The 97,894-nt window shown below is 64.4% G+C and carries 108 protein-coding genes and 2 tRNA genes (1 of these 110 cut by a window edge); 72 read left to right on the top strand and 38 right to left on the bottom strand.

The window, feature by feature from the left end; all coding sequences use genetic code 11:
* On the top strand, positions 1-963 hold a 963-nt coding region (locus ACTJLD_RS31980), incomplete at its 5' end, for an ABC transporter ATP-binding protein (RefSeq protein ID WP_440660639.1).
* Positions 964-1,171: 208 nt separating this feature from the next.
* A complete protein-coding gene (locus tag ACTJLD_RS31975; RefSeq protein ID WP_440660637.1) occupies positions 1,172-1,486 on the top strand; it encodes a hypothetical protein in 315 nt (104 codons plus the stop codon).
* Positions 1,487-1,586: 100 nt separating this feature from the next.
* Here the strand turns inward: ACTJLD_RS31975 and ACTJLD_RS31970 are convergent, their stop codons facing one another.
* Together ACTJLD_RS31970 and ACTJLD_RS31965 are read right to left on the bottom strand one after the other, a co-directional pair.
* On the bottom strand, positions 1,587-2,081 hold the full coding sequence (locus ACTJLD_RS31970; protein ID WP_021158515.1) for a hypothetical protein: 495 nt from the start codon (positions 2,079-2,081) through the stop codon (positions 1,587-1,589).
* Positions 2,078-2,629, bottom strand: coding sequence for a hypothetical protein (locus ACTJLD_RS31965; RefSeq protein WP_059698004.1), 552 nt, complete (start codon positions 2,627-2,629; stop codon positions 2,078-2,080). Before ACTJLD_RS31965 ends, ACTJLD_RS31970 begins: the two co-directional genes overlap by 4 nt.
* Before the next feature lie 288 nt (positions 2,630-2,917).
* Between ACTJLD_RS31965 and ACTJLD_RS31960 the strand changes: the two genes are divergently transcribed.
* The 3 genes from ACTJLD_RS31960 (at position 2,918) to ACTJLD_RS31950 (ending at position 5,264) form a co-directional block, all read left to right on the top strand.
* Complete coding sequence (locus ACTJLD_RS31960) at positions 2,918-3,115, top strand: hypothetical protein (RefSeq protein ID WP_081076502.1); 198 nt, start codon at positions 2,918-2,920, stop codon at positions 3,113-3,115.
* A 141-nt stretch (positions 3,116-3,256) separates the two neighbouring features.
* Positions 3,257-4,678: an alpha,alpha-trehalose-phosphate synthase (UDP-forming) gene (gene otsA / locus ACTJLD_RS31955; protein WP_060085984.1), complete on the top strand. Its 1,422-nt coding sequence runs from the start codon at positions 3,257-3,259 to the stop codon at positions 4,676-4,678.
* Positions 4,671-5,264: an AAA family ATPase gene (locus ACTJLD_RS31950; protein ID WP_321910665.1), complete on the top strand. Its 594-nt coding sequence runs from the start codon at positions 4,671-4,673 to the stop codon at positions 5,262-5,264. The genes otsA and ACTJLD_RS31950 overlap by 8 nt, the downstream gene beginning before the upstream one ends.
* Positions 5,265-5,288: 24 nt before the next feature.
* Here the strand turns inward: ACTJLD_RS31950 and ACTJLD_RS31945 are convergent, their stop codons facing one another.
* Together ACTJLD_RS31945 and ACTJLD_RS31940 are read right to left on the bottom strand one after the other, a co-directional pair.
* Positions 5,289-6,656 carry an MFS transporter gene (locus tag ACTJLD_RS31945; RefSeq protein WP_034195743.1) on the bottom strand — a complete coding sequence of 456 codons (1,368 nt, stop codon included), beginning with the start codon at positions 6,654-6,656 and terminating at the stop codon, positions 5,289-5,291.
* Between the two features lie 159 nt (positions 6,657-6,815).
* Positions 6,816-7,196: a DUF5594 family protein gene (locus tag ACTJLD_RS31940; protein WP_059697999.1), complete on the bottom strand. Its 381-nt coding sequence runs from the start codon at positions 7,194-7,196 to the stop codon at positions 6,816-6,818.
* A 117-nt stretch (positions 7,197-7,313) separates the two neighbouring features.
* Here ACTJLD_RS31940 and ACTJLD_RS31935 point away from each other — a divergent pair, with 117 nt between their 5' ends.
* Positions 7,314-7,715 (top strand): hypothetical protein, encoded by a 402-nt coding sequence (locus ACTJLD_RS31935; protein WP_060312618.1) that lies wholly within the window; start codon positions 7,314-7,316, stop codon positions 7,713-7,715.
* A 222-nt stretch (positions 7,716-7,937) separates the two neighbouring features.
* On the opposite strand, the gene ACTJLD_RS31930 is transcribed toward ACTJLD_RS31935, so the two are convergent.
* Entirely contained in the window at positions 7,938-8,243 is a 306-nt protein-coding gene (locus ACTJLD_RS31930; RefSeq protein WP_021158523.1) for a hypothetical protein, read from the bottom strand.
* Positions 8,244-8,386: 143 nt separating this feature from the next.
* On the opposite strand from ACTJLD_RS31930, the gene eco reads away from it, so the two are divergent.
* Positions 8,387-8,887 (top strand): serine protease inhibitor ecotin, encoded by a 501-nt coding sequence (gene eco / locus ACTJLD_RS31925; RefSeq protein WP_060085986.1) that lies wholly within the window; start codon positions 8,387-8,389, stop codon positions 8,885-8,887.
* A gap of 36 nt (positions 8,888-8,923) precedes the next feature.
* Here the strand turns inward: eco and ACTJLD_RS31920 are convergent, their stop codons facing one another.
* Positions 8,924-9,538: a TetR/AcrR family transcriptional regulator gene (locus tag ACTJLD_RS31920; protein ID WP_440660632.1), complete on the bottom strand. Its 615-nt coding sequence runs from the start codon at positions 9,536-9,538 to the stop codon at positions 8,924-8,926.
* Positions 9,539-9,653: 115 nt separating this feature from the next.
* Here ACTJLD_RS31920 and ACTJLD_RS31915 point away from each other — a divergent pair, with 115 nt between their 5' ends.
* Positions 9,654-10,394, top strand: coding sequence for an SDR family NAD(P)-dependent oxidoreductase (locus ACTJLD_RS31915; protein WP_027786779.1), 741 nt, complete (start codon positions 9,654-9,656; stop codon positions 10,392-10,394).
* Between the two features lie 52 nt (positions 10,395-10,446).
* Here the strand turns inward: ACTJLD_RS31915 and ACTJLD_RS31910 are convergent, their stop codons facing one another.
* Positions 10,447-10,779, bottom strand: coding sequence for a hypothetical protein (locus ACTJLD_RS31910; protein ID WP_027786780.1), 333 nt, complete (start codon positions 10,777-10,779; stop codon positions 10,447-10,449).
* 213 nt (positions 10,780-10,992) lie between these two features.
* A tRNA-Met gene (locus tag ACTJLD_RS31905) sits at positions 10,993-11,069 on the bottom strand.
* Positions 11,070-11,309: 240 nt separating this feature from the next.
* On the opposite strand from ACTJLD_RS31905, the gene ACTJLD_RS31900 reads away from it, so the two are divergent.
* Entirely contained in the window at positions 11,310-11,645 is a 336-nt protein-coding gene (locus tag ACTJLD_RS31900) for a hypothetical protein (RefSeq protein WP_048025383.1), read from the top strand.
* 253 nt (positions 11,646-11,898) lie between these two features.
* Here ACTJLD_RS31900 and ACTJLD_RS31895 read toward each other — a convergent pair.
* A tRNA-Arg gene (locus ACTJLD_RS31895) sits at positions 11,899-11,973 on the bottom strand.
* 174 nt (positions 11,974-12,147) lie between these two features.
* Here ACTJLD_RS31895 and ACTJLD_RS31890 point away from each other — a divergent pair.
* From ACTJLD_RS31890 to ACTJLD_RS31875, 4 genes are all read left to right on the top strand, one after another.
* A complete protein-coding gene (locus ACTJLD_RS31890) occupies positions 12,148-13,287 on the top strand; it encodes a site-specific integrase (RefSeq protein ID WP_440660629.1) in 1,140 nt (379 codons plus the stop codon).
* 115 nt (positions 13,288-13,402) lie between these two features.
* Positions 13,403-14,539, top strand: coding sequence for a DNA cytosine methyltransferase (locus tag ACTJLD_RS31885; protein ID WP_227893523.1), 1,137 nt, complete (start codon positions 13,403-13,405; stop codon positions 14,537-14,539).
* Entirely contained in the window at positions 14,523-16,553 is a 2,031-nt protein-coding gene (locus ACTJLD_RS31880) for an ATP-binding protein (RefSeq protein ID WP_175855129.1), read from the top strand. The genes ACTJLD_RS31885 and ACTJLD_RS31880 overlap by 17 nt, the downstream gene beginning before the upstream one ends.
* A complete protein-coding gene (locus ACTJLD_RS31875; protein WP_175855131.1) occupies positions 16,550-17,854 on the top strand; it encodes a PP_RS20740 family protein in 1,305 nt (434 codons plus the stop codon). The genes ACTJLD_RS31880 and ACTJLD_RS31875 overlap by 4 nt, the downstream gene beginning before the upstream one ends.
* Before the next feature lie 66 nt (positions 17,855-17,920).
* On the opposite strand, the gene ACTJLD_RS31870 is transcribed toward ACTJLD_RS31875, so the two are convergent.
* The 8 genes from ACTJLD_RS31870 to ACTJLD_RS31835 form a co-directional block, all read right to left on the bottom strand.
* Positions 17,921-18,151, bottom strand: a complete 231-nt coding sequence (locus ACTJLD_RS31870) for a hypothetical protein (RefSeq protein ID WP_175855133.1) — start codon at positions 18,149-18,151, stop codon at positions 17,921-17,923.
* Positions 18,148-18,741, bottom strand: a complete 594-nt coding sequence (locus ACTJLD_RS31865; RefSeq protein ID WP_440660626.1) for an ead/Ea22-like family protein — start codon at positions 18,739-18,741, stop codon at positions 18,148-18,150. Before ACTJLD_RS31865 ends, ACTJLD_RS31870 begins: the two co-directional genes overlap by 4 nt.
* A gap of 12 nt (positions 18,742-18,753) precedes the next feature.
* A complete protein-coding gene (locus tag ACTJLD_RS31860; RefSeq protein WP_440660625.1) occupies positions 18,754-19,215 on the bottom strand; it encodes a hypothetical protein in 462 nt (153 codons plus the stop codon).
* Entirely contained in the window at positions 19,212-19,688 is a 477-nt protein-coding gene (locus tag ACTJLD_RS31855; RefSeq protein ID WP_440660623.1) for a hypothetical protein, read from the bottom strand. The genes ACTJLD_RS31860 and ACTJLD_RS31855 overlap by 4 nt, the downstream gene beginning before the upstream one ends.
* On the bottom strand, positions 19,685-20,983 hold the full coding sequence (locus ACTJLD_RS31850) for a pyridoxal phosphate biosynthetic protein PdxJ (RefSeq protein ID WP_440660622.1): 1,299 nt from the start codon (positions 20,981-20,983) through the stop codon (positions 19,685-19,687). Before ACTJLD_RS31850 ends, ACTJLD_RS31855 begins: the two co-directional genes overlap by 4 nt.
* Positions 20,983-21,345 carry a beta-hexosaminidase gene (locus ACTJLD_RS31845; RefSeq protein ID WP_227893518.1) on the bottom strand — a complete coding sequence of 121 codons (363 nt, stop codon included), beginning with the start codon at positions 21,343-21,345 and terminating at the stop codon, positions 20,983-20,985. Before ACTJLD_RS31845 ends, ACTJLD_RS31850 begins: the two co-directional genes overlap by 1 nt.
* A 51-nt stretch (positions 21,346-21,396) precedes the next feature.
* Positions 21,397-21,615 (bottom strand): hypothetical protein, encoded by a 219-nt coding sequence (locus ACTJLD_RS31840; protein WP_059511132.1) that lies wholly within the window; start codon positions 21,613-21,615, stop codon positions 21,397-21,399.
* A 457-nt stretch (positions 21,616-22,072) separates the two neighbouring features.
* Positions 22,073-22,501: an XRE family transcriptional regulator gene (locus ACTJLD_RS31835; protein WP_059511133.1), complete on the bottom strand. Its 429-nt coding sequence runs from the start codon at positions 22,499-22,501 to the stop codon at positions 22,073-22,075.
* Between the two features lie 70 nt (positions 22,502-22,571).
* On the opposite strand from ACTJLD_RS31835, the gene ACTJLD_RS31830 reads away from it, so the two are divergent.
* The 39 genes from ACTJLD_RS31830 to ACTJLD_RS31640 all read left to right on the top strand — a co-directional run bounded on the left by ACTJLD_RS31830 (position 22,572) and on the right by ACTJLD_RS31640 (position 53,595).
* Positions 22,572-22,808 (top strand): hypothetical protein, encoded by a 237-nt coding sequence (locus tag ACTJLD_RS31830; protein ID WP_175855143.1) that lies wholly within the window; start codon positions 22,572-22,574, stop codon positions 22,806-22,808.
* 81 nt (positions 22,809-22,889) lie between these two features.
* Positions 22,890-23,432 carry a phage regulatory CII family protein gene (locus ACTJLD_RS31825; RefSeq protein WP_175855240.1) on the top strand — a complete coding sequence of 181 codons (543 nt, stop codon included), beginning with the start codon at positions 22,890-22,892 and terminating at the stop codon, positions 23,430-23,432.
* Entirely contained in the window at positions 23,419-23,802 is a 384-nt protein-coding gene (locus tag ACTJLD_RS31820) for a hypothetical protein (RefSeq protein WP_440660647.1), read from the top strand. The genes ACTJLD_RS31825 and ACTJLD_RS31820 overlap by 14 nt, the downstream gene beginning before the upstream one ends.
* 260 nt (positions 23,803-24,062) lie before the next feature.
* Positions 24,063-26,570: a VapE domain-containing protein gene (locus ACTJLD_RS31815; protein ID WP_440660619.1), complete on the top strand. Its 2,508-nt coding sequence runs from the start codon at positions 24,063-24,065 to the stop codon at positions 26,568-26,570.
* Between the two features lie 222 nt (positions 26,571-26,792).
* A complete protein-coding gene (locus tag ACTJLD_RS31810; protein ID WP_440660617.1) occupies positions 26,793-27,566 on the top strand; it encodes a hypothetical protein in 774 nt (257 codons plus the stop codon).
* Between the two features lie 247 nt (positions 27,567-27,813).
* Positions 27,814-28,008, top strand: a complete 195-nt coding sequence (locus tag ACTJLD_RS31805) for a hypothetical protein (RefSeq protein WP_440660615.1) — start codon at positions 27,814-27,816, stop codon at positions 28,006-28,008.
* A gap of 90 nt (positions 28,009-28,098) precedes the next feature.
* On the top strand, positions 28,099-28,629 hold the full coding sequence (locus tag ACTJLD_RS31800; protein ID WP_185730924.1) for a MarR family transcriptional regulator: 531 nt from the start codon (positions 28,099-28,101) through the stop codon (positions 28,627-28,629).
* Entirely contained in the window at positions 28,574-30,616 is a 2,043-nt protein-coding gene (locus tag ACTJLD_RS31795) for a phage terminase large subunit family protein (protein ID WP_440660646.1), read from the top strand. The genes ACTJLD_RS31800 and ACTJLD_RS31795 overlap by 56 nt, the downstream gene beginning before the upstream one ends.
* A 13-nt stretch (positions 30,617-30,629) precedes the next feature.
* Positions 30,630-30,836, top strand: coding sequence for a phage head-tail joining protein (locus tag ACTJLD_RS31790; protein ID WP_034188735.1), 207 nt, complete (start codon positions 30,630-30,632; stop codon positions 30,834-30,836).
* Entirely contained in the window at positions 30,833-32,326 is a 1,494-nt protein-coding gene (locus ACTJLD_RS31785) for a phage portal protein (protein WP_440660613.1), read from the top strand. The genes ACTJLD_RS31790 and ACTJLD_RS31785 overlap by 4 nt, the downstream gene beginning before the upstream one ends.
* The gene (locus tag ACTJLD_RS31780) at positions 32,323-33,387 is read left to right on the top strand and encodes a head maturation protease, ClpP-related (RefSeq protein ID WP_440660611.1); all 1,065 of its coding nucleotides are present in this window, start codon (positions 32,323-32,325) and stop codon (positions 33,385-33,387) included. Before ACTJLD_RS31785 ends, ACTJLD_RS31780 begins: the two co-directional genes overlap by 4 nt.
* Before the next feature lie 30 nt (positions 33,388-33,417).
* On the top strand, positions 33,418-33,762 hold the full coding sequence (locus ACTJLD_RS31775; protein ID WP_060373131.1) for a head decoration protein: 345 nt from the start codon (positions 33,418-33,420) through the stop codon (positions 33,760-33,762).
* Positions 33,763-33,835: 73 nt separating this feature from the next.
* Positions 33,836-34,831, top strand: a complete 996-nt coding sequence (locus tag ACTJLD_RS31770) for a major capsid protein (protein WP_060223079.1) — start codon at positions 33,836-33,838, stop codon at positions 34,829-34,831.
* Position 34,832: 1 nt separating this feature from the next.
* A complete protein-coding gene (locus ACTJLD_RS31765; RefSeq protein WP_226286652.1) occupies positions 34,833-35,120 on the top strand; it encodes a head-tail joining protein in 288 nt (95 codons plus the stop codon).
* Between the two features lie 2 nt (positions 35,121-35,122).
* The gene (locus ACTJLD_RS31760; protein ID WP_440660608.1) at positions 35,123-35,653 is read left to right on the top strand and encodes a phage tail protein; all 531 of its coding nucleotides are present in this window, start codon (positions 35,123-35,125) and stop codon (positions 35,651-35,653) included.
* Positions 35,643-36,173, top strand: a complete 531-nt coding sequence (locus ACTJLD_RS31755; protein WP_440660607.1) for a hypothetical protein — start codon at positions 35,643-35,645, stop codon at positions 36,171-36,173. The genes ACTJLD_RS31760 and ACTJLD_RS31755 overlap by 11 nt, the downstream gene beginning before the upstream one ends.
* Positions 36,170-36,850 (top strand): phage baseplate assembly protein V, encoded by a 681-nt coding sequence (locus tag ACTJLD_RS31750; protein ID WP_440660605.1) that lies wholly within the window; start codon positions 36,170-36,172, stop codon positions 36,848-36,850. The genes ACTJLD_RS31755 and ACTJLD_RS31750 overlap by 4 nt, the downstream gene beginning before the upstream one ends.
* Positions 36,851-36,948: 98 nt before the next feature.
* Positions 36,949-37,110, top strand: a complete 162-nt coding sequence (locus ACTJLD_RS31745) for a hypothetical protein (RefSeq protein WP_440660604.1) — start codon at positions 36,949-36,951, stop codon at positions 37,108-37,110.
* Positions 37,110-37,445 (top strand): GPW/gp25 family protein, encoded by a 336-nt coding sequence (locus ACTJLD_RS31740; RefSeq protein ID WP_034195754.1) that lies wholly within the window; start codon positions 37,110-37,112, stop codon positions 37,443-37,445. The genes ACTJLD_RS31745 and ACTJLD_RS31740 overlap by 1 nt, the downstream gene beginning before the upstream one ends.
* The gene (locus ACTJLD_RS31735; RefSeq protein WP_322079251.1) at positions 37,442-38,338 is read left to right on the top strand and encodes a baseplate assembly protein; all 897 of its coding nucleotides are present in this window, start codon (positions 37,442-37,444) and stop codon (positions 38,336-38,338) included. Before ACTJLD_RS31740 ends, ACTJLD_RS31735 begins: the two co-directional genes overlap by 4 nt.
* The gene (locus tag ACTJLD_RS31730) at positions 38,328-38,906 is read left to right on the top strand and encodes a phage tail protein I (RefSeq protein ID WP_440660603.1); all 579 of its coding nucleotides are present in this window, start codon (positions 38,328-38,330) and stop codon (positions 38,904-38,906) included. The genes ACTJLD_RS31735 and ACTJLD_RS31730 overlap by 11 nt, the downstream gene beginning before the upstream one ends.
* On the top strand, positions 38,894-40,885 hold the full coding sequence (locus ACTJLD_RS31725) for a phage tail protein (RefSeq protein WP_440660602.1): 1,992 nt from the start codon (positions 38,894-38,896) through the stop codon (positions 40,883-40,885). The genes ACTJLD_RS31730 and ACTJLD_RS31725 overlap by 13 nt, the downstream gene beginning before the upstream one ends.
* Before the next feature lie 15 nt (positions 40,886-40,900).
* Positions 40,901-41,683: a tail fiber assembly protein gene (locus ACTJLD_RS31720; protein WP_440660601.1), complete on the top strand. Its 783-nt coding sequence runs from the start codon at positions 40,901-40,903 to the stop codon at positions 41,681-41,683.
* Positions 41,684-41,758: 75 nt separating this feature from the next.
* Entirely contained in the window at positions 41,759-42,928 is a 1,170-nt protein-coding gene (locus tag ACTJLD_RS31715) for a phage tail sheath subtilisin-like domain-containing protein (RefSeq protein WP_440660600.1), read from the top strand.
* Positions 42,929-42,938: 10 nt separating this feature from the next.
* Positions 42,939-43,442, top strand: coding sequence for a phage major tail tube protein (locus tag ACTJLD_RS31710; protein ID WP_027787026.1), 504 nt, complete (start codon positions 42,939-42,941; stop codon positions 43,440-43,442).
* A gap of 96 nt (positions 43,443-43,538) precedes the next feature.
* Positions 43,539-43,841: a phage tail assembly protein gene (locus ACTJLD_RS31705; protein WP_059903957.1), complete on the top strand. Its 303-nt coding sequence runs from the start codon at positions 43,539-43,541 to the stop codon at positions 43,839-43,841.
* 81 nt (positions 43,842-43,922) lie between these two features.
* Positions 43,923-46,364: a phage tail tape measure protein gene (locus ACTJLD_RS31700; RefSeq protein WP_060228196.1), complete on the top strand. Its 2,442-nt coding sequence runs from the start codon at positions 43,923-43,925 to the stop codon at positions 46,362-46,364.
* Between the two features lie 10 nt (positions 46,365-46,374).
* Positions 46,375-47,253 (top strand): phage tail protein, encoded by an 879-nt coding sequence (locus ACTJLD_RS31695; RefSeq protein WP_059675744.1) that lies wholly within the window; start codon positions 46,375-46,377, stop codon positions 47,251-47,253.
* Complete coding sequence (locus ACTJLD_RS31690; RefSeq protein ID WP_027789299.1) at positions 47,228-47,434, top strand: tail protein X; 207 nt, start codon at positions 47,228-47,230, stop codon at positions 47,432-47,434. The genes ACTJLD_RS31695 and ACTJLD_RS31690 overlap by 26 nt, the downstream gene beginning before the upstream one ends.
* Positions 47,435-47,443: 9 nt before the next feature.
* Positions 47,444-48,493 carry a phage late control D family protein gene (locus ACTJLD_RS31685; RefSeq protein WP_440660599.1) on the top strand — a complete coding sequence of 350 codons (1,050 nt, stop codon included), beginning with the start codon at positions 47,444-47,446 and terminating at the stop codon, positions 48,491-48,493.
* Between the two features lie 76 nt (positions 48,494-48,569).
* Positions 48,570-48,854, top strand: a complete 285-nt coding sequence (locus tag ACTJLD_RS31680) for a phage holin family protein (RefSeq protein ID WP_034188712.1) — start codon at positions 48,570-48,572, stop codon at positions 48,852-48,854.
* 2 nt (positions 48,855-48,856) lie between these two features.
* Entirely contained in the window at positions 48,857-49,351 is a 495-nt protein-coding gene (locus ACTJLD_RS31675) for a glycoside hydrolase family 24 protein (RefSeq protein ID WP_440660598.1), read from the top strand.
* On the top strand, positions 49,348-49,842 hold the full coding sequence (locus tag ACTJLD_RS31670; RefSeq protein WP_440660597.1) for a DUF2514 family protein: 495 nt from the start codon (positions 49,348-49,350) through the stop codon (positions 49,840-49,842). Before ACTJLD_RS31675 ends, ACTJLD_RS31670 begins: the two co-directional genes overlap by 4 nt.
* A 167-nt stretch (positions 49,843-50,009) precedes the next feature.
* Positions 50,010-50,798 carry a DNA adenine methylase gene (locus ACTJLD_RS31665; RefSeq protein ID WP_175749753.1) on the top strand — a complete coding sequence of 263 codons (789 nt, stop codon included), beginning with the start codon at positions 50,010-50,012 and terminating at the stop codon, positions 50,796-50,798.
* Between the two features lie 173 nt (positions 50,799-50,971).
* A complete protein-coding gene (locus ACTJLD_RS31660; RefSeq protein WP_440660596.1) occupies positions 50,972-51,403 on the top strand; it encodes a PAAR domain-containing protein in 432 nt (143 codons plus the stop codon).
* Between the two features lie 6 nt (positions 51,404-51,409).
* Complete coding sequence (locus tag ACTJLD_RS31655) at positions 51,410-51,907, top strand: DUF4123 domain-containing protein (RefSeq protein ID WP_440660595.1); 498 nt, start codon at positions 51,410-51,412, stop codon at positions 51,905-51,907.
* A complete protein-coding gene (locus ACTJLD_RS31650; protein ID WP_440660594.1) occupies positions 51,897-52,367 on the top strand; it encodes a hypothetical protein in 471 nt (156 codons plus the stop codon). Before ACTJLD_RS31655 ends, ACTJLD_RS31650 begins: the two co-directional genes overlap by 11 nt.
* A gap of 61 nt (positions 52,368-52,428) precedes the next feature.
* On the top strand, positions 52,429-52,866 hold the full coding sequence (locus tag ACTJLD_RS31645; RefSeq protein WP_370448779.1) for a restriction endonuclease fold toxin 5 domain-containing protein: 438 nt from the start codon (positions 52,429-52,431) through the stop codon (positions 52,864-52,866).
* Between the two features lie 12 nt (positions 52,867-52,878).
* The gene (locus tag ACTJLD_RS31640; RefSeq protein ID WP_333986619.1) at positions 52,879-53,595 is read left to right on the top strand and encodes a LysR family transcriptional regulator; all 717 of its coding nucleotides are present in this window, start codon (positions 52,879-52,881) and stop codon (positions 53,593-53,595) included.
* A 24-nt stretch (positions 53,596-53,619) separates the two neighbouring features.
* Here ACTJLD_RS31640 and ACTJLD_RS31635 read toward each other — a convergent pair whose 3' ends face one another.
* Positions 53,620-54,120 (bottom strand): hypothetical protein, encoded by a 501-nt coding sequence (locus ACTJLD_RS31635; RefSeq protein WP_153488452.1) that lies wholly within the window; start codon positions 54,118-54,120, stop codon positions 53,620-53,622.
* Positions 54,121-54,328: 208 nt separating this feature from the next.
* Here ACTJLD_RS31635 and ACTJLD_RS31630 point away from each other — a divergent pair, with 208 nt between their 5' ends.
* Both ACTJLD_RS31630 and ACTJLD_RS31625 read left to right on the top strand, forming a co-directional pair.
* Complete coding sequence (locus ACTJLD_RS31630) at positions 54,329-54,985, top strand: SOS response-associated peptidase family protein (RefSeq protein WP_440660591.1); 657 nt, start codon at positions 54,329-54,331, stop codon at positions 54,983-54,985.
* 66 nt (positions 54,986-55,051) lie between these two features.
* Entirely contained in the window at positions 55,052-56,266 is a 1,215-nt protein-coding gene (locus ACTJLD_RS31625; RefSeq protein WP_440660590.1) for a PIN domain-containing protein, read from the top strand.
* Between the two features lie 242 nt (positions 56,267-56,508).
* Here the strand turns inward: ACTJLD_RS31625 and ACTJLD_RS31620 are convergent, their stop codons facing one another.
* Positions 56,509-56,691 carry a rubredoxin gene (locus ACTJLD_RS31620; protein ID WP_006398668.1) on the bottom strand — a complete coding sequence of 61 codons (183 nt, stop codon included), beginning with the start codon at positions 56,689-56,691 and terminating at the stop codon, positions 56,509-56,511.
* Between the two features lie 200 nt (positions 56,692-56,891).
* Between ACTJLD_RS31620 and ACTJLD_RS31615 the strand changes: the two genes are divergently transcribed.
* The 5 genes from ACTJLD_RS31615 to ACTJLD_RS31595 all read left to right on the top strand — a co-directional run bounded on the left by ACTJLD_RS31615 (position 56,892) and on the right by ACTJLD_RS31595 (position 64,780).
* Positions 56,892-57,296: a DUF4399 domain-containing protein gene (locus ACTJLD_RS31615; protein WP_119337588.1), complete on the top strand. Its 405-nt coding sequence runs from the start codon at positions 56,892-56,894 to the stop codon at positions 57,294-57,296.
* Between the two features lie 209 nt (positions 57,297-57,505).
* The gene (locus ACTJLD_RS31610; RefSeq protein WP_027786783.1) at positions 57,506-59,455 is read left to right on the top strand and encodes an ATP-binding cassette domain-containing protein; all 1,950 of its coding nucleotides are present in this window, start codon (positions 57,506-57,508) and stop codon (positions 59,453-59,455) included.
* A 242-nt stretch (positions 59,456-59,697) separates the two neighbouring features.
* Entirely contained in the window at positions 59,698-61,680 is a 1,983-nt protein-coding gene (parE, locus tag ACTJLD_RS31605; protein WP_021158532.1) for a DNA topoisomerase IV subunit B, read from the top strand.
* A 69-nt stretch (positions 61,681-61,749) separates the two neighbouring features.
* Positions 61,750-64,071, top strand: coding sequence for a DNA topoisomerase IV subunit A (parC, locus tag ACTJLD_RS31600; protein ID WP_059697995.1), 2,322 nt, complete (start codon positions 61,750-61,752; stop codon positions 64,069-64,071).
* A 250-nt stretch (positions 64,072-64,321) separates the two neighbouring features.
* Complete coding sequence (locus ACTJLD_RS31595; RefSeq protein ID WP_021158534.1) at positions 64,322-64,780, top strand: CopD family protein; 459 nt, start codon at positions 64,322-64,324, stop codon at positions 64,778-64,780.
* 49 nt (positions 64,781-64,829) lie between these two features.
* On the opposite strand, the gene ACTJLD_RS31590 is transcribed toward ACTJLD_RS31595, so the two are convergent.
* Complete coding sequence (locus ACTJLD_RS31590) at positions 64,830-65,714, bottom strand: LysR family transcriptional regulator (protein ID WP_059697994.1); 885 nt, start codon at positions 65,712-65,714, stop codon at positions 64,830-64,832.
* A gap of 113 nt (positions 65,715-65,827) precedes the next feature.
* Between ACTJLD_RS31590 and ACTJLD_RS31585 the strand changes: the two genes are divergently transcribed.
* Entirely contained in the window at positions 65,828-66,274 is a 447-nt protein-coding gene (locus ACTJLD_RS31585) for a multidrug/biocide efflux PACE transporter (RefSeq protein ID WP_059698014.1), read from the top strand.
* 48 nt (positions 66,275-66,322) lie between these two features.
* Here the strand turns inward: ACTJLD_RS31585 and ACTJLD_RS31580 are convergent, their stop codons facing one another.
* From ACTJLD_RS31580 to ACTJLD_RS31550, 7 genes are all read right to left on the bottom strand, one after another.
* On the bottom strand, positions 66,323-67,531 hold the full coding sequence (locus tag ACTJLD_RS31580; RefSeq protein WP_027786787.1) for a chromate transporter: 1,209 nt from the start codon (positions 67,529-67,531) through the stop codon (positions 66,323-66,325).
* Positions 67,532-67,727: 196 nt separating this feature from the next.
* On the bottom strand, positions 67,728-70,067 hold the full coding sequence (locus ACTJLD_RS31575) for a bifunctional diguanylate cyclase/phosphodiesterase (protein WP_027786788.1): 2,340 nt from the start codon (positions 70,065-70,067) through the stop codon (positions 67,728-67,730).
* A 218-nt stretch (positions 70,068-70,285) separates the two neighbouring features.
* Positions 70,286-71,167, bottom strand: a complete 882-nt coding sequence (locus tag ACTJLD_RS31570; RefSeq protein ID WP_059697991.1) for a PhzF family phenazine biosynthesis protein — start codon at positions 71,165-71,167, stop codon at positions 70,286-70,288.
* Between the two features lie 13 nt (positions 71,168-71,180).
* Positions 71,181-71,639, bottom strand: coding sequence for a RidA family protein (locus ACTJLD_RS31565; RefSeq protein ID WP_006478174.1), 459 nt, complete (start codon positions 71,637-71,639; stop codon positions 71,181-71,183).
* A gap of 42 nt (positions 71,640-71,681) precedes the next feature.
* Complete coding sequence (locus ACTJLD_RS31560) at positions 71,682-72,863, bottom strand: aminotransferase-like domain-containing protein (RefSeq protein ID WP_048025387.1); 1,182 nt, start codon at positions 72,861-72,863, stop codon at positions 71,682-71,684.
* A gap of 152 nt (positions 72,864-73,015) precedes the next feature.
* A complete protein-coding gene (locus ACTJLD_RS31555; RefSeq protein ID WP_021158543.1) occupies positions 73,016-73,924 on the bottom strand; it encodes a DMT family transporter in 909 nt (302 codons plus the stop codon).
* A 54-nt stretch (positions 73,925-73,978) separates the two neighbouring features.
* Entirely contained in the window at positions 73,979-74,671 is a 693-nt protein-coding gene (locus ACTJLD_RS31550; RefSeq protein ID WP_301764136.1) for a VOC family protein, read from the bottom strand.
* Positions 74,672-74,901: 230 nt separating this feature from the next.
* On the opposite strand from ACTJLD_RS31550, the gene ACTJLD_RS31545 reads away from it, so the two are divergent.
* From ACTJLD_RS31545 to ACTJLD_RS31530, 4 genes are all read left to right on the top strand, one after another.
* Positions 74,902-76,362 (top strand): aminotransferase-like domain-containing protein, encoded by a 1,461-nt coding sequence (locus tag ACTJLD_RS31545; protein ID WP_027786792.1) that lies wholly within the window; start codon positions 74,902-74,904, stop codon positions 76,360-76,362.
* 157 nt (positions 76,363-76,519) lie between these two features.
* Positions 76,520-78,418 (top strand): molecular chaperone HtpG, encoded by a 1,899-nt coding sequence (gene htpG, locus ACTJLD_RS31540; RefSeq protein ID WP_440660586.1) that lies wholly within the window; start codon positions 76,520-76,522, stop codon positions 78,416-78,418.
* 8 nt (positions 78,419-78,426) lie between these two features.
* Positions 78,427-79,026 carry a chorismate--pyruvate lyase family protein gene (locus tag ACTJLD_RS31535; protein WP_059688871.1) on the top strand — a complete coding sequence of 200 codons (600 nt, stop codon included), beginning with the start codon at positions 78,427-78,429 and terminating at the stop codon, positions 79,024-79,026.
* On the top strand, positions 79,026-79,502 hold the full coding sequence (locus ACTJLD_RS31530) for a DNA-deoxyinosine glycosylase (protein WP_136471050.1): 477 nt from the start codon (positions 79,026-79,028) through the stop codon (positions 79,500-79,502). The genes ACTJLD_RS31535 and ACTJLD_RS31530 overlap by 1 nt, the downstream gene beginning before the upstream one ends.
* A gap of 44 nt (positions 79,503-79,546) precedes the next feature.
* On the opposite strand, the gene ACTJLD_RS31525 is transcribed toward ACTJLD_RS31530, so the two are convergent.
* On the bottom strand, positions 79,547-79,801 hold the full coding sequence (locus ACTJLD_RS31525) for a hypothetical protein (protein WP_175863444.1): 255 nt from the start codon (positions 79,799-79,801) through the stop codon (positions 79,547-79,549).
* 143 nt (positions 79,802-79,944) lie between these two features.
* Between ACTJLD_RS31525 and ACTJLD_RS31520 the strand changes: the two genes are divergently transcribed.
* The 3 genes from ACTJLD_RS31520 to mctP all read left to right on the top strand — a co-directional run bounded on the left by ACTJLD_RS31520 (position 79,945) and on the right by mctP (position 82,850).
* Complete coding sequence (locus tag ACTJLD_RS31520; RefSeq protein ID WP_060172947.1) at positions 79,945-80,862, top strand: hypothetical protein; 918 nt, start codon at positions 79,945-79,947, stop codon at positions 80,860-80,862.
* Positions 80,863-81,060: 198 nt separating this feature from the next.
* A complete protein-coding gene (locus tag ACTJLD_RS31515; protein WP_027786798.1) occupies positions 81,061-81,303 on the top strand; it encodes a DUF3311 domain-containing protein in 243 nt (80 codons plus the stop codon).
* A complete protein-coding gene (mctP, locus tag ACTJLD_RS31510; RefSeq protein WP_440660584.1) occupies positions 81,300-82,850 on the top strand; it encodes a monocarboxylate uptake permease MctP in 1,551 nt (516 codons plus the stop codon). The genes ACTJLD_RS31515 and mctP overlap by 4 nt, the downstream gene beginning before the upstream one ends.
* A 61-nt stretch (positions 82,851-82,911) precedes the next feature.
* Here mctP and ACTJLD_RS31505 read toward each other — a convergent pair whose 3' ends face one another.
* The 5 genes from ACTJLD_RS31505 to ACTJLD_RS31485 form a co-directional block, all read right to left on the bottom strand.
* Positions 82,912-83,367 carry a VOC family protein gene (locus tag ACTJLD_RS31505; protein WP_027786800.1) on the bottom strand — a complete coding sequence of 152 codons (456 nt, stop codon included), beginning with the start codon at positions 83,365-83,367 and terminating at the stop codon, positions 82,912-82,914.
* Between the two features lie 241 nt (positions 83,368-83,608).
* Positions 83,609-84,562: a transaldolase gene (gene tal / locus ACTJLD_RS31500; RefSeq protein ID WP_027786801.1), complete on the bottom strand. Its 954-nt coding sequence runs from the start codon at positions 84,560-84,562 to the stop codon at positions 83,609-83,611.
* 156 nt (positions 84,563-84,718) lie between these two features.
* Entirely contained in the window at positions 84,719-85,930 is a 1,212-nt protein-coding gene (locus tag ACTJLD_RS31495) for a benzoate/H(+) symporter BenE family transporter (RefSeq protein ID WP_059697979.1), read from the bottom strand.
* A gap of 54 nt (positions 85,931-85,984) precedes the next feature.
* On the bottom strand, positions 85,985-87,160 hold the full coding sequence (locus ACTJLD_RS31490; protein ID WP_034190734.1) for a vWA domain-containing protein: 1,176 nt from the start codon (positions 87,158-87,160) through the stop codon (positions 85,985-85,987).
* Positions 87,161-87,187: 27 nt separating this feature from the next.
* Positions 87,188-88,030, bottom strand: coding sequence for an AAA family ATPase (locus ACTJLD_RS31485; protein ID WP_021158556.1), 843 nt, complete (start codon positions 88,028-88,030; stop codon positions 87,188-87,190).
* Positions 88,031-88,265: 235 nt separating this feature from the next.
* Here ACTJLD_RS31485 and ACTJLD_RS31480 point away from each other — a divergent pair, with 235 nt between their 5' ends.
* Both ACTJLD_RS31480 and ACTJLD_RS31475 read left to right on the top strand, forming a co-directional pair.
* On the top strand, positions 88,266-88,625 hold the full coding sequence (locus ACTJLD_RS31480; protein WP_021158557.1) for a c-type cytochrome: 360 nt from the start codon (positions 88,266-88,268) through the stop codon (positions 88,623-88,625).
* A 38-nt stretch (positions 88,626-88,663) separates the two neighbouring features.
* On the top strand, positions 88,664-89,023 hold the full coding sequence (locus tag ACTJLD_RS31475) for a c-type cytochrome (protein WP_027786804.1): 360 nt from the start codon (positions 88,664-88,666) through the stop codon (positions 89,021-89,023).
* Between the two features lie 99 nt (positions 89,024-89,122).
* On the opposite strand, the gene ACTJLD_RS31470 is transcribed toward ACTJLD_RS31475, so the two are convergent.
* The gene (locus ACTJLD_RS31470) at positions 89,123-89,557 is read right to left on the bottom strand and encodes a DUF1841 family protein (protein ID WP_027786805.1); all 435 of its coding nucleotides are present in this window, start codon (positions 89,555-89,557) and stop codon (positions 89,123-89,125) included.
* 272 nt (positions 89,558-89,829) lie between these two features.
* Here ACTJLD_RS31470 and ACTJLD_RS31465 point away from each other — a divergent pair, with 272 nt between their 5' ends.
* Complete coding sequence (locus ACTJLD_RS31465) at positions 89,830-90,759, top strand: DMT family transporter (RefSeq protein WP_059688848.1); 930 nt, start codon at positions 89,830-89,832, stop codon at positions 90,757-90,759.
* 143 nt (positions 90,760-90,902) lie between these two features.
* Here ACTJLD_RS31465 and nth read toward each other — a convergent pair whose 3' ends face one another.
* Both nth and rsxB read right to left on the bottom strand, forming a co-directional pair.
* On the bottom strand, positions 90,903-91,547 hold the full coding sequence (nth, locus tag ACTJLD_RS31460; protein ID WP_042976184.1) for an endonuclease III: 645 nt from the start codon (positions 91,545-91,547) through the stop codon (positions 90,903-90,905).
* The gene (gene rsxB / locus ACTJLD_RS31455) at positions 91,544-92,527 is read right to left on the bottom strand and encodes an electron transport complex subunit RsxB (RefSeq protein WP_124545835.1); all 984 of its coding nucleotides are present in this window, start codon (positions 92,525-92,527) and stop codon (positions 91,544-91,546) included. Before rsxB ends, nth begins: the two co-directional genes overlap by 4 nt.
* A 156-nt stretch (positions 92,528-92,683) precedes the next feature.
* Here rsxB and ACTJLD_RS31450 point away from each other — a divergent pair, with 156 nt between their 5' ends.
* The gene (locus ACTJLD_RS31450) at positions 92,684-93,316 is read left to right on the top strand and encodes a TetR family transcriptional regulator (protein ID WP_021161256.1); all 633 of its coding nucleotides are present in this window, start codon (positions 92,684-92,686) and stop codon (positions 93,314-93,316) included.
* Positions 93,317-93,403: 87 nt separating this feature from the next.
* On the opposite strand, the gene ACTJLD_RS31445 is transcribed toward ACTJLD_RS31450, so the two are convergent.
* Positions 93,404-94,882: a polyhydroxyalkanoate depolymerase gene (locus ACTJLD_RS31445; RefSeq protein ID WP_060172950.1), complete on the bottom strand. Its 1,479-nt coding sequence runs from the start codon at positions 94,880-94,882 to the stop codon at positions 93,404-93,406.
* Between the two features lie 211 nt (positions 94,883-95,093).
* Positions 95,094-96,923 (bottom strand): glycoside hydrolase family 15 protein, encoded by a 1,830-nt coding sequence (locus ACTJLD_RS31440; protein WP_021161258.1) that lies wholly within the window; start codon positions 96,921-96,923, stop codon positions 95,094-95,096.
* A 166-nt stretch (positions 96,924-97,089) separates the two neighbouring features.
* On the opposite strand from ACTJLD_RS31440, the gene ACTJLD_RS31435 reads away from it, so the two are divergent.
* Positions 97,090-97,894, top strand: partial view of a lactonase family protein gene (locus ACTJLD_RS31435; protein WP_027786811.1) — the 5' portion only. 440 nt of this gene lie beyond the right edge of the window; 805 of the gene's 1,245 nt are visible here — the first part of the coding sequence; it begins with the start codon at positions 97,090-97,092; its stop codon lies off the right edge, out of view.

Below are 97,894 nucleotides of genomic sequence, written 5' to 3'. Positions count from 1 at the left end.
GTCGGCGCGCGCGAGCGGCGCGAGCGTGCGCTTGCCGCGATCGACCTGATCGGTCTCGACGGTTTCGAGAACGCGTACCCGCGCGAGCTGTCGGGCGGCATGCGCCAGCGCGTGGGCTTTGCGCGCGCGCTCGTCGTCGACCCGACGATCCTGCTGATGGACGAACCGTTCTCCGCGCTCGACGTGCTGACCGCCGAGACGCTGCGTACCGACCTGCTCGACCTGTGGACGCAAGGGCGCATGCCGATCAAGTCGGTGCTGATCGTCACGCACAACATCGAGGAAGCGGTGTTCATGTGCGACCGGATCCTCGTGCTGTCGTCGAACCCGGGCCGCGTGATCGCCGAGATCAAGGTGCCGTTCAAGCATCCGCGCAACCGGCTCGATCCGGCGTTCCGCAAGCTGGTCGACGACATCTACGCGAAGATGACGGCCCGCCAGACCGGCGAGGCGACGAAGAAGGGGCTGGAGCTCGGCAGCTGGCTGCCGCAGGTGTCGACCAACCTGATGGCCGGCCTGATCGAGACGCTCGCGATGGCGCCGTACCACGGCCGCGCGGACATGCCGGAAATCGCGCGCACACTGCATCTCGAGGTCGACGACCTGTTCCCGATCGCCGAAGTGCTGCAATACCTCGGCTTCGCGGACGTGCGGGAAGGGGACGTGTTCCTGACGCCGCCGGGGCGCGTGTTCGCGGAATTCGGCACGCAGGAGCGCAAGCTGATGTTCGCCGACCACCTGCTGAAGCACGTGCCGCTGGCCGCGCGGATCAAGAAGGTGCTGAACGAGCGCCCGGGCCATCGCGCGCCGCGCGTGCGCTTCGAGCAGGAGCTGGAGGATTTCCTGTCGGACGGTGCCGCCGAGGAGACGCTCGACGCGGTGATCGACTGGGGGCGTTACGGCGAGATCTTCTCGTACAACGATCAAACGGAGATTTTCAGTCTCGAGGACGTCGAGACCTGATGCTGGCCAGGTCTCGACAGCATCCGGCGGACACGGCGCGAATTCCATGACCTATGACTGAAAAAGGGAATCTGTACGCCGTCGCGGTGGAAACGTTTGACCTGGTGCTCGTATCCGTTATCGACTCCCCGGGTCCACAGATCTTTCGGCGAAGGTCGAGCGCATCTATTCCAGCGGCAAGAGCATCACGCCGGATCGCCTCGGGGCGGTGATCGAGTTCTGCGGCGGTCCGCCGACCTGGGGCAATGTGCCGCTTCAGGCCGGGGAGTGCGCCCTCATGTTCGTGAGAGTGCAGGCCGGCATGCTCCATGAATATCCGTGGCGCGGACACATGGTGCTGGAGGAGATGGACGGGGAATCGTACGCCCGATTACAGATTCCCGAGTTGTGGTTGAGGCACGATCTGCCGGAAGCCGTGCAGGCCGCGACGCGTCCGCATCCGACCAGGCGGAATGCGTCGATCGTCAGGCTCGGTGTGCTGGAGCATTACCTGATGGACTTGATCGGAAAGTCGGCGCGCTGAGCCGAGCGCGCGATTCATGCGCAATGATTCGCGCCGGCGCGGTTGGAGCCGTCGCAGGGCAGTCGATGTCCGGGCCAGCCGCCGGCACGCGGTGCCTCCGCTACTGCAAATTCCCCCATCGATCGACCGCCGGCTCCGCCGACGCCCACTTCCAGTGCGTGCCTTGCTGGCACGCATTCGCGAAAAACCAGTCGGCCTTGTCGCCGTCCTTCACCGAGAACGCGAATTCCTTGCACAGCGCGAGCGCCGACGAGTACGCGCGCGTGACGCGCACTTCGCCTTCGCCGTTTTCGAGCGGCAGCGTGTTCTTCACCTTCCACGGCTTCACTTCTCCGACGGCGAGACTGCCGGCCGTCTTCGCGATCGCGTCCTGCTGGTTCTGATGGAGTTGTTTCATCGTGCGGTTCACGGCTTCGTCGGTCGCGGCCTGCACGGCGATCCCGACGCCGACGCCGACCGCCGGGTTCGCGGTGACGAGGCCCGTCGCGGCGCCGGCAAGCGCGCCGCTCGCCGCGCCGACCGACCCGCAGCCCGACAGCGTGGCCGCCGCCGCGCACAGCGCGCCGATGGCCGCGATACGGATCGCGACGCTCATTGCAGCGAGCCCCAGCGTTCGGTGGCCGGTTCCGCCGACGCCCATTTCCACACGGGGCCGTCGCGGCAGATCGTGGCGACGTAGAACGCCGATTGCGCGGCCTTGTCGGCTTTCGCGGGCGTGTCGACCGCGAACACGATTTCCTTGCAGTCGAGCGGGCCGATGCTGATCATCCGGCTGACCGTCACGCGGCCCTGTTCGTCGTCCTCGATCGGGAACGAGTGGTGCGTCGACCACGGCGCGACGCCGCCTACGTCGAGCGGGCCGGCCGCCTTCGCGATCTGTTCCTGTGTGTAACGGTGTGCGACGCGCTGCGAGTACTGGACGCCCGCACGCGCACCGGCGACGGCCCCGAGGCCGATGCCCGTCGCGACGGCGGCGTTGTTGGTGACCTTGGAGGCGATCGCGGCACCCGCGATACCGGCGCCGGCTGTCGCGCCCTCGCTGTACAGCGAGTTGCAGCCGGACAGCAGTGCGGCCGCGGCGATCGCGGCCAGCACGACGCGCGCCGGGATGGCCCGGCGCGGCGATTCGAAACGAATGTTCATCCCTGAGTGCAAGTCCTGTCTGGGTGAGCGGCAACGCGTGCGCGCCCTCATGCCGCGTCATTGTTTCGCAATTGTCATAGGAAAAATGCAAAGCTTTGACAAATCGCCGGACGGCATCCCGCGCGCGTACGCGCGGCGTTATTGTCGGACAGGTGGATCGTGAGGGGTCGAAACGTTACAAATTGAAGGTAATTGTTACTTTGGCGTGCAAGGAAGCGACCTAGACTTTTCAGTTATGGAATGTTTCTACGACGGCCTCGGGCCGCGCCGCACATGAGACACCCGGCCATGCGACGTTCGAAACGGTTTTCGCCCCGGCCGCCCGACGCAGGGTCGGATCGCCCGCATCCGCAGACCGACGCGCCATCGGCACCGCCTGCCGGCGCGCCCGGCGAGACGCCGTCCGACGGCGATCACAACCAGGGTGGTGCCCGCCCGGAAGGGCTCGACTATCAGCGGGATCTCGGTCAGGAGCAGGACGCCTGATGTCGTTGTCGTCGTATTTCGCCGCTGCCTTTCACACCTGCATTTCTCACGTCTGAATCGCCGCACGGCCGCCTTCGGGCAGCCGTGCCAGCCTTGGCGCGCGCCGCGCGCCAGCCCATCGAATCGAGGAGGGAAAGCCGCATGAGCAGATTGATCGTGGTATCGAACCGTGTCGCCGCCGGCGAGGACACGCGCCCGAGCGCCGGTGGCCTGGCGGTCGGCGTGATGGACGCGCTGAAGGAAACGGGCGGTGTCTGGTTCGGCTGGAACGGCGAGATCGTCGGCGCACCCGACACCGAGCCGGCGATCCAGCGCGACGGCAACGTGACCTATGCGACGGTCGGGCTGACCCGGCGCGACTACGACCAGTATTACCGCGGCTTCTCGAACGCGACGCTGTGGCCGGTGTTCCATTACCGCGGCGATCTCGCGCGCTTCGACCGCCAGGAGTACGCGGGCTATCTGCGCGTGAACGCGATGCTGGCGAAGCAGCTCGCCGCGTTGCTGCGTCCCGACGACCTGATCTGGGTGCACGACTATCACCTGCTGCCGTTCGCGCATTACCTGCGCGAGCTCGGCGTGAAGAATCCGATCGGCTTCTTCCTGCACATCCCGTTTCCGTCGCCCGACATGCTGCGTCTCGTGCCGCCGCACGAGGAACTCGTGAAGTTCATGTGCGCATACGACGTCGCGGGCTTCCAGACCGAGGCCGACAAGCAGGCGTTCACCGACTACATCGAGCGGCGCGGGATCGGCGCGGCGAGCGACGACGGGATGCTGCACGCGCACGGTCGCGTCGTGAAGGTCGCCGCCTATCCGATCGGCGTCTATCCCGACGCGATCGCGCAGGCGGCCGTCCAGTACGGCGCGCGCAAGCCGGTGAAGATGCTGCGCGAGGCGCTCGACGGCCGCAAGCTGGTGATGAGCGTCGACCGCCTCGATTATTCGAAGGGGCTCGTCGAGCGCTTCCAGGCGTTCGAGCGGATGCTCGCGAACGCGCCGGGCTGGCAGGGGCGCGTGTCGCTCCTGCAGATCGCGCCGCCGACGCGTTCCGACGTGCAGACCTATCAGGACATTCGCGAAACGCTGGAAGGCGAGGCCGGCCGCATCAACGGCCGCTTCTCGCAGCTCGACTGGACGCCGATCCAGTACCTGAACCGCAAGTACGAGCGCAACCTGCTGATGGCGTTCTTCCGGATGTCGCAGGTCGGCTATGTGACGCCGTTGCGCGACGGGATGAACCTCGTCGCGAAGGAGTACGTGGCATCGCAGGATCCGGCCGATCCGGGAGTGCTCGTGCTGTCGGAGTTCGCGGGCGCCGCGGCCGAGCTGACCGGCGCGCTCCTCGTCAATCCGTACGACCTGTCGCAGATGGCCGAGGCGCTCGAGCGCGCGCTGTCGATGCCGCTCGCGGAGCGGCAGGCGCGCCACGAGGAGAACCTCGCGCGGCTGCGCGGAAACGACCTGTCGGTCTGGCGCGATACGTTCGTCGCCGACTTGCGCAGTGTCGCGGCCGCCGCGTCGGTCACGCGGCGCGCGGGCCGGCGGGTCGTGCATGCGTGAGGTCGTACAGGGGCGCGGCGCCGCCGACGACACGAGCGACGACGCCATCCGCCGCTTCTTCGTCGTGACCGGTGGCCCGGGTTCGGGCAAGAGCACGCTGCTCGATGCGCTCGAGCGCGCCGGTTGCGCGCGCTCGCAGGAAGCCGGGCGGGGCGTGATCCGCGACCAGATGGCGATCGACGGTCACGCGTTGCCGTGGCGCGACCCGGCCGCGTTTGCCGAGCTGATGCTGAGCTGGGAGATGCGCTCGTACGATCTCGCGCGGCATGCGCGCGGGCCCGTGTTCTTCGATCGCGGCGTGCCGGACGTGATCGGCTATCTGCGGCTGACGGGGCTGGCCGTGCCCGCGCATGCGGAGGCCGCGGCCAACCGTTTCCGCTATCACCCGCGCGTGTTCATCGCGCCGCCGTGGCCGGACATCTATGCGCAGGACACCGAGCGCCGGCAGGATTTCGCGGAAGCCGTGCGCACCTACGACGCGATGGTCGAGTGCTACACGTCGTACGGCTATCGGCTGATCGAACTGCCGCGCGAGAGCGTGCAGGCGCGCGTGCGTTTCGTGATGGACGCGCTCGACGCCGAATGACGCGCGGGGCGGCGCGCGACGGTGTCAGGTTGCCGCGTCCGGTCGCGGCGACGCGATACGCAGCATGCTGACGAGCGCGGCCACCGCCGCGAATGCCGCGGCGACATAGAGCGCAATCGTCGGCCCGCGATCGGGGACGAGCCCGAAAATCAATGCGACGAGCGCGGCGCCGAGCGTCTGCCCGGTCAGCCGCGCGGTGCTCAGCATGCCACCCGCGCCACCGCTGCGTTCGCGCGGCGCCGACGACAGCATCGCGCGGTTGTTCGGCGACTGGAACAACCCGAAGCCCGCACCGCACAGCGCCATCCGCCACACGATGTCGACGGTGCCCGGGTGCGCGCCGATCGTCGCGAGCGACAGCAGCCCGGCCGCGAACAGGGCGAGCCCGATCCCGCCGAGGATGCCCGCGGAATAACGATCCGACAGCACGCCCGCGAGCGGCGCGGCGAACACGATCACGAGCGGCCAGGGCGTCATGTAGAGGCCCGTCTCGACCTGCGAGAAACCGAGCGAGTGCTGCAGCCAGAACGGCAGCGCGACGAACGCGAGCATCTGCGACGTGAACGACGCCATCGACGTATAGATCGACAGCGCGAACATCGGGATGCGCATCAGGTCGACGGGCAGCAGCGGCGCCGGCTGCGACAGCTGGCGCTTCACGAAGAAGTAGCCGACGACGAACGCGACGGCCAGTTCGGCCGCGACGTACGCATGGCCTTCGCCGTGGCCGAGCCCGTCGACCGCCGTGATCAGCAGACCGAACACGCACGCGTTCATCAGCGCGCTCGGGAAATCGTACGGCGCATCGTGCAACGGGTTGGACGGCAGCGCGCGCAGGCTGCCGATCACCGCGGCGATGCCGATCGGCACGTTGACCGCGAAGAGCCACGGCCACGATGCGAACGACAGGATCGCGGACGCGACCGTCGGCCCGATCGCCGACGACAGCGCCACGACCATCGCGTTGATCGACAGCCCGCGCCCGAGCATCGACGACGGGTAGATCATCCGCACGAGCGCCGCGTTGACGCTCATGATGCCGGCCGCGCCGAAACCCTGGATCACGCGCATCACGGCCAGCATCGGCAGCGAGCCGGCGAGCGCGCAGCCGAGCGACGCCGCGGTGAACAGCGCGAGTCCCGCGACGTAGATGCGGCGATAGCCGATGCGCTCGCCGAGCGAGGCGAGCGGCAGCAGCGTGATCGTGACCGCGAGCTGGTACGCGTTGACGATCCAGATCGATGCGGCGTCGGACGCGTGCAGGTCGCGCGCGATCGTCGGCAGCGCGACGTTTGCAATGGCGCCGTCGAGCACGGCGAGCGTGATGCCCAGTGCGACGCAGAGGATCGCCCAGTAGCGTTGCGGAAGCGGCAGGCCGGTATCGGCGTTCATGGCGGGAGCAGATGCGTGGTTGTCCGCGCGCCCGGCTGCCGGTTGCGTGCGCAACCATGCGGAAGGGTGGAGGCGGCGATGAGCGGCCCGGCCGGCGCAACTGCACCGGGGCGTGGCCGGCCGAGTGTATCACCGGGCCGCATTGCGCGACGTCGGCACTCAGCCTTCGAAGTCGAGGCCGCCGAGCCGCACGAGCGGGTCGGCCTGCGTGCGCGACAGGAGATCGATGTCGCGCGCGCCCTGCCATGCGCCCAGTTTTTTCGGCAGCGCGGCCAGGTAGTGCTCGAAGCGCCGCGGGCCGTCCGGCTCCATCAGCCGCTCGATTTCGTCGGTGTCCCAGGTCAGTTCGAGATTCAGCGGATGCTCGAAGCCGCTGACATGCTCGTGCGGCGCGCTGCGGATCTGCACGCGCGTCGGATGCCCGTGGCCGCCATACGGGACGACGTCGGTCAGCACGTGATCGGCGAAGAAGGCGGCGATCGCCTGTGCGATGCGCGGGGCGAATTCTGTATCGAAACGGCGGGCGGTTTCGGGCTGCATGAAGGCGTCTCCTGTATGCCGAAAATCCTAGCATGGCGGCGCCGCGTTTCGGTGTGCGTGATAGCGGTAATCGCGCGTTACCACTTGCTGCATCTATTACGGCCGCCTGCCGCCACAATGCATCGCATCCAGTACCACTTCGCGTGGGAGCCCATCATGAAAAAAATTGCCGCAGTGTGTGTCCTCGCCGGTTCGCTTGCCGTGGCGGGTCCGGCGTCCGCGCATGGCCGCGACGGCGGCGCCGTCATCGGCGCATTGATCGGCGGCGCGGTGCTGGGCGCGATCGTGACGTCGGCGATGAATCCGCCCGTCGCGTATCAGGCGCCCGTGTACCAGGCACCGACCTATCAGCCGCCGACGTACTACCAGGCACCCGCGTACCAGCAGCCTGCCTATCCGACCTACCAGCAGGCGCAGTACCAGGACGACGGCCCGAACTATTGCTACGACCGCTACCAGCGCGCGTACGTGTGCGGCGCGCCGGTGCGGGGCGGCTACGCGCAGCCGGCCGGGTGGTAAGCGGGCGGATGCGTGACGCGTGTCGTGTGACCGGCCAGTGCCGGACGGTCTGCGTCGCCGACATTCGCTTCGCCGCACCGGACGACAAAAGGCCCTCGCTTCGTGCGAGGGCCTTTGTCTTTTGCGCGGGAGTCCGTTCGTCTGCGTAACGCACGACCGGCAAGACCGGCACGACCGCTCATCGGCGGGCCGTGCGCGGATACAAACGGTTGCAATTGTGCGTCAGTGGCGATGGCCGCCGCCTCCGCCGCCATCGTTCCAGTCGCCGCGGCGTCCGCCGCCGTGCCCCCAGCCGTTGCCGCGGTTGCCGCGATCGCCGTCCCAGCGATGGTAGTCGCGCCGGCCGCGATCCCAGTCGCGTCCGCCGCCACCGCCCCAGATGTTGACCGTGCCGTACACGGGGGACGGCGCGTAGGCGTAGCCCGGATCGGAATAGTAGGGCTGGCCGTAGCCGTATCCGGCGTCCGGGGCGACGACGCAGCCGGCCAGCAAGGTCGCGACGCCGGCGGCAGCAATGAGCTTCAGCATGATGTTCTCCATTGGTTCCCGTATAAGTACCGCGCAAGGGGATTGCCAGCTGTTTGCAATTGTGTCGTCAAATTACAGCGCCGTAAGGTCATGCGACGAAAGTGTTAGCATCCGGAGCTCATTTGTTTTCCAGGAGTACCTCGATGAAATTCGCGATCCGGGCCGCGCTGGCCGCCTTGTGCGTGACGACTGCCGCCGCCTGCGTGGCCGCGCCTGCATCGGCGCCCGCCGTGCCGGCCGAGTCGATCAAGATGTTTCCGCAGGCAGCGGCCGGCCAGCAGCGCGTCGTGATCGCGCTGCCCGCGCTCGAGAACGAAGGCGATGCGCGCGTCGAACTGATGATCGGCAAGACGTTGCAGACCGACTGCAACCAGCAGTGGTTCGGCGGCGAGCTGACCGCCGAGGACGTGAAGGGCTGGGGCTATACGTACTACCAGCTCACCGACGTGAAGGGCCCGGCGTCGACGCTGATGGCGTGCCCGGGCCAGGCGCCGCAGCAGCGGTTCGTGCAGGTGCGCGGCGATGGCCAGCTTCTGCGCTACAACAGCCGCCTGCCGCTCGTCGTCTATGTGCCGGATGGTTTCGAGGTGCGCTATCGCGTGTGGCATGCGTCGAAGGACGTGCAGCACGCTGCAAAGCAGTAACGCGCGGGTGCGGCCGTGTGCGGCGGCGTCCTGCCGCTACGCGCCGCCCATACCGACGAGCGCTGGCCACGCGGCCAGCGCAGCCGTGGCGACGGCCTCGAGATCGCGACGGCTCGCACCATCGCGGGCCTGGATCGACATCCCCTGCTGGACGGTTACGTAGTACCGTGCGATCGCGTCGAGGTTCGCGTGCGCCGAGATCTCGCCGGTCGCGACACCTTGCCTGAGGCGCTCGCGCAGACTCTCGACCGTGCCCTCGCGCATCGCGATCAGCGTTTGCCGAACCGTATCGGAGCGCTCGGCCGGATGCAGCGCCGACAGCACGACCAGGCAGCCAGCCGGCTTCGACCGCCGCGTGAACACGCGTGCGGTATCCATCAGGTAGTTCCGCACGGCGTCGTGTGCGCTGCCGGCCTCCTCGACGCCCCGCCAGATTTCTTTTCCCTCCGTTGCGCGGTAGTGATCGAGCGCTTGCCGGAACAATGCTTCCTTGCTGCCGAACGCCGCATACAGGCTCGGCGATGCGATGCCCATCGCGGCCGTCAGGTCGGTCATCGACGCGCCCTCGTAGCCGAGGCGCCAGAACACCTCCATCGCGCGTTCCAGCGCCGCTTCCTTGTCGAAGCTCCTCGGTCGGCCCCGTTCAGCCATTGCGTCCGTTCCTTCGTCGATATCTGTGTCGATCGATAAAATAAATCAATTGACTGTGCCGCGCAACTTGCCACATTCTGTGCCGGTCGTTACATAAATGAGGAAAGGAACCGACATGAATCGACTTCAGGGCAAGCGTGCACTCATCACGGGCGGCAGCCGCGGCATCGGTGCGGCGATCGCGAAACGACTGGCGGCCGACGGCGCGGACGTCGCGATTACCTACGAGAAATCGGCCGAGCGGGCGCAGGCCGTCGTTGCCGGCATCGAGGCGCTGGGCCGGCGCGCCGTCGCGATCCAGGCCGACAGCGCCGATCCGGTGGCCGTGCGCGACGCAGTGGATCGTGCCGCGGAGGCGTTCGGCGGTCTCGACATCCTCGTCAACAACGCGGGGATTTTCCGGGCCGGCGGGCTGGACGATCTCACGCTCGACGATATCGACGCGACGCTGAACGTGAACGTGCGCGCGGTGATCGTCGCGTCGCAGGCGGCGGCGCGGCATCTCGGCGAGGGCGGGCGCATCGTGTCGACCGGCAGTTGCCTCGCCACGCGCGTGCCCGATGCGGGGATGAGCCTCTATGCGGCGAGCAAGGCCGCGCTGATCGGCTGGACTCAGGGGCTCGCGCGCGATCTGGGCCCGCGCGGCATCACGGTCAATATCGTGCATCCGGGGTCGACGGATACCGACATGAACCCGGCCGACGGCGAACACGCCGGCGCGCAGCGTTCGCGGATGGCGATCCCGCAGTACGGCAAGGCCGACGACGTCGCGGCGCTCGTCGCGTTCGTCGTCGGGCCGGAAGGGCGGTCGATCAACGGGACGGGGTTGACGATCGACGGCGGCGCGAACGCGTGATCGCGTGATGGCGGGACGCCCGGTGTGAGTTGACCGGGCGGCGTTGCGTTCGTTATCGGCAGCCGAGCCGTTGATGCTCGGCTTCGAGATCGGCGCGCTTGTCGTAAGCGCGCAGTTCGTTGCGCAGCTTGCCGTCCGGGCCCATCCTGCGCACGACCTTCTGGCCGCGGTCGGGGGTGTGCGTCACGGCGTCGATGCCGGCAGCCAGTTCACGGCAGCGTGAGTCGGAGGAGGTTTTTTCCGGGCGCGGTGCCGCTGCGTTCGCGACGTTGGCAATGCCGGGGCTGACATAGCGCCGCTTCGCGGGCGCGGTGATGGTGTCGGCGGCGTTCGCCGTGCCGGTAATCGCGGAAAGCGCGGCGAGTGCCGCGATCGTTCGAATCATTACGGAAGTCCGGATGCTGAAGAAGGTTCGGAATTCTACGCAATGTCTGACGTGAGGCTGCGGCGATCGGGCAAGATGCGATCGTGTGTCGCAGGTGGTGCCGGCGGCTGAATGTTCCGCAGTTTGTCGGCGATGCCGGCCAGGCGGTGCACATGCAGCAGTGCATGCGGAAAGCAAAAAGCCCGCTTGCTTTCGCAAAGCGGGCTTCGGTATTGGTTGCGGGGGTAGGATTTGAACCTACGACCTTCGGGTTATGAGCCCGACGAGCTGCCAGACTGCTCCACCCCGCGGCGCGAAGTGTACTTGGGCTGATGCCGAGAGTCAAACGATCTTTGATTTGCGTCGAATGGAAGCCGTGGTTCGCCGGCAGGCTCGGCACGCATCGTGAAGGCCGCACAGAAGGGTGAGCTGCCCACGAAAGGCCAAACTTGGCCGATCGACAACGGTCGGCAGATCGTCAAAAATCACGATTCGCTCCGCACACCGTGAAGAGCCGTGTTTGAATGAAAAAAATAATGGAGTAGGTTCGAATGAGCTTTCACACTCAGGTTTCGGTTCATCCGTTCGATGGTGAGCCGTTGAATGTTGCCAGTGTCCGTGAGGAACTCTTGAGGTTTCTTGACGAATATTCGCTAAGCCACGACGTATTGACCAACCTCACCGAAGCATGTGGTTCGGCTCTACCAACGTCAACTCTCTTCTTTCTGAACAGCATGGCGATCGTCATGTTGTTCGACAAGTTGGCTTCATGCCTGCCGAACGCGTCGTTCGCGGTAAAGGGCTCTGGCGAGGATCACCGCGATATATGGGTGCGAGAGTATGCCGACGGAGTGGCTACGTTCGAAGCCGGGCCGTTCGACGAGTAAGCTGGCGGCAGTCCAACATCGTCGCGCCTCGCTCGTCGCCGGCGGTGGGGCGGAAAGGGTGAGTTGGCGCGGCCAGTGTTGATGCGTTAGCGAGCTGATGCGATATCTGCGCGTCCGTGAGAGGTATTGTTGGTATCTGCTGATACCAACGAAAATCGCAAGAGTCTCGGGTACGGCTGGGAGGTAGAGTGGCGCCAGACGGGGGCGAAGCGGGGAGATTCTTGTGAATCCGGGGGATGGCTGAGAGCTTGGCTGGTCCCCCCGACAGGAATCGAACCTGTATCTAGCGCTTAGGAGGCGCTTGTTCTATCCATTGAACTACGGGGAGCGGATAGTTTGAGCGGGATGGACTGAAGCCTTGTGAATCAGGCTCTTAGCCTTGTCCCGTGTGCCTTTCCGGGATTTTCGTCTTTCCGCGCATGACGCGAAATGACGGGTTGTGAAGCATAGTTTAACGCCCCGCCTGCTACAATTCTGCTACAAATCGACCCTGTAGCAGCGTATGTGGATGACGCATTGCTACAGTCCACAAACGGGGTGTTTCATGGCTTCGATCCTCAAGATCGGCGACCGCTGGCGTGCTCAAGTCCGCCGGCGGGGACAGAGTATAGCAAAGACGTTTCGAACCAAGGGCGCTGCCGAAGCATGGGCGCGCGAGATCGAGGGCGGTATCGACAAGGGGCAAGCCGCCGTCGACGAGCAGACGATCACGGTCGGCGAGCTGGTGCGCTTGTATCGAAACGCTCGCAACGATTCCGGCCGGCCGGTCGCCGAGAAGTCGAACGAAGATTACATGCTCAAGCGGCTGGAAAGTCACTTTGACGATGAGGTGGCGGCGAAGCTATCGACCAAGCGGCTGGTCAAGTTTGCCCAGGAGCGAAAGAAAGAGGGTGCAGGGCAGTACACGATCGACATGGACATATCCAAGCTCGGGACGGTGTACAAACACATGGCCTCGCTGCTCGACCTTCGGTTGCCGCACGCTCCGAGCATTGCGCGGCCGACCCTCGATCACCTGCAGCTCATCGGGCCGGGGAAGCATCGCGATCGGCGGCCGACGCGTGAAGAGATCGTGAAGATCTTCGAGTGGTTTGCCGAGCATCCGGAGCGCGAACAGGCGGTGCCGGATGTTATCCGCGTTGCGATGAAAAGCGCATTCCGGCGTGGCGAGTTATTTCGGTTGACGTGGTCGGATCTCGACGTCGAGCGCCGGCTCGCACTTGTCCGCGATCGCAAACATCCGCGACAGAAGAAGGGCAACGACGAGTGGGTGCCGCTGATCGGCGACTCGCTCGAAGTGCTGCTGCGTCAGGCACGATATCCGGTGCCGCCTGCATACGAGGCGAAGCGCAAGGCGGACCCGAAGATCGAGCCGCATCCGAACGAGTACATCTTTCGGTTCGACAAGAGCACGGCCAGCAAGTACTTCAAGCTGGCCTGCGTCGAAAAGGGCATCGTCGACCTTCGGCTGCACGATCTACGGCACGAAGCGACAAGTGCGCTCTTCGAAGATGGGTGGGATATTCCTGAGGTCGCCGCCGTTACAGGACACAAGGACTGGCGCAATCTGAGGCGGTACACGAACCTTGATCCTGCCCAGGTTGCAAAAAAGGGGCAGATTGCCTCACTCGGCACAGCATAGATTTGTGAAGGCAACTGGATAGGTGCGGTTGCTGGACGCTGATGTCGCATAGCCAAACCATATGGCGGGCGTTAGAATTCCGCCAGACTTGATTCCCAAACGATATCGCTGGAATATGCCCGATACTCTTCTAATAGACAAAGCCCGGTCGCCTAGCGATGTTGTTACAGCTGTGACGGCCGCCGCGAAGGCGGATCAGGGCGAGCGCCCTCAGATTATCAGCCTCTTTTGTGGTGCAGGGGGGATGGACATCGGTTTCGAGCAAGCCGGATTCCGCATAGTTTTCGCGGCGGACTACAATTTGGCGGCAGTGGAAACGCACAACTTCAATTTCCAACAGAACTCGGCAGTTCAGCTCGACCTCTCGAACGTGTCTCCGAAGGAGTTCATTGCTCGGTTGCGCGCTATTTGTCCAGATGCCGCACCGATCGGGATTGTAGGTGGACCCCCATGTCAAGGATTTTCGAGGGCGAATGCTAAACGCAGTTCAAGCGATCCCCGAAATCAGCTTGCGAACCGGTACGCTGACATCGTGAATGCGTTGTGCCGAGAATTCCCAATTCAGTTTTTCCTGTTTGAGAACGTCCCTGAAATCACTGCGGAGAAAAACAAGGAGTTCCTTGCGTCGTTGAAACGTCGTTTGACTCAGCAATTCTGGCTGAGCTGCGAGACGTTGAATGCCGCTGATTTTGGCGTACCCCAGACGCGTGTACGCTTTTTTATGGCTGGGCTCCGGCGTCATACTGGGGTTGGCAAGTTCACGTTCCCAGTCGCGAGCGAGAAGCATCGGTCAGTGCACGATACAATTAGTGCTCTTCCAGAACCAATATATTTTCAACGCGGCCTGTCAGCCGACGACATTCCGAATCACCCCAATCACTGGACGATGCGTCCCAAGTCTGAGCGGTTCCAAGTGCCGCGGGCTCGCACCGGCGGCAGGTCATTCATTCAATTGGACTGGCATAAGCCCAGCAGGACGGTTGCATATGGACACCGAGAGATCCATGTACATCCGCGCGGACATCGCCGGTTGAGCATTTACGAAGCCATGTTGCTGCAGTCGTTTCCGCCGTCGTATCAGATCCTCGGTAATCTCAGTGAGCAGGTGACGCAGATCTCGAACGCAGTACCCCCGCCCGTGGCTCGTGCGCTCGCTATGGCGCTGAAGGCACAGTTGAATCTAGCTGAGCGGGATGGTGATCAGTTGACTGTAAGAACAATAAAGGCGCAAAAAGATGACGGCGGTAACTAACCAAGAGCAGGAATTGCTCAATCGGGTTTCTGACGGGCGGTTGGCCGGCAAGCCCGTTGATGCAATCCTCAAGACGAACGCCCGAGTATTCGCACGAATAACCGATGGTATCTATCGGGAGCCCGCGTCTGCATTGCGCGAACTAATCGCTAATGCATACGATGCCGATGCGACGGACGTCCGTATTGATACTGATGCGCCACGTTTCTCGCGCATTGTGGTTCGCGATAACGGTCGTGGGCTTTCGGAGGAAGGGCTTGTTCATGTCATCTGCAATATTGGCGGAAGTCTCAAGCGAACCACCGCAGGGAAGAATTTTCATGTTACGAGCGACCAAGATGCGACGCGCAGTCCAAGTGGTCGAAAACTGATTGGTAAGCTTGGCATCGGCCTATTTTCTGTCTCACAGCTCACTCACCATCTGGTAATTGTCACCAAAGTGCGCGGCGAGAGCGTTCGCCGCGTTTGTGACATCATGTTGATGCCGCAAAGCGAAGAGTATCTGTCAGAAGAGGATGAGGCTAAGGAGTTTGTTACTGGGACTGCGCAAATCACCTCCATTCCCGCCGATGATGTCGACAGCCAAGGCACGGAAATAACGTTGCACGATATTCGGCCATACGTCCGCAACGAGCTAAGATCGGCGTCGCTGTGGGCAAAGTTGGAAGAAGAGCGAAAACGTAGTGCGGCGTTGGACCGTGCTCGCAACGGGAGCAGTCGTCCGGACGAGGCGACTTTGATCGAGGAAATTGAAGACGACGATGATGAGTTTCGTTCCGTCCCAAAAGAGCCTTTGTTCCATATCGGGCAAGTGGATGCAAGCGACAGCGAGCGTCTAGAGCAACCGGCATGCCTTCCGTGGGCTGCCAGCGATGGTCCTCGCGATCGGTTCGTGAAGCTCGTCGATGGAGTGCGTAACGCACCGATTAATCCGTCGCGCGAGAAGATCAAGATTCGCGAAGTGCTTGATAATTACCTGCAGATGATCTGGACGATCAGTCTGTGCGTGCCGCTACCGTATGTGAAGGAGCACCCATTTTCGCTGACCAAGGATGCCGGTATTCCGGTTTTCACAATCAGCAACAAAGCCGGCGGGAGAGCAGAAGAGCTAGAACTTACGTCGGGCGAAACTGTCGCTCAGGCGCTTGACCTGCAGGAAAACGACGGAAACACCGATGATTTCGTTGTGGTCATCGACGGCGTCCAGCTCTGCCGTCCTATCGTGTTTCCGCCAGGGCTGGTGGCTGGGGAAGAGTCACCGCTTCTCTTCGTTGGTAAACTCAATTCGGATTTGACGACTATCCCGAAAGAATATCGTGGTGGTCCGATCGAATTCGAGGCGTACCTGTATTGGACGAAGAGGGTTTTGCCCGCAGAGCATAATGGCGTGATGATTCGTGTCAACGGCGCAAGCGGGATTTTGTTTGATGAGCATTTTCTCAAATATCAAGTCTCTGAACAAACTCGTCTTAGGCAAATTACGGCGGAAGTTTTCATTAGGCGTGGTATTGATGCCGCTCAAAACATCGACCGCGAGTCGTTCAATATTGCGCATCCGCATTATCAGGTTCTGTCGAATTGGTTGCACCATGCGTTACGGCAGCTGAACACTCGGCATAAATCGTTACAAAAGGGTAGGTCGGATTCGAACCTGTCCAAACGGAAGGAAGAGGCGAAGCTGAAGCTCGACAACATACTTTCAACGATTTCGAATGCGGAATCTGTTGGACGTAAAGGGGCGTCGGTAGAGTTTGTCGAAGGACCAAATCGAGATCTCGTATCGATCGCGGCTGAAGTTATCAGCTTGGAGCGCTCGAAAGTCTTTGCATCACGGGCGGGGTTGAAGCCTGTCACGAAGAGCGAGAAGCTTAGAGAATCTCTCTTCGAAGAAAAAATCAGGGCGGTGGCGCAGGTGCTGAATGACTTCGGTTTGCTCGCGGAGCTAAGTGAGGAAACACGCGAGCGCCTTATCAGCGCAATTGTTGAAATTTTCTCGGTGGAATTAAATAAATGAGTGCCTCTAAGGCCGATTTTTCCTCTGATGAAGGCGTGCTGACAGCGGGGGTCACGCCGACGCAAACAGAGCGGGGCGGGAGTCTCACCCTAAAGAAGCAATTCTTGCCTTGGCACAAGCCGAGAAAGCATTGGCTTCGAAAAAATCAATGGAACGAGAGCATTCGTGCACTGGCCACGCACCTCGGACTTCAGCAATCTCGGCGCCCGTTGGATTACCTCTGCTTACCGGGGCAAGATCTATTAGACATCCGTGCGCTGTCGCCTATATGCGAACAGATGGGGGTGACCCTTCGGTTCCTCGGCCTTAATTACGTCGATCCGGCTGAGCCCAAAGCCGCGCAACTGGCTATCGAGCAAGCGACTTCGTTGAGTGAAGTACACGGGATGCGGAATATCGATAACGCTTCGATCGTGCTGCCGGAGAGGTTTGAATCCATCGCGCGCGAAGACTCGGTGACCTACGATAAAATCATAAATTCACGAGATACGTTTGACGTCGTCAATATCGACTTGTGCCGATCGTTTGGTGAAGGGCAGCCGAGTGACGTCGATGCAACGCTATATGATGCGTTGTTTCAGTTGTTTCACAAGCAAGCAACCAGTCGAACCGAGGACTGGCTGTTCTTCCTGACGACACGAAACAACACTGGAATGGTTCATGCCGACGTTTGGGACAAGCTTATCACGCTAGTGAATCGGAAGCGGCGTGCAGATCCAGAGTTCGCCGAGATACTAGAAAAGGATGGAATTGTCGACGCATCGAGCATCATTGACGGCGAGATTGTCAAAGATAAGTTGTCACGCGATTCCTTCGTGGGTATTTTTGGCGTAGGCGTTGGGCTTTGGATTGTGGAGTGCCTTCTACAGGCTACGCCAGGCTGGAAAGCGGAGATGTTGCCGTCATACGGATATCACGTTTACACGCGTGCAGACGATCCAAACTGCGACATGATCTCGCTTGCGTTCCGATGCACTCGAATTCGATACTCTGCGCATGATCCTAATGGACTGGCAAATCGGCCAATCGGGGCGAAAGAGGTCGATATTGATGAGCACCGAAAGCAATGCGAAACGGCCGTGCTGCGCGAGCACTCTGCGCAAGTCGACTTGGATCTCAGGCTAAATCAGTTTCCTGATGAGCATGCTGAGGCACTGGAGGGTTCCGTGGAGTTGCTTCGTAGCGCTCGGTATGACGTAGACGAGTACAGGAAATTTGCGGAGAAGTCATTTCAACAATTGGATCGCTACCTCCGTGAGTCAGGGCTCCTAGGCCCGCAAGCCGTTGCTGCTGCACAATGATCCACAGGGAGTGTCGGCAAGAGTCGACACTCCCTAGTAGAAACCATCTGAAAGGTAAGCAGAGATTTACGCCGCTTCCAAACGTGCTTTATTCGACATGTTGTCCAGATAATCGGCAACTGCATCATATGATGCATATCTCGCTGCGCCTTCCTTGTAGGTCGGAATAGGAAACGTCTCGGCGCTGATCTGGTTACGGATGGTTCCCTCCGACAAGAGCAGGAGCTGCGCGAGCTGCGCCAGCGTCATGCGCGGGCCGTACTTTTCAAGGATATACGCGCGGGTCAAAAGGCTCACAGCGATCCCCCGTTCAGGTGATCATGGTGGGATTCGTCGCCCGGATCTCGGTCGATGCGCTCGATCTCGGCGATGATCAATGCGGCGGCCTTCACAAGGTCGCGGCGGGGCGTCGTCGGCTTGAACCAGCAACCCGCCCACGAGTTTGGCCAATAGTTAGTGGCACTATCGAGATCCCATCCGGCGGCCGAGAGTGCGTATGCAACGGCGGCTTCAGGCAATTCGCCATCGGTGTATTGATCGTCGTTGCCTGTCTCCCTACGTTCCACTTCGATCTGCCGACGGCGCTCGTAAATGACGTCGCGTATAGCGGTCGTGTCGCTCGTTGTGTACGAGCTGTCGGCGGCTTCCATCGCGCTACTCCGTTCAAGGAGAAGTCGAAGGATGGTGTCCGGGCTCGCGAGGGCAATATAGGCGGCGTCGCGCAACGCTTGCTCGTAGTCTTCGTTCCCGTTCGGGCGACAATCGCAGATATCCTTCAGGTCATCATTCTCGTTTTCTACCCATGCGCCGACGTTGATCCAGCTCCCCTTGGTTGCCTTTTCGGCAGCCGCTTGCAGGGCATCGTAGTTGCCGGTGATATTTTCCATGTCGGTCCCCGCTTATCGAATGGCACTGACGATGCGATCGAGCTTGCCGTTGATCTCCAAGGTGGCCAAGGTCTGCATGGCGGCTGCCATACGCTCAAGAACGGTGGCGTACCGTTCAAGGCGGTCGATATCGGCCGTTTTCAGGAGGCGTTGCATCGTATCGCCGAGTTCGTTTGCGGACTTCCGAACACTCCCCGCCGCTTTTTTCGTTGACTCAGAGACTTGCTTCTCGGCATCGATCATGCGGGACAGCGAGCGTTCGAAGAGGGCGATTGCATCTTGCGTGGTGGACTCAGCCTTTGCGAAATCGGTGTTCATGTCTTTAAGTCGGCGTTGAAAGTAGTGAGAGTCGGCGTTGATGTAATTCGCAACCATCGTCAGCGTATCGAGGTTGCTAAAAAGAGGGCCTTTGCTGTCTTGCCTGATTGGCTTAAGTCCGTACACTTCGGCCGGGTTGTTCCGTGATGGGATCATTTGAATTCGAATCCGTGGTTCTTTGAATCTGCCTCACGTTGCGGCAGTGCACGGCCAAGCTGCATCAAGCCGGTTTCCAGCGTGATCCCAGCGGTCGCTGCCCAGGTGCGTGCGTCCTGCGCCGCCTTGTGGCGAGCGAACGATCCGACCTCGTCGGCCATCAGGTCCAGCAGCTCGACGTCGGCCGCGTGCGAGATCTCCGTGATCAACGCGCGGATCTCGTTGCGAAGAGCGTCGAGGCGCGTGAGCCTGCCTTGGCGGGTATCCGCCAAGGCTTCGTTCATCTGGATAGGTTTGCGCCGCGCGAGCGGTGCTTCGTTTTTCTGGATGGCTTTTGCGGGCGTCAGCCCACTGCAGTCCGACTGCGTTGAAGTACCGTTGACGCTCGCCAGAGCGATAGCCGGGCGCTTCTCCGCGTGTTCCCGCTTTCGCGGCAGCGGACGTGGGGTAGAAAGGGCCGGGCGCGAGATCATTTCGCTACCTCCTGCGCCATATCCGGCGTCCAGTCGGGATCGGGGGACTGCAGAATGTCATCGAGCCATTGCAAGACGATCGGAAAGTCTTTCTGGCGCTTGATTTTCTCGTGGCCGAGAACTTTTTTAAGCCATCGAGCACCTTCCTGTGCCGCTTGCATTCGCGTCGGGTAGGTCGTGGTGCCTGCGCCGACCTTCAGTGGCGTCGATGCGAAGCTGTCCCCGAAGTTGTACATAGCCGCGCAAATCCACTGATCTGCTGTCGGTTGGGCTACGTAGATCTCCGCGATCGGCTTTTTCGTCCGCTTGCTGTTGGGCGAGCGGAGGGTATCGGTCGCGACGCAGCGACCGTCTTGATCCGGTGCCGTCACGGGGTAGATCCGTGCCCTTTGCGGAGTATCGAGGAGATCGGTGAGCGGCGAGAGTGCCATATGGACGGCTCGAATCGTTCCGGGCGAAAGCTTGCCAAAAACCGGGTCGTGCAGGACCGCCTGTAACGCCTGCAAAAGTTGCTTTGCACACGCATCGGTGATCTTTGTCGCTTTGGGCGCGGCCGGGTCGGAAGGCTTCGTGTTGCTGGCCAGATGCTTCTTCGTGACCTTCCCTTTGCCGGCCTCCTTCGCTTTCGACAGGCCGGACACGATGCGTTCGAGTGCCTTGTCGCCGCCGTGCGCGCGAATCTCCTCGATCGCGAGGGTGCCGGCGATCGAGCCGGCGCGGACGAGCGCGTGCAGTTCCGCCGGTGCCGTTTCAAGCAGTGCGGCATCGCGAATTGATTGTTCGGAAATGTTCAAATGGCCGCAAATGGCTTTCACGTCCATTTTATGGACGTCGCGCAACTCGGCTATCGCCGTGGCGAGATCGAGCGGTGTGGAAGTCTTCGAGACGTTGCTCAAGTAGCCGTCGATCACCATCTTCGGCCGCTTCGCTTCGCGGGAATCCAGCACGACAATCGGAATCCTTCCGAGATCTTTCCCGGCCTTGATGGCGGCGCCTGCTGCGAGATAGCGGTGCTGTCCCTTGAAGACGTAGAAGTAATCTTTCCCGTCCACCTTGCGCGCATAGCAGTGCAGCGGGGAACCTTTGTCGTACCCGTTCTGCATCATCAGGGCGGTCAATTCCTTGACCCACTGCGGATCGACCGGACGGACGTTGTCGCGCGGGTCGTAGCGCAGCGCTTCATATGGCGTCATCCACAGGTCGGCGGAGGTAGCGCCGGCCGCGGCTGCTGCGGCCTTCGTATTACCGGTCGGGATCGGCGCGGTGAGGTCGAGGTGTTGCGTGCGGTCGTCCATTACGCGACCTCTCGTGCCGCAGGGGTGCGCACCTTGCCGGCCTTTTTCGCCTTCTTGATCGCATTCGATGCCGCCGTGCCAGCCGCACGCTTTGCGTCTCGCAGGCGCTTGATTGCATCTGCGCAGTCGCCTTCGCTCGGGATCGAGATCTGCTTGCCAGCGATTTCAGCTCCGTCGAGGATCAAATACTCCGTATGCACGCTATCGGCCAACGGGCGGCGACCGACAACGTGCTTGCCGACGAGGATCGGCGTCGACGGACGGCGTGCGTTCCGGTCGTAACGCGTGATGGTGCGAAGTGAGAGGGTGTCGCGACGCTCGACGTCGACGAGAGGGAGGGTTCGGGCATTGATTCGCGGCATGGTGGTCTCCATGACGCCGGGGGCGCACGCCCCGGCAAGGTCGGGGGCGGCTTAAACGCTGACGTGATAAGCGGTGGTCGGAGCGACTACCGGATCGTCCTGGAACACATTCACGACGACAAACAGCAGGGCGGCGACGACCGTCCAGCGGAAGATCTTCGATTTTTCAAAGTTGCTTTGGCGAGCGGGTTCGGACGGCGTAATGCGGGGCGTGCTTTCCTCACGAAGCCATTCGTGGCGGTCGGTGGATTGATGGTCGAGCATTTTCATGGGCTTCTCCGAAGGCTGCGCAAGCGGCAGCGATGAAGCCAAATGTTAGGCATTCCTTTGGCATTGTGCAATAGGAATGCCTAACTATTTTTCCGTGTCGTTATGCTTTGCCCGCAAAAGCGCTCCGCGAGAATGCGGTGAACCTTGTTGAAAGGTGTTGTATTCTTCCGACCAAATACTGTATGTTTATACAGTGGTTAAGCGAAAATATTGCCGAGGGGAGGTTGTTGCGGGGATATGTCAACAGGGGAATTGCGCTGCAAACCGGGCGATGTGGCGATCGTCAGTCGATGCCGAAACCGGTCGCGTATCGGCATGCTGGTACGGATCATCGGCCCGCATGGCAGCGATGACTTCGATTGGGATGTTGAGATTCTGGGTGGCGCCATCAGAGGGCGCGGGATACGTTCGGGGTGCGTCGGAACGCACCGCAGAGCTGCTGTATTCGACTGGAACCTTACCCCTCTTGGGGGTCAGGTGCATTCAGATCGAGAAGGTCACCGGACTGCTGTCCGCGTAGATCTTCAAATACCTTGAGGGTTTCGAGCAGCGCGATAAATGCTGTCGACGGCAATCCAAGCTTGTCTGCTTTGGCGAGTGCGTCAACTAGCGCTTGAGCATGCGTGCCGAGCATCTCCTGTCTCTGTGGGGCGGGCGCATTGGCTCGGCGCACCATCTGACCTTCGCCAGTGGCGAGCCACCACGGATCGACGTTCAGGAATTCGGCCGCGAGCAGCAAGTTCGCGCCCTCCATCTTTTTTGTTTTCCCGCTTAACCAGTCGCTGACCGAGGGCGCTCGCACTCGGCACGCTCGCGCCAGATCTGCAGCCTTTTTCTCAGGCGGCAACTTCATTGCCTGTTCCAGGCGTTCGGCTAGTGTCGTCATTAGGAAAGCCTAACTGAATGAGCATAAGGAATGCCTTGCTTTTCATGTAAGGAACGCCTAACATGGCGGCATGAATACGCTCCTGAATCGAGACCCGTACGCGTGTGCCGTGATCGATGCATTCGGCGGAACGGCCGCGACTGCCCAACTGTGCGAAGTCCGGATGCCATCCGTATCCGAATGGCGTCGCAACGGCATTCCGCGAGCGCGTCTGTTGTTCTTGAAGCTCGCGCGTCCTGACCTGTTTGCTTCTCTGGACGAGCACGACAAGTCGTTGTCAACCCGCATCGACGCGCGACAGCCGTAGTTGCGCACCTCGTGAGCTGAATCCTAGTTGCGACCCCGTGCGCGCGACAGGATGAAAGTCACTCTCTACCAATCTCCCGCTATGACCTGCCGATACGACAGTACCGAATGGCTGGACGTCCTCTATACGTCCGTTCGCAACACGCCCGGCGGCGTCGCCGACGCGGCGAACCACCTCACGATCCGGCGCGGTAAGAACATCACACCGGAATCGCTTCGCCTTCGCCTACGTGGTGTTGGTGACAGTCGCTTGTCGATGGAAATGTTCGAGCTGCTGATCGAATGGATGCAGGAAAAGGCAGAGGGCGAGGCGTACGCGCTCGACGCGCTGCATACATTGAACGCGCGCTTCGGGCTGGTTGCCGAACACGTCGACGACCATGCCGCTGACGACATCAGCGAACCCGGCACGCTGCGTCTTGTATCGACGGCGCTGCACCTGCAGGCGCATGTTGGTCTCGTCGCTGACGACGTCACGCGTGCGCTGGCCGATCAGCGGATCGACGATCAACACGCTGAGAAGATCATCGCGACCGGCCGCAAGGGCCAGCGTCTGTTCCAGCGCTTGATCCATGCTGCTCGCAACCTTGCCGCACGTCGTCGTCGCCGTCATGGAGCGGTTTAAGCCCGGCATGGGGTGCTGTCGTCCCGACCGTGAACATATCGGCCTTTGCTGCTCGCCTGAGCAGCAATTGGCATGCGCTGTCACGACGCTCGCATCCCGTTTCGAATGTGCCCCTGCTGAAGCGGGGCGCTTGCTGTCCGAATTGATCGCCACGTTCCCCGATCGCCTCGCTCCGATTCTTGCGGAAGCGAACGCAGCCGGGCGCGTGCGCCTGTTCATCGAGCGAGCTGCGCGCGCATGCGCCGCGCTCGCAACCAAGGCGGAACGACACGCGTTTCGCGACCAGCTTACCGATCGTCTCTGCGCGCTGGACCTTGCGGCGTTCGACGATTCCATGTCGGCGGAATGGCGTCGACTGCGCGGCAAATAACGGAGACAGACGTGAACGTGAACGGAATCAGTAGCGCGTTGCGACGCAGCGCATCGCAGTACAGCCGGTCGCCGAGCGGGCGGCAGTGCTATGCCGCCGGCCGGGCAGCGTGGCGAAGCTTCTCCCACAAGGTCGCACGCGACCGTCGCCTTGGCGAGCTGGATGCGGCCCGACGAGCGGGCTAACGGAGCAATGCTCAACGAATTGTGATCTGGCCGCGACATGCGGCCAAAGTAACTTTGATCGAGGGAATTTTTTGTATGGCGACACTGGACCAGATCATTCAGCAATTGCGTGCGGTGGGGCATCCTGACCTGCCCGCCGGCCATCCGATCGCGGACGGCAAACATCATCGGTACGGGCCGCGCAAGAAATACTGGTATCAGCTTCGAGAGATCATCAGCAAGGGCGCGGTAATCGGCTACGGCGGCACGTTCGGGCACTTCTCGGGCGACGATCCGGGCACCGAGCGATTCGAATGGAGCGGCGCACCGATGAGCGAGGAAGTGCTCGCGGAGACGCGTCGCCGACAGGAAGCCGCCGACCGGGAGCAGGCTGAGCGCGATGCGCGTCAGGCGAAGCTCGCCGCGAACCGCGCGCGGGATCAGTGGGGCCGCGCATCAGAACGCGGCACGTCCACATACTTGGACCGCAAGAAGATCACCCCCGAGGGCGTGCGATTCGACGATGATGGCACGATTCTCGTGCCGATGTTCCAGTACGACGACGAGCGGCGTCTGGTTGGCCTACAGAAGATCACACCGGATGGTGCGAAGCGTTTCAACAAGGGCATGCAGAAGAAGGGCGCAGCGTACCTGCTCGGTGACATTGAGGCAGACGACAAGCTGGTGCTGGTTGCGGAAGGCTACGCGACCGGTCGCTCAATTCGGATGGCGACGCGTCGCGCGTTCGCGCTGTCCGTGTGCTTCGACGCGGGCGGCATTTTGCCTACCGTGCAGTACCTGCGTGCGACGTATCCGGGCGTGCACGTGCTGGTCTGCGCTGATGACGACTGGAAAATCGAGCAGCGCGTGCGCGACTGGCTCGCCGATGAGTTCGCCTTCCACGGAGAGCTGGCGTTTGGTGCTGACCCGGTGCGGATCGAGGCGAAAAACACGTGGCACATGGTTGCAATCTCTCGCCGTCGTGACGACAACGGCGTGCCGTACGTCGAGGTGAGCTACGGTAACGATGTGATGCCGCTGCGCCGCAAGCGCTTCGAGAACACGGGCTTGAAGCGTGCGTACGAGGCGGCAGCGACCGTCGACGACGTCAGCGTCGTCTATCCGGTATTCGCCAATCGCGGCGAGCGCAAGCTGACCGATTTCAACGACCTGCATGTCGAAGAGGGGATCGAGGCGGTCGAGGCGCAGGTGCAGGCGGCGATCTTGCGCGCCATCGCACCAGCGAACGACGAGATCCGTCCGGCGACCGTCGCCGTGTCGACCGCGGACGGCACGGCGACGACGCCGGCCGCGACGTCCGCTGCCGCGAAACAGCCGGAATGGGATGGCCGCGAGGCAGAGAACGGCGCACACACGTGGGAGCAGGATCTGGCGCGTTCGGACAAGGGCACGCTGCTGCCGACGCTCGGCAACGTGCACATGATCCTGGCGAATCACAAAGCTTGGCAGGGCGTCATCGAACAGGACGACTTCGGTGGCCGCGTGATGAAGCGCAAGGCGCCGCCGTTCCGGCAAGGCGTGAAGGGAGAGTGGACTGACATGGACGATCAGCGCTGCGCGCTTTGGTTGTCGCAGCGCTACGGCCTCTCGGTGCGCACCGATATCGTGATGAACGCGGTTCTGTTGGTGGCGGACGAGAAGCACTTCCATGACGTGCGCGAATACCTCGAAGGGCTCAAATGGGACGGCGTGTCGCGCGTGCGATCGATGCCGTCGACCTACCTGCGTGTCGCCGACAGCGAGTATGTGCAGCTCGCGTTCATGAAGTGGATGATTGCCGCCGTCGCGCGCGTGATGGAGCCGGGCTGCAAGGTCGACAACGTCCTGATCCTCGAAGGCAAGCAGGGGCACCGCAAGTCGACGGCGCTGAAGGTGCTGGCCGGAGCTCCGTGGTTCACCGATACGCCAATCCAGATCGGCAACAAGGACACGTACGCGGTGCTGGCCGGGAAATGGGTGATCGAGCTGGCCGAGCTGGACTCGTTGAACAAGGCCGACTCGTCGGCGGTGAAGAGCTTCTTCGCAACGGCCGTCGACCGGTTCCGCAACTTCTACGGCAAGCGGGCGACCGACGTCCCGCGTCAGTGCGTGTTCGCCGGCTCGGTCAACTTCGACACCTACCTGAAAGACGAATCGGGCAACCGGCGTTACTGGCCGCTGCGTGTCGGCGGGCTGGTCGACATCGACGGCATTGTGGCCGTTCGCGAGCAGCTCTGGGCGGAAGCCGTGCACCTGTATCGCTCGGGCGTCGTGTGGCACGTGGAAGAGCATGAGCGTCCGCTGTTCGAGATCGAGCAAGCGGAGCGCTACGAGGGCGACGTGTATGAGGACAAGATCGCCAAGGCCCTGGAGTTCGTGTCACGCACGACGATGGAAGAGATCCTTGCGGACATTCTGAAGCTCGACACGTCGAAGTGGACGCTTGCGGAGCAGCGCCGCATCGGCAAAGCGTTGAAGTCGCTCGGGTGGGTGCGCAAGCGCGAGTCGACCGGATCGCGCGGTTGGTACTACGTGAAGGAAGAGCAGGAGCCGGAAGCGGAGCGCGAACTGGTCGCAGCGGGTGATGACGACAGTCCGCTTTGATTGCGTGGCGCGCGGTGCCTGCACGGTAAGCGCGCCACGTGCCCCGTCTTGGCGCGCTGTGGACGTCCCATGTCCCAACGTCCCAAGGCGCGGTCTCGGGCGCGGGTGCGGAGGCGCGACATGCGCGACGTGAGCGGCGCATGTCGCGCATGTCGCGGGCGCGCACCCCCACAAGCCTTTTCCCTTGGGACATTGAGACATTAGGACGAGTAGGAGAGAGTGATGATCGATTTGAAAGAGCGGGTGGGCGTTGCGATGAGCGTTCGTGGTCAGTTCACCGACCCGATTGCCGATCCTAAAGTTACTTTGGGCGCGCTCGCCTTTGCGAACGATCTCGGGAGCCTGCTGGCCCGAATCAAGGCCGGGCCGCTGCCGACGCCTGCGATGATTCGACGCGCAACGTTGCTGTTGGCGCAGATGATCCGGATGTCGGGGCGATTCAAGCGGGCGCGGTTCACGGGTCTGTCGCGCGACGAGCGTCGCGATCAACGTGCGGGGCACGCTGTCGAGCGTTCGAAGGTCGATATCGTCGAGCGATTCGCGCTGCGGTTGCTGGACGAGTGGGTGAACGATCAGTGTGTCGAGTGTGAGGGGCGCGGTGTCGTGCGTCGCGCGCCTGCCGTCACGACATCAACGTGCGTGTGCGATGTGTGTGTAGGCAGCGGGAAAGTATGTGTATCAGAGGAGCGTATCCCGTTCTTCGAAGGACGTAACGGACCGTTGGTCTTTCGGGAATACGAACCATGCGACGACTGTGGCGGGATGGGGCGGATCGCAGCGTCGCCGGCTTCGGATTCGAAGGGCCGGCACATTTGCCCCTGCTGTTCCGGTTCCGGCAAGCGACAGGTCGACGACGCTGGCCGGGCGCACGCGCTCGGCGTATCGCTCGACGAGTATCGGAAGAACTGGTCGTGGCGCTTCCACGACATGCTCGCGCTGCTGGATACGGTAGATGGATCGGTGTACGACACATTGCGTCGACAATTGCGAGGATGAAACGTATTCCATTTCAAGAGCGGATCGCGTAAACTTTGCACATCCTTTACCGCGTCACTGGATAAATGAGCGACCGCATACTCGTGTCGCAACCTTCGCCCGACAGGCGTACTGAATCGCGGGAGCGCCGCGACCAACAACGATAACTGTCTGTCGGGATCTGTTGGGAGGGCGTTCGCCCTTACGAAATGAATATCGAAGCCCTGAGTGCGAAAGCCCTCAGGGCTTTTTGCATTGGGGCGCTGAAATGCGAATCGAGTCGACGAGCGCCGGGCCGAGCGAGGTCTGGTCGACGTGGGATGAAGATCGAAGCATGGGGCGCGTTACCGCGCGGTGCTTCGTGTTTGACGACGCGATGGACCGCGTCGTGTGGGCGATGGACCGCGCAGGCGACGGCGCGACCGCTGATGTCGCGATCGGTGCCGGTCTGCCTATCGTTTGAGCGGGCGGGGACCCTCAGGGCATCGCCACACGCGGGGGCTCGCACCCGCGTTTTTTCTCTACTGGCGAGTCTCCATAGGGGGTCATATTCATGCCGACTCAGCAGCAGATCGCTGACCATCTCGACCTTGATCAGTCGGCCGTTTCGCGGTTCGTCGACAAGGTCCAGCTCGATTACCGAGTGGTGTCGATCGACGAGATCCGCGTCGCGTACATCCGGCATTTGCGCGAGGTCGCGGCCGGCCGGTCCAGCGGTACGGGCATCGATCTCGTCGCCGAACGGGCGAAGACCGAGATCGTCGATCGCGAGATCAAGCTGCTGACGCTGGCCGAGAAGAAGGGGCAGCTCGTCAACGCGGCGCAGCTCGAACAGGCGTATGGCCTGATGGTCGGCGCATTTCAAACGGAGCTGCTGTCGCTGTCCGACAAGCTGGTGCAGGAGCTGCGCACGCTGTACGGCGTCGAGGTGGACGTCGAGTGGTTGAACGAGCATATATATGGATGCCTTGAGCAGCTTTCTGAATACGACCCAGACAGTCCACGCGGTGATTCGCCGGATCGCGAAGATGCTGCGTCCGCCGGAGCGGATTGGGACGACGGATTGGGCACGCAAACATCGTAGGTTGAGCGCGAAAGGATCGGCCAGCCCCGGCCGGTACAACCCGAACATCACGCCGTGGGTGTTCGGCATGCACGAAGCGCTGGACGATCCGACCGTTCAGAAGATCGTGTGCATGAAGTCGGCGCAGGTCGCGTGGACAGATGGCGTGCTTCTGAACTACATCGGCAAGCGGATCGACGTTGACCCGTGCCCGATGATCGTCATGTTCCCGAAAGAGAAGACGGCGAAGAAGTTCAACCTGGAGAAGTTCGAGCCGATGGTCGAGGTGACGCCTCGCCTGTCGGCGAAATTACCGGTTCACGCGGCCCGCGACAAAAACAACTTGTGGGATCACAAGACGTTTGCACGCGGCTTCCTGAAGTTCATCACGTCGAACGCACCGGATGAAGTGAAGTCGACGCCGGCCCCGGTCGTTGCGGTCGAGGAGCCGGACGACGCGAATACGAACGTTCGCGAGCAGGGCGATTCGATCACGCTGCTGGAGGAGCGGAACAAGAGCTATTCGGCTCGGCGACGCAAGATGATCTTGGGCGGCACGCCGACCATCGACGGCCTGTCGCGCATCCAGCAGGCTTACGCGGCATCGGATCAGCGCGTGTATCTGGTGCCGTGCCCTGATTGTGACGAGGAGCATGAGCTGGCGTGGGAAAACGTCACGTGGAGCGAGGGCGCCGAAGTCGTACATGAGGTCTACGGCCGCGCAGAACCGGAGACTGCCCGCTACACCTGCCCGCATTGCGGCTCGTTGTGGGACGACGCGACGCGTATTCGCGCTGTCCGTCGCGGGCGATGGGTTTCGACGGCACCGTTTCACGGCGTTGCCGGCTTCCGCATCAACGAACTGGTGTCGCCGTTCCCCGGCTCGAATATGGCCGAGCTGGTCAAGAAGTGGCTGACGGCCGACAAGGCGCTGCGCGAGGGCGACGATACGAAGATGCGTTCGTTCGTGAACAACTCGCAGGGCCGGGCGTACAAGTACAAGACCGATCTGCCCGAGCTGGACGTGCTCGCGCAACGTGCGCTGCCGTACGCGGAGCTGACCGTGCCACTCGGAGGTCTGGTGTTGACGCTTGGCGTCGACGTGCAACACGACCGGCTCGCGGTCGTCGTGCGTGCGTGGGGACGCGGCGAGGAAAGCTGGCTCGTCGTGTGGGGCGAGATCTACGGCAATGTGACGGAGCAGCAGCAAGACCCGATGACAGGCGGGGTATGGGGCGCGTTGACGATGCTGTTGTCGCACGCATACCGGCATGAGAATGGCTGGCTGATGCGTGTGCGTGCAACGTCGATCGACTCGTCAGACGGCGCTACGTCGGACGCGGTATACAAGTATGTGCGCGCGGCGCAGCACGCCGGTTACAACGTCATGGCCGTCAAGGGCAGCAGCAACGTCGACGCGGAGATCTTCAGCGTGCCGAAGGCGTCGATCGACTCGACGCGCAACAACAGCAAGGCGGCGAAGTACGGGCTGCGGCCGTATATGGTCGGAGTGAGCCGCGCGAAGGACCTGATCCTCGAAAACCGGCTGAAGCTTGAAGGCGACGGGCCGGGCCGCATGCACTGGTATAGCGGCGTGCGCAGCAACTACCTGTCGCAGCTCACGGCAGAGGTAAAGGTGCCGGGGCCACGTGGCGGTAAGCGCGTGTGGAAGAAGATCAGCCCAAGAAACGAAGCGCTGGATTGTGAAGGGTATGCGTTGCACGCGGCCCGAAGTGTGAAGGTGCACCTGATGAAGGAAGCAGACTGGCAAGTCGCGCAGCATCGTGCGTCGCAGGTCTCGTTGTTCGATGCGGTTCCGGTGCTGGAGGATTTGCCTTCGGCGATGCCGGCCGAGGTGCCGCCTGATCAGCCGGACGTGTCCCAAGTTATTGAGACTCCGCGGCCATCGCCGCCTACAGTAAAACCCGCCGAAACCCCGCCCCCGAGCGGGGTTTCGCGCATTCAGGGCCGCCGTGTTGGTCGGTCGACGTACCTGAAGCGCCGCTAAACGAGGGAATCGCATGGCATACACAAAGCAGGATCTGGAGCGCATCCAGTCCGCAATCGCGAAGGGCGAGCTGGAAGTCCAGTATGCCGACCGGCGCGTGAAATATCGCTCGATCGGCGAGCTGCGCGAGGCGCGCACCGAGATCATTCGCGACCTGAACGGCGCGGCCGGGCGTTCGTCGATTGTCCGGATTCGCCACGCCGGCAAGGGGGTGCGATGAAGGGGGGCTTTCCGTCACTCGCGCGGCGCGGATTCGTGGTGCCGACGCGGCTCAAGGCGGCGGCCTACGAGTCGGCGAGCACGACGGGCGCACGGGCGAAGTCGTGGCGGACGTCGAGCGCGGGACCGAATGCAGCGGCGGCACAAAACCTGCCGCTGTTGCGCTCGCGTGCTCGCGACGCGATCCGCAACGATCCATGGGCGAAGACGGCGATCGCGCGACTCGTATCGAACACGATCGGGAACGGCATCCAAGCGCATCCGCAGCATCCGAACGATGCGGTGCGCAAGATGCAAAAGCAACTTTGGGAGGATAGCTGCGAGGAGATCGACGCGGACGATCTGTTCGACATGGCGGGCGTGCAGACGCTTGCCGCACGGGCGTTTTTCAGCGACGGCGAAGTGTTGGTGTGCCGTCAATTTCGCAGACCGAGCGAAGGCTTGGCGGTCCCGATGCAGATCCGGCTTTTCGAAGGCGACCTGTTGCCGATGGAGAAGAACGAGATCGTGCCGGGCGGGGGCGAGATCATCAACGGCGTGGAGTTCGATGCGGACGGTCGACGCGTTGCATATCACTTGCTTCGGCGTCATCCCGGCGAGTACGGGCGTTCGGGAATGACCAACATGCAGACCGTGCGCGTGCCGGCCACCGAAATCGCGCACGTCTTTCTCCCGCTTCGACCCGGCCAGGTGCGCGGCGTCCCGGAGCTGTCGACCGTGCTGCTGCGGCTCAAGTCTCTGGACAACTTCGACGATGCGGTGCTGTTCCGGCAGGAGGTCAGCAACCTCTTCGCCGGGTTCATCACGAAGCCGCCGGCCGAGCCGGGTTTTCCGGGAGATCCGGTGACGGGCGGTGAAATGCAATACGACGTCGACGGCTTCTCGCCGGTCGTGTCGCTCGAACCGGGGAGCATGCAGGAGCTGGCTCCGGGTGAAAGCGTCACGTTTGCAGAGCCGCCGGGCGCAGGGACCGACTACGGGCCGTTCATGCGTCAGCAACTGATGGCGGCTGCGGCTTCGGTCGGCATGCCGTACGAAGTCATGACGGGCGATCTGCGCGACGTGAGCGATCGCGTACTGCGGGTGATCTTGAACGAGTTCCGCCGGTCGGTTGAGCAGATCCAGTGGAACGTGTTCATCCACCAGTTTTGCCGGAAGGTCTGGCGTTGGTGGGTCGACGCTTGCGCGCTGTCGGGCGCCATGACGATGCCGGACTACTACCGACGCCGTCGCGACTATCTGCGGGTGCGGTGGGTGCCACAGGGCTGGCCGTATATCCATCCGGTGCAGGACGTCACGGCGAAGCGGATGGAGATCCGCTCGGGCCTGGCGAGTCGGACGGGGGCGGTGTTGTCGCGTGGCGATGATCCGGAGCAGGTCGACCGGGAGAATGCGGCCGATCTTGCGCGCGAGCGCCAGCTCGGGATTCGATATGACACGCTCGATCCGGTCGACGGGGCGGGCGATCTTTCTAATGGGGATGGCGAATGAAAGAGAAGAAGCGGTGGTGGGACATCCGTGCGCAGGCGAATGCGACGGGCGGCAGCGAGGTAGAGATCCGAATCTACGGCGAAATCGGATTCTGGGGCACCGACGCCGAGATGTTCGCCGCGAAGCTCGATGAGGTGGCATCGACAGCGACATCGATCGTCGTCGCGATCAACTCGCTGGGTGGCGACGTGTTCGACGCGTTCGCGATCTACAACGCCGTGCGCCGGTACGCCGGCAAGGTGACGGGGCGCGTCGATGGCGTGGCTGCGTCGGCAGCGTCGCTGATCCTGATGGCATGTGACACGATCGAGATGCCGTCAAACGCGAGGCTCATGATTCACAACCCGCATACGTTCGCGGCTGGTGAGGCCGGCGATCTACGCAGCCTTGCGGATCTGTTGGACAGTACGTCCGACAGCATGTTGGCGGCCTACGTCGAGCGCAGCGGCCGGACCGCAGAAGAGGTCCGCGCGATCATGGATGCTGAGACCTGGCTCACGGCCGCGCAAGCGAAGGAGCAAGGGTTTTGCGACGCGATCGTCGACCCGGTCCGCATTGCCGCATACGCGGGCGCAGCCCGGCACGCGGCTCGCTTCTCGTCGGTGCCAGCCGAAATCATGGCGGCACTGGAGGGCGACGGCGAGGTTCCGCCGGCCGATCCTGCGCCGCAGCCGCAGCCGCAGCCGCCGGCAGCGCCGGACGTCACGGCGCTCGCGTCGCATGTGTACGCGTCATGTCGTGAGGCGCGGATCGAGCACTGCGCCGAAGGCATCGTGCTGGCGACCGGCCTGCGCGATCGGGCGACCGTCGACGCGGCGATCCGCAGTGCGCAGGACATCGCCGGTATCTGTCTGGCCGCGAGCCTGACCGAGCTGACGGCCGGCTTCGTTGCGGACGGGCTGACGGCGGATCAGGTGCGTGCGCGGCTGTTCGAGCGTGTCACGGCCTCGCAGAAGCCGATCAACCATCGTGCTGCCCCGGTTGCGTCGCAAGACGCGCCCGTGGTCGCGAATGCGCCGCGTGCGGCGTCCATCTACGCGGCTCGCAAGAGCGGCAAGTAACTTTGACGTAACCCGAGGAGGGGAAAACTCATGTCGAACTGGAAAGTACAGGCCGCTCTGACGGCCGAATTTCTCGTGTCGGAGGGCAACGGGCAGATCTCGCGCGAGCACATCATCGTTAAGGCCGGCCCGGCACTGCCGGCCGGGCAGGTGCTCGGCGTAACCAGTACCGGCGAATACGCGCCGTACGACAACGCCGCGAACGACGGTTCCGAAGTCGCAGCAGCCGTGCTCTATGCGCCGCTGGCGGCGTCCGAAGCGCCGCGATCGGCGACGGGGATCGTCCGACTCGCCGAAGTCGTGGGCGGCCTGCTCACGGGTCTCGATGCGGCCGGTCGTGGCGATCTCGCCGAGCGCCACGTGATCATTCGCTGATCACATCACACCCCATTCAAGGCCACGCCGACCGCGTGGCCTTTTTTGTATCCATTTTCATGTCGGAGGTTGTATGGCGGATATCGCCCTGTTTCAAGACGATGCGTTCTCGCTGTCGTCCCTGAGTGCTGCGATCAACGATCAGCCGTATGTTCCCGGCCGGATCGGCACGCTCGGCCTGTTCGAAGAGGACGGCATCACGACGACGACGATCCAGATCGAGCGCGACGGCGACACGCTCGCACTCGTCGCCGCTGGCGAGCGCGGTTCGCCGGCCGGCGTTGTCGTTGGCAGCAAGCGCAAGATGATCCCGTTCAATACGGTGCATCTGCCGCAGCGCGCAGTGATCAAGGCGGACGAGATCCAGAATTTGCGCGCATTCGGTTCCGAGACCGAGCTGGAGGCGCTGCAGACCGTCGTGAATCGCCGGCTCGCGAAGATGCGCCGCCAGCTCGACGCGACGCACGAATTCCATCGTATCGGCGCGATCAAGGGCGCTGTTCTGGATGCGGACGGCAAGACGGTGCTGATCGACCTGCTCCAGTATTTCGGCATCGAGCAGACGGTGATCCCGTTCGAGCTCGGCAAGGCCGACACCGAGATCCGCGTGAAGTGCGTCGAAGTTCAGGATGCAATCGAAGATGCGCTGGGCGCGACGACGTACACGGGCGTGCGCGTACTCTGCGGCCGGTCGTTCTGGAACAAGCTGATCGTCGCGAAAACCGTGAAGGAAACGTACCTTGCGACCGCGATGGCGGCATCGCTGCGCGGCGACGCGCGCGATGCGTTCGACTTCGGCGGTTGCACGTTCGAGCGCTATCGCGGTCGCGTCGGCGATGTCGGCTACGTCGCGGACGACGAAGCGCATGCGATTCCCGAAGGTGTGCCGGACCTTTTCATCACGCGCTTCGCGCCGGCCGACTACGTCGAAGCGGTGAACACGACGGGCATTCCGTACTACGCGAAGCAGGAACTGATGGACTTCGGCAAGGGCGTCGAGATCGAGGCGCAGTCGAACCCGATCCACCTGTGCACGCGCCCGAAAGCGCTGGTCAAGCTGAAGGCGTGACATGGCGTTCCGGGATCTGATGGCCGACGTCGATACGGCCGTGAAGCGAGACCTGTCGGACGAGGTCACGATCGATGGCAAGCCGCTGGAAGGCATGTTCAAGGCGCCTTGGCTCGGCCCGGCTCTCGGAACGCAACGCACGCAGCTCGTTGCACCGATCCTCGACATCACGGACGACGACGCGGTACGCGTGCGCGAGGGCAGCATCGTCGAAGCGGGTGGCGAGCGGTTCCGTGTCTTCGAGATTCACCCGACTGGCACGGGCTGGACAATCCTGATTCTGAGGTGACGATGGATCTGCTGAAGGTCGAGATCGACGTACGGAGTGCACTCGAAGCGCTCGCGGGCCTGCCGCCTGCAGCAATGCAGGCGGCATGGCGTCGGACGCTGCGCAAGACAGGCGCGTGGATTCGGAGTCAGACGGCGAAAGAGGTCAGCGGCGCGACGGGCATACAGCAGAAGCTCCTACGGCAGCGGATGTACTTCTTCATGCGCTCGCTCGATACGGGCAAGGTGTGGCTCGGGCTGAATCCGCTCGAAGCGCATCGGCTTGGCGCGGTGCGGCGCACGAAAAAGGGGATGCGCGCCGGCAGATCGCTGTTCGAGGGTTCGTGGCGCAAGACCAAGGCGCAGCCGGACGGCGCGATCTACCGTCGCACCGGAAAGGCACGAACGCCGTTCGAAGTGGTGACGGTCGAATGGTCGCAGACCGGCGATCCGGCATTTCGACGCGCTGCGCGTGTGTGCGAGGCGCGGCTGATGACGGTGCTGCGGCAAGAGGTCAACTACGAAATCCAGAAGGCGGCGAATCGTGCTCGATAACCTGAAACAACTTCACGACGGCATCGAGGCCGGCCTGCGTGCGCGCTTGCCCGATCTCGAACGCATCCACGCGTACCCGAAGATCGGCAAGTCGATCGAAACGCCGTTCGTCGCGGTCGAGCTGGCGGAGCTGGAGCCGGGACACGACGACGGAACGGGCCGGGTGCCGCTGATCGCGCGCATGCAGGCCCGCGTGATCGTCGACCCGCTGGTGGAGGATGCCGAGGTCCAGGTGCGCGAGTTGTCCGCGCGCGTGCTGCAAACGGTGCACGGGGCGACGTGGGGGCTGCCGATGACGCCCGGCAAACAGGTCGGGTCGGCGGGCGAAGATCCGTTCCGGCCCGAACTGGATACCTATCTCGTTTGGCTCGTCGAGTGGGTGCACGAATTCGACCTGGGCGATGCATACGAGCCGCCGACGAAGGGGCGAGCGGTGCTGTGGGGCGTCGATCCCAACACCGGGCCTGCGCACAAGGACGAATACTGGAATCCGGCGAATCTGGCGTGGGGGATCGTGTGAGCGACTTCGAGCTTGGCGAAATGGATCGCCGTATGGCGTGCCTGACGCAATCCGCGGTCGTCGAGGCGATCAAGTACGAACCGCCACGCGTGAAAGTGCGGGTCGGCGATTGGGTCAGCGACTGGCTCAAATGGCAGGCCGGTGCGGCCGGCAAGGTTCGGCATTGGCGTCCGCCGTCCATCGACGAAGAGGTTGCCCTGTGGGCACCGTCCGGCGATCTCGCGGGGGCGTTCGTCGCGCCCGGCTACTACACGGAGCAGCACGGCGGGTCCGGTAGATCCAGTCCGGACGAGACGGCGACCGACTTCCCGGACGGCGCATTCGAGCAGTACAACCATGCGAGCCATGAATATGTGCTGTCGGTGCCGGCCGGCGGTCGGATCGTGTTCCGCATCGGTGGCACGGAGTTCGAGCTGAAGGCGGACGGCGCGACGCTGCGCAGCGCGAAGCTGCTGGCGGATGTCCCGGACTCGACGTTCACGGGCAACACAACGACGGAGCAACTGCTGACGTTCAACGGCGGTATGCAGGGCAAGCCGGGCGAGGGCGGCGGTGTCGCGATGAAGATCGCGGGCGGTGCCGAATATACCGACGACGTTGTTGCCGGCGGTAAGTCGCTGACGAAGCACAGGCACCGCGAAGAAGGTGACGGCGAGCTGGTTAGCCCGCCAGTGTGAGCACAGCAAAGTAACTTTTGGCCCCGCCCGTGCGGGGCTTTTCGTTTGTGGGGGGGGTGATGGCGAAAGACGCACAGCAAGGCGGGGCGGTGGCACCCGTGACATTCATCGATACCGAGTTCCGCAGCCGCGTGATCGTGTTTCCGGACGGCTCGCACGTCGCCGTGCTGGCCGGCAAAACGGAAGTGACAGAGCCTGAGCATATCGCGTATCTCGATTCGCGCGGGTGCTTCAAGCGCATTCCGACGAAGGCGCAGTGATGGTCGCGCTGGTCGGTATGTGTCGCCGTACGGGCCGACTGATCGGCGGCCTGGATCATCTTGTGCAAAGCATCGCGGACATTCTGAGCACGCGCAAGGGAACCCGCCGCGAGCGACCCGATTACGGCTCGGATCTCCCTGCGATGGTTGACCTGCCCGTCACGCGCGGATGGATCTCGGCCGCGCAGGCGGAAGCCGCGCGCGCGATCGGTCGATGGGAGCCGCGCATTGCGCTGGATAGCGTGAAGGCGCTCTCTGTCGTGGACGGCAAAGTAACTTTTCGGATCGCCGGCCAATACAACGGCGACGATGTTGTATTCGAGGTGACGATATGACAGTGATCGATCTGTCGGCGCTTGATCCACCGGATCTCGTCGAAACGCTCGACTTCGAGGAGGTGTATCAGCGCAAGCTCGAACACTTCAAGAGCATCTATCCGGATTGGACGGCTGCGCTGGAATCCGATCCGGTCGTCAAGTTGATCGAGCTGGCGGCGTACGACGACATACGGTTTCGGGCGCGTGTCAACGATGCAGCCCGAGCCGTGTTGCTGGCGTACTCGACGGGCGCGGATCTTGAACACCTCGCGGTGCTCTGGAATTTGCAGCGGGAGACAGTCGATCCCGGTGATCCGGAGGCGCATCCGCCTGTCCCCGCGACAGTCGAGCGCGACGAGCGGCTGCGGTTGCGTACGCAGATGGGTATCGAGCGTTCGTCAACGGCCGGGCCATTCGGTGCGTATCGGTCGATGGCGATGGATGCATCGCCGGATGTCGCCGATGTGCGCGTCGATCGACCGGAGGGCGGTGTCGTTCGCGTCGTGGTGAAGTCGTACTCGAACGGTGGCGTTGCCAGTGCTGCGCTGCTCGACACGGTTCGCCGAGCGCTCTCTCCCGAAGATCGTCGGCCGCTCAATGACACGCTGCTCGTTGTGCCGGCCCGGCCGGTCGAATACGCGATCGTCGCCGACGTGTACATCGGGCGCGGGCCAGATCCGGGCGTCGTGCTTGCTGCGCGACGGCAGGATCTCGATATCGCAGTCGCTGCGGGCGAAGCGCTACGGGTTGGCATGCCTCGCTCGGCCGTAACCGGGGCGCTGCATCCCAAAGCGTCGGGTGTCGTGCGTGTCGATCTGAAGGCCCCCATGGCTGACGTGGTGTGTGCGATCGATCAGTTCGCCCGGTGTACATCGATCGTGCTGAATCCGAAGGTGAACGATGACGATTGAAGCACTACTGCCGACGAACCAGACGAGTCTAGAAGCGGCGCTCGCGCAGGTGATGCGGCCGTCTGTCGATCCGAACGTGATCCGCACGCTCTGGGATGCGGATCGCTGCCCGGCCGCTTTCCTGCCGTGGCTCGCGTGGTCGCTCGCGGTCGACGGATGGGAGCTGGCGGAGTCCGAAGAGGCGCGACGCGCGCTGATCAAGTCGTCTCTGGCGATCTATCAAAAGAAGGGCACGCCATGGGCGATCCGCGAGATCGTTCGTCGTCTCGGGTTCGGTGAGATCGACATTCAGGAGGGGCGGCAGATCAAGCGGCGAGACGGTTCGGCGAAGCGCGACGGTCGATATCTGCACGGCGGGTCGACCGCATGGGCCGAGTACATCGTGAAGCTGCGGCGGCCGGTGACGCGAGATCAGGGCGAGAACCTGAAGCGAGCGATCGAGCGTTACGCGCCAGCTCGCAGCCGGCTCGCATGGCTCGATTTTTCTGAGGTTGCAATCCGGCACAACGGTGCCGCGACGCGCAATGGTCAATTTACGCGAGGGGTGATCGGTACATGGCCAATTTGAAAGAAGAAAGTAAGTGGGAGGAAGGGGTCTACCAGTTCGAAACGTCGGACCCCGTACAAGGTGGTCCTGATGGGATCGACAACGTGCCGACGAAGCAACTTGCGAATCGGACGCGGCACCTCAAAGACCGGGCGGACGGCAACGACAAGCGGGTCGGCGAGGTCAGTGCGAAGGTCGATGCGCTCGGCAAGCGTGCCGACGAACTCGGTAACGACAAGCTGCCGTACACGGGCGGCACGTTGAAGGGAGTGCTTCGCGGGAAGGTCGGCGCAATCACGCCGAACAACGCAAACAACGCTGGATTCGGATTCGAGAACGATCCCGACACGGGTATGTTCTCACCGAGCGACGGATACCTTCAGATCGGCGCACAAGGTGTCTCGCACCTGGAGATTCAGGGCAATAACTGCTTTGTTGGGCCGGCCGCCGCGAGTGGTTGGCTTGCGCTGATCGCGGGCGGTGCCGAGCGGATGCGTGTCACTCGCGAGGGGCGCGTGCTTGTTGGAACGACGGCAGACAATGGTCGCGATGGCTTGCAGGTAGCCTACCGTGCCTCGTTCGCAAATGGGATTCAGATTACTGGTCTGGACGCGCCCAACGGTGGTCATCTTCGTGCGTGTGGTGGTCAGTACGGGGTGTTCTTCCGTCATGACGATCTTACGGCGTACTGGCTGCAAACAAAGAAAGGCGATCCGCTCGGCGGTTGGAACGATTACCGGCCGTTCTCTTGGGTTCTTGATACTGGGGTCGTGAACATTGACGGCACCGGTGCTGGCACTGTCCTCGGTGGGTCGGTCGAAATGCGTGGAGACCTTACGTTGAAGCCTTCGTGGGGCGAAGGCCGGCTTCGCTTTGGCGCGGTTGACGGCTATTTCTACGCGAATGCCGACAACGTCGGATGGTATTCGGCAACGAAAGGCTCGTTTCAGTATTTCTTCGGCAGTCGAACATTTTGTATCGATGGCAAACCGGTCTACCACACGGGCAATCTGACGCCGCTCGACCTGAACAACGGCGGGACGCTTAAAGGTGCGCTCTGGCTTGCTGCCGGCGCTCGGGTTTTCCTCTCGGAAGGCACGCCGCAGAATCCGTCGTTGACTTTCGACAAGGACGGTACTCCGGATACTGGTCTTTATCACATCGGTGACGGCTCTTTCGGCGTCACGTGTAACGGGATCGTCACAGCGCGATTCACTGCCGACAAGGGCACGATCTTTGATCGACCTGTGCAGGTGCCTACGCCCGCCGCTGGAGATAAGTCGGGAAGCGTCGCGTCGACGGCGTTTGTCGCCGATGCGATCGCGTCGGCGTCGATCGGCCAGATCATTTTCGAGGTGCGAAACAGTGTGCGGGCGGGCTGCTTGAAGCTCGACGGAGCGCTGCTCAAGCGAGCCGATTATCCGCAGCTCTGGGCGTATGCGCAGGCAAGTGGTGCGCTCGCAACGGAGAAGGATTGGGCCGCTGGTTGGTGGGGGTGCTTCTCGATCGGCGACGGGGAGACGACGTTCCGCATCCCCGAGTTTCGCGGCGAAGGTGTCCGGTGTGCTGACGGCGGGCGGGGTGTTGATTCTGGTCGCGGTGTCGGCTCGTGGCAGGACAGTCAAAACCGATCGCACGCGCACGGCGCCTCGGCGAGTGACGTCGGGGACCATTCACACAGCGCGTGGACGGATTCCCAAGGGTGGCACGGCCACAACGTGTCGCAGCAACCGCACTCGCACGGGTTTGGTCTCGGGTCGAACGGTGCGTATTCGACGAGCACCGGGCGCGGGTACGGCATGGACAACGGTCGCGCCAACAACTTGGGGACAGACGGCGCAACGATCCCGATTGGAATCGAGGGAAGCGGGGCGCACGGTCACAACGTTGGCATCGGGGGCGCTGGTGGTCACTCGCACGCAATCAGCGTTGCTGCTGACGGAGGCAACGAAGCGCGTATGCGCAATATCGCAGTGCTCGCCATGATCCGCGCATATTAAATCGTGAGGTAGAACATGCTTTGCAATCAATACGACAGTTTGACCGGGCAGTACATCGCGAGCTTTCTGGCCGATGTCGATCCGATGAATTCCAGCCGCTATCTGGTTCCCGCGTTCTGCACGCTCGAGCCGCTGCCCGAACGTGCGCCGCGCACGTGGCCGTTCTGGCGTGGCGACAAGTGGGAGATGCTGCCCGACTATCGCGGCGTGCGTCTCTATCGAACCGAGTCCGGTTTCGCGGCGGAAATTACCGTGGCAGGTGTGACGCCGGACGAAGCGGGCCTGACTGAAGAGCCGCGCCCTTCCGATGCACATGTGTGGCGTGATGGCGCGTGGGTGATCGACGAGCAGATCGTCGCGGACAAGGAGCGCGAAACAGCGATGAATGACTTTTTCGGACGACTGGAGAAAGCGCGTCGTCAGAATCTCGGCAAGTCCGATGCGCGTATCACGGGACGGATGTCCGATCTCGAAGAAGCGACGTTCGATGCGTGGGCCGACTACCAGATGGCGCTTTCCAGTGTCGTGGATGCTCCGACCTTTCCGAACGACATTGTCTGGCCGACCGAACCGGACCCGCGACAGATCCTCGCGAAGGTCGAGGCCGAGCGGATCGCGAGAGCCAAGCGCGAAGCTGAGGAAGCTGCTCGACGCGAAGCGGAAGAGCGTCAGGCAGAAGCTAACCGTGAAGCGATCGAAGTCGCGTTGCGCCGAGGGGTTGAGAAAGTACTCCTGGCCGACACGGTTCTCGATGATCAGGCGGCCCCGAAAGCACCCGGCGGATCGACCAAAAAGTAACTTTGCCGACGCAGCGTGCGTCGTTTCGTTTCAAGCCGCTCCGATGAGCGGCTTTTTTTATTTCCGGAGATCCGCATGGCAGCGACTTCCTTTTTTCACGGCATCACGACGACGATCGTCGACAGCGGTCCGCGCACGATTGCGGTGCCGTCGTCGTCGGTGGTTGGTATGACCGACACGTACACGCCCGGTCCCGATCTGGCGCAGCCGAATGTTCCCGTGCAGCTGACCAGCTACGGCGAGGCGGTGCGTGCGTTCGGCGAGAACAGCGCGATCGCGCGGGCAGCTCGCGCGATCTACGCGCAGAGCAGCGCGATTGTGATCGCCGTGGGGGTGCCGGCAGCGGCCGACGCGGCGCAGCTCACGTCGGCGATCATCGGTGGTGTGTCGGCCGGGGGCGCACGCACGGGCATGCAGGCGCTGCTCGACGCGAAGTCGCGCTTCAACGCACAACCGCGTTTGCTGGTCGCACCTGGGCATACGTCCAAGCAGCCGGTCGCGACGGCTGCCGACTCGCTCGCCGGCAAGCTGCGCGCGATGGCCGTGATCGATGGCCCGAATGTCGACGACGAGGCAGCGATCGCGTACGCGAAGAACTTCGGCAGCAAGCGCCTGTACATGGTCGACCCCGGCGCGAAGGCATGGAACAACGCGACGAACGGCGAGATCTCGCTGCCCGCGTCAACGTACGCGGCGGGGCTCTTCTGCCAGACCGACGCGAAGGTCGGCTTCTGGGCGTCACCGTCGAACAAGGAGATCGTGGAGATCACGGGCACGGGGCGGCCGATCGAATACCTCGACGGCGACGAGACGTGCCGCGCGAACCTGCTCAACAACGCGAACATCACGACGATCATTCGCGACGGCGGATATCGCCTGTGGGGGAACCGCACGCTGTCGGCCGATCCGAAATGGAAGTTCGTCACGCGCGTGCGCACGCTCGACATCGTCATGGATGCGGTTCAGGCCGGCCACAAGTGGGCGGTCGATCGCGGCATCACGGCGACGTACGTCAGCGACGTTACCGAAGGGCTGCACGCGTTCATGCGTGACCTGAAGCGTCAGGGCGCAGTGATCAACTTCGAGGTCTACCCGGACCCGTTGCTGAACACGGCGAGCCAGCTCGAAGACGGCAAGGTGTACTGGAACATCCGATTCACGGACGTCCCGCCGGCCGAAAACCCGATTTTCCGCTTCGAGGTCACGAACCAGTGGCTGACCGAAGTGCTGGATAACCAGATCTAAGGGAGGAACGATGATTCCGGAAACTCTGTACAACTGCAACGCTCATATCGATGGCCGCGGATACGCTGGCCGCGCGACGAGCATGACGCCGCCGAAGCTGAAGATCAAGACGGATGACTTCCGCGCGGGCGGGATGGACGCGACGGTCAAGGTCGATCAAGGCATGGAAGCGCTCGATGCATCGTTCTCGATGTCGACGATGGAATACGAGGTCCTGCGCTTCTTCGGTCTGGTCGATCAGGGCGCGTTCAACGGTGTATTTCGCGCGGTGTTCATGGATCGCAGCGGTAAGACGAAAAACGTCGCCGTGTATCTGCGTGGGATGCTGCACGAAGTCGATCCGGGCGACTGGAAACCGGGCGACAAGTACGAGGCGAAATACTCCGTGTCGTGCGACTACTACAAGCTGGAGATCGCCGGTGCGATTGTGCACGAGATCGATGTCTTCGCGTCCAAGCGCGTGATCAACGGTGTTGATCAGCTCGCCGAGGTGCGCAAGGGTCTTGGCATGTAGTTCCCACGTAGGTGTCATTGGACGGACACGCAGCAAAGCTACTTTGTTTAATTGATGGCGAGCCGATGGCTCGCCATTTTCTTTTCAGGAACCGCAATGGAAAAGGTCACGGTCAAGCTCAACTATCCGATCAAGCTCAACGGCGTCGAGTGCGACAGCTTCACGCTGCGCCGGCCGAAGGTGCGCGACATGCGAGGTGCGCAGAAGCTCGCGCCGAACGATGCCGAGCAGCAAGAGCTGATCTTGTTCGCGACGCTCGCAGATGTCGGCCCGGACGACATCGAAGAGATGGACATGGCCGATTACGAGCGCGTGCAGGACGCCTACTACTCCTTTCGATCCGTACGCCAAGCTGGACAGAAAGACGCTCAAGGCGCTGGCAAATCGGCTGGTGCGTGAATACGGCATGTCGCCGACATCGATTGACGAGATGACGGTCGACGACATGCTCTGGTGGTTGACGGATTGAGGGGGGCCGGGATGGCGAAAGACTTAGCACTTGGCATCGTGATCGGCGGGGCCGTCTCGGCGACGTTCGGCAAGGCGATCACCGACACATCGTCGAAGATCGACGCGATGAAGAAGCGGGCGAACGACTCGCGGCTCTGGCAGCGCCAGATCGGCGAGACGATGCGCCTGCAGGACGAGTTCCGTCGCCTTCATTTGGCGGGCGACAGCGCGGCGGATGGCATTCGCCGCAAGCTCGACAGCAATCTGAAATCGCTGCGAGACGCCGGCATCGAGGTCGGTCGGCTCGATCGCGCGTATGCGCAGCTCGGACGAACCGCTCGCGGACTGGATCTGAAGGTGGCAGGCCGCGAGCGGCTCGCGGCTGGCCAAGAGGCCGGGCGCGGTGTGATCGGCGATGCGATGAAGCTGACGGCAGCCGTCGCGGTGCCGGCGACGATCTCGGCGAACTATCAGGCGATCATTCGCGACATTGCGATCAAGGCCGGCATTGCGCGCACGCAGGAAGAGGCCGCGATGGCGACGCGGATCAGGCGTGACGCCGGGGCGAACGGTATCGGCCGCAACGAGCTGGCGGACGCCGTCAACCAGATGGTCGCAGGCGGCATGGATCTGGATCGCGCGCTCAACTTCGCGCCGCTGGTCGCGAAGTTCTCAATCGGCCAAGGCGCGACGACGGTCGAAACCGCGAAGATGATCCAAGCGCTGCAGCAGAACGCAGAGATCGTCGATCCGAAGCAGATGTCGAAGGCGCTCGAAGCGATCGCGTATCTCGGCAAAGAAGGGTCGTTCGAGTCGGTCGACATGGCGCGTTGGTTCCCGGTGCTGCTCGCCGAGATGAAGAAGATCGGCATCACGGGGCAGGACTCGGTGACGCAGCTCGGGGCAATGCTCCAGGTGCAGATGAAGACCGCCGGCAGTTCGGACGAGGCGGCGAACAACCTGAAAAACTGGTTTTCGAAGATCGGTTCGGGCGAGACCGAACGCAACTACGCGAAGGCCGGTGTCGATTATCAGGCGAAGATGCGCGAGGCGATCGGCAAGGGCTGGTCGACGCTGGAAGCGTCTTTCGTGCTCGCCCGCGCGTACATCGAGCGTGTCGACCCTGCCAAGGCGAAGCAGCTCGCAGCTGCGGCGAAGCAGTTCAATTCGGAGATGGACCCCGCCAAGCGTCAGGCGCAGATGGCCGCGTTCGCCGAGACGATGAAGACCGGCGACCTGTTCAACGACATGCAGGTCAAGGCGGCGCTGACAGCGTACATGCAAAACGCTGAGCTGTATTCGAACCTGAAGCGCAACGCGCAGCAGGCGAGCGGCGAGATCCAAAAGGATCTGGAGGCACGTCGCGAGACGTCCAAACAGATCTGGAGCGAGGTCGGGCAGCGATGGGACGACGCGATGCGCAGCATTGGCGACGCCCTACGGCCGATCACGGATCGCGTTGGCGAGGCGGCAAAGGGGGCCGGGAGCGGTATCCAGTCCGCCGCAGACAGCGCTCCGAAGGCGACAGCCGCTGTCGTCGGCATCGCCGGCACGGTGCTCGCAGTGCGCGGAGCAAAGGCACTTTGGGGCATCGGTCGCGGCTTGTTCGATATCGCGCGCGGGACGGTGCTGGCGCGTGGTGGTCGAGGGGGGGCAGGGCGTGCCGGTGGTGCGGGTGGCGTCGTCGGGCGCGCACTGGATGCAGTCGGAGGGGCTGCGAGCGCCGCTGGTGGCGTCCAGCGCGTGTTCGTCGTGAACATGCCCGGCGGTGGCGTCGATGGTGGCGGGCTTGGCGATCTGATGGGCGGTGGGCGTGCAGGTCGAGCCGCGCGTCGCGCGGCAGCTCGGGCGGGGCGGCTCGGAAGGATCGGGCGGGTCGTCAACGCGGGACGTGCGCTCTTCGGTCGGGTTGCGCCGTGGGCAGGAAAGCTGGCCGTCGCGGGGACCGTCCTGAAGTTCGGCCTTGCGGCTCGCGAAGCGTACGCCGTCGCGTCGAGCACCGATACGAACGATCGGAAGGCCACACGGTTCGCGGGCATCGCCGGCAGTCTCGCGGGTGGCGTGATCGGCGCGAAGGTCGGGGCGACGATCGGAGCGCTCGGCGGGCCGATCGGATCGGCGGTCGTCGGCGTGCTTGGCGGGGCACTCGGGACGTTTGTAGGCGACAAGGCACTGAGCGCCATCGCGAGCAAGTTCTTGGGCCAGAAACCCGACGAGACGCCCGCGAACGCCGAAGCAGCCGCCAAGGCGGCGAAGGCAGCAGAGACTCCGGCGGCTGATGCCCGGTTCGGGCCGCGTATCGATCAGACGAACACGTTCGCGCCGGTCTTCAACGTGAAGATCGAGGCGAGCGATACCGACATGGCTAACAAGTTTCTCCAACAGGTCAGTCCGCAGTTGACGCGGATGATGGAGGAGCAGCAGCGCAAGGCGAACAGTCGTACGGCAATGTTCGACGCGCCGCATATGTAAGGGAGGCGTCATGGATGTGTTTCGACAGATCTCGGGAGCAGCAACGCAGGCGGGGATCGCGACGGAGCGCGTGCGGCAGATGGTTCGCATATTCGATCGAAACCGCGCGGCGAGCATGGCGACGGTCGACATGCTGCAACGTCTCGCAACCGGCAATCTGAGCAGTGCGGCCGAGCTGCTGACCGGCGCGACAAGCGCGCTGTCGGTGGCATCGGACCTGTTTCCGCAGGTCGGCGCTGTCGTGCGTAGCTTCAACGCGACGCAGGCGTCGCTCGGCTCGATTCTGAAAGCCGTCGACGGATCGAATTTCCCCCTTGTGCGGGCTGCCGCCGACAGCGTCAAGTCTGCATTGGGCGGGGCGTGGAATCAGTTCAACGCGGCGGTGGGTCTGAAGGATTCGGCGGTGATGGACGTGATCAAGTCGACGGGCGTCGGCTCGATGCTGTCGGGTCTGATCGACGGTGCGTCGTCGAGCACGCCGCACCTGATGTCGATGACGACGGATGCCGGCGACGCATTCCACTTCAACCTGTCGACGGCTGCTCACGACAAGTTGCGACGAGCGACGCGATATCGCGTGGCGTCCCAGGAGCGCCTGAACCGTCAGGAGGCGCTGCAGCCCGTCAGCGAAGGGGGCGAGACGATCACGCTGTCGGGCGTCGTGTTCCCGTCGCTTGGGGCCGGTACGAAGCAGATCAGCCGGCTGCGTGCCATCGGCGGCAGGATGAAGCCCGTGCAGCTCACGACGGGCGACGGCGAAGTGCTCGGCCGCTGGCTGTTGCAGGCGATCGAAGAGGAGCAGGACGCGCTGCTCGCGGACGGCTTGCCGCGCAAGCAAACTTTCTCGGTGGAGTTCGGGCGCTATGGCGAAGACTTTAAGAACGTCTGACGGTGACGTGCTCGACACGCTCTGCTATCGCTTCTACGGAGCGCTGCAGGGAACGGTCGAGGCCGTGTACGAAGCGAATCCGGGGCTGGCGAATCGGCCGCAGCCGTTCCCGGCCGGCGTCGAGATCCTGATGCCGGATCTCGATGCGCCGCGTGCCGAGTCCGTCCAGCTCTGGACATAGTGAGGTGCGATGGAAGCGATTTTTCAGGTCGTCGCGAACGGCTCGGACGTGACGAAGGTTATACAGGATCGCGTGCTTGAGATCCGGTCGATGGACAAACCCGGTCTAGACGCCGACGAGTGCACGATCACGCTCGACGATCGCGACGGCCGCGTCGAGTTTCCGCCGAAAGGCGCGACGCTGAAGGTGTCGATCGGATGGGAGGGGCAGGGGCTGTCGATGCTCGGCGAGTACGCCGTCGACGAGGTTGGATTGCGCGGGCCGCCGGCCAGCGTCGTGATCCGGGGCAAGCCTGCGAACATGCGCGCGACGTCGAAAACGCAGCGATACGGGAGCTGGTCGAGCGCAAAGCTGGCCGACATCGTCGGCGACGTCGCGCGTCGTAACAAGTGGTCGGCCGCGTGTGACGTCGACGTCGTCGTGCCACGCATCGACCAGTTCGGCGAGAGCGATCTGCACTTCATCACGCGCGTGGCTCGCCAGTATGGGGCGACGGCGACGGTCAAGGCCGGCAAGCTGATCGTTTTGCCGCGCGGCGGCGGTAAGAGCGCGAGCGGCAAGCCGCTGCCGATCGTCACGCTCACGCCGGGCGACCTGCTCGATTACGACATCAATTTCCCCGACCGAGCGAGTTTCGCGGCCGTGCGCACGAAGGTGCATGACCGCAAGTCCGGGAAGAAGATCGATCTGACGATCCCGAACCCGGATGCACCGCCAGGTGCGTCCGCGGTGCATACCGAGCGCCATGCGTTCGCGAGTCCGGAAGCCGCGAAAGCGGGGGCGACATCGCGAATGGCGACGCTCAACCGGCACACGTCAACGAGCCGGCTGACGATGCGCGGCCGCGCAGATCTGTCGGCGGAAAAGACGATCGCGCTGAAGGGGTTCAAGACCGGAGTAGACGGTGAGTTTCTGATCGAGTCGGTCGAGCACACGTTCGCATCGCGCGGGTGGATCACGGTCGTGACTTTGAACGGAGGGAACAAGGGGAAAGCGAAGGTCGGGCACAAGAAGAAGTCGGGCAAGAAAATCACTCTGGTGGTGCCGGCGCCGCAGTAACGCGTCACGCACTGAATTTGCAGGCCGCTCACGGGCAACCGGGGCGGCCTTTCTTTTTATCGGGCAAGGGGAACCGATGCAAGACCACGAAAAAACGATTCTGGAGCTGATCGTCATGGGCGGATTGATCGGCATCGCGAAGGTGTTGGTTGGTAGCGAGCCGTTGTCGTTTCGGCTGGTTGTCGGCCGGGCCGTATTGGGATCGGCAACGTCGATGGTGGCCGGGCTCGCGCTGCTGCAGATCCCGGATCTGCCGCCGATCGCGCTGCTCGGTCTGGGGAGTGCGCTCGGCATTGTGGGGTCGCAGTACCTCGAAGTGCTGCTGCGCCGGAATGCGAAACGTGTGTTTGGAGGGAAGTGACGATGGCGCGAATCAGTGTGACGGCTGCGGGCGGAAAGAACCGTGTGGCGTTTCTCGACACCATCGCGGTAAGCGAGATCGGCTCGCCGCTGCTCGCGAAGTCGGACGACGGTTACAACGTCCTGGTCGGGGCGACGGCATCGCGCCCGCTGCTGTTTGCGAGCTATGCCGCGCATCCGAACGTGCTCAACCGACAGATCCGCGTGCCGTCGACAGCGGCCGGTCGTTACCAGATCCTCACGCGCTGGTGGCGGATCTATCAGGCGCAGATGAAGCTGCCCGACTTCGGACCGGTGTCGCAGGATCGATACGCGCTGCAGCAGCTGCGCGAGCACGGCGCATTGCCGTTGATCGATGCTGGCCGGTTTCGTGAGGCGGTGGCGAAGGTATCGAACGTATGGGCCAGTCTGCCGGGGGCGGGATACGGCCAGCACGAAAACGACATCGAGAAATTGCTGGCGGCGTATCGCGCAGCCGGCGGGGAGGTGAGCGCATGACGTGGATCGACCCGCGCATTTGGCTGCTCGTCGTTGCCGGCGTCATTGCCGGCGCTGCCTGCGGCTACTTCGAGGGACATCGCGACGCCGATCAATCCGCGAAGGTGGCGGATCAGATGCGGCAGATCGATGACCTGACGAACGAACGTAACGAATTTCGCCGCCGGTTGGCGGCACAACAGGAGATCGCAACTGATGCTGCGAAAGAACGTGATCAGGCGGCTGCTGATGCTGCTGTTGCCGGTGCTGCTGCTGACGGGCTGCGCAGGCAAGTCGCCGCACTCGTCGCCGACGTCCGGCGTGCCAGCGCTGCGGCCGGAAGCCCGGCAACCGGTGACGCCCTTGATCTGCTTGCCTACGTGTTCGGCCGGGCTGACGAGCGCGCGGGAGATCTGGCGAAAATCGCTGACGAGCGAGGCATTGCCGGCCGGCAGTGCGAACGCAGTTACGACGCGTTGATCGGCGACGCACAAGCCAATCTGCCGCAGTAACGCGGCAATCGAAGCCACGCAGCTTTGAGAGAAACAGGGCGACCGGGGAAATGTTCGCGCATTGACCCGGTCGCCTTTCCACTGAGCTAGCCAGTGAATCAGCCAAGGCCCTGCTTACCTACGTAGGCGGGCCGGATTCTACACCAAGTTTAAAAACGGCTTTCACAATGGCAAATCCCATCATTCCTTGGATCGGCGGCAAGCGCCGTCTGGCAGATCACCTTATCCCGCGTTTCCCGGCACATGACTGCTATGTCGAAGTGTTCGCGGGCGGGGCCGCGCTGTATTTCCTTCGGCCGCCGGCCAAAGTCGAGGTCGTGAACGACGTGAACGGCGAACTGATCAATCTGTATCGCGTCGTGCAGCATCACCTGGAGGAGTTCGTGCGCCAGTTCAAGTGGGCGTTGACGAGCCGGCAGGTGTTCGAGTGGTTGAAGCAGACGATCCCGGAAACCCTCACCGATATCCAGCGTGCGGCCCGGTTTTATTACCTGCAGAAAAGTTGCTTTGGGGCGAAGCTCGAAGGGCAGACGTTCGGGACAGCGACAACGACGCCGCCGGGTCTGAACCTGCTGCGTATTGAGGAGGAACTGTCTGCAGCGCATCTGCGGCTTGCGAACACGTTCATCGAGCGGCTGGATTGGGCGGCTTGCATCGACCGATATGACCGGCCGCATACGCTGTTCTACCTCGATCCACCGTATTACGAGACGGAAGGGTATGGCGTGGCGTTTCCGTTCGCCGAGTACGAGAAGATGGCTCAGCGCCTGCGGTCGATCAAAGGGCGCGCGATCGTGAGCCTCAATGACCATCCCGACATTCGGCGCGTGTTCGATGGCTTTCACATCGAGACCGTGCCGATTCAATACACGGTCGGCGGTGGGAGGGGCGTCGAACGAAACGAGCTGATCATTTTCAGTTGGGACGACGCGGCGCAGCCGGTCGGTCTGTTCTAGCGGACGGCTCGCCCGCAGGTCCGTTCCTGTCGCGCACCCCGCAATTCTGCGGGGTTGTTTGGCGGTAGGCGCATTGGCTAAATGTCACATTTGGTCAAGTCGCCTTCCGACTCTCGACATCGGTTGCTTGCTCGGGTAATAGTCGGATCATTAGAAACCGAGAGGGCCTGCATGTGAAGCGGAACTATCTCCGAGTCGGAGACCATTCGACCAGCGGCGGGGTGGTCGTCGACAGCATTCCGACCATGAGCTGCGAAGGGGTTGGGCTTACCTACGTTGGAGCCAAAGTAACTTGCCCGGCGTGCAAACGGATCGGCGTCATCGTTGCTGATGGGCCGCGTTGGCCGGGTGAATTGATGGGGCACCAAGCTGCATTGGAGGGCGATAAGGTCGCGTGTGGGTGTAGCCCGCTCCCGACCATGATTGCGTCGCAGTCGGCTATGTTTGAATCCTTTGAGTCGGATGCGCTCGTCAAAATGGGCTTCTCCGCATCAGGGGGACCAGTTGCGCTCGATCTCGGTACGCCCAAGCCTTCGGAGGGCTTCTGTCTCTCTTGCATGATTGCTGCGGCGAAGAATGCGGCCGCGATGATCGTACGCGGGTGAGCGGTGATGGATATTCAAGTCATCTTTTCGACATTGCAGCAGAGGGCGAGTCTTCCGCTTCGCCTGTTCGTGCTCGTGGACGGCCTGCTGTATTCGGAGCTTGGCGGGGCCGCACCGCAGAGGTCCGGCGAGTCAGTTATGGCGCTGCTTGATGGCACTCCAGATGCAACGCTCGCGGAGGCCGGCCCGTGGCTATTCGACTACGCGGCGATCGGGGCCAACGACCGCAGCGTGATTGGGCATTTGGCGCAGGGTGAATATGGGGTGAGCTGGATTATCAGCGCGTATCAACCGCACCAGCTCGCGGCAGAACTTCGCGAGCGGCTCGAAGGCATATTGCCGGATGGCCGGTCGGTAATGCTTCGCTATTACGACGCCCGTGTGATGCGGCATTTCGCACCTGCCCTTAGTCCGACCGAGCGGACGACATTTTTCTCCCCGACCTTCGACTGGTTGATCGAGATCGACGGGCAGCTCTTCAGGGCGCATCCTCATGCCGCTTAACCTTACTCCCGCCCACGTGTCTGCACTCGCCGAGGGCGAGGCTCGCAATTTCGTTGACGGCGTGCGCCGTGATCTGCTCAAGGCAGATCCTGCTTTGACGCAGGATATCGATCTTCATAACCGGCTCTGGGATGCATATCGTGCTGCTCGATCTCTCGGGATTCAGGATAGCGCGCATCTGGTTCAGTTCTTGAAAATGGAGGCGTATTCGCCGCACTTTTACGAGAAGCCGGCTGCGAAGGCATGGCTGACGAAACCCGGCCGTAGCGCCGATGAGCGTTTTCACGTCTACGTCCAAGAGATCACTTGGCGATCACAACATCCCGATAGCTTGAAAGGAGTTCCGCATGGCGGCACCGTTGATCCCTCTAGTGACAGCCGCAGCAGCGGAAGCGGGGCCGGTATTGTCGGCTATTGGAAGCGCTTTATTGGGGGGAGTGGCAGTAGCGGGGATCGGTAGCCTTCGGGGCGACGTCAGCAAGATGGACGAGCAGGCGAAGGCGAAAACGGAATCGCGGACAATGTCCGATTCCACTGCGCCTTGCAAGAAGTGCCCGCCCGAACAGACGGGCAAGCTTGTGCGGAGCCGACACGGCGCTAACTGGCCGGCGTACCGATATCAGGCGCGCGTAACCGGCTTTGCGTTCGATACGGAGAGCTGCCAGTGGAGCGACGAGTGGGAGTGGCTTGGAATCGATTTTGACGGGTTCAAGCCGCAAGAGTGCTTGCTGCAAGAGGCCAAGGGGAACTATGACCAGTTCCTTGATGGATCTATTCCGAAGTCCGAACAGTTCTTCAAGGGCTTTCGCCATATGCGCGATCAGGCGATCAAGCGCGCGATGCGGGTCAAGGCGAATCCGCCTACGCGGCTACGGTACTATTTCCAAGGGCCGTTGACCTATAGGCGGATGTCGGTATGGTTTAAGACCATGTCGATCGAGTCGGAGTATTTTCCGTAAATTCCTACCATCATGAAAATTGATTCCTTCATCAAGGCCGGCGGGATCGAGGTGTTCGCTTTCTCGCAAACACTCGCGAAGGTCGGTGCGATTGTTGATGTAATGGCGGCAGCGGCTCCGGAACTGTCGCGTCCGAATTGGCGAATGCAGGGCGATACGCTCGAAGAGGCGCAGACGGGCGAGGTGTACGCGGCCGACGGCCAGCCTAGTAGCACGGCGGTCGCGGCGCTGGAGAATGAATACCGAGGCGAGGAAACGTCGTCGCTCGGGATATGGGACGGTAGCGCGGACGATTCCATCGGCGCATCGGTCGAGGTCTTCGCGTGCGGTGGGCATTTCCCTGACACGGTCTCGCTCGGCGCTCGCGGGGCGTTCATCGAGCACAAAGATACTGTGGCGAGTATCGTGGTCAAGACCGCACAGGAGTTTTTGCCGGCCGTGATCTCGGCCGCGCCTGACGGTTATTCGGAGAAGCAGGCGTTTCAGGATCGTCCCGGTGTCGGTTGGATGATCTATCTGCCGGTGGAGCTGACCGTGCAGCAGATCCCCGAAGCGCAGGAGATCATTGCCGTGTTGTCCGCAGATGGGAAGAGGCGGCTCGGGACGATCCTTGTCAGCATCAAGGATGAGGTGTTTTCGGCCGACAATGAAGAGCACCTGGCCGTGGCGCACGACATCGAGGCGCGACTCATTTCGATGGACCTGTTGCCGCTTCTTGCCGAGATTTAAGGTCGGCCGGTAGCTGCATCGTAGTCAATCGAAGCGAGCGCCATCGATCATGCGGCGGAGCTGGTCGAGCGCGAAGGAATCGGGGTAGCCGTTCTTCTTCAGCTCCAGCTCGGCCGCGCAGACCATTTTCTCCATGAGCCGCAGTGTTCGGCGGACGTGCACGACTTCCAGCACGAAGCGTTGTTCGAGCGTCAGCGAGCGATGTTTCTTGAAGTTGGCCGCGCTCCACGCGTCGCGTAACTCCTCCCATGTCAGGCGTTGAAACTCGGGCAGCTTTGTTGCCTTGTCGGAACCCGGATCAGGTTCGCCGGGGACGTCGTAAAGCCTGCATTTCATCGCTTTGCGAGCACGCCACTCGTCGGAGAATGGCGCGACGTCCGCGCGAGGATTGCCCATTCGTCCTGCTCGCCTTATCTCTCTGTCGATCTTGTTCGACAAGCGGCGCAACGGTGCTGCGTATTGCAGCTCGTCGGCCCTGTCGAGGTACGCGATCATGCGCGTCGCGTCGCCGGTAAGCCCACTCATTTCGCTCATCGTGATTCGCAGGTGTAGCACTTCGAGAATCAGCCGATGGACGTCGGCGTACGTGCACGAGTTCCACCACTTCGACATCTCATCGAACTTGGGAGCGTCAAATGGGGGCAAGATCATGGCGCACATAAAACACTGTATGGATATACAGTTTATCGCGGAGTAAGATGGGGCCGTCAAGTCTCAAAAATGGGGGCGGGCAGTGTGCACGAATTACAAGGCGCCAGACGAAGACCCGGGCATTAACGAGCTGAAGATTGGGATCGGCGACCTGTATCGCCGCGACCCGTGGGAGCCGGACGTGTATCCGGACTATGCAGCGCCGATCGCATGGTCGGACGGTGATGGCCTTGGCGTCGTCAAAGCCGTGTTTGGTTTCTGGCCGAAGTTTATGCAGCCTGAGCGCGTCGACGACAACGGGAAGAAGCGGAGAAAGCTCGACACGGTCAATGCCCGTTCAGAAACGGTCGGTGAGTCCCGGCTTTACGGTAAGGCGTGGCGAGCTGGTCAGCGCTGCTTGATCCCGGTCCGATGGATATACGAGCCGTGTTACGAAACGGGCCGGAACGTCTGGCAGCGGATCGGGCTAACGGATTGGCAGCCGTATTGTGTCGCCGGCATCTGGCGGCGTTACGAAGATGCAGAAGGCCGCTCACTGATCGGCATGACCATGATGACCGTCAACGCTGACGGCCATGCCGTGATGGGGCGAATGCACAAGCCCGGCGACGAGAAACGATCAGTGGTCATATTGCGCCCGGCTGACTATGACGAATGGCTGCATACGACGAATGCGGAGGCCGCACGCGCGATGTTGCAACTGTATTCGGCCGATGAGATGGTTACGGAGCCAAAGTAACTTGCGCGCGCGTACGTACTGGAAATAACAAAACGCAAGCAATACCGCACAACGAACGGAGGGGATATGGCAGTTCGAGGCAGACCGCGCAAGCGCAGGGTGCTTACCGTAGTTTTCGACACCAATGCTTTGTTTAACAAGGGATATGATGTGTTAATGTGCCCGGCCGCGAGTGATCTAATCGGCCGGCATTCAGTTCACGGTGATTTGGACGTTCGTTGGGTCATCCCGGATATCGTACGTGGCGAGCGTGAGTATCAAATGCGGAATGAGTATCGAAACATCAGCTCGCATATCACAAGGGCGGAACGTCTGTTTGGCGGGCAATGGGGGATAACACAAGATGCGGTTGATCGACGTATTGCGGAGCGGATCAACGATGAACTGGCCGCGCTGCATATTGAAGTAGTTCCCTGTGATGCTGGTCGTGTGGATTGGGGTGACATGATGCGTCGGGCTTGCTTTCGCGAGCCGCCCTTTGAGCGGGGCCAGACAGAGAAGGGGTTTCGAGACGCCGTGGTATGTGAGACCTTTATTCAGTTGGCGTCAGACCTCGTAGGCGGAGATGCAATAGTGCTGGTCTCCAACGATCAGCTGATCAAGGAGCACATTGAGTCTCGTGGAGTAGCAGGCAATCGGGCGCGCGTTGTTGATGATCTGACGGCGCTGAATGATGAAATCCAATTGCGTGTCGCGCACGTCGACGAGAATACACAAGCACTCATTGAGCACCGTGCACAAATACTATTTTTCGATTGGGATAATCGTGACGATCCGTCAAGCTTGTGGGCGCGCGAGAATCTTTACGACCGAATCTGGAGGGAGCACGGCGACAAAATAAAGCAGGCTCCATCTGGCGTTGCACACGTCACACTAGAACAAGAGCTTTCGAATGCGAGGCTTGTTTCAAAAGTAGTGAATCGAGTTCACTTTGAATCAGTCTTCTCGATCCAATCGGCATTTCGGATATGGGTGCCTACGCCAGGTGTTCAGCAGGAGTCGACTGCAATGACACTTGCAAATCTTGCTGTAGTAGATCAGGCAGCTGTCGATCACCAATTGCCCAAGAATACCCTATCGGGTCTTCTCGGTATTCAGCAGCCAGCGGGAGAGTGGAGGCAAATTAAGAAGCCGACAAGGGATATGGTTTCCATTCGCTGGAGCGCGACTTTTACGAGGCATAGAACACTCACACGCGCAACAATCGATTCAATTGATTTTGTCGAGCCCCCAACTGGTGCACTAGCGTTCAATCGTGGCGTGGCTGGCGTGTCCGGTTGATTTTTTTGCGCTACAAATTTGCTACAGCAAGGGGTGGAAGCCTTATTGGACAAGCCTTGCGCTTATCATTCCATCCCCTGAACTACGGGGAGCGCCATGTCCGGGTGATCGCGCGGAAAACGCGAACCGGACGGCAGTGTGGACAGCGCGCAGAGTATAGCAAACGCGCGGCGCGTCGGCGGGGCGGAATGCACGCCGACGCGCGCGATCGCGCAATCAGCCGCGATCAGAACATCGTCGAATCAGAAATCGACGACAACAAAATCTTCCTTGCCCACGTCGCACAGCGGGCAGCGCCAGTCGGCGGGAATGTCGGCGAAACGGGTGCCGGGTGCGATGCCTTCGTCGGGCAGCCCTTCCGCTTCGTTGTAGACCCACCCGCAAATCAGGCAGACCCAGCTCTGGTATTCGGTGACTTCGCTCATGTGGCGCTCGGTAAAAATGGAAATCCGGTGATGCCGTCCGCGGCCTGGCCGGCGGGCGAAAGGCGCAATGGTACCGGAATTTCGCCGAACGGCTCTGCAACGTCGTTTTAAACGTACGCATCGCGAACAACGCAACCGGAACACGCATGCCGTACGTGCGGTGTATGCTTCCCGGGCTGTCCAACCATAAGGAGAATGCGATGCTGAACAAAAAGTGGATCGCGAGTGCGGTATGCGTGGCGGCGATGGCCGTGTCGACGGTCGCGCGGGCCGAGGCGCGCGTGTTTTTCGAAGCGCCGAGAGACGGCGCGACGGTGTCGAATCCGGTGCTCGTGAAGTTCGGGCTCGAAGGGATGGCGCTTCGGCCCGCCGGCGACATGACGCCGGATACCGGCCATCATCATCTGCTGATCGACGGCCGGCCGATTCCGAAGGGCGACGTGATTCCCGCTGGCGAACGTTCGCTGCACTTCGGCAAGGCGCAGACCGAAACCGAGCTCAGGCTGCCGCCCGGCCAGCACACGCTGACGCTGCAGTTTGGCGACGGCGCGCACCGCTCGTACGGTCCCGAAATGAGCTCGACGATCACCGTGAACGTCAAGTAAGCACGCATATCCGCGAGGGCGGCCGTGCCGTCCTCGCGACGGAGTGAGCCCGCGCCTGCGGGCGCGGGTGCCCGCCGCACGCGCGGCACTCGACCTCCGGCAACCGGCCCGCGCGACCGGTCTTGCACCTTATCCGTCCGGCCATACCGGTGCCGGCGCCCGCGACCGGTACAATGGGCGCTTCCGATTTCTCTCTTCGCCGTCTCCCCATGTCGCTCTATTCCATTACCGGCGCGCAGCTCGCGTTCGGTCACGTCGCGTTGCTCGATCACGCGGATTTCTCGCTGGAAGCCGGCGAGCGCGTCGGCCTGATCGGCCGCAACGGCGCGGGCAAGTCGTCGCTGCTGAAGATCGTCGCCGGGCTCGCGAAGCCCGACGACGGGCTGGTCACGCGCCAGCAGGAGCTCGTGACCGTCTATGTGCCGCAGGAGCCCGAGTTCGAGCCGGGCGCGACGGTGTTCGATGCGGTCGCGTCGGGGCTCGCGCACACGCGTGAAGTGCTCGAAGAATACGATTCGATCGCGCACCGCCTCGCGGATACGCCCGAAGGCGCCGAACACGATGCGTTGCTCGCGCGAATGAACGCGCTGCAGTCGTCGCTCGACGCGCACGACGCGTGGAACTGGCGCACGCGCGTGTCGATGACGCTCGCGCAGATCGGCCTGGCGGACGTCGACGCGCGCGTCGACGCGCTGTCGGGCGGGATGCAGAAGCGGGTCGCGCTGGCGCGCGCGCTGGTGCTGCAGCCAGACGTGCTGCTGCTAGACGAACCGACCAACCACCTCGACTTCGACGGCATCCGCTGGCTGGAGGAGCTGCTCGTCGCGCAGCGCGCGGGCCTGCTGTTCATCACGCACGATCGCGCGTTCCTCGACCGCGTCGCGACGCGCATCGTCGATCTCGACCGCGGCCGGCTGTTGTCGTACCCGGGCAATTTCTCGGCGTACCAGACGCGCAAGGCGCAGCAGCTCGAAGTCGAGCGCGTGGAAAACGAGAAGTTCGACAAGCTGCTCGCGCAGGAGGAAGTGTGGATCCGCAAGGGGGTCGAAGCGCGCCGCACGCGCAGCGTCGGCCGCATCGCGCGGCTCGTGCAGATGCGCAACGAGCGCGCGGAGCGCCGCAATTCGCAGGGCAACGTGAAGCTCGACGTCGCGCAGGGCGAGAAGTCCGGCAAGATCGTCGCGGAGTTGACCGACGTGACGAAGCGCTACGGCGGCCGCACGGTCGTCGATCGTTTCTCGACGACGGTGATGCGCGGCGACAAGATCGGCTTCATCGGCCCGAACGGCGCCGGCAAGACGACGCTGCTCAAGCTGATTCTCGGCGAACTGAAGCCCGACGAAGGCACGGTGCGCACCGGCACGAACCTGCAGGTCGCGTATTTCGACCAGATGCGCGCGCAGCTCGACCAGGAAAAGAGCCTCGCGGATACCATCAGCCCCGGCAGCGAATGGGTCGAGATCGGCGGCGTGCGCAAGCACGTGATGAGCTATCTCGGTGATTTCCTGTTCGCGCCGGAGCGTGCGCGTTCGCCGGTGAAGTCGCTGTCGGGCGGTGAGCGCAACCGGCTGCTGCTTGCACGCCTGTTCGCGCGTCCGGCCAACGTGCTGGTGCTCGACGAACCGACCAACGACCTCGACATCCCGACGCTCGAACTGCTTGAGGAGCTGCTGGCCGACTACGACGGCACGGTGCTGCTCGTCAGCCACGATCGCGCGTTCCTCGACAACGTCGTGACGTCGGTGATCGCGTCCGAGGGCGACGGCAAGTGGCGTGAATATGTCGGCGGCTTCACCGACTGGCAGATCCAGAGCGCGCGCGCGGATCAGCTCGCGCAGCAGGAAGCCGCGAAGCGCGCGGTGAAGGAGGCGGCGCCCGTCAAGGAAGAGCCGGCAAAAAGCGCTGCGGGCCGCAATGCGCAGCGCACGGTGAAGCTGTCGTTCAACGAGCAGCGCGAGCTCGATTCGCTGCCGGAGAAGATCGCCGCGCTCGAGGAGGAGCAGAGGACGATCAATGCCCGGCTCGAAGACGGTTCGATCTTCGCGAAGGATCCGCAGGAAGGCACGCGCCTGACCGAGCGGTTCGCGGCGATCGACGACGAATTGCTCGCGGCGCTCGAACGGTGGGAAACGCTCGAGGCGAAGCGCAAGCCGGCGTAATCCGCATGACGCGTCGCGCGGCCGGCGGCGGCCGCGCGCGATTGCGCGATTGGCGCGCCACGCGGAACCAGTAAAATACCGCGCGTCCCGGGCAGCGCAGCCAACGCCGCGCGCCCGCTTTCGGAGCAGTCCAAGCACACCGTTGTTTCGATTCGCTTTTTTACGGAACTCAACGTTTTGTCCACGACGTTATCCACACGAGGTGTGGACAACGTCCCGATGAATGACGAAATTCAGCGCCTATGTCAACGAAGAAACCCAGCGCGGCCTATAGCGAAGCATCGATCAAGGTGCTCAAGGGTCTCGAGCCGGTCAAGCAGCGGCCCGGCATGTACACCCGTACCGAGAATCCGCTGCACATCATCCAGGAAGTCATCGACAACGCGTCCGACGAAGCGCTCGGCGGCTACGGCAAGCAGATCACGGTCACGCTGCACGCTGACCAGTCGGTCTCGGTCGAGGACGACGGCCGCGGCATCCCGTTCGGCATGCACCCGGAAGAGGGTGTGCCGGTCGTAGAGATCGTATTCACGCGCCTGCACGCAGGCGGCAAGTTCGACAAGGCCGCGGGCGGCGCCTATACGTTCTCGGGCGGCCTGCACGGCGTCGGCGTGTCGGTGACGAACGCGCTCGCGACGCGCCTCGACGTCACCGTCTGGCGCGACGGCAAGATCGCGGAACTCGGCTTCGCCGAAGGCGATGTGGTGAAGCCGCTCACGACGCAGGGCGCGGGCCGCGGCGAAAAGAAATCCGGCACGCGCGTGCAGGTGTGGCCGAATCCGAAGTACTTCGATTCGCCGAACCTGCCGCTCGGCGAGCTGCAGCGCCTGCTGCGCTCGAAGGCCGTGCTGCTGCCGGGCGTCGAGGTCGTGCTCGTCAACGAAAAGAGCGGTGAGCGCCAGACGTGGAAATATGAAGACGGCCTGCGCGGCTACCTGCTCGACGAAATGAACGGCAGCGAGTTGCTGATCCCGTTGTTCGAAGGCGAGCGTTTCGCCGATTCGCGTTCGGGCGACGACACCTTCGCCGAAGGCGAGGGCGCGTCGTGGGTCGTCGCCTGGAGCGAGGAAGGTTCGCTCGTGCGCGAGTCGTACGTGAACCTGATCCCGACGCCGGCCGGCGGCACGCATGAATCCGGCCTGCGCGACGGTCTCTACCAGGCGGTGAAAAGCTTCGTCGAACTGCACAACCTGCAGCCGAAGGGCGTGAAGCTGCTCGCGGAAGACGTATTCGCGCGCGTGTCGTTCGTGCTGTCGGCGAAGGTGCTCGATCCGCAGTTCCAGGGGCAGATCAAGGAGCGCCTGAACAGCCGCGACGCGGTGAAGCTCGTGTCGTCGTTCTCGCGTCCGGCGCTGGAGCTGTGGCTGAACCAGCACGTCGAGCACGGCAAGAAGCTCGCCGAACTCGTGATCAAGCAGGCCCAGGCGCGCACGCGCGCGGGCCAGAAGGTCGAGAAGCGCAAGAGCTCGGGCGTCGCGGTGCTGCCCGGCAAGCTGACCGACTGCGAGACCGAGGACATTACGCGCAACGAGCTGTTCCTCGTCGAGGGCGACTCGGCGGGCGGTTCCGCGAAGATGGGCCGCGACAAGGAATACCAGGCGATCCTGCCGCTGCGCGGCAAGGTGCTGAATACCTGGGAAACCGAGCGCGACCGCCTGTTCGCGAACAACGAGGTGCACGACATCTCGGTGGCGATCGGCGTCGATCCGCACAGCCCCGATGAAAGCGTCGACCTGTCGAACCTGCGCTACGGCAAGATCTGCATCCTGTCGGACGCGGACGTCGACGGCTCGCACATCCAGGTGCTGCTGCTCACGCTGTTCTTCAAGCATTTCCCGCAACTGATCGAGCGCGGCCACGTGTGCGTCGCGCGGCCGCCGCTGTTCCGCGTCGATGCGCCGGCACGCGGCAAGAAGGCGGCGCAGAAGCTCTATGCGCTCGACGAGGGCGAACTGGAAGCGATTCTCGACAAGCTGCGCAAGGACGGCGTGCGCGAGACGCAATGGAGCATCAGCCGCTTCAAGGGGCTCGGCGAAATGAGCGCCGAGCAGCTGTGGGATACCACGATGAACCCCGACACGCGCCGCCTGATGCCGGTGAAGCTCGGCGAACTCGACTACGAGGCGACCGTCGCGCGCATGACGATGCTGATGGGCAAGGGCGAGGCAGCCGCGCGACGCGGCTGGCTCGAGGAAAAGGGCAACGACGTCGAAGCGGACATTTAAGCCGGGAATCCGCGCGGCCGGGCATGACGCCCGGCCCGGCCTCACGCCACTTACGAATACGGAATTCAGATGGACGACAACACCTCCGATCTCTTTGCCGACTCCGGCGCGCCAGAGAGCGATGCGCTGACGCTCGGCAACTACGCGGAGCAGGCGTATCTCAGCTACGCGGTCAGCGTCGTGAAGAGCCGCGCGCTGCCCGACGTGTGCGACGGCCAGAAGCCGGTGCAGCGCCGGATCCTGTTCGCGATGAACGAAATGGGCCTCGGCCCGGACGCGAAGCCGGTGAAGTCGGCGCGCGTCGTGGGCGACGTGCTCGGTAAATACCACCCGCACGGCGACCAGTCGGCGTACGACGCGCTCGTGCGTCTCGCGCAGGATTTCTCGCTGCGCTACCCGCTGATCGACGGGCAGGGCAACTTCGGCTCGCGCGACGGCGACGGCGCGGCGGCGATGCGATACACCGAAGCGCGGCTCACGCCGATCTCGAAGCTGCTGCTCGACGAGATCGACCAGGGCACGGTCGACTTCATGCCGAACTACGACGGCTCGTTCGAGGAGCCGAAGACGCTGCCGAGCCGCATGCCGTTCGTGCTGCTGAACGGCGCGTCGGGTATCGCGGTCGGCCTCGCCACCGAGATCCCGTCGCACAACCTGCGCGAGGTCGCGGCGGCGGCGGTCGCGCTGATCCGCAATCCGAAGCTCTCGCATGCGGAGCTGATGAACCTGATCCCCGGCCCGGATTTCCCGGGCGGCGGCCAGATCATCTCGAGCGACACGGAAATCGCGGCGGCCTATGAAACCGGCCGTGGGAGCCTGAAGGTGCGCGCACGCTGGAAGATCGAGGATCTCGCGCGCGGCCAGTGGCAACTGGTCGTCACCGAGCTGCCGCCGAACACGTCGGGCCAGAAGGTGCTCGAGGAAATCGAGGAGCTGACGAACCCGAAGCTCAAGCTCGGCAAGAAGACGCTCACGCCCGAGCAGCTCAACACGAAGAAGGCGATGCTCGACCTGCTCGACGCGGTGCGCGACGAGTCGGGCAAGGAAGCGGCGGTGCGGCTCGTGTTCGAGCCGAAGTCGCGCACGATCGACCAGACGGAATTCGTGAACACGCTGCTCGCGTACACGAGCCTCGAGTCGAACGCGACGCTGAACCTCGTGATGATCGGCGCCGATGGCCGGCCGGGCCAGAAGGGCCTGCTGACGATCCTCGACGAATGGGTGAAGTTCCGCCAGCTGACGATGACGCGCCGTTGCCGCCATCGTCTCGCGAAGGTCGACGACCGCATCCACATCCTCGAAGGGCGGATGATCGTCTTCCTGAACATCGACGAGGTGATCCGCATCATCCGCGAGTCGGACGAGCCGAAGGCCGCGCTGATGAGCGCGTTCGGCCTCAGCGAACGGCAGGCGGAAGACATTCTCGAAATCCGGCTGCGCCAGCTCGCGCGGCTCGAGAAGATCAAGATCGAGAAGGAACTCGAAGCGTTGCGCGACGAGAAGGCGAAGCTCGAGGAGCTGCTCGCGAACGAGAGCGCGATGAAGCGGCTGATGATCAAGGAGATCGAGGCCGACGCGAAGCAGTACGGCGACGATCGCCGCACGCTGATCCAGCAGGAAAAGCGCGCGACGTTCGAGGCGAAGGTGGTCGACGAACCGGTGACGGTGGTCGTGTCGCAGAAGGGCTGGGTGCGTGCGCTGAAGGGCCACGGGCTCGACCCGGCAGGTTTCACGTTCAAGGCCGGCGACCATCTGTACGCGGCGTTCCAGTGCCGCACGCCGGACCGCCTGATCGCGTGGGGCAGCAGCGGCCGCGTGTATTCGGTCGACGTGTCGGTGCTGCCGGGCGGGCGCGGTGACGGCGTGCCGGTCACGTCGCTGATCGAGCTCGAATCGGGCTCGCACCTGATGCACTACTACGCGGCGCCGGCCGACCAGCAACTGCTGCTCGCGTCGAGCAACGGTTTCGGCTTCCTCGCGAAGGTCGGCGACATGGTGAGCCGCGTGAAGGCCGGCAAGTCGTTCATGACCATCGATGCGGGCGCGGTGCCGCTCGCGCCGATGCCGGTGCTGCCGAACGCGACGCAGGTCGCGTGCCTGTCGAGCGGCGGCCGCCTGCTGGTGTTCGGGATGGACGAGATGAAGACGCTGTCCGGCGGCGGTCGCGGCGTGATCCTGATGGCGCTCGACGACAAGGAAACGCTCGTCCAGGCGCTCGCGATCGATCCGGCCGGCGTCGTGCTGATCGGTACCGGCCGCGGCGGCAAGGCGCAGGACGAGACGCTGTCGTACGCGGGGCTGGCGCCGCACGTCGGCAAGCGCGCACGCAAGGGCCGCGCACCGGAGACGAAGCTCAAGGTCGTCAACGAGCTGCGTCCGCTGCTCGGCTGACGCGACGCACGATCGGCCGGCCGGTTCGGCCGTGATCGAAGGCCGCACCTCCGCTTCGGCGGGTGTGCGGCCTGTTCTTTTTGAGCGGGGATTCGGGTAAGCAAGCGTGGCGCTGTCACGCGGAACTTGCAAAATAGTGTGAAATCGCGCCTGGGGTCTGAACCGGGCGGCGACAATCCGGTCGAACGTCGCTCGATGCCGCGTGCGACGCGGCCGTTCGCCGTACCCCACTCCTCACAGGATTGCCGTCATGTCCCATGCTGTCTCCGTCGCGCTGTTTCTTCATCTGCTGGCCGTCGCCGTGTGGGTGGGCGGGATGGTCTTCGCCAACTTCTGCCTGCGTCCGGCGCTGTCCGACCTGTCGCCGCAGCTTCGGTTGCCGCTGATCGAAGGCGTGTTCGGCCGCTTCTTCAACTGGGTGTCGGGCGCCGTGATCGTGATCCTGCTGTCCGGCGGCTTCCTGCTCGTGGAATTCGGCGGCGCGCACGCAACGTGGTCGCTGCACGCGATGGCCGGGCTCGGCGTCGTGATGATGCTGATCTTCGGGCATATCCGGTTCGCGCTGTTCCCGCGCATCCGTCGTGCGGTGCAGGCGCAGAAGTGGCCCGACGGCGCGCGCGCGGTGAATACGGTGCGCCTGCTCGTCCTCGTGAACCTCGTGCTCGGCGTCGTGACGATCGGCGCGGCGGTGTTGTCGCGCGGTTTCTGACCTGTCGGTGCCGGCCGGCGCGCAGCCGCCGGCGCATCGGCCTGCGTCGCTACGCGGCCAGCATCGCATCGAGCAGCCACGAGCCGACCGGGCCGAGCGGCCGGTTGCGCGACCAGACCGCATCGACCCGCACGCGGCGCGGCCAGCCGCGCGCACGTAGTTCGCACAGGCGATCGCGCGCAAAGTGGTCGACCATCCAGCGCGGCAGTTCGGCCCAGCCGAACCCCTGCACGGCCATCTCCAGCAGCATCAGGTAGCTCGGCGCCAGCCAGTGATGCGTGCCGACGACGATCCGGTCGCCGGTGCCGCGACCTTCCGGTTTCACATAGGTATTGAGGCGCAGTTCGCGCACGTCGCGCAGCGCGGCGTGCGGCACGTCGGCGTCGCCGTATTCGGCGAGCGCGTGCATGCGGCCGACGAACAGCCCGATCTCCGATTCCTCCGCGATCGTCGCCGCGCCGATGTCGGCCGGGTAGGCCGCGCGCGCGGCCATCAGCCCGAGCTGCGCGCGTCCCTGCTGGATCAGGTCGAGCACGTCGTCGTGCTCGGCGATCTGGCATTCGAACTCGAGCGCCGGAAAGCGCCGCTCGAGCGCCATCAACGTTTCCTCGTAGCGCTTCGACTGGTACGTATCGGACACGACGAGCGTCAGCCGCGCTTCCTCGCCGCGCGCGAGCCGCGCGGCCGTGCGGTCGATTGCTGCGCCGGCCTCGAGTGCGCGCTGCACCTGCGGCAGCAGCGCCCGCCCGGCGTCGGTCAGCGTCGGCGTGCGCGTCGAGCGGTCGAACAACTGCACGCCGAGATCGATCTCGAGGTTCGCGATCGCCTCCGACACGGTCGACTGGCGCTTGCCGAGCTTGCGCGCGGCGGCCGTGAACGAACCGAGCAGCGCGGCTTCGGCGAATGCGAGCAGGGCTTCGGGGGCGTGGCGCATGCGGCGCTCCTGATGGCGTTATATCGGAAAAACCGATGATATCAAACTGGATTCATACGGTTGTGCCGATCAAAATGGCCGCCATCAACGAAGCAGACGAATCGGAGGGAATCATGAAACAGGTCAACAAAACGGTGACGGAACGGCTGCTGCATGCACTGACGTTCGAACTGGTCGCGATCGCGCTGTGCGCGCCGCTCGGCGCGTGGCTGCTCGACATGCCGGTGTCGCACGTCGGCGTGCTGACGGTGATGGTGTCGCTGATCGCGATGGCATGGAACATGGCGTTCAATACGCTGTTCGACCGCGTCGAGCGACGCGCGGGGTGGTCGCGCACGCTCGGCGTGCGGATCGCGCATGCGGCCTTGTTCGAGCTCGGCCTCGTCGTGCTGGTGGTGCCGGTCGCCGCGTGGTGGCTGAACGTGAGCCTCGTCGAGGCGCTGCTGCTCGACCTCGGTATCGTGCTGTTCTTCCTGCCTTACACGTTCGCCTTCAACCTTGCGTACGACGCGCTGCGCGCCCGCTGGATGGCACGCCGGGTCGCGGTGCAGGCGGGGTGAGGACGGGCGAATGCCGGTCAAGGCCGACGGGGCGGCGGCTGGCGCCCGTCAGCGCGCGGCGGCCCACAGCCACACGCCGCACGCAACCGCGACCGTGCCGTACACGGCATAGACGGGCACCTTGAAGCGCGCGAAGCAAAGCGTCGCGAAGGCGCCTGTCAGCCAGTAAACGGGGTCGGCCGGTTCGCGGTGCAGGATCCTCACGACGGCGACGACGAGAAAACCCGTGGTCGCCGCGCGCAGCAGGCGCATCCCGTGCTCGAAACGCGAATGGCGCTTGAGCCGGGACAGATGGTTCTGCGCAAATACGACGAGGCAGCCCGACGGAATGAACAGCGCGGCCGTCGCGAGCAGCGCCCCGACCCAGCCGTCGGTCAGGTAGCCGAGAAACGGCACGACGTTCAGCAGCGGCCCGGGCGCGACGGGCGACAGCGCGAACGCAAGCGTGAAGTCGTGATCGGAGATGCCGGTTGCCGGCGTGACGAACAGCGTCTTGAGCACGGGCAGCGCGGAAAAGCCGCCGCCGAACAGCGTCATGCCGGCGCCGGCGAGGCGCGGCCACAGCAGCGTCGCCTGGTAATCGCCGGGCAGCGGCACCGCGAACAGCGTGACGAGTACGCCGAGCAGCACGAGCAGGTTGCGGTCGCGGGCCGACAGCGTGAAATCGACCGCGTCGCGCTGCGGCGGCCCGGTCAGCCAGCCCGCCGCGAATGCGGCGAAAAGAATCCCGACGAAAGCGGCCGGATTATGCGCGAAAGCAAGCAGAATCGTCGACAGCGCGGCGATCAGCTGTTCGCCCCGTGTGCGCGCGAGCGAGCGCAACTGCTTGACCCACGTGACGCCGATCAGTGCGGCGAGCACCATCCCGAAGTGATTGATCAGCATCGGCGCCGCGAGCGAGCGCACGAATGGCGTGCGATAGAAGATCGCGAACAGCGTCATCAGGATGGAGAAGGGCAGCACGCTCGCGATGCCGGCAACCCATGCGCCGACGCGGCCATGCAGTATCTGACCGACCTGTACCGCCACGTTGCAGCCTACGGGGCCCGGCACGAGCCAGGCCAGCGCGACGAGATCGCCGAATACGTGAGGCTCGATGCGCTGCAGCCGCTCCACGTAGTGGCGTTCGAGCTGCGCCATCATCGAAAGCCCGCCCCACGAGACCGCCGAAATGCTGGCGACGACCTTGAACAGGTCCCACAGGGAAGCCTGTGCCTGTTCGACATCAGCGGTCGCTTCGATTTCGACGGTTGTCATCTTGGTAGTGTGGGCTCGGGGCCCGATCTCTCGCGTATGGCCATGCCGGCGGCCCGCCGACACGTTGCCCCTCCCGATTGTCCGCCGCGCATCGTGACACGACCATGAGCGAAAACGCTAGTTCATGAACCAAACAATCGGATCGGAAAACGAAACAATGACGGTGCACGCAACGCCCGCCACGGCTACGGTGCGCTTACGCGCCCGTGCTGCCCGTCGCGCGGTGCGCGATCACGTTCGGTGAATCGCTGCGCACGCCGAAGCGTGCGATCAGCGCGGGAATCGCATCGGCCGGCACCGGTCGCGAGAACAGGAAGCCCTGCGCCTCGATTTCGCCGAGCGCGGACAGCCACGTGATCTGCTCCTCGGTTTCCGTGCCCTCGACGACGACGGTCAGCCCGAGCGAGCGCGCGAGATGCACGATCGACGACACCATCACGCACACGCTGCGATCGTTCGGGATCGCCTGCACGAACGAGCGGTCGACCTTCAGCGTGTCGACGGAGAAGCGGTGCAGGTACGACAGCGACGAATAGCCGGTGCCGAAATCGTCGAGTGCGATCCGGATGCCGAGTTTCTTCAGTGCGACGATCTTCTCGGACACGAGCTCCGGATATTCCATCATCGCGGTTTCGGTGATCTCGATTTCGAGCCGGTTCGCGTCGATGCCGGTTTCCTGAAGCGTGCTCGAGATCGTCTCGATCAGGTCGCCGCGCCAGAACTGCACCGGCGAGATGTTGACCGCGAGCGTCAGCGTATCGTGGCCCTCGTCGCGCCAGCGCGCGATCTGCTCGCACGCGGTGCGGATCACGAAGTCGCCGATCGGCACGATCAGGCCGGTCGATTCGGCAATCGAAATGAATTCGTTCGCGGAGATGATCCCGTGCTCCGGGTGATCCCAGCGCGCGAGCGCCTCGAAGCCGGTGATGTGGCGGTGCGTGAGGTCGATCTTCGGCTGGTATGCGAGGAACAGCTGCCCCTCGGCGAGCGCGACGCGGAGTTGCTGTTCCCAGCGCATCAGGTGGTCGGCGCGGTGCGACAGGTGCGGCGCGTAGAACTGGTAGCAGTTCTTGCCGGCGTCCTTCGCGCTGTACATCGCGAGATCGGCCTTCTTCAGCAGGTCGATCTCGCTTTCGTTCGCGACCGTGTGCAGCGCGATGCCGATGCTCGCGTGCAGGACGAACGAGCTGCCGCGCACGTCGAACGGTTCGCTGAACATCCGGATGATCGCTTCCGCGAGCCGCACCGCGCGCCGCTCGACGTCGTCGCCCTTCATCACGACGACGAACTCGTCGCCGCCGATCCGCGCGAGCGAGCCTTCGTCGCCGACCGCATCGGCCAGGCGCGACGCGGTCATCTGCAGCACGATGTCGCCGGCGTTGTGGCCGAGCGTGTCGTTGACGGTCTTGAAGTTGTCGAGGTCGATGAACAGCAGCCCGAGCCGCGACAGGCTCGTCGGCATCGACACGTCGTTGCGCAGCCCGCGCAGCGTCGCATAGCGGTTCGCGAGGCCGGTGAGCAGGTCGTATTCGGCGAGCTGCGTCATTTCCCGCTCGCGGCCGAGCAGCTTGCCGATCAGCCCCGTCGCGACGCCGAAGAACGCGAGCATCGCGAGCGTGATGAAGCTTGTCATCAGCAGGTAGACGTTGCGCGTGTGGTAGTAGTCCGCGAATTCCTCGGTCTGCGACAGCCCGACCATCACCGCGAGCGGGTAGCCGTCGAGGTGGCGGTACGACACGATGCGCGTCACGCCGTCGATCGGGTCGATGATCGTGCCCGTCACGCGCTCGGCGATCGGGTAGACGCCCGACGCCGAAAACGCGCCCGGCGCGTTGCTGACCGAGCCCGTGCGCCGCGCGAGCACGCCGCCCGTATCGGACACCACCGCGATCACGCCTTCCTTGCCGATCGCCGCGTTGTTGTAGAAGTCGTTCGTGAAGTAGCTCGGGTCTTCCGACACGACGACGATGCCCGCGAAGCTGCCGTCCGGGTTGTTCAGGCGGCGTGTCATCTGCAGCGTCCAGTGGCTCGATACGCGGCCGAGCACGGGCTTGCTGATGAAGAGGCGGTCGTCGTTGTGCGCGAGGTGGACCTTGAAGTGCTCGCGGTCGGACAGGTTGATCGGCTGCGGATGCAGCTCGGCCGTGTTCGCGAACAGGATGCCCTTCGCGTTGACGAGCGACACCTGGATCAGCGTGTCGCTCGGCACGACGCCTTTCTCGACGGCGCTCGCGAGGTTGAAGCGCGCGGGCGACTTCTCGAATTCGAACTTGACGAAGCGGGTGATCTGGTCGACCTGGTGGATCGCCTTGACCGTATGCTGCTCGAGCGCGGAGGACAGGATCGCCGCGGAAGCCGCCGCCTCCTTGTAGGCGCTGTCCTTTTCCACCGAGAGACGCGCGATGATCACAGCCCACAGCAGCGCAAGCGCCAGCATCCCGAGCAGCGGGATCGCAAATAGCGCACGCCGGCGCGATTTGCGCGGCGCGCGAAGCGGCCGGGTCGGCGGCGTGTGGTTGGACCGGGCGGAGCTCATCGAAGAGGGTGGCGTCCTGCTCGCGTGCGCCATCCGTCAGGATGGCTGGCTATGGTTCGGGTTGTCCCGACGTCTGTTCGTTCGCGGGACACGCAACCATGGACAGACCTCCGAAACAACGGATTAGGCCCGATATTACTGGCTGGAACGTTTTTGCGATAGTTGGGCGAAGCGTAGGGGGCGCCGGGCGGGCCGGCGCCATCGCACATCGCGAAATGTCACACGGGTGACAGGAAGGTGCCGTCGACGACCGTGACGACGTGGCCGCCGATCCAGGTGGTGCCGTCTTCGGCATAGCTGACGAAGATGCGGCCGTCGCGGCCGATCGCCGTACCCTGGCGGGCCGTATACGACGGGCCGGGGCGGCGCTCCTGCCGCGTCAGCAGCCCGGCCAGCGCGGCGTTTGCGCTGCCGGTGACGGGATCCTCGCCGAAGCCGAAGTTGCCGCCCGTCATCAGGCAGCGGATTTCGAACGTCGCGGGACCGCCTTCGGCGTGCGGGGCGTAGACGGCGAGGCCGTCCATGCCGTAACGGTGCGTGAGCGCCTCCAGCGCGGCCGGATCGGGCGACAGGCCGATGCACGCGTCGGCCGACTTCAGCCGCACGACCAGCCACGGCGCGCCGTTGTCGACCGCGCACGGCTCGGCTTCCAGGTCGATCGCGTCGCTGCGCAGCGCGGCAGCCAGCGCCGCGTAGTCCGAACGGTCGAGCGGCGTGACGCGGGCCGGCGGCGCGGCGAACGCCCAGCCGTCGGCCTGCTCGCGCAGCGCAACCAGGCCGACCCCGCACTGCTGGATCAGCCGGCCCGGCGTACGCGGCCGCGCGCCGCTTTCCAGGAACGCATGCGCGGTGCCGAGCGTCGGGTGGCCGGCGAACGGCAGTTCACCGGCCGTCGTGAAGATCCGGACGCGGTAGTCGGCTTCCGGATCGGTCGGCGTGCAGACGAACGTGGTTTCCGACAGGTTCGTCCAGCGGGCGATCTCGAGCATGGCGTCGTCGTCGAGCGAATCGGCGTCGAACACCACGGCGAGCGCGTTGCCCTTGAACGGCACCGACGTGAACACGTCGACCTGCTTGAAGCGGACGAGACGGCCGGGCACTGCGTTGCGCCCGTTACGCAACTTCGGCGATCAGCTCGATCTCGACGCACGCGCCGAGCGGGATCTGCGCGACGCCGAAAGCCGAGCGTGCGTGCTTGCCCGCGTCGCCGAACACTTCGGCGATCAGTTCCGACGCGCCGTTCGTCACGACGTGCTGTTCGGTGAAGTCGAGCGTCGAGTTGACGAGGCTCATCAGCTTGACGATGCGCGTGACCTTGTTCAGGTCGCCGGTGTGTGCGTGCAGCGTCGCGAGCAGGTCGATCGCGATCGAGCGCGCGGCCGCCTTGCCGTCTTCCGTCTGCAGATCCGCGCCGAGCTTGCCGGCCCAGACCTTGCCGTCCTTCTTCGCGATGTGGCCCGACAGGTAGACCGTATTGCCGCTTTGCGCGCTCATCACGTAGGCGGCGGCCGGTGCGCCGGCGGTCGGGAGCTCGATGCCGAGCGACTTCAGCTTGTCGTAGACGTTAGCCATGGATTCGATTCCTCGTAGAGAGTCGTGACAGGAAAAAGGGGATCAGAGGCGCTCGCGCAGCAGCTTGCCGAGGCGAGCGACGCCTTCCTCGATCTTCTCGGGCGGCACCGTCACGAACGACAGGCGCAGCGTGTTCTGCTGCGCGTTGTCCGCGAAGAACGGCGCGCCCGGCACGAAGGCGACGTGGTTGTCGACGGCCGCGGCGAGCAGCTTCATGCTGTCGATCTGCGCGGGCAGGTTCACCCAGATGAACATCCCGCCTTCCGGCCGGTTCCACGTGACGCCTTCCGGCATGTGGCGCTCGAGCGAGCCGAGCATCGCGTCGCACTGCGCGCTGTACAGCTCGCGGATCGTCGGGATGTGCTCGTCGAGGAAACCGTCCTTGATCACTTCGTGCGCGATGCGCTGCGTGAGCGTCGGCGTGTGCAGGTCGGTGGCCTGCTTGGCCTGCACGAGCTTGAAGTGGAGTTCCTCGGGCGCAATGATGTAGCCGATCCGCAGGCCCGGCGCGAGCACCTTCGAGAACGTGCCGAGGTGCACGACGTGATCGGGCGCCATCGACAGCATCGTCGGCAGCGGCTCGCCGCGGTAGTTCAGCGCGCCGTACGGATCGTCTTCCAGCACCGGGAACGGGCTCGACTGCGCGAACGCGGCGAGCGCGCGGCGGCGCTCGACGGGCAGGCGGCGGCCGGTCGGGTTCTGGAAGTTCGGCTGCGCGTACAGCAGGCGCGCGCCTTGCGTGAGTTCCGGCGTCAGGCCTTCCGGCAGCAGGCCCTGCTCGTCGGTCGGCACCTGCACGTAGCGCGGCTCGTACAGCGAGAACGACTGCAGTGCGCCGAGGTAGGTCGGGGTTTCGACGAGGATCGGGCTGCCCGGATCGACGAGCGCCTTGCCGAGCAGGTCGAGCGCCTGCTGCGAGCCGGTCGTGATAAGCACCTGCGACACGCGCACGCTGTAGCGCTCGGCGATCCATTCGCGCAGCGGCAGGTAGCCTTCGGTCGCGCTGTACTGGAGCGCGGCGGCCGGCGCGTCGCGCAGCACGCGATCGGCGGCGGCGCGCATGCGTTCGGCCGGGAACGTCGCGGGGGCGGGCAGGCCGCCGGCGAACGAGATGACCTCGGGGCGTTCCGTGACCTTCAGGATTTCGCGGATCGCAGAGCTCGTCAGCTTGCGGGCGCGTTCGGAAAGCTGCCAGTGCGGCGGATGCAGGTCGCTCGGATTCATAGTCTCCTCGTTCGGATATCGTGGTCAGTCAAGAAAGGTCGTTCGGGCAAATCGCTTCGACGCTGCCGGGTGGGCATGCGCGAGCGCGATCGAGCCTTCGCGGCCGGGTGGGCAAAACCGATCTGGCAAAACGTCCATTATGGCGCACCTGTTCAGCCGGCGCGAGCCGGTTGCGCGGCCGTGGCGACTGCCGAGCGGCGCCCGAGCACCACGGTGGCGATCACCGCGGCCGCGAACAGCCACGTGGACGACGTGACCGTTTCGCCGAACAGCAGCGCGGAAAAGGCGATCGTGAAGAAAATCTGCAGCAGTTGCACCTGGCCCACGCGCGCGATGCCGCCCATCGCGAGCCCCGCGTACCACGCGAAAAAGCCGATGAATTGAGAAAAGAGGGTCACGTAGCCGAAGGCGAGCCACGTGCGCAGGGCGAGCGGGCCCGGATGTGCGGCATGCTGCATCCATGCGAGCCAGCCGACCGGCAGCACGAGGAACGGCGCGGACACGACGAGCGCCCAGCAGATCACCTGCCAGCCGCCGATCTGGCGCGCGAGGCGCGCGCCTTCCGCATAACCGAGCGCGCCGATGCCGACCGCGACGAGCATCAGCGCGTCGCCGGCCTGCACGGTGCCGCCGCCGTCGCGCAGCGCGAACGCGATCACGAGCGCGCTGCCGGCCACCGCGCTGGCCCAGAACGCCTTCGATGGCCGCTCGTGCGACAGCCATGCCGCGTACAGCGCGACGAACAGCGGCTGGAGGCCGTTGACCACCGCGCCGTGCGACGCCGGTACCGATTTCATCGCCCACGCGGAGAACACCGGATACGCGATGATCACGCCCGCCGACGTGATCGCGAGGCTTTTCAGTTGCGCGCGGGTCGGCAGCGGCTCGCGGCGCCACCACAGCAGCAGGCCGGCCGGTACGGCGGCGGCGAGCGCGCGGCCGAGCCCGTTGAGCAGCGGATGGAGTTCGGAGACGACGATCCGCGTCATCGGCAGCGTCAGGCTGAAGATCATGACGCCGATGAGGCCGAGCAGCATGCCTCGGGTTTCGCGCGAATTCATGGGGTAAGTGTCTCCGTGTTGCCGGTATTGGGGTGGGATCGGGGCGGCGGGAGCTCAGCGCAGCGTGCGCGGGCCCTGCGGCGTGTCGAATTCGGCGACGAGCGCGGGCGGGCCGTCGGCGGCTTCGAGGTCGAGCAGGTGGGCGGCGCCGAGCCAGTCGAGCTGCTCGCGGACAGCGTCGGCACGCGGGTGGGTGCCCTTGAGCGCCTTCAGCGCGATGCCGTTATCCGGCAGCGACTCGGCCGGGTGGCGCGGGCTGTCCCACTGGATCAGCGACGGCACGAGCCCGTCGCCCGCGCCTTGCCACGCGGGGAATGCGCCGTCGTCGGGCACGGTGAGGCCCCAGCTCAGGTCGCCGCGCCGCATCGCGACGACCGGCGCGATGCGTGCCGGGTACTGGCTCTGCCACAGCGCGAGCTGGCGCGGACGGTCGACGCGCGCGACCCAGTGCGCGAGAAACGGGCCTTGCGCGAGCCGCGCGTGCATGGCCGGCTCGTCGAGCGCGAACAGCCGGGCGCGCGGCGGCTCGGCGCCGTCGTTCGGCGCCGGCGCGTCGGGGTCGATCGCGATCACCTCGAGGTACAGCCCGCCCCACGCGCCGAACAGCGCGTTGTGGGTTCGCATCAGCGGGTGGCGGCCGCCGCCGGCCGGTTCGATGCCGAGCGCGTCGGCGACATGGCGTACGCCTTCGTCGAGCGTACGCGCGGCGATCACGAGATGGTCGAGTGTCAGGGAGCGGGCTGGCATGAACGTCGGTCGGGAAGCGAAAGTGTCATGGTGGGCGGGCGAGGCGCCGGGCGGTGGCCGAACCGGCCGGCATACCGGCCGCGATGCGGGCCGGTGGGCGCTGTGCCGGGTGCGGCGCTGCCGGAACGGCAGCCGCACGGTCGCCAGTCCGGTCAACTGTAATCGTCGCTACCGGCACAGTAACGGTACAATCGGCGCGATAGCCTTCGGTACAGTTGGAGCTGCCGCCCATGTCCACCGTCCCACTCGCCCAGATTCCCGCGCCGCACGATACGGCCACGCTCACGCTCGTCGACCAGCTGGTCCAGTGGGCGCGGCGGCGTATCGACGAACGCGTGTTCCGGCCCGGCATGCGGATGCCGTCGATCCGCAAGCTCGCGCTCGACAAGAGCGTATCCCGCTTCACCGTCGTCGAGGCCTATGAGCGGCTCGTCGCGCAGGGCTATCTCGACTCGCGGCGCGGCTCGGGTTTCTACGTGCGCGAGCGCACGGCCGCCGGCCCGCAGCCGGCCGACAGCGTCGCGCGCGTGGCCGAGGCCGCGCCGGTGCACAACACGATCGACGTCGTCTGGCTGCTGCGCAACATGCTGCACACCGTCAGCCCGGAAAAGGGGCCGGGTCTCGGCTATCTGCCGGGCCGCTGGCTCGACGGCGAACTGATTACCGGCGCGCTGCGCGCGCTCGGGCGCCAGTCCGGCGCGCAGATGCTCGGCTTCGGCACCGCGCAGGGCTTCCTGCCGCTGCGCCAGCAACTGCAGACGCGCCTCGCCGAAGTGGAGATCGGCGCGAAACCCGAGCAGATCGTGCTCGTCTCGGGGATCACGCAGGCGATCGACCTGATTTCGCGGATCTACATGCGGCCTGGCGACGCGGTGATCGTCGGCGATCCGGCCTGGTTCCAGATGTTCGGGCGTTTCGCGGCGCAGGGCGCGCAACTCGTCGGGATGCCTTACACGCCCGACGGCCCCGATCTCGACGCGCTCGAAACCCTGGTGCAGATGTGGCGGCCGAAGATGCTCGTGATCAACTCGGTGCTGCAGAACCCGACCGGCACGTCGCTGTCGGCCGCGCAGGCGTTCCGGATCCTGAAGCTCGCGGAGGCGTACGACTTCCTCGTCGTCGAGGACGACGTGTACGGCGACCTGTGCCCGCCGAGCTATCCGGCCACGCGCCTCGCGAGCCTCGACCAGCTGAAGCGCGTGATCTACCTCGGCAGCTATTCGAAGACGCTCGCGGCGAACCTGCGGGTCGGCTATGTCGCGTGCGCGCCGGAGATCGCGAAGGCGGTTACCGACCAGAAGATGCTGGTCGGGATGACGACGCCCGAGCTCAACGAGCGCGTGCTCTACAAGATCCTGACCGAAGGGCATTACCGGCGCCACGTCGAGCGGCTGCGCGCGCGGCTCGACGGCGTGCGCGACAAGACCGCGCGGATGCTCGAGCGCACCGGGCTCGGCCTCTTCACGATGCCGGCGGCCGGGATGTTCCTGTGGGCCGACACGGGCGTCGACTCCGACGCGCTCGCGGCGGTCGCGCACGAGGCCGGCTTTCTGCTGACGCCGGGCAGCCTGTTCTCGCCGCAGCAATCGCCGTCGACGTGGATGCGCTTCAACGTCGCGAACTGCGGCGATCCGGCGCTGCCGGGGCTGCTGTCGCGCTATATCGATTCGGCCGTACGCCGCGCGTCGTGACCCGGCGCGGCACGCCGGCCCTTGAAATCGGGCGTGCGATCCCCAGATACGCGCGCAAACCGCTTGCGCCAGGCGGTGGCCCTTCAGGGCCGTCCGGCATCGCGCACCGGGCGCCTGCGCCACACCATTCAAGTTCAAGTAAGAGGAAACAGCATCCATGGCACATGAAACGATGAGCTTTCAGGCAGAGGTCAAGCAACTTCTCCACCTGATGATCCATTCGCTCTACAGCAACAAGGAAATCTTCCTGCGCGAACTGGTGTCGAACGCGTCCGACGCGGCCGACAAGCTGCGTTTCGAGGCGCTCGCGGACAACGCGCTGTACGAGAACGATCCGAACCTGCGCATCCGCATCGGCTTCGACAAGGCCGCACGCACGATCACGATCGAGGACAACGGCATCGGCATGAGCCGCGACGAGGCGATCGCGAACCTCGGCACGATCGCGCGTTCGGGCACCAAGGAATTCTTCACGAAGCTGTCCGGCGACCAGCAGAAGGACGCGGCGCTGATCGGCCAGTTCGGCGTCGGTTTCTACTCGGGCTTCATCGTCGCGGACAAGATCACCGTCGAGACCCGCCGCGCGGGCCTGCCGGAGAACGAAGCCGTGCGCTGGGAAAGCGCGGGCGAGGGCGACTTCACGATCGACGCGATCGAGCGCGCGCAGCGCGGCACGACGATCACGCTGCACCTGCGCGAAGGCGAGGACGAGCTGCTGTCGTCGCACCGCCTGAAGTCGATCATCCAGAAGTATTCCGATCACATCGCGCTGCCGATCCTGATGCAGAAGGAAGAGTGGGATCAGGAAAAGGGCGAGATGGTCCTGAAGGACGAGGACGAGACCGTCAACCAGGCGAGCGCGCTGTGGACGCGTTCGAAGAGCGACGTCACCGACGAGCAGTACACGCAGTTCTACCAGCACATCGCGCACGACCACCAGGATCCGCTCACGTGGACGCACAACCGCGTCGAGGGCCGCAGCGAATACACGCAGCTGCTGTTCGTGCCGGCGCACGCGCCGTTCGACCTGTGGAACCGCGACTACCGCGGCGGCCTGAAGCTGTACGTGAAGCGCGTGTTCATCATGGACGACGCCGAGCAGCTGCTGCCGCAATACCTGCGCTTCGTGAAGGGCGTCGTCGATTCGGCCGACCTGCCGCTGAACGTGTCGCGTGAAATCCTGCAGGAAAGCCGCGACGTGAAGGCGATCCGCGAAGGCGTGACCAAGCGCGCGCTGTCGATGCTCGAGGAACTCGCGAACGCGGAAGAGGATGCCGGCAAGGAGAAGTACAAGACGTTCTGGGGCGCGTTCGGCCAGGTGCTGAAGGAAGGCCTCGGCGAGGATCACGCGAACCGCGAGCGCATCGCGAAGCTGCTGCGCTTCGCGTCGACGCACGGCGACACCGACGCGCAGGACGTGTCGCTCGCCGACTACGTGTCGCGCATGAAGCCCGAGCAGAGCAAGATCTACTACGTGACGGCCGATACGTGGCAGGCCGCGAAGAACAGCCCGCACCTTGAAGTGTTCCGCAAGAAGGGCGTCGAGGTGCTGCTGCTGACCGACCGCGTCGACGAATGGATGCTGTCGTTCCTGCATGAATTCGACGGCAAGCCGCTCGCGAGCGTGGCGCGCGGCGACCTCGACCTCGGCGAGCTGAACGACGAAGAGAAGAAGGCGCAGGAAGAAGCGGGCGAGGCGATCAAGCCTGTCGTCGAGAAGATGAAGGAAGCGCTCGGCGACAAGGTGAAGGAAGTGCGCGTCACGTTCCGCCTGACCGATTCGCCGTCGTGCCTCGTCGCCGACGACAACGACATGAGCGGCTACCTGCAGCGGATGCTGAAGGCGGCCGGCCAGAATGCGCCGGCGATGCAGCCGATCCTCGAGATCAACCCGGAGCACGCGCTCGTCAAGCAACTGAAGGCCGACAGCGCCGATTTCGGCGACTGGGCCCATCTGTTGTTCGATCAGGCGCTGCTGGCCGAAGGCGGCATGCTGGACGATCCGGCGAGCTTCGTGAAGCGGACCAACGCGCTGCTGCTGTCGCGCACCGCGTGAACGCGCGTTTGCGATTCGACGGCGGGCAGGCCGGCTGGCGCGAGACGCCGCGGCCTGGCTGCACGCTCGACCAGCGCGACTGGCTGACGCGCGGCGGATCGCTGACCGCGCACCTCGCGCGGCTCGGCCGCGTGAACGTGCGGGTGACGCGCGAGGCCGTCGACTGCCCGTGGTTCGACGAGCCGGACGCGCTCGCCAGTTCGCCGCGCGCGCCGATGTGGGTGCGCGAGGTGATCCTGTCGGTCGACGGCACGCCTTTTGTTGCCGCGCACAGCATCGCGCCGCTCGCGGCCAGCAAGGGCGTGTGGCAGGCAATGCGGCGGCTGCGCACGCGGCCGCTGGCTGAGTTGCTGTACAGCGATCCGCAGGTCGAACGTTCTGCGCTCGTCAGCCGGCGTGTGATCGCCGGCCATCCGCTGTATGCGCTCGCGAGTCATGCGCTCGGCGCGGGCGTGCGCGCGCCGCATGCGTTTGCCGCGCGACGCTCGGTGTTTCAGCGTCACGGCAAGCCGTTGATGGTCACCGAATGCATGCTGCCGGCGCTGTGGCGTCATCTCGATGCGCACGGCGACGGGCCCCGGTCCGTCGGGCCGCGTGGAGACGCATGATGCTGCAGGGGTTTGCGCCGGTCGTCGGGCCGGATACGCACACGATGATCCTCGGCAGCTTTCCGGGCGAGGCTTCGCTCGATGCCGCGCAGTATTACGCGCATCCGCGCAACCAGTTCTGGCGGTTGCTGGGGGCGGTGCTCGGCGAGCCGACGCTTCATGACCTGCCGTACGATGCGCGGCTCGTGTGCGTGCTTTCGCATGGCATCGGCATCTGGGACGTGCTCGATGCATGCCATCGGAAAGGCAGTCTCGACTCGGCGATCCGGAATGCGAAGCCGAACGACTTCGATTCGTTGCGGGAACATGCGCCGTTGCTCAAGCGCGTGTGCTTCAACGGCAAGACGGCAGGGCGGTTCGCCGACGTGATCGGCCACGCCGGATACGACACGCTCGTGCTGCCTTCGTCGAGTCCGGCGAATGCAATGTTGTCGTTCGAGCAGAAGCTCGCGCAGTGGCGGGGGATTCGCGACTGATTGCGGCGCGAGGGGGCGAGGCGGGCAGCCATCGTGCGCGACGCTCAATCGTCCTCGCCCCATCTCCATCTGGGCTTCTCGCCCTTGATCCAGCACACCATGGTCAGCAGTGCGACCAGCACCACGATGCACACGCCGTAGGCGAACGGTGAACGGTGAGGCGGCGCCAGCCATGCGCTCGCGATGATCCCGAGCGCGAACAGCACCAGCACGACCCAGCCCTGCCACGCAACCGGCAATCCCCAGCCCCATCCGTAGCGTTTCGCCGGAAACCAGATCTTCCTGTTGGTTGAGGTCATGTTTCCTCCTTCGAGCGATGAATGCCGTGTATCGCCAACGGGATTCGAAGTCGGGTGCGGCCGGGCGCGCCTCGCGGCTGCCATCCCCCACCAATGCTATCCTCTCGTCCGCTAAAACCAGCGTCACCCAGCGAGATTCAATCATGACCCGACTGATCAAGCGCGCGTCCGCCGAGGCGCGCGCGTTCAAGAATCGCAAGCCGTCCTCCTACAACGGCTCCGAAAAACTCCAGCCGCCACGCGTGAAGCGCCGCCCGGACATCGACGAACACGACGACGTGCCCGTGCTCGAAGCGCCGCGCAAGCCGCGCTTCGCGCCCGTCACGTTCTCGGAAGAGGGCGGCGTGCGCTTCCTGCACTTCGGCACCGAGTGGGTACAGGGTGCGATGCGGATCTCGAAGCCGCTGCACATCGAGCTCGAATACGCGCAGCAGATGATGGCGTGGCTGCTGTTCCTCGAAACGCCCGGGCGGATCGTCCAGCTCGGGCTCGGTACCGGCGCGCTGACCAAGTTCTCGCACCGCTTCCTCCCGCAAGCAAAGGTCGAGGCCGTCGAGCTGAACCCGGCCGTGATCGTCGCCGCGCGCACGATGTTCGCGATGCCGCCCGACGACGCACGTCTCGTCGTGCACGAAGCCGACGCGTGGGACTTCGTCAACGACCCGGCCAACCGCGGCACGACGGGCGCGATCCAGATCGACCTGTACGACGCGACCGCGCGCGGCCCGGTGCTCGACAGCGTCGCGTTCTACCGTGCGGTGCGCGGCTGCCTTGCCGACGCGGGCATCGCGACGATCAACCTGTTCGGCGATCATCCGAGCTTCGTGCGCAACATGAAGCACCTGAACGCGGCGTTCGATCATCGCGTGATCGCGCTGCCGGAAGTGCATGACGGCAACCGCATCGCGATCGCGTTCTCGGGCCCCGCGCTCGACGTGTCGTTCGCGCAGCTCGACGCGCGTGCGAAGCTGATCGAGGACACGCTGAAGCTGCCCGCACGCAAGTGGGTGAAAGCTTTGAAAGAAACGACCGGCGCGCGCGATACCTCGTTCGCGATCTGACGTTTCAGGCACCGGCGGCAGGCCGGTGCAACCACGCGGCAAGGGGCGGATCACCTCGGGTTCGCCCCCGCTTGACCGCGTGCTCGCGGCTCCTATACTGGCGCGAAGCCAGGGGAGCCGCAGCCTACCCGTTTTGCGCTCCTCTCGGCGCCGTACCCGCTCAACAAGATCGATAACCGGGAAAGAAGAGGAGACGTCATGGCTCACGATGCCGACGCCAACCGGGCCGCCAAGCGCTGGCTCTGGCTGCTGGTACTGCCGTTGATCGCGATGGTCTGGGTACCGTCGTACAGCAAGATCGAACCGCAGGTGTTCGGTTTTCCGTTTTTCTACTGGTACCAGCTGCTTTGGGTCTTCATCAGCGCGGTGATCACCGCGTTCGTGTACTTCAAGACCAAGAACGCGTGGAAGGCGAGCGGCCCGCAGGGAGGTGCACGATGAATCTCGGCGCAACCTTCGTCTTCGTCCTGCTGTTCATCGGCGTCACGATCATCGGTTTCCTGGCCGCGAACTGGCGGCGCGGCGATCTCGCCCATCTCGACGAGTGGGGCCTCGGCGGACGCCGCTTCGGCACGATCGTCACGTGGTTCCTGCTCGGCGGCGACCTCTATACGGCGTACACGTTCGTCGCGGTGCCCGCGCTCGTGTTCGGCGCCGGTGCGATGGGTTTCTTCGCGCTGCCCTATACGATCCTGATCTATCCGTTCGCGTTCGTCGTGTTCCCGAAGCTGTGGAGCATCGCGAAGCGGCACGGCTACGTGACGGCCGCCGACTTCGTCAACGCGCGCTACGGCAGCCGGATGCTCGCGCTCGCGATCGCGGTGACGGGCATCCTCGCGACGATGCCGTACATCGCGCTGCAGCTCGTCGGCATCGAAGTGGTGATCGGCGCGCTCGGTTTCGACACGACCGGCTTCGTCGGCGACCTGCCGCTGATCATCGCGTTCGCGATCCTCGCCGCGTACACGTACACGTCGGGCCTGCGCGCGCCCGCGATGATCGCGATCGTCAAGGACATCCTGATCTACATCACGATCGCCGCGGCGGTCATCGTGATCCCGGCGAAGCTCGGCGGCTTCGGACACATCTTCGCGTCGGTGCCGCCGGCCAAGCTGCTGCTGAAGGCGCCCGACGCGACGAGCCTGAACGGCTACAGCGCGTACGCGACGCTCGCGATCGGCTCGGCGCTCGCGTTGTTCCTGTATCCGCACTCGGTCACGGCGATCCTGTCGTCGTCGTCCGGCAACTCGATCCGCCGCAACATGGCGATGCTGCCCGCGTACTCGTTCGTGCTCGGCCTGCTCGCGCTGCTCGGCTACATGGCGCTCGCGGCGGGCGTGAAGGACATGCCGCAGTACGCGCCGTACTTCAAGGCGTTCGGCCCGAACTTCGCGGTGCCCGCGCTGTTCCTCGAGTATTTCCCGTCGTGGTTCGTCGGCGTCGCGTTCGCGGCGATCGGCATCGGCGCGCTGGTGCCCGCGGCCATCATGTCGATTGCGGCCGCGAACCTGTACACGCGCAACATTCACCGCGAGTTCGTGAACCGCAACATGTCGCACGAGCAGGAGACGCACGTCGCGAAGCTCGTGTCGCTGATCGTGAAGGTCGGCGCGGTCGCGTTCATCCTCGGGCTGCCGCTGACCTATGCGATCCAGCTGCAGCTGCTCGGCGGGATCTGGATCATCCAGACGCTTCCCGCGATCGTGCTCGGCCTCTACACGCGCGTGCTCGACCATCGCGGCCTGCTGGCCGGCTGGGCGGCCGGCATCGTGTGCGGCACGTGGATGGCGATTTCGCTGAAGCTGGCCGGATCGATCTTCACGATCCACCTGTTCGGTCTCGCGATTCCCGGCTACGCGGCCGTGTGGTCGCTGATCGTGAACCTGGTGGTGGCGGTGGTGGTGAGCGTGCTGGTGCGCGTGATGGGCATGGCGCATGCGGAGGATCGCACGCGGCCGGAGGACTATCTCGACGTCGTCGAAGGCTGAGACGGACGACGCGCGGTAACGAAAACGCCCGCCACCTCACGGTGGCGGGCGTTTTCCTGCGTCAGCCCTGCGCGCGTTTCGCGAGCTCCTCGCGCTGCGACAGGTCTTCGACGTTGACCATCCAGTGCACGCCGAAGCGATCCTTGGCCATCCCGAAGCCGAGCGCCCAGAACGTCTTGCCGAACGGCATCGTCACTTCGCCGCCGTCGGCGAGCGCATTGAACAGCTTCTGGCCTTCCTCGACCGTCTCCGGGTTCAGCGACAGCGAATAGCCGGCGTGCGCGGCGCCTGCCGGCTGGCTGCAGTCGCCGTCCGAGCACATGATCATCGAGTCGCCGATCGTGAAGCTCGCATGCATCACCTTGTCGCCCATCTCCGGCGCCATCGGGTAGTCGGGATTCGGCGGCGCGTCCTTGAAGTGCATCTTGAACATCGTCTTCGCACCGAGTGCCTTTTCGTAGAACTGAAGGGCTTCGTCGGCACGACCGTAGAACGTCAGGTACGGTTGAACTTGCATCGTTGTCTCCTGTGATGAGCCGGCCTGCGCATCTGCGCGGGTTCGGCGTCGAACAAGACTGACCGGGAAAAGGGGGCATCGGGAGGCGGCCGCCGCACCCGTGACGTGGATTGTAGTGCGCGTACTTGACGATGGAATGAAAAATAAAAACGGCCGCGAACATGACGTTCGCGGCCGTGTACGTCGCGCTTGCTGACGGCTGTTGTCAGTGTTGCCGACAGCCGCTGACGCGTATTGCGGCTCAGCGCAGCGAGTCGATCAGCTTCTCGAGCTTCACCGCATCGGCGGCGAATACGCGGATGCCTTCGGCGAGCTTTTCGGTTGCCATCGCGTCGTCGTTCAGCTGGAAGCGGAACGCTGCCTCGTCGATCGCGACACGCGCGGCGGGCTTGTCGTGCAGCGCTTCCGGCGACAGCTTGCGCGTGACCGTCTCATTGCTGTCCTGCAGCTTCTGCAGCAAATCGGGACTGATCGTCAGCAGGTCGCAGCCGGCGAGTTCGGTGATCTGGCTGGTCGTGCGGAAGCTCGCGCCCATCACTTCGGTCTTGTAGCCGAACGTCTTGTAGTACGTGTAGATGCGGCGCACCGACTGCACGCCCGGATCGTTCGCGCCGCCGTCCTTCTCTTCATTCCACTCCGCGCCGGCCTGCTTCTTGAACCAGTCGTAGATGCGGCCGACGAACGGCGAGATCAGCTGCGCGCCGGCTTCCGCGCAGGCGGCGGCCTGCACGAGCGAGAAAAGCAGGGTCATGTTGCACTTGATCCCGTCCTTCTGCAGCACTTCGGCCGCGCGGATGCCTTCCCACGTCGACGCGAGCTTGATCAGGATGCGCTCGCGGCCGATGCCGGCTGCTTCGTACAGCTTGATGAGCTCGCGGCCCTTGTCGATCGAGCGCTGGGTGTCGAACGACAGGCGCGCGTCGACCTCGGTCGACACGCGGCCCGGGATCAGCTTCAGGATCTCGGTGCCGAATGCGATCAGCAGGCGGTCGATGATGAAGTCGGTGCTTTCGTTGCGATGATCGCGGACGGTTTTCTCGAGGATCGGCTTGTACGCGTCCTTCTGGACGGCCTTCAGGATCAGCGAAGGGTTCGTGGTCGCGTCCTGCGGCTGGTATTGCGCAAGCTGCTGGAAATCGCCCGTGTCGGCGACGACGGTCGTGTACTGCTTCAGCTGGTCGAGTGCGGTAGTCATGGCGATTCGGAAGAAGGGCGCAAGGCGCCGGGTTCTCACGGGCCGCGCGAGCGCGGCGGCGAAGCGAAGCGGCGCCGGGCGCCGCTTCCAAGCCATCATTCTAGGCCCGATTCGCGTCGAGCACGTTTTGGCATGTCCGGCGAGCGCCGTGCCGCATTACGCGGGGCGGCGCGCGTTCAGGATCACCTGCGTGACGATCCCCGCGACGAGCCCCCAGAAGGCCGAGCCGATCGACAGCAGCGTGAGGCCCGACGCGGTGACCATGAACGTGACGAGTGCGGCTTCGCGCTGCTTCACGTCCTGCATCGCGTTCGCGAGGCCGCTCATGATCGAGCCGAACAACGCGAGCGCGGCGACCGACACGACGAGCGCCTTCGGCAGCGCCGCGAACAGCGCGGCGATCGTCGCGCCGAAGACACCGGCGACCAGGTAGAACATGCCGCACCACACGGCGGCCGTGTAACGCTTCGCGTGATCCTCGTGCGCTTCCGGGCCCGTGCAGATCGCGGCCGTGATCGCCGCGAGGTTCACGCCGTGCGAGCCGAACGGCGCGAGCAGCAGCGATGCGAGGCCGGTGGTCGCGATCAGCGGCGACGACGGGGTCTGATAACCGTCCGCGCGCAGCACCGCGATGCCCGGCACGTTCTGCGACGCCATCGCGACGACGAACAGCGGAATGCCGATGCTGACGATCGACGCGATCGAGAACGCCGGCATCGTGAACACGGGCTTCGCGAACGCGATGTGAAAGCCGCTGAAGTCGAGCAGGCCGAGGCCGCCGGCCACCGCCGTGCCGACGATCAGCGTCGTCGGAATCGCATAGCGCGGCGCGAGCCGCTTGACGATCAGGTACGTGAAGAACATCGCGAGCACGAGCGCGGTCTGGAACTGCGCGGCGCGGAAGATCTCGATGCCGATCTCGAACAGGATGCCCGCGAGCAGGGCGGCGGCGATGCCGGCCGGAATCTTGCGCATCAGCGTGTCGAACAGCCCGCTCACGCCGACGGCCGTCAGCAGCACCGCGCAGACGACGAATGCGCCGATCGCCTCGGGGTAGGGCACGCCGGGCAGCGACGCGATCAGCAGCGCGGCGCCGGGCGTCGACCACGCGACGACGACGGGCGCGCGAAAACGCAGCGACAGGCCGATCGTCGTCAGCGCCATGCCGATCGACAGCGCCCAGATCCACGACGAGATCTGCGCATCGGTGAGGTGGGCGGCGCGGCCGGCCTGGAACATCAGCACGAGCGAGCTCGTGTAGCCGGTCATCATCGCGACGAAGCCGGCGACGAGCGCGGACACGGACGTATCGGCAAAAAAACGGCGGCCGCCGGCGCGGCTGGCGCTCGCGGTGGGCGAGGGGTTCATGCTATCTCCGGGGGGAGGCCGCTCGGAGGCGACCTTCGTGCTTGGTGGGTGTCGTTACTTGCTGAGTGCGCGCATCGCGGTTTCGAGGCCCGCGAGCGTGAGCGGATACATGCGATGGCCGAGCAGGTCGCGGATCACCGCGACCGACTGCCGGTATTCCCATAGCCGCTCGGGCTCCGGGTTCAGCCATGCATGATGGGGGAACTGGTCGGCGAGGCGGCGCAGCCACACGGCGCCGGCTTCCGGGTTGTTGTATTCGACCGAGCCGCCGGGCTGCAGCACTTCGTACGGGCTCATCGTCGCGTCGCCGACGAAGATCAGCTTGTAGTCGGGCGTGAACTTGTGCAGCACGTCCCACGTCGCGGTGCGTTCCGAGTGGCGGCGGCGGTTGTTCTTCCACAGGTGGTCGTACACGCAGTTGTGGAAGTAGAAGAACTCCAGGTGCTTGAATTCGGCCTTCGCGGCCGAGAACAGCTCTTCGGTGCGCTTGATGTGATCGTCCATCGAGCCGCCGACGTCGAGCAGCATCAGCACCTTCACGTTGTTGTGGCGCTCGGGCACCATCCGCAGGTCGAGCCAGCCCGCGTTCGCGGCGGTGCTGCGGATCGTGCCGGGCAGGTCGAGCTCCTCGGCTGCGCCTTCGCGCGCGAAGCGGCGCAGCCGCCGCAGCGCGACCTTGATGTTGCGCGTGCCGATCTCGACGGAATCGTCGTAGTCGCGGTATGCGCGCGCCTCCCACACCTTGACCGCGGTGCGGTTGCCGTTCGACGGGCCGCCGATGCGCACGCCTTCCGGGTTGTAGCCGCCGTGCCCGAACGGCGACGTGCCGCCGGTGCCGATCCACTTGTTGCCGCCTTCGTGGCGCTCCTTCTGCTCGTCGAGCAGTGCCTTCAGGCGCTCCATCAGCTTGTCGAGCCCGCCCATCGCCTCGATCTGCGCCTTCTCCTCCGGCGACAGCTCGCGCTCGAGGCGCTTTTCGAGCCAGTCGAGCGGAATGTCGAACGCTTCGGACGGCAGCGCGGACACGCCGTGGAAATAGGCGCCGAATGCCTGGTCGAACTTGTCGAAGTACTGCTCGTCCTTGACGAGCGTCATCCGTGCGAGGAAGTAGAACGCGTCGATCGACGGCGAGATCAGCCCGGCCTTCAGCGATTCGAGCAGCGTCAGGTATTCCTTCACCGAGACGGGCAGCTTGGCTGCGCGCAGCGCGTAGAAGAAATTGAGCAGCATGGCCGGGCCTTCGCGGGTGAGGGGGAATTACCGGTTGTGCCGGTTCATGTAGACGAGCCGCTCGAGCAGGCTCAGGTCCTGCTCGTTCTTCAGCAGCGCGCCCGCGAGCGGCGGCACGATCTGCTTCGCGTCCGCGCCGCGCAGCGCGTCGGCCGGGATGTTCTCGGCGAGCAGCAGCTTCAGCCAGTCGAGCAGCTCGGACGTCGACGGCTTCTTCTTCAGGCCCGACACGCCGCGCAATTCGAAGAAACTTTCGAGCGCCGCGCGCAGCAGCTCCTCGCGGATGTCGGGGAAGTGCACCGCGACGATCTTCTGCATCGTCGACGGGTCGGGGAACTGGATGTAGTGGAAGAAGCAGCGGCGCAGGAACGCGTCGGGCAACTCCTTCTCGTTGTTCGACGTGATGATGACGAGCGGGCGGTGCTTCGCACGGACCGTCTCGCGCGTCTCGTACACGTGGAATTCCATCCGGTCGAGCTCGCGCAGCAGGTCGTTCGGGAATTCGATGTCGGCCTTGTCGATCTCGTCGATCAGCAGCACGCTCGGGTGCTCGGCATCGAACGCCTGCCACAGCACGCCCTTGACGATGTAGTTCGAGATGTCCTTCACGCGCTCGTCGCCGAGCTGCGAATCGCGCAGCCGCGACACGGCGTCGTATTCGTACAGGCCCTGCTGCGCCTTGGTGGTCGACTTGATGTGCCACTGCAGCAGCGGCATGTCGAGCGCGGCGGCCACTTCCTCGGCGAGCATGGTCTTGCCGGTGCCGGGCTCGCCCTTGATCAGCAGCGGGCGTTGCAGCGTCAGCGCGGCATTGACCGCGAGCTTCAGATCGTCGGTGGCGACGTAGTGCGAGGACCCTTCGAAACGCATGGCGGCGCTCTTCTCAATCGCGAAAAAAACCCAGTATAAGTCAGAAGGGCTGTCCGGTTGGGCCGCGCCCGCGTATCGTTGCGGGACTGTGGCGGGGGCGCCTTGTGGACGGGTTCCCCGCCGACGCGGTACAATCTGGCCGTTTTTTTTGGCCTGCGTGGCGACCGACAAGCAAAACGGCGCGGGCCGTTGCCGCTTCGGCGCCAGTTTCCCCTCAAGCTAGGTTACAAGAGCTATGAACAAATTCGTCGGCAAACACGTCGTTGTCGCAGCGCTCGTGGCGCTCGCGGGCAGCGCGCAGGCGGCCGGTGTGGTCGGCAACCCGAAGGACGGGGCGAGCAAGGTCGCCATGTGCATCGGTTGCCACGGCATCCAGGACTACCGCGCGGCGTACCCGGAGGTCTACCGGGTGCCTGTCCTCGGCGGCCAGAACCAGCAATACCTCGAGAACGCGCTGAAGGCCTACCGCAAGAAGGATCGTCACTTCCCGTCGATGAATGCGATCGCCGGTTCGCTGACGGACCAGGACATCGCGGATCTGTCGGCGTACTACGCCGCCCAGAAGGCCGACTCGAAGGACAACCCCTACAAGTAAGCGCGCGCCGCCGATCTCTCGGCGGGACAGGAGCATTCATGAACAACGCATTCAAGACGGCGGCGGTTGCACTGGCGGCCGGCCTCGCGATCGGTACCGCGCACGCGGCGGACATCACGAAGGGCAAGGAACTGGTCGAATCGCACAACTGCGCCGCCTGCCACGGCGCGCAGATGAACAAGCCGATCAACGCCGAATATCCGCGCCTCGCCGGCCAGCATGCCGACTACCTCGTGTGGGCGATGCGCCAGTACCAGATGGGCCTGACGAATCCGCTGCTCGGCCGCAACAACGCGATCATGCAGGCACAGGTGCAGAGCCTGTCGGTCAGCGACATGAAGGACATCGCGGCCTACATCGAGTCGCTGAAAGAGACCGATCTCGTGTTCAAGAAGTAAGCGCGACGGGCCCGGCAGGCCCGCGCAGCAAGGATACCCCGCCCCGGCGGGGTATTTTTTTGCCCGCGCGCCGGCGCCCGCGGGGCGCCGCGGCGGCGCTCAGTCGCGCGATGCGCGGCGCAGGATGCGCTGCAGGTACGCGTCGGTATCGGGCGGCGTGTTCGTGCGCTGGGCTTCCCAGATCGTCTCGCCGAGGCATTCCATGATCACGTGCTGCGCGTCGTGGGTCGAGTCGAGCTTCGCCGCGAGCTTGTCGTGCGCGGCGCGGATGCCGGGCGGCTGGTCGATCGACAGCTGCTCGCTGATCGCGAGATGCATCGACAGGTGCAGGAACGGGTTCGTGCGGCCTTCCTCGGGCGTGTACTCGCGCGCGGTGGCGCCATCGGCGTCGGCGAGTTCGTCGTGGTATTCGGGATGCTCGACGATCCAGTCGGCTGCCATCGCTTCCAGCGGCGTCAGGATCTCGCCGGCGCGCTGCTTGCGCCAGGTCTCGGTGAAAAAGCGACGCACTTCGTCGCGGCTTGGATTGAACATGGTGGGGAAACGTCGTGATTCGGACGGCTTGATGCCGCGTCGCGCATTGTACGCCGGGTCGGCGGGCGGCGCAGGCGGCGGGTTTGGCGCGATCGCGTGGCCGCAGCGGCGGGGGTTCCGCGGGCCTTGCGGGTGAGCGGCGCGGGCCGGTGGCGTGCGCCGCCGGTGCCGGGTAACGGGTAAGCGCGGGGTAAGCGCGGGCTAGGCTCGCGGCCGCCGCGCCGTTACACTCCAACGCTTCCCGTCACCGCACCGTTCTCATCCGTTCCGTCATGACCGCCACCGCTCGCCCATCGTCCGCAGCCCTGCAGGGCACGCTTTACGTCGCGCTATCCGCCGCCGCGTTCGGCGCGATGGCGATCTTCGGCCGCTACGCGTATGCGGCCGGTGTCGACGTGCTCGGGCTGCTGATCGTGCGCTTCGCGATCGGCGGCGCGGTGCTCGCCGCGATCGCACGGCATCGCCGCGTCACGTGGCCGCGCGGGCGCGCGCTTGCGCCGCTCGTGGCGATGGGCGCGCTCGGCTACGTCGGGCAGTCGTTCTGCTACTTCAGCGCGCTGCAGCACGCGCAGGCGAGCCTTGTCGCGCTGCTGCTGTACCTGTATCCGGCCTTCGTCACGCTGCTGGCCGCGTGGTGGCTCGGCGAGCACCTCACGCGCGCGAAGGCCGTCGCGCTCGTGCTGTGCGTCGCGGGTTCGGCGCTGATGGTCGGCGGCGGGCATGGCGAGCCGCTCGGGATCGCGCTCGCGCTGGCCGCCGCGGTGATCTATTCGCTGTACATCGTCGGCGGCACGAAGGCGACGCGCGGCGTCGATCCGCTCGCGACCACCGCGATCATCTGCCTGTCGGCGACCGCGACGCTCGTGGCGATCGCCGTCGTGCGGACCGCGGCGTTCGGCGCGCCGCCGCGCTGGCCCGCGACGGCCGGCGGCTGGGCGTCGATGCTTGCGATCGCACTCGTGTCGACGGTCGCGGCGATGATCGCGTTCTTTGCGGGGCTCGAACGGCTTGGGGCCGCGCGCACGTCGATGCTGTCGACGCTCGAACCGGTCGTGACGGTCGCGCTGGCGGCGTTGCTGTTCGGCGAGGCGCTGTCGCCGCTGCAGTGGGCGGGCGGCGTCGCGATCCTGGCTGCCGTGCTGGCGCTGGTGCGCGCGGGCGGCGCGGCGGCCGACGATGCGACCGCGACCTCCAACGCATAGTCGGGAAGGGGAAAGCGGCGGCGCGGATGGCTACGCGCTGTCGCGGCCGCGGTTTGCCGGCGGAGGGCGGCCGGTGGGGCGTGCGTCGAGCGTCGGGCCGCATGGCGTCCGGCGGTTTGCGGCAGGCCGGCCGCGGTTGCGCGTCACTCGTTGGGCGGCGGGGTCTTCGGCCTGAATTCGCACAGCGGCTCGATCGCGCAATGCCAGCATTCGGGCTTGCGGGCCTTGCACACGTAGCGACCGTGCAGGATCAGCCAGTGATGCGCGTCCTGCAGGAACTCCTTCGGCGTGAACTTCTCGAGCGCGGCCTCGACGGCGCGCACGTCCTTGCCCGGCGCGAGCCCCGTGCGGTTCGCAACGCGGAAGATGTGCGTGTCCACCGCGATCGTCGGCTGGCCGAACGCGGTGTTCAACACGACGTTCGCGGTCTTGCGGCCGACGCCCGGCAGGCCTTCCAGCGCTTCGCGATCGGCCGGCACCTCGCCGTCGTAGCGGTCGAGCAGGATCCGGCACGTCGCGACCACGTTCTTCGCCTTGGTCCGGTACAGGCCGATCGTCTTGATGTACTCGGTGACGCCTTCTTCGCCGAGTGCGACGATTTGTCGCGGGGTGTTCGCGACCGGAAACATCTTCCGCATCGCCTTGTTGACCGATACGTCGGTCGCCTGAGCGGACAGCATCACGGCGATCAGCAGCTCGAACGGCGTCGAGTATTCGAGCTCGGTGGTCGGATGCGGATTGAGGCTCTGCAGCGTTTCGTAGATCGCGCGTCGTTTGCTGGCGTTCATGGAGCGTTCTGGTCGGGCGGTGCGGACGGGCCGTCGTTGCCTGCGTCGTTTTCTTCGTCGTTGCCGCTCGCGGCCGCCGCTTCGGCGTCGCGTTGGGCCTGCTGTTCCGCGAGCCGCTTGCGGCGCGCCTCGGCGGCGTCGATCTGTGCCTGGACTGCCGCGCTCACGCCCTCGGTGTTCTTCGGCCCGGCACCTTGCCCGGACAGTTCTTCCTTCTTCTTGCGCGCACGCTCGAGCGCGGCGGCGATGATCGCGCGCTTCTTCGCTTCGGCGTCGTCCGCAGCCGGTGCGGCGGATGGCGTTCCCGCGGGGGCCGCGGCCGGCTTCGCGGCGCTGGCCGCGCGGCGTGCGGCCGCACGCGCTTCGGCGGCTTCGCGCTCGCGGCGCTGGCGCGCGAGCCGCAGGTCGTGGCGTTCGCGTGCGGCATCGGCCTGTTCCTGTGACCACGCGTCCCAGCCGGTGCGTTCGCCGGTCACGGGCAGCATTGCGATGCAGTCGACCGGGCAGGGCGGCACGCACAGGTCGCAACCCGTGCACAGCGACTCGACGATCGTATGCATTTGCTTCGGCGCACCGACGATCGCGTCGACCGGGCACGCCTGCATGCACAGCGTGCAGCCAATGCACAGGCTTTCGTCGATGAAGGCGACGGCGCGCGGATGCTCGCTGCCGTTCACGGGGTTCAACGGAATCACGGGCTTGCCGAGCAGGCCCGCGAGGCGCGCGATGCCTTCGGCGCCGCCGGGTGGGCACTGGTTGTAGTTCGCGTCGCCGGCGGCGATCGCCTCGGCGTACGGCCGGCAGCCGTTATAGCCGCACTTCGTGCATTGCGTCTGGGGAAGCAGATCTTCGATGCGATCCGCAAGTGTTTTGGAGTCGGTCACGGTGACAACGGGCGCAGCGGCGCCGAATGGCTCTCGGCCGCTTCGGGCGCGGCCGGAAAGGTTTGCCAAAGCTCGATTATCGCCGATTTCCCGCATTGCGCTGGACGCCGTCTGTGCGCATAATCGAACCGCTTTTTTGCAGGGGCTCAGCAGGAGGGCGGCCGCCCGCGGCGCGCCCGTTCCAGGGCGGCCGGCGCCGAGGCGGTGGGGGTGCCGGTCCGGATCAAGCGGCTCACATAGCAAAACGCCACCATGAATCAGCCAAAAATCAAAAGAGATCCTGAAGGTACGCGCCGCCGCATCCTGATGGCGGCAGCCGAAGAGTTCGCGAGTGGAGGGCTGTTCGGTGCGCGCGTCGACCAGATCGCGCGCCGGGCCGAAACCAACGAGCGCATGCTCTATTACTACTTCGGCAGCAAGGAGCAGCTGTTCACGGCCGTGCTCGAACACGCGTTCTCCGCGCTGACCGAGGCCGAGCGCGTGCTCGACCTCGACGGCGTCGCGCCGGTGGAAGCCGTCACGCGGCTCGCGCATTTCGTCTGGGACTACTACCGCGACCATCCGGAACTGCTCAGGCTCATCAACAACGAGAACCTGCACGAAGCGCGCTACCTGCACAAGTCGACGCGGATCCGCGAGATGATGTCGCCGATCGTCGCGAAGCTCGGCAACGTGCTGACGCGCGGCCAGAAGGCCGGGCTGTTCCGCACCGACGTCGATCCGCTGCGCTTCTATGTGACGCTGTCGGGGCTCGGCTACTACATCGTGTCGAACCGCTTCACGCTCGCCGCGACGCTCGGCCGCGATTTCACCGACACCGACGAACGCGCCGAGATGGTCCGCATGAACACCGAGTTGCTGCTCGCGTATCTGCTGCGTCGCTGACGCACCGGCCGGCCGAAGCGGTCGAAGGATGCAAAAACGCCGCCGTGCGCAGGCAACGGCGGCGTTTTTTCGTCGGGACGCGGTGCGTCAGGCGGCCTTGCGCGTACGCACGGCCTTGACGCGCGGGCCGCCGGCGGCGCGTTTCGCGGCCGGTGCGGCCTTGGCCGGCGCCGCTGCGACTGCCTTGGCGGGGGCCTTCGCGCGCGTGCGCTTCGCCGCGGTGGCGCGCGTCGTTTCGAGCGGCGCATGGCTGGCCGGCACGGCGGAGAGCGTCTTGGGTGCCGGCGCATCCGCGGCATCCTTCGTCGCGCCGTGCTTCGGCTCCGGCGCATGCTCGCGGATGAAGTCGCGCAGTTGCGGATAGATGATCGTGCGCCAGCGGCGGCCCGAGAAAATCCCGTAGTGACCGCACTTCTCGGCGGTCAGGCTGCGACGCTGGTCCTGCGGGATGCCCGTGCACAGCTCATGCGCGACGTGCGTCTGGCCGCTGCCGGAGATGTCGTCGAGTTCGCCTTCGATCGTCATCAGCGCGGTACGCTTGATGTCCTGCGGACGCACGCGCTCGCCTTCGACATCCCACGTGCCCTCGGCCAGCCGGAATTCCTGGAACACGATGCGGATCGTCTCGAGGTAATACTCGGCGGCCATGTCGAGCACCGCGTTGTATTCGTCATAGAACTGGCGGTGCGCTTCGGCGTCTTCCTCGTCGCCGCGCAGCAGGCTCTGGTAGAAATCCCAGTGCGACTGTGCGTGCCGCTCCGGGTTCATCGCGACGAAACCCGTGTGCTGAAGGAAGCCCGGATACACCTGGCGGCCTTCGCCCGGGTAGTTCGCGGGCACCGTGTGGATCACGTTGTTCTCGAACCACGCGGTCGAGTGCTGCGTGGCGAGCGAATTCACCGACGTCGGGCTGCGGCGCGCATCGATCGGGCCGCCCATCATCGTCATCGTGAGCGGCGTGTCCTCGCCGCGGCTCGCCATCAGCGAGATCGCCGCGAGCACCGGCACCGTCGGCTGGCACACCGAGATCACGTGCAGGTTGCGCGCGCCGATGTGACGGATGAATTCCTGGATATACGCGATGTAGTCGTGCAGGTGGAACGGGCCGACCTCGACCGGCACCATCCGCGCGTCGATCCAGTCGGTGATGTACACCTTGTGATCCTGCAGCAGCGTGCGCACGGTGTCGCGCAGCAGCGTCGAGTGGTGGCCCGACAGCGGCGCGCAGACCAGCACGACCGGCTCGTCCTTCAACTGCGTGACGGCGTCGGCGTCGTCCGAATAGCGCTTGAAGCGCAGCAGCCGGCAGAACGGCTTCTCGACGATCGTCTGCTCGACGATCGGGATGTTGTGGCCGTCCTTGACGATCTGGTGAATGTTGAACTCGGGCTTCTCGTAATCCTTGCCGAGCCGGTACATCAGCTCGTACGCGGCGGCCATCCGCGGCGCGCCGGGCATCAGCGAGAACGGGCTGGACGGATTGGCGAACGATTTGGACGCGGCCTGGGCCCAGGCCGTCAGCGGGCTCAGCATGGCTCGCTGGAATTCGTGCAGTTGGTAAAGCATGCAGACTACTCCCGCGTGGGGGACGGTGCGCAAGGGCGGCGTGAGGCGTCGCGGCGTGCCGTGTGGGTCAGCGGCCGGCCATGTTGCACTGCAGCCGGACAATCGCGTCGATCATATCGGACAACGATGGGTGGTGCAATGCAACATTTCCCCGATTTTTCATCAAAGTTTTGCGATTTGACGTTCTCTGAACAAGCCGCTCGCGTCCCGTTCAGCGCCCCGTGGCGACGGCCGGCGCCGGCTGGCCGGCCGCGCGCGCCATCGCGTCCTCGTGGTGCATCAGGTTCATCGCGGTATGCACGAGCGCCACGTGCGAGAACGCCTGCGGGAAATTGCCGACGAGCCGCCCGGCCACCGGGTCGTATTCCTCGGCGAGCAGCCCGAGGTCGTTCGACAGCGCGAGCAGCCGGCTGAACAGGCGGTGCGCGTCGTCGATCCGGCCCAGCAGCGCATAGTTGTCGACCAGCCAGAAACTGCACGCGAGAAACGTGCCTTCGCCGGGCGGCAGGCCGTCGTCGTATTCGGTCGTGCGGTAGCGCATCACGAGCCCGTCGTGCAGCAACTCCCGCTCGATCGCTTCGACCGTGCCGACGATGCGCGGATCTTCCGGCGGCAGGAAGCCGAGCAGCGGCATCAGCAGCACGCTCGCGTCGAGTTCGTCGCTGCCGTAGCTCTGTGCAAACGCCCGTTTGCTTTCGTGCCATGCGTTGTTGCACACGTCGGCATGGATCTGCTCGCGCAGCGCGCGCCAGCGGTCGAGCGAGCCGGGCAGCCGGAACATCTCCGCCGACTTGATCGCGCGGTCGAACGCGACCCACGCCATCACCTTCGAGAACGTGAAATGGCGGCGGCCGCCGCGCGTTTCCCAGATGCCTTCGTCGGGCTCCTGCCAGATCTTCTCGAGATGGTCGAGCAGCGCGCACTGCACCGACCACACCGTGTCGTCGGCCTGCAGGCCGCCCACGCGCGCGAGGTGCAGCGCGGCCATCACCTCGCCGAACACGTCGAGCTGGAGCTGGTTCGCGGCGCCGTTGCCCACGCGCACCGGCTTCGAGTCCTGGTAGCCGGGCAGCCAGTCGAGTTCCATTTCCGGCAGCCGGCGTTCGCCGGCGATCCCGTACATGATCTGGATCTGTTCGGGCGAGCCCGCCATCACGCGGCCGAGCCACGTGCGCCACGCGCGCGCCTCGTCGTAGTAGCCGCCGCGCATCAGCGCGAGCAGCGTGATCGTCGCGTCGCGCAGCCAGCAGTAGCGGTAGTCCCAGTTGCGATTGCCGCCGATCTTCTCGGGCAGCGACGTGGTCGGCGCCGCGACGATCCCGCCGGTCGGCTCGTACGCCAGCGCCTTCAGCGTGATCAGCGAACGGCGCACGGCGGCCGCGTAGCGGCCCTGCACCTGGCAGCGGCCCGACCATTCGAGCCAGTAGTTCTCGGTGCGTGCGAGCATCGACAGCGGATCGCGTGCGGGCGGCAGCCGCATGTGCGACGCCGCATAGCTGAGCGAGAACGGCACGCGTTCATCGGCGTTCACGGTGAATTCCGCGAGCGTATGGAGGTTCTTGCCGGTGAGCGGTACCGGCGTGCGCAGCACGACGGTGTCAGGGCCCGCGATCGCCTTCATGCCGTCCTCGCGGGTCAGCTGCGTGACCCACGGAATCGAGAAACCGTAGTCGAAGCGCAGCACGAGCTCCATGCGCATCTTCATCGTGCCGTGGCGGCCGATGACGATCCGCACCAGCTCGGACCAGCCGTTGCCGGGCGGCATGAAGTCGACCACGGTGACGGCACCGTCGGCGCTTTCGTAGTCGGTTTCGAGAATCAGCGTGTCGCCGCGATAGCGGCGCGACGTGTGCGTGATCGCGGCATCGGCGGCCGGCGCGAGCAGCCAGCGGCCGTGCTCGGGGGTGCCGAGAAGCGCCGCGAAGCAGGCGCCCGAATCGAAGCGGGGCCAGCACAGCCAGTCTACGGAGCCGTCTTTGGCGACCAGCGCGGCGGTGTGGCCGTCGCCGACGAGGGCGTAGTCTTCGATCAGGGCAGGCATGGGCAGGCGATCCTTGGGTATTCGAGTTCACAATGCGGACGGCGGCGGCCAAGGCTTCACGCGCGGGCGCCGCGCCCCGTATACTCGGCCGGGCGGCGGAGCGCATGAACGGCCGGCGTTTCGTCCTATCTCAACACTTGAAGCGACTCGATGCAAGGAGGATTCAATGCCCAACCGTTTACGCGAGCGTGACGCACGCGCTTCGACACGAGGGTTCCCGCTTAGGCTCGCTCACTGGATGAAAGGTTTCGCGATCGTGCTCTCCCTTTCCGCGACCCATGCATTTGCGCAGCAATCGCCCGCTCCGGCCGACGGCGTGTACAACCTGCTCGTGGGCACCTACACGGGCGGCGGCAGCGACGGGATCTATGTTTACCGCTTCGATACGAAAACCGGCAGCGTCGCGCCGGTGTCGTCGGCGAAGACGGTGAATCCGTCGTATCTGTTGCCGAGCCGCGACGGTCGTACCGTCTACGCGGTCAACGAACTGCCCGGCGACGACGGGCCGGCGTCGCAGCGCGGCGGCGTCAGCGCCTTCCGCTTCGACGCGAAGACGGGCGCGCTGAGCTTCATCGACCGCGTGTCGTCGGAAGGGAACGATCCTTGCTATCTCGCGTTGTCGCCGGACGGCAAGTACCTCGTGACGGCCAATTACTCGGTCGCGAAGGATCCGGGCGGCAGCTTCGCGGTGTTTCCGCTGCGCGACGACGGCGCGGTCGGCCAGGCCGTGCTGACGGTGCACCACGAGGGCACGGGGCCCGTGAAGGGCCGCCAGGACGGCGCGCACGTGCATTCGACGGTGTTTTCGCCGGATGGCCATTACCTGTTCGTACAGGATCTCGGCGCGGACAAGGTCTACGGCTACCGGTACACGGTGGACGGCAGCCGCGGGCTGATCAGCCCGACCGACACGCGCTACACGCCGGTCAAGGCGGGTTCGGGCCCGCGTCACATGGTGTTCAGCGCCGACG

Source organism: Burkholderia sp. 22088 (assembly GCF_052045915.1).
Lineage (GTDB): Bacteria > Pseudomonadota > Gammaproteobacteria > Burkholderiales > Burkholderiaceae > Burkholderia > Burkholderia cepacia.
The sequence above is the reverse complement of the archived record's forward strand: the minus strand, read 5'-3'. Positions and strand labels throughout refer to the sequence as shown.

Excerpts from the sequence above, each read along its gene's own strand:
- ACTJLD_RS31970 (WP_021158515.1), bottom strand. The coding sequence starts at position 2,081 with ATGAGCGTCGCGATCCGTATCGCGGCCATCGGCGCGCTGTGCGCGGCG.
- ACTJLD_RS31965 (WP_059698004.1), bottom strand. The coding sequence starts at position 2,629 with ATGAACATTCGTTTCGAATCGCCGCGCCGGGCCATCCCGGCGCGCGTC.
- ACTJLD_RS31960 (WP_081076502.1), top strand. The coding sequence starts at position 2,918 with ATGCGACGTTCGAAACGGTTTTCGCCCCGGCCGCCCGACGCAGGGTCG.
- otsA (WP_060085984.1), top strand. The coding sequence starts at position 3,257 with ATGAGCAGATTGATCGTGGTATCGAACCGTGTCGCCGCCGGCGAGGAC.
- ACTJLD_RS31950 (WP_321910665.1), top strand. The coding sequence starts at position 4,671 with ATGCGTGAGGTCGTACAGGGGCGCGGCGCCGCCGACGACACGAGCGAC.
- ACTJLD_RS31945 (WP_034195743.1), bottom strand. The coding sequence starts at position 6,656 with ATGAACGCCGATACCGGCCTGCCGCTTCCGCAACGCTACTGGGCGATC.
- ACTJLD_RS31940 (WP_059697999.1), bottom strand. The coding sequence starts at position 7,196 with ATGCAGCCCGAAACCGCCCGCCGTTTCGATACAGAATTCGCCCCGCGC.
- ACTJLD_RS31935 (WP_060312618.1), top strand. The coding sequence starts at position 7,314 with ATGCATCGCATCCAGTACCACTTCGCGTGGGAGCCCATCATGAAAAAA.
- ACTJLD_RS31930 (WP_021158523.1), bottom strand. The coding sequence starts at position 8,243 with ATGCTGAAGCTCATTGCTGCCGCCGGCGTCGCGACCTTGCTGGCCGGC.
- eco (WP_060085986.1), top strand. The coding sequence starts at position 8,387 with ATGAAATTCGCGATCCGGGCCGCGCTGGCCGCCTTGTGCGTGACGACT.
- ACTJLD_RS31920 (WP_440660632.1), bottom strand. The coding sequence starts at position 9,538 with ATGGCTGAACGGGGCCGACCGAGGAGCTTCGACAAGGAAGCGGCGCTG.
- ACTJLD_RS31915 (WP_027786779.1), top strand. The coding sequence starts at position 9,654 with ATGAATCGACTTCAGGGCAAGCGTGCACTCATCACGGGCGGCAGCCGC.
- ACTJLD_RS31910 (WP_027786780.1), bottom strand. The coding sequence starts at position 10,779 with ATGATTCGAACGATCGCGGCACTCGCCGCGCTTTCCGCGATTACCGGC.
- ACTJLD_RS31900 (WP_048025383.1), top strand. The coding sequence starts at position 11,310 with ATGAGCTTTCACACTCAGGTTTCGGTTCATCCGTTCGATGGTGAGCCG.
- ACTJLD_RS31890 (WP_440660629.1), top strand. The coding sequence starts at position 12,148 with ATGTGGATGACGCATTGCTACAGTCCACAAACGGGGTGTTTCATGGCT.
- ACTJLD_RS31885 (WP_227893523.1), top strand. The coding sequence starts at position 13,403 with ATGCCCGATACTCTTCTAATAGACAAAGCCCGGTCGCCTAGCGATGTT.
- ACTJLD_RS31880 (WP_175855129.1), top strand. The coding sequence starts at position 14,523 with ATGACGGCGGTAACTAACCAAGAGCAGGAATTGCTCAATCGGGTTTCT.
- ACTJLD_RS31875 (WP_175855131.1), top strand. The coding sequence starts at position 16,550 with ATGAGTGCCTCTAAGGCCGATTTTTCCTCTGATGAAGGCGTGCTGACA.
- ACTJLD_RS31865 (WP_440660626.1), bottom strand. The coding sequence starts at position 18,741 with ATGGAAAATATCACCGGCAACTACGATGCCCTGCAAGCGGCTGCCGAA.
- ACTJLD_RS31860 (WP_440660625.1), bottom strand. The coding sequence starts at position 19,215 with ATGATCCCATCACGGAACAACCCGGCCGAAGTGTACGGACTTAAGCCA.
- ACTJLD_RS31855 (WP_440660623.1), bottom strand. The coding sequence starts at position 19,688 with ATGATCTCGCGCCCGGCCCTTTCTACCCCACGTCCGCTGCCGCGAAAG.
- ACTJLD_RS31850 (WP_440660622.1), bottom strand. The coding sequence starts at position 20,983 with ATGGACGACCGCACGCAACACCTCGACCTCACCGCGCCGATCCCGACC.
- ACTJLD_RS31845 (WP_227893518.1), bottom strand. The coding sequence starts at position 21,345 with ATGCCGCGAATCAATGCCCGAACCCTCCCTCTCGTCGACGTCGAGCGT.
- ACTJLD_RS31840 (WP_059511132.1), bottom strand. The coding sequence starts at position 21,615 with ATGAAAATGCTCGACCATCAATCCACCGACCGCCACGAATGGCTTCGT.
- ACTJLD_RS31835 (WP_059511133.1), bottom strand. The coding sequence starts at position 22,501 with ATGACGACACTAGCCGAACGCCTGGAACAGGCAATGAAGTTGCCGCCT.
- ACTJLD_RS31830 (WP_175855143.1), top strand. The coding sequence starts at position 22,572 with ATGAATACGCTCCTGAATCGAGACCCGTACGCGTGTGCCGTGATCGAT.
- ACTJLD_RS31825 (WP_175855240.1), top strand. The coding sequence starts at position 22,890 with ATGACCTGCCGATACGACAGTACCGAATGGCTGGACGTCCTCTATACG.
- ACTJLD_RS31820 (WP_440660647.1), top strand. The coding sequence starts at position 23,419 with ATGGAGCGGTTTAAGCCCGGCATGGGGTGCTGTCGTCCCGACCGTGAA.
- ACTJLD_RS31815 (WP_440660619.1), top strand. The coding sequence starts at position 24,063 with ATGGCGACACTGGACCAGATCATTCAGCAATTGCGTGCGGTGGGGCAT.
- ACTJLD_RS31810 (WP_440660617.1), top strand. The coding sequence starts at position 26,793 with ATGATCGATTTGAAAGAGCGGGTGGGCGTTGCGATGAGCGTTCGTGGT.
- ACTJLD_RS31805 (WP_440660615.1), top strand. The coding sequence starts at position 27,814 with ATGCGAATCGAGTCGACGAGCGCCGGGCCGAGCGAGGTCTGGTCGACG.
- ACTJLD_RS31800 (WP_185730924.1), top strand. The coding sequence starts at position 28,099 with ATGCCGACTCAGCAGCAGATCGCTGACCATCTCGACCTTGATCAGTCG.
- ACTJLD_RS31795 (WP_440660646.1), top strand. The coding sequence starts at position 28,574 with ATGCTGCGTCCGCCGGAGCGGATTGGGACGACGGATTGGGCACGCAAA.
- ACTJLD_RS31790 (WP_034188735.1), top strand. The coding sequence starts at position 30,630 with ATGGCATACACAAAGCAGGATCTGGAGCGCATCCAGTCCGCAATCGCG.
- ACTJLD_RS31785 (WP_440660613.1), top strand. The coding sequence starts at position 30,833 with ATGAAGGGGGGCTTTCCGTCACTCGCGCGGCGCGGATTCGTGGTGCCG.
- ACTJLD_RS31780 (WP_440660611.1), top strand. The coding sequence starts at position 32,323 with ATGAAAGAGAAGAAGCGGTGGTGGGACATCCGTGCGCAGGCGAATGCG.
- ACTJLD_RS31775 (WP_060373131.1), top strand. The coding sequence starts at position 33,418 with ATGTCGAACTGGAAAGTACAGGCCGCTCTGACGGCCGAATTTCTCGTG.
- ACTJLD_RS31770 (WP_060223079.1), top strand. The coding sequence starts at position 33,836 with ATGGCGGATATCGCCCTGTTTCAAGACGATGCGTTCTCGCTGTCGTCC.
- ACTJLD_RS31765 (WP_226286652.1), top strand. The coding sequence starts at position 34,833 with ATGGCGTTCCGGGATCTGATGGCCGACGTCGATACGGCCGTGAAGCGA.
- ACTJLD_RS31760 (WP_440660608.1), top strand. The coding sequence starts at position 35,123 with ATGGATCTGCTGAAGGTCGAGATCGACGTACGGAGTGCACTCGAAGCG.
- ACTJLD_RS31740 (WP_034195754.1), top strand. The coding sequence starts at position 37,110 with ATGGTCGCGCTGGTCGGTATGTGTCGCCGTACGGGCCGACTGATCGGC.
- ACTJLD_RS31735 (WP_322079251.1), top strand. The coding sequence starts at position 37,442 with ATGACAGTGATCGATCTGTCGGCGCTTGATCCACCGGATCTCGTCGAA.
- ACTJLD_RS31730 (WP_440660603.1), top strand. The coding sequence starts at position 38,328 with ATGACGATTGAAGCACTACTGCCGACGAACCAGACGAGTCTAGAAGCG.
- ACTJLD_RS31725 (WP_440660602.1), top strand. The coding sequence starts at position 38,894 with ATGGCCAATTTGAAAGAAGAAAGTAAGTGGGAGGAAGGGGTCTACCAG.
- ACTJLD_RS31720 (WP_440660601.1), top strand. The coding sequence starts at position 40,901 with ATGCTTTGCAATCAATACGACAGTTTGACCGGGCAGTACATCGCGAGC.
- ACTJLD_RS31715 (WP_440660600.1), top strand. The coding sequence starts at position 41,759 with ATGGCAGCGACTTCCTTTTTTCACGGCATCACGACGACGATCGTCGAC.
- ACTJLD_RS31710 (WP_027787026.1), top strand. The coding sequence starts at position 42,939 with ATGATTCCGGAAACTCTGTACAACTGCAACGCTCATATCGATGGCCGC.
- ACTJLD_RS31705 (WP_059903957.1), top strand. The coding sequence starts at position 43,539 with ATGGAAAAGGTCACGGTCAAGCTCAACTATCCGATCAAGCTCAACGGC.
- ACTJLD_RS31700 (WP_060228196.1), top strand. The coding sequence starts at position 43,923 with ATGGCGAAAGACTTAGCACTTGGCATCGTGATCGGCGGGGCCGTCTCG.
- ACTJLD_RS31695 (WP_059675744.1), top strand. The coding sequence starts at position 46,375 with ATGGATGTGTTTCGACAGATCTCGGGAGCAGCAACGCAGGCGGGGATC.
- ACTJLD_RS31690 (WP_027789299.1), top strand. The coding sequence starts at position 47,228 with ATGGCGAAGACTTTAAGAACGTCTGACGGTGACGTGCTCGACACGCTC.
- ACTJLD_RS31685 (WP_440660599.1), top strand. The coding sequence starts at position 47,444 with ATGGAAGCGATTTTTCAGGTCGTCGCGAACGGCTCGGACGTGACGAAG.
- ACTJLD_RS31680 (WP_034188712.1), top strand. The coding sequence starts at position 48,570 with ATGCAAGACCACGAAAAAACGATTCTGGAGCTGATCGTCATGGGCGGA.
- ACTJLD_RS31675 (WP_440660598.1), top strand. The coding sequence starts at position 48,857 with ATGGCGCGAATCAGTGTGACGGCTGCGGGCGGAAAGAACCGTGTGGCG.
- ACTJLD_RS31670 (WP_440660597.1), top strand. The coding sequence starts at position 49,348 with ATGACGTGGATCGACCCGCGCATTTGGCTGCTCGTCGTTGCCGGCGTC.
- ACTJLD_RS31665 (WP_175749753.1), top strand. The coding sequence starts at position 50,010 with ATGGCAAATCCCATCATTCCTTGGATCGGCGGCAAGCGCCGTCTGGCA.
- ACTJLD_RS31655 (WP_440660595.1), top strand. The coding sequence starts at position 51,410 with ATGGATATTCAAGTCATCTTTTCGACATTGCAGCAGAGGGCGAGTCTT.
- ACTJLD_RS31650 (WP_440660594.1), top strand. The coding sequence starts at position 51,897 with ATGCCGCTTAACCTTACTCCCGCCCACGTGTCTGCACTCGCCGAGGGC.
- ACTJLD_RS31645 (WP_370448779.1), top strand. The coding sequence starts at position 52,429 with ATGTCCGATTCCACTGCGCCTTGCAAGAAGTGCCCGCCCGAACAGACG.
- ACTJLD_RS31640 (WP_333986619.1), top strand. The coding sequence starts at position 52,879 with ATGAAAATTGATTCCTTCATCAAGGCCGGCGGGATCGAGGTGTTCGCT.
- ACTJLD_RS31635 (WP_153488452.1), bottom strand. The coding sequence starts at position 54,120 with ATGAGTGGGCTTACCGGCGACGCGACGCGCATGATCGCGTACCTCGAC.
- ACTJLD_RS31625 (WP_440660590.1), top strand. The coding sequence starts at position 55,052 with ATGGCAGTTCGAGGCAGACCGCGCAAGCGCAGGGTGCTTACCGTAGTT.
- ACTJLD_RS31620 (WP_006398668.1), bottom strand. The coding sequence starts at position 56,691 with ATGAGCGAAGTCACCGAATACCAGAGCTGGGTCTGCCTGATTTGCGGG.
- ACTJLD_RS31615 (WP_119337588.1), top strand. The coding sequence starts at position 56,892 with ATGCTGAACAAAAAGTGGATCGCGAGTGCGGTATGCGTGGCGGCGATG.
- ACTJLD_RS31610 (WP_027786783.1), top strand. The coding sequence starts at position 57,506 with ATGTCGCTCTATTCCATTACCGGCGCGCAGCTCGCGTTCGGTCACGTC.
- parE (WP_021158532.1), top strand. The coding sequence starts at position 59,698 with ATGTCAACGAAGAAACCCAGCGCGGCCTATAGCGAAGCATCGATCAAG.
- parC (WP_059697995.1), top strand. The coding sequence starts at position 61,750 with ATGGACGACAACACCTCCGATCTCTTTGCCGACTCCGGCGCGCCAGAG.
- ACTJLD_RS31595 (WP_021158534.1), top strand. The coding sequence starts at position 64,322 with ATGTCCCATGCTGTCTCCGTCGCGCTGTTTCTTCATCTGCTGGCCGTC.
- ACTJLD_RS31590 (WP_059697994.1), bottom strand. The coding sequence starts at position 65,714 with ATGCGCCACGCCCCCGAAGCCCTGCTCGCATTCGCCGAAGCCGCGCTG.
- ACTJLD_RS31585 (WP_059698014.1), top strand. The coding sequence starts at position 65,828 with ATGAAACAGGTCAACAAAACGGTGACGGAACGGCTGCTGCATGCACTG.
- ACTJLD_RS31580 (WP_027786787.1), bottom strand. The coding sequence starts at position 67,531 with ATGACAACCGTCGAAATCGAAGCGACCGCTGATGTCGAACAGGCACAG.
- ACTJLD_RS31575 (WP_027786788.1), bottom strand. The coding sequence starts at position 70,067 with ATGAGCTCCGCCCGGTCCAACCACACGCCGCCGACCCGGCCGCTTCGC.
- ACTJLD_RS31565 (WP_006478174.1), bottom strand. The coding sequence starts at position 71,639 with ATGGCTAACGTCTACGACAAGCTGAAGTCGCTCGGCATCGAGCTCCCG.
- ACTJLD_RS31560 (WP_048025387.1), bottom strand. The coding sequence starts at position 72,863 with ATGAATCCGAGCGACCTGCATCCGCCGCACTGGCAGCTTTCCGAACGC.
- ACTJLD_RS31555 (WP_021158543.1), bottom strand. The coding sequence starts at position 73,924 with ATGAATTCGCGCGAAACCCGAGGCATGCTGCTCGGCCTCATCGGCGTC.
- ACTJLD_RS31550 (WP_301764136.1), bottom strand. The coding sequence starts at position 74,671 with ATGCCAGCCCGCTCCCTGACACTCGACCATCTCGTGATCGCCGCGCGT.
- ACTJLD_RS31545 (WP_027786792.1), top strand. The coding sequence starts at position 74,902 with ATGTCCACCGTCCCACTCGCCCAGATTCCCGCGCCGCACGATACGGCC.
- htpG (WP_440660586.1), top strand. The coding sequence starts at position 76,520 with ATGGCACATGAAACGATGAGCTTTCAGGCAGAGGTCAAGCAACTTCTC.
- ACTJLD_RS31530 (WP_136471050.1), top strand. The coding sequence starts at position 79,026 with ATGCTGCAGGGGTTTGCGCCGGTCGTCGGGCCGGATACGCACACGATG.
- ACTJLD_RS31525 (WP_175863444.1), bottom strand. The coding sequence starts at position 79,801 with ATGACCTCAACCAACAGGAAGATCTGGTTTCCGGCGAAACGCTACGGA.
- ACTJLD_RS31520 (WP_060172947.1), top strand. The coding sequence starts at position 79,945 with ATGACCCGACTGATCAAGCGCGCGTCCGCCGAGGCGCGCGCGTTCAAG.
- ACTJLD_RS31515 (WP_027786798.1), top strand. The coding sequence starts at position 81,061 with ATGGCTCACGATGCCGACGCCAACCGGGCCGCCAAGCGCTGGCTCTGG.
- mctP (WP_440660584.1), top strand. The coding sequence starts at position 81,300 with ATGAATCTCGGCGCAACCTTCGTCTTCGTCCTGCTGTTCATCGGCGTC.
- ACTJLD_RS31505 (WP_027786800.1), bottom strand. The coding sequence starts at position 83,367 with ATGCAAGTTCAACCGTACCTGACGTTCTACGGTCGTGCCGACGAAGCC.
- tal (WP_027786801.1), bottom strand. The coding sequence starts at position 84,562 with ATGACTACCGCACTCGACCAGCTGAAGCAGTACACGACCGTCGTCGCC.
- ACTJLD_RS31495 (WP_059697979.1), bottom strand. The coding sequence starts at position 85,930 with ATGAACCCCTCGCCCACCGCGAGCGCCAGCCGCGCCGGCGGCCGCCGT.
- ACTJLD_RS31490 (WP_034190734.1), bottom strand. The coding sequence starts at position 87,160 with ATGCTGCTCAATTTCTTCTACGCGCTGCGCGCAGCCAAGCTGCCCGTC.
- ACTJLD_RS31485 (WP_021158556.1), bottom strand. The coding sequence starts at position 88,030 with ATGCGTTTCGAAGGGTCCTCGCACTACGTCGCCACCGACGATCTGAAG.
- ACTJLD_RS31480 (WP_021158557.1), top strand. The coding sequence starts at position 88,266 with ATGAACAAATTCGTCGGCAAACACGTCGTTGTCGCAGCGCTCGTGGCG.
- ACTJLD_RS31475 (WP_027786804.1), top strand. The coding sequence starts at position 88,664 with ATGAACAACGCATTCAAGACGGCGGCGGTTGCACTGGCGGCCGGCCTC.
- ACTJLD_RS31470 (WP_027786805.1), bottom strand. The coding sequence starts at position 89,557 with ATGTTCAATCCAAGCCGCGACGAAGTGCGTCGCTTTTTCACCGAGACC.
- ACTJLD_RS31465 (WP_059688848.1), top strand. The coding sequence starts at position 89,830 with ATGACCGCCACCGCTCGCCCATCGTCCGCAGCCCTGCAGGGCACGCTT.
- nth (WP_042976184.1), bottom strand. The coding sequence starts at position 91,547 with ATGAACGCCAGCAAACGACGCGCGATCTACGAAACGCTGCAGAGCCTC.
- rsxB (WP_124545835.1), bottom strand. The coding sequence starts at position 92,527 with ATGCGGGAAATCGGCGATAATCGAGCTTTGGCAAACCTTTCCGGCCGC.
- ACTJLD_RS31450 (WP_021161256.1), top strand. The coding sequence starts at position 92,684 with ATGAATCAGCCAAAAATCAAAAGAGATCCTGAAGGTACGCGCCGCCGC.
- ACTJLD_RS31445 (WP_060172950.1), bottom strand. The coding sequence starts at position 94,882 with ATGCTTTACCAACTGCACGAATTCCAGCGAGCCATGCTGAGCCCGCTG.
- ACTJLD_RS31440 (WP_021161258.1), bottom strand. The coding sequence starts at position 96,923 with ATGCCTGCCCTGATCGAAGACTACGCCCTCGTCGGCGACGGCCACACC.